General features: G+C 64.5%; 114 protein-coding genes (1 of these 114 cut by a window edge). 62 read left to right on the top strand and 52 right to left on the bottom strand.

Features of this window, described 5'->3' with window-relative positions; genetic code table 11:
• Positions 1–1449: exodeoxyribonuclease VII large subunit (gene xseA, locus ACOOE2_RS00545; protein WP_420381078.1), on the bottom strand; the 1449-nt coding region annotated here is incomplete at its 3' end.
• Here xseA and purD point away from each other — a divergent pair.
• Complete coding sequence (purD, locus tag ACOOE2_RS00550) at positions 1448–2740, top strand: phosphoribosylamine--glycine ligase (RefSeq protein WP_420381079.1); 1293 nt, start codon at positions 1448–1450, stop codon at positions 2738–2740. The genes xseA and purD overlap by 2 nt on opposite strands.
• 48 nt (positions 2741–2788) lie before the next feature.
• On the opposite strand, the gene ACOOE2_RS00555 is transcribed toward purD, so the two are convergent.
• The gene (locus ACOOE2_RS00555; RefSeq protein ID WP_420381080.1) at positions 2789–3823 is read right to left on the bottom strand and encodes a UDP-glucose--hexose-1-phosphate uridylyltransferase; all 1035 of its coding nucleotides are present in this window, start codon (positions 3821–3823) and stop codon (positions 2789–2791) included.
• 10 nt (positions 3824–3833) lie between these two features.
• A complete protein-coding gene (locus tag ACOOE2_RS00560; RefSeq protein ID WP_420384531.1) occupies positions 3834–4775 on the bottom strand; it encodes an adenosine kinase in 942 nt (313 codons plus the stop codon).
• A gap of 183 nt (positions 4776–4958) precedes the next feature.
• On the opposite strand from ACOOE2_RS00560, the gene ACOOE2_RS00565 reads away from it, so the two are divergent.
• Positions 4959–5345 carry a hypothetical protein gene (locus ACOOE2_RS00565; protein WP_420381081.1) on the top strand — a complete coding sequence of 129 codons (387 nt, stop codon included), beginning with the start codon at positions 4959–4961 and terminating at the stop codon, positions 5343–5345.
• A 3-nt stretch (positions 5346–5348) separates the two neighbouring features.
• Here the strand turns inward: ACOOE2_RS00565 and dcd are convergent, their stop codons facing one another.
• The 4 genes from dcd to ACOOE2_RS00585 are packed head-to-tail and all read right to left on the bottom strand — an operon-like array spanning position 5349 to position 7579.
• Complete coding sequence (gene dcd / locus ACOOE2_RS00570) at positions 5349–5903, bottom strand: dCTP deaminase (RefSeq protein WP_420381082.1); 555 nt, start codon at positions 5901–5903, stop codon at positions 5349–5351.
• Positions 5904–5927: 24 nt separating this feature from the next.
• On the bottom strand, positions 5928–6365 hold the full coding sequence (locus tag ACOOE2_RS00575) for a cytidine deaminase (protein WP_420381083.1): 438 nt from the start codon (positions 6363–6365) through the stop codon (positions 5928–5930).
• Positions 6362–7069 carry a GH25 family lysozyme gene (locus ACOOE2_RS00580; RefSeq protein ID WP_420381084.1) on the bottom strand — a complete coding sequence of 236 codons (708 nt, stop codon included), beginning with the start codon at positions 7067–7069 and terminating at the stop codon, positions 6362–6364. The genes ACOOE2_RS00575 and ACOOE2_RS00580 overlap by 4 nt, the downstream gene beginning before the upstream one ends.
• 27 nt (positions 7070–7096) lie before the next feature.
• Positions 7097–7579: a UPF0262 family protein gene (locus ACOOE2_RS00585; protein ID WP_420381085.1), complete on the bottom strand. Its 483-nt coding sequence runs from the start codon at positions 7577–7579 to the stop codon at positions 7097–7099.
• A 200-nt stretch (positions 7580–7779) separates the two neighbouring features.
• Here ACOOE2_RS00585 and ACOOE2_RS00590 point away from each other — a divergent pair, with 200 nt between their 5' ends.
• The 9 genes from ACOOE2_RS00590 (at position 7780) to ACOOE2_RS00630 (ending at position 16147) form a co-directional block, all read left to right on the top strand.
• Positions 7780–9282 carry a replicative DNA helicase gene (locus ACOOE2_RS00590; protein ID WP_420381086.1) on the top strand — a complete coding sequence of 501 codons (1503 nt, stop codon included), beginning with the start codon at positions 7780–7782 and terminating at the stop codon, positions 9280–9282.
• Between the two features lie 225 nt (positions 9283–9507).
• Positions 9508–10152 (top strand): DUF2238 domain-containing protein, encoded by a 645-nt coding sequence (locus tag ACOOE2_RS00595; RefSeq protein ID WP_420381087.1) that lies wholly within the window; start codon positions 9508–9510, stop codon positions 10150–10152.
• Between the two features lie 46 nt (positions 10153–10198).
• Positions 10199–10543 carry a DNA-directed RNA polymerase subunit omega gene (gene rpoZ, locus ACOOE2_RS00600; protein ID WP_420381088.1) on the top strand — a complete coding sequence of 115 codons (345 nt, stop codon included), beginning with the start codon at positions 10199–10201 and terminating at the stop codon, positions 10541–10543.
• 183 nt (positions 10544–10726) lie between these two features.
• Positions 10727–13279 carry a helicase-related protein gene (locus tag ACOOE2_RS00605; protein ID WP_420381089.1) on the top strand — a complete coding sequence of 851 codons (2553 nt, stop codon included), beginning with the start codon at positions 10727–10729 and terminating at the stop codon, positions 13277–13279.
• A gap of 29 nt (positions 13280–13308) precedes the next feature.
• The gene (locus tag ACOOE2_RS00610; protein WP_420384532.1) at positions 13309–13566 is read left to right on the top strand and encodes an RNA-binding S4 domain-containing protein; all 258 of its coding nucleotides are present in this window, start codon (positions 13309–13311) and stop codon (positions 13564–13566) included.
• Positions 13567–13671: 105 nt separating this feature from the next.
• Entirely contained in the window at positions 13672–14010 is a 339-nt protein-coding gene (gene fdxA / locus ACOOE2_RS00615) for a ferredoxin FdxA (protein WP_420381090.1), read from the top strand.
• 370 nt (positions 14011–14380) lie between these two features.
• Positions 14381–14905, top strand: coding sequence for a CarD family transcriptional regulator (locus tag ACOOE2_RS00620; RefSeq protein ID WP_420381091.1), 525 nt, complete (start codon positions 14381–14383; stop codon positions 14903–14905).
• A 127-nt stretch (positions 14906–15032) separates the two neighbouring features.
• Positions 15033–15755: a GIN domain-containing protein gene (locus ACOOE2_RS00625; protein WP_420381092.1), complete on the top strand. Its 723-nt coding sequence runs from the start codon at positions 15033–15035 to the stop codon at positions 15753–15755.
• Positions 15756–15847: 92 nt separating this feature from the next.
• Positions 15848–16147: a DUF1153 domain-containing protein gene (locus tag ACOOE2_RS00630; protein WP_420381093.1), complete on the top strand. Its 300-nt coding sequence runs from the start codon at positions 15848–15850 to the stop codon at positions 16145–16147.
• A gap of 10 nt (positions 16148–16157) precedes the next feature.
• Here ACOOE2_RS00630 and ACOOE2_RS00635 read toward each other — a convergent pair whose 3' ends face one another.
• Genes ACOOE2_RS00635 through ACOOE2_RS00650 form a run of 4 tightly spaced genes read right to left on the bottom strand, consistent with a single transcriptional unit; the run spans position 16158 to position 20148 of the window.
• Complete coding sequence (locus ACOOE2_RS00635; RefSeq protein ID WP_420381094.1) at positions 16158–17471, bottom strand: capsule biosynthesis protein; 1314 nt, start codon at positions 17469–17471, stop codon at positions 16158–16160.
• Entirely contained in the window at positions 17468–18307 is an 840-nt protein-coding gene (gene kdsA / locus ACOOE2_RS00640; RefSeq protein ID WP_420381095.1) for a 3-deoxy-8-phosphooctulonate synthase, read from the bottom strand. The genes ACOOE2_RS00635 and kdsA overlap by 4 nt, the downstream gene beginning before the upstream one ends.
• Positions 18304–19113, bottom strand: coding sequence for a 3-deoxy-manno-octulosonate cytidylyltransferase (locus ACOOE2_RS00645; RefSeq protein ID WP_420381096.1), 810 nt, complete (start codon positions 19111–19113; stop codon positions 18304–18306). Before ACOOE2_RS00645 ends, kdsA begins: the two co-directional genes overlap by 4 nt.
• 3 nt (positions 19114–19116) lie before the next feature.
• A complete protein-coding gene (locus ACOOE2_RS00650; RefSeq protein WP_420381097.1) occupies positions 19117–20148 on the bottom strand; it encodes a KpsF/GutQ family sugar-phosphate isomerase in 1032 nt (343 codons plus the stop codon).
• A gap of 359 nt (positions 20149–20507) precedes the next feature.
• On the opposite strand from ACOOE2_RS00650, the gene ACOOE2_RS00655 reads away from it, so the two are divergent.
• Positions 20508–21620, top strand: coding sequence for a UDP-galactopyranose/dTDP-fucopyranose mutase family protein (locus ACOOE2_RS00655; protein WP_420381098.1), 1113 nt, complete (start codon positions 20508–20510; stop codon positions 21618–21620).
• Here the strand turns inward: ACOOE2_RS00655 and ACOOE2_RS00660 are convergent.
• The 5 genes from ACOOE2_RS00660 to ACOOE2_RS00680 form a co-directional block, all read right to left on the bottom strand.
• A complete protein-coding gene (locus tag ACOOE2_RS00660; RefSeq protein ID WP_420381099.1) occupies positions 21611–22273 on the bottom strand; it encodes an ABC transporter ATP-binding protein in 663 nt (220 codons plus the stop codon). The two genes, ACOOE2_RS00655 and ACOOE2_RS00660, sit on opposite strands and share 10 nt — an antisense overlap.
• Positions 22270–23070 carry an ABC transporter permease gene (locus ACOOE2_RS00665; protein ID WP_420381100.1) on the bottom strand — a complete coding sequence of 267 codons (801 nt, stop codon included), beginning with the start codon at positions 23068–23070 and terminating at the stop codon, positions 22270–22272. The genes ACOOE2_RS00660 and ACOOE2_RS00665 overlap by 4 nt, the downstream gene beginning before the upstream one ends.
• A gap of 11 nt (positions 23071–23081) precedes the next feature.
• The gene (locus ACOOE2_RS00670; RefSeq protein WP_420381101.1) at positions 23082–24200 is read right to left on the bottom strand and encodes a hypothetical protein; all 1119 of its coding nucleotides are present in this window, start codon (positions 24198–24200) and stop codon (positions 23082–23084) included.
• Positions 24197–25405 carry a polysaccharide biosynthesis/export family protein gene (locus ACOOE2_RS00675; protein WP_420381102.1) on the bottom strand — a complete coding sequence of 403 codons (1209 nt, stop codon included), beginning with the start codon at positions 25403–25405 and terminating at the stop codon, positions 24197–24199. The genes ACOOE2_RS00670 and ACOOE2_RS00675 overlap by 4 nt, the downstream gene beginning before the upstream one ends.
• A 90-nt stretch (positions 25406–25495) precedes the next feature.
• Positions 25496–26443 carry an L-threonylcarbamoyladenylate synthase gene (locus tag ACOOE2_RS00680; protein ID WP_420381103.1) on the bottom strand — a complete coding sequence of 316 codons (948 nt, stop codon included), beginning with the start codon at positions 26441–26443 and terminating at the stop codon, positions 25496–25498.
• A 49-nt stretch (positions 26444–26492) separates the two neighbouring features.
• On the opposite strand from ACOOE2_RS00680, the gene ACOOE2_RS00685 reads away from it, so the two are divergent.
• Positions 26493–28217, top strand: coding sequence for an acyl-CoA dehydrogenase family protein (locus tag ACOOE2_RS00685; RefSeq protein WP_420381104.1), 1725 nt, complete (start codon positions 26493–26495; stop codon positions 28215–28217).
• Positions 28214–29047: a DUF815 domain-containing protein gene (locus ACOOE2_RS00690; RefSeq protein WP_420381105.1), complete on the top strand. Its 834-nt coding sequence runs from the start codon at positions 28214–28216 to the stop codon at positions 29045–29047. The genes ACOOE2_RS00685 and ACOOE2_RS00690 overlap by 4 nt, the downstream gene beginning before the upstream one ends.
• 180 nt (positions 29048–29227) lie before the next feature.
• Here the strand turns inward: ACOOE2_RS00690 and ACOOE2_RS00695 are convergent, their stop codons facing one another.
• A complete protein-coding gene (locus ACOOE2_RS00695) occupies positions 29228–30706 on the bottom strand; it encodes a PQQ-dependent sugar dehydrogenase (RefSeq protein WP_420381106.1) in 1479 nt (492 codons plus the stop codon).
• Positions 30707–30768: 62 nt separating this feature from the next.
• On the opposite strand from ACOOE2_RS00695, the gene ACOOE2_RS00700 reads away from it, so the two are divergent.
• Together ACOOE2_RS00700 and ACOOE2_RS00705 are read left to right on the top strand one after the other, a co-directional pair.
• The gene (locus ACOOE2_RS00700) at positions 30769–31266 is read left to right on the top strand and encodes a GAF domain-containing protein (protein ID WP_420381107.1); all 498 of its coding nucleotides are present in this window, start codon (positions 30769–30771) and stop codon (positions 31264–31266) included.
• 175 nt (positions 31267–31441) lie between these two features.
• Positions 31442–32038: a hypothetical protein gene (locus ACOOE2_RS00705; RefSeq protein ID WP_420381108.1), complete on the top strand. Its 597-nt coding sequence runs from the start codon at positions 31442–31444 to the stop codon at positions 32036–32038.
• On the opposite strand, the gene ACOOE2_RS00710 is transcribed toward ACOOE2_RS00705, so the two are convergent.
• Positions 32035–32961: an EamA family transporter gene (locus tag ACOOE2_RS00710; RefSeq protein ID WP_420381109.1), complete on the bottom strand. Its 927-nt coding sequence runs from the start codon at positions 32959–32961 to the stop codon at positions 32035–32037. The two genes, ACOOE2_RS00705 and ACOOE2_RS00710, sit on opposite strands and share 4 nt — an antisense overlap.
• 9 nt (positions 32962–32970) lie before the next feature.
• Positions 32971–33111 carry a hypothetical protein gene (locus ACOOE2_RS00715; protein WP_420381110.1) on the bottom strand — a complete coding sequence of 47 codons (141 nt, stop codon included), beginning with the start codon at positions 33109–33111 and terminating at the stop codon, positions 32971–32973.
• Positions 33112–33262: 151 nt separating this feature from the next.
• Between ACOOE2_RS00715 and ACOOE2_RS00720 the strand changes: the two genes are divergently transcribed.
• A complete protein-coding gene (locus ACOOE2_RS00720) occupies positions 33263–33745 on the top strand; it encodes an Lrp/AsnC family transcriptional regulator (protein WP_420381111.1) in 483 nt (160 codons plus the stop codon).
• Positions 33746–33751: 6 nt separating this feature from the next.
• Here the strand turns inward: ACOOE2_RS00720 and ACOOE2_RS00725 are convergent, their stop codons facing one another.
• The 7 genes from ACOOE2_RS00725 to ACOOE2_RS00755 form a co-directional block, all read right to left on the bottom strand.
• Positions 33752–34735: a ParB/RepB/Spo0J family partition protein gene (locus tag ACOOE2_RS00725; RefSeq protein WP_420381112.1), complete on the bottom strand. Its 984-nt coding sequence runs from the start codon at positions 34733–34735 to the stop codon at positions 33752–33754.
• A complete protein-coding gene (locus tag ACOOE2_RS00730) occupies positions 34732–35508 on the bottom strand; it encodes a ParA family protein (protein ID WP_420381113.1) in 777 nt (258 codons plus the stop codon). Before ACOOE2_RS00730 ends, ACOOE2_RS00725 begins: the two co-directional genes overlap by 4 nt.
• 15 nt (positions 35509–35523) lie before the next feature.
• Positions 35524–36162, bottom strand: coding sequence for a 16S rRNA (guanine(527)-N(7))-methyltransferase RsmG (gene rsmG, locus ACOOE2_RS00735; RefSeq protein ID WP_420381114.1), 639 nt, complete (start codon positions 36160–36162; stop codon positions 35524–35526).
• The gene (gene mnmG / locus ACOOE2_RS00740; protein ID WP_420381115.1) at positions 36159–38003 is read right to left on the bottom strand and encodes a tRNA uridine-5-carboxymethylaminomethyl(34) synthesis enzyme MnmG; all 1845 of its coding nucleotides are present in this window, start codon (positions 38001–38003) and stop codon (positions 36159–36161) included. The genes rsmG and mnmG overlap by 4 nt, the downstream gene beginning before the upstream one ends.
• Before the next feature lie 65 nt (positions 38004–38068).
• Positions 38069–39364 (bottom strand): tRNA uridine-5-carboxymethylaminomethyl(34) synthesis GTPase MnmE, encoded by a 1296-nt coding sequence (mnmE, locus tag ACOOE2_RS00745; protein ID WP_420381116.1) that lies wholly within the window; start codon positions 39362–39364, stop codon positions 38069–38071.
• 3 nt (positions 39365–39367) lie between these two features.
• The gene (locus ACOOE2_RS00750) at positions 39368–39664 is read right to left on the bottom strand and encodes a DUF6489 family protein (protein ID WP_420381117.1); all 297 of its coding nucleotides are present in this window, start codon (positions 39662–39664) and stop codon (positions 39368–39370) included.
• An 84-nt stretch (positions 39665–39748) separates the two neighbouring features.
• Positions 39749–39988: a hypothetical protein gene (locus ACOOE2_RS00755; protein ID WP_420381118.1), complete on the bottom strand. Its 240-nt coding sequence runs from the start codon at positions 39986–39988 to the stop codon at positions 39749–39751.
• Here ACOOE2_RS00755 and ACOOE2_RS00760 point away from each other — a divergent pair.
• The gene (locus ACOOE2_RS00760) at positions 39972–40361 is read left to right on the top strand and encodes a hypothetical protein (RefSeq protein WP_420381119.1); all 390 of its coding nucleotides are present in this window, start codon (positions 39972–39974) and stop codon (positions 40359–40361) included. The genes ACOOE2_RS00755 and ACOOE2_RS00760 overlap by 17 nt on opposite strands.
• 59 nt (positions 40362–40420) lie before the next feature.
• On the opposite strand, the gene ACOOE2_RS00765 is transcribed toward ACOOE2_RS00760, so the two are convergent.
• Positions 40421–41182, bottom strand: coding sequence for an SDR family NAD(P)-dependent oxidoreductase (locus ACOOE2_RS00765; RefSeq protein WP_420381120.1), 762 nt, complete (start codon positions 41180–41182; stop codon positions 40421–40423).
• A gap of 248 nt (positions 41183–41430) precedes the next feature.
• Here ACOOE2_RS00765 and ACOOE2_RS00770 point away from each other — a divergent pair, with 248 nt between their 5' ends.
• Both ACOOE2_RS00770 and ACOOE2_RS00775 read left to right on the top strand, forming a co-directional pair.
• A complete protein-coding gene (locus tag ACOOE2_RS00770; protein WP_420381121.1) occupies positions 41431–42228 on the top strand; it encodes an SDR family NAD(P)-dependent oxidoreductase in 798 nt (265 codons plus the stop codon).
• A gap of 326 nt (positions 42229–42554) precedes the next feature.
• Positions 42555–43319, top strand: coding sequence for an SDR family oxidoreductase (locus ACOOE2_RS00775; protein WP_420381122.1), 765 nt, complete (start codon positions 42555–42557; stop codon positions 43317–43319).
• 18 nt (positions 43320–43337) lie between these two features.
• Here ACOOE2_RS00775 and ACOOE2_RS00780 read toward each other — a convergent pair whose 3' ends face one another.
• Positions 43338–44873, bottom strand: coding sequence for an FAD-binding protein (locus tag ACOOE2_RS00780; protein WP_420381123.1), 1536 nt, complete (start codon positions 44871–44873; stop codon positions 43338–43340).
• A gap of 365 nt (positions 44874–45238) precedes the next feature.
• Here ACOOE2_RS00780 and ACOOE2_RS00785 point away from each other — a divergent pair, with 365 nt between their 5' ends.
• Positions 45239–46153 (top strand): kinase, encoded by a 915-nt coding sequence (locus ACOOE2_RS00785; protein WP_420381124.1) that lies wholly within the window; start codon positions 45239–45241, stop codon positions 46151–46153.
• A 15-nt stretch (positions 46154–46168) separates the two neighbouring features.
• On the opposite strand, the gene ACOOE2_RS00790 is transcribed toward ACOOE2_RS00785, so the two are convergent.
• The 3 genes from ACOOE2_RS00790 to ACOOE2_RS00800 form a co-directional block, all read right to left on the bottom strand.
• Positions 46169–47845, bottom strand: coding sequence for a GMC oxidoreductase (locus ACOOE2_RS00790; protein ID WP_420381125.1), 1677 nt, complete (start codon positions 47843–47845; stop codon positions 46169–46171).
• Between the two features lie 16 nt (positions 47846–47861).
• A complete protein-coding gene (locus ACOOE2_RS00795) occupies positions 47862–48485 on the bottom strand; it encodes a gluconate 2-dehydrogenase subunit 3 family protein (RefSeq protein ID WP_420381126.1) in 624 nt (207 codons plus the stop codon).
• Between the two features lie 81 nt (positions 48486–48566).
• Positions 48567–50972 carry a TonB-dependent receptor gene (locus ACOOE2_RS00800; RefSeq protein WP_420381127.1) on the bottom strand — a complete coding sequence of 802 codons (2406 nt, stop codon included), beginning with the start codon at positions 50970–50972 and terminating at the stop codon, positions 48567–48569.
• A gap of 275 nt (positions 50973–51247) precedes the next feature.
• Here ACOOE2_RS00800 and ACOOE2_RS00805 point away from each other — a divergent pair, with 275 nt between their 5' ends.
• From ACOOE2_RS00805 to ACOOE2_RS00840, 8 genes are all read left to right on the top strand, one after another.
• Positions 51248–52198, top strand: coding sequence for a ThuA domain-containing protein (locus ACOOE2_RS00805; protein ID WP_420381128.1), 951 nt, complete (start codon positions 51248–51250; stop codon positions 52196–52198).
• Complete coding sequence (locus ACOOE2_RS00810; protein WP_420381129.1) at positions 52195–53067, top strand: 3-keto-disaccharide hydrolase; 873 nt, start codon at positions 52195–52197, stop codon at positions 53065–53067. The genes ACOOE2_RS00805 and ACOOE2_RS00810 overlap by 4 nt, the downstream gene beginning before the upstream one ends.
• Before the next feature lie 221 nt (positions 53068–53288).
• A complete protein-coding gene (locus ACOOE2_RS00815; protein ID WP_420381130.1) occupies positions 53289–54410 on the top strand; it encodes an LLM class flavin-dependent oxidoreductase in 1122 nt (373 codons plus the stop codon).
• Entirely contained in the window at positions 54407–56761 is a 2355-nt protein-coding gene (locus ACOOE2_RS00820; RefSeq protein WP_420381131.1) for a glycoside hydrolase family 3 C-terminal domain-containing protein, read from the top strand. Before ACOOE2_RS00815 ends, ACOOE2_RS00820 begins: the two co-directional genes overlap by 4 nt.
• 92 nt (positions 56762–56853) lie before the next feature.
• A complete protein-coding gene (locus ACOOE2_RS00825; protein ID WP_420381132.1) occupies positions 56854–58068 on the top strand; it encodes an MFS transporter in 1215 nt (404 codons plus the stop codon).
• 5 nt (positions 58069–58073) lie between these two features.
• Positions 58074–59078, top strand: coding sequence for a sugar phosphate isomerase/epimerase family protein (locus ACOOE2_RS00830; RefSeq protein ID WP_420381133.1), 1005 nt, complete (start codon positions 58074–58076; stop codon positions 59076–59078).
• Positions 59075–59977 (top strand): alpha/beta hydrolase, encoded by a 903-nt coding sequence (locus tag ACOOE2_RS00835; RefSeq protein ID WP_420381134.1) that lies wholly within the window; start codon positions 59075–59077, stop codon positions 59975–59977. The genes ACOOE2_RS00830 and ACOOE2_RS00835 overlap by 4 nt, the downstream gene beginning before the upstream one ends.
• Positions 59978–59988: 11 nt before the next feature.
• Positions 59989–60375: a C-glycoside deglycosidase beta subunit domain-containing protein gene (locus ACOOE2_RS00840; protein ID WP_420381135.1), complete on the top strand. Its 387-nt coding sequence runs from the start codon at positions 59989–59991 to the stop codon at positions 60373–60375.
• A 46-nt stretch (positions 60376–60421) separates the two neighbouring features.
• Here ACOOE2_RS00840 and ACOOE2_RS00845 read toward each other — a convergent pair whose 3' ends face one another.
• Positions 60422–61078: a TetR/AcrR family transcriptional regulator gene (locus ACOOE2_RS00845; protein WP_420381136.1), complete on the bottom strand. Its 657-nt coding sequence runs from the start codon at positions 61076–61078 to the stop codon at positions 60422–60424.
• A 226-nt stretch (positions 61079–61304) separates the two neighbouring features.
• Here ACOOE2_RS00845 and ACOOE2_RS00850 point away from each other — a divergent pair, with 226 nt between their 5' ends.
• The 7 genes from ACOOE2_RS00850 (at position 61305) to ACOOE2_RS00880 (ending at position 66952) form a co-directional block, all read left to right on the top strand.
• Positions 61305–62078, top strand: coding sequence for a TIM barrel protein (locus ACOOE2_RS00850; protein WP_420381137.1), 774 nt, complete (start codon positions 61305–61307; stop codon positions 62076–62078).
• 39 nt (positions 62079–62117) lie between these two features.
• Positions 62118–63422, top strand: a complete 1305-nt coding sequence (locus tag ACOOE2_RS00855) for an MFS transporter (RefSeq protein WP_420381138.1) — start codon at positions 62118–62120, stop codon at positions 63420–63422.
• A 56-nt stretch (positions 63423–63478) separates the two neighbouring features.
• A complete protein-coding gene (locus ACOOE2_RS00860) occupies positions 63479–64435 on the top strand; it encodes a sugar phosphate isomerase/epimerase family protein (protein ID WP_420381139.1) in 957 nt (318 codons plus the stop codon).
• Positions 64436–64452: 17 nt separating this feature from the next.
• Positions 64453–65376, top strand: coding sequence for a sugar phosphate isomerase/epimerase family protein (locus ACOOE2_RS00865; protein WP_420381140.1), 924 nt, complete (start codon positions 64453–64455; stop codon positions 65374–65376).
• Between the two features lie 16 nt (positions 65377–65392).
• Positions 65393–65767, top strand: coding sequence for a hypothetical protein (locus ACOOE2_RS00870; protein ID WP_420381141.1), 375 nt, complete (start codon positions 65393–65395; stop codon positions 65765–65767).
• Positions 65768–65775: 8 nt separating this feature from the next.
• On the top strand, positions 65776–66051 hold the full coding sequence (locus tag ACOOE2_RS00875; protein ID WP_420381142.1) for an HU family DNA-binding protein: 276 nt from the start codon (positions 65776–65778) through the stop codon (positions 66049–66051).
• Positions 66052–66157: 106 nt separating this feature from the next.
• Positions 66158–66952, top strand: a complete 795-nt coding sequence (locus tag ACOOE2_RS00880; RefSeq protein ID WP_420381143.1) for a FadR/GntR family transcriptional regulator — start codon at positions 66158–66160, stop codon at positions 66950–66952.
• On the opposite strand, the gene ACOOE2_RS00885 is transcribed toward ACOOE2_RS00880, so the two are convergent.
• Genes ACOOE2_RS00885 through ACOOE2_RS00895 form a run of 3 tightly spaced genes read right to left on the bottom strand, consistent with a single transcriptional unit; the run spans position 66928 to position 70722 of the window.
• Entirely contained in the window at positions 66928–67794 is an 867-nt protein-coding gene (locus tag ACOOE2_RS00885) for an SMP-30/gluconolactonase/LRE family protein (protein WP_420381144.1), read from the bottom strand. The two genes, ACOOE2_RS00880 and ACOOE2_RS00885, sit on opposite strands and share 25 nt — an antisense overlap.
• On the bottom strand, positions 67794–69581 hold the full coding sequence (locus ACOOE2_RS00890; protein WP_420381145.1) for an IlvD/Edd family dehydratase: 1788 nt from the start codon (positions 69579–69581) through the stop codon (positions 67794–67796). Before ACOOE2_RS00890 ends, ACOOE2_RS00885 begins: the two co-directional genes overlap by 1 nt.
• Before the next feature lie 13 nt (positions 69582–69594).
• Complete coding sequence (locus ACOOE2_RS00895) at positions 69595–70722, bottom strand: aldose epimerase family protein (protein ID WP_420381146.1); 1128 nt, start codon at positions 70720–70722, stop codon at positions 69595–69597.
• A gap of 173 nt (positions 70723–70895) precedes the next feature.
• On the opposite strand from ACOOE2_RS00895, the gene ACOOE2_RS00900 reads away from it, so the two are divergent.
• The 7 genes from ACOOE2_RS00900 to ACOOE2_RS00930 all read left to right on the top strand — a co-directional run bounded on the left by ACOOE2_RS00900 (position 70896) and on the right by ACOOE2_RS00930 (position 77759).
• Complete coding sequence (locus ACOOE2_RS00900) at positions 70896–72209, top strand: sugar MFS transporter (RefSeq protein WP_420384533.1); 1314 nt, start codon at positions 70896–70898, stop codon at positions 72207–72209.
• A 22-nt stretch (positions 72210–72231) separates the two neighbouring features.
• The gene (locus tag ACOOE2_RS00905; RefSeq protein ID WP_420381147.1) at positions 72232–73755 is read left to right on the top strand and encodes an aldehyde dehydrogenase (NADP(+)); all 1524 of its coding nucleotides are present in this window, start codon (positions 72232–72234) and stop codon (positions 73753–73755) included.
• A gap of 17 nt (positions 73756–73772) precedes the next feature.
• Positions 73773–74765: an AraD1 family protein gene (gene araD1, locus ACOOE2_RS00910; protein ID WP_420381148.1), complete on the top strand. Its 993-nt coding sequence runs from the start codon at positions 73773–73775 to the stop codon at positions 74763–74765.
• A gap of 4 nt (positions 74766–74769) precedes the next feature.
• On the top strand, positions 74770–75696 hold the full coding sequence (locus tag ACOOE2_RS00915) for a Gfo/Idh/MocA family protein (protein ID WP_420381149.1): 927 nt from the start codon (positions 74770–74772) through the stop codon (positions 75694–75696).
• Positions 75680–76579 (top strand): 2-dehydro-3-deoxygalactonokinase, encoded by a 900-nt coding sequence (locus tag ACOOE2_RS00920; protein ID WP_420381150.1) that lies wholly within the window; start codon positions 75680–75682, stop codon positions 76577–76579. Before ACOOE2_RS00915 ends, ACOOE2_RS00920 begins: the two co-directional genes overlap by 17 nt.
• Entirely contained in the window at positions 76572–77237 is a 666-nt protein-coding gene (locus tag ACOOE2_RS00925) for a 2-dehydro-3-deoxy-6-phosphogalactonate aldolase (protein ID WP_420381151.1), read from the top strand. Before ACOOE2_RS00920 ends, ACOOE2_RS00925 begins: the two co-directional genes overlap by 8 nt.
• Positions 77238–77369: 132 nt before the next feature.
• Positions 77370–77759, top strand: coding sequence for a LysR substrate-binding domain-containing protein (locus ACOOE2_RS00930; protein WP_420381152.1), 390 nt, complete (start codon positions 77370–77372; stop codon positions 77757–77759).
• 29 nt (positions 77760–77788) lie between these two features.
• Here the strand turns inward: ACOOE2_RS00930 and rho are convergent, their stop codons facing one another.
• Positions 77789–79045 (bottom strand): transcription termination factor Rho, encoded by a 1257-nt coding sequence (gene rho / locus ACOOE2_RS00935; protein WP_420381153.1) that lies wholly within the window; start codon positions 79043–79045, stop codon positions 77789–77791.
• A 184-nt stretch (positions 79046–79229) separates the two neighbouring features.
• Positions 79230–79673, bottom strand: a complete 444-nt coding sequence (locus ACOOE2_RS00940) for a CopD family protein (RefSeq protein ID WP_420381154.1) — start codon at positions 79671–79673, stop codon at positions 79230–79232.
• Between the two features lie 336 nt (positions 79674–80009).
• Between ACOOE2_RS00940 and ACOOE2_RS00945 the strand changes: the two genes are divergently transcribed.
• Positions 80010–81554 (top strand): hypothetical protein, encoded by a 1545-nt coding sequence (locus ACOOE2_RS00945; protein WP_420381155.1) that lies wholly within the window; start codon positions 80010–80012, stop codon positions 81552–81554.
• A 12-nt stretch (positions 81555–81566) separates the two neighbouring features.
• Here the strand turns inward: ACOOE2_RS00945 and hemE are convergent, their stop codons facing one another.
• A complete protein-coding gene (hemE, locus tag ACOOE2_RS00950; protein ID WP_420381156.1) occupies positions 81567–82595 on the bottom strand; it encodes a uroporphyrinogen decarboxylase in 1029 nt (342 codons plus the stop codon).
• A gap of 348 nt (positions 82596–82943) precedes the next feature.
• Between hemE and ACOOE2_RS00955 the strand changes: the two genes are divergently transcribed.
• The 10 genes from ACOOE2_RS00955 (at position 82944) to ACOOE2_RS01000 (ending at position 91461) form a co-directional block, all read left to right on the top strand.
• Entirely contained in the window at positions 82944–83828 is an 885-nt protein-coding gene (locus ACOOE2_RS00955) for a pyruvate, water dikinase regulatory protein (RefSeq protein ID WP_420381157.1), read from the top strand.
• On the top strand, positions 83825–84412 hold the full coding sequence (locus ACOOE2_RS00960) for a Maf family protein (RefSeq protein ID WP_420381158.1): 588 nt from the start codon (positions 83825–83827) through the stop codon (positions 84410–84412). The genes ACOOE2_RS00955 and ACOOE2_RS00960 overlap by 4 nt, the downstream gene beginning before the upstream one ends.
• A gap of 327 nt (positions 84413–84739) precedes the next feature.
• A complete protein-coding gene (aroE, locus tag ACOOE2_RS00965) occupies positions 84740–85597 on the top strand; it encodes a shikimate dehydrogenase (RefSeq protein WP_420381159.1) in 858 nt (285 codons plus the stop codon).
• Complete coding sequence (gene coaE / locus ACOOE2_RS00970; protein ID WP_420381160.1) at positions 85594–86211, top strand: dephospho-CoA kinase; 618 nt, start codon at positions 85594–85596, stop codon at positions 86209–86211. The genes aroE and coaE overlap by 4 nt, the downstream gene beginning before the upstream one ends.
• Positions 86212–86316: 105 nt before the next feature.
• Entirely contained in the window at positions 86317–87054 is a 738-nt protein-coding gene (gene dnaQ / locus ACOOE2_RS00975; protein WP_420381161.1) for a DNA polymerase III subunit epsilon, read from the top strand.
• A gap of 60 nt (positions 87055–87114) precedes the next feature.
• Positions 87115–87714 (top strand): ribosome hibernation-promoting factor, HPF/YfiA family, encoded by a 600-nt coding sequence (gene hpf, locus ACOOE2_RS00980; protein ID WP_420381162.1) that lies wholly within the window; start codon positions 87115–87117, stop codon positions 87712–87714.
• Between the two features lie 169 nt (positions 87715–87883).
• Complete coding sequence (locus ACOOE2_RS00985; protein ID WP_420381163.1) at positions 87884–88345, top strand: PTS sugar transporter subunit IIA; 462 nt, start codon at positions 87884–87886, stop codon at positions 88343–88345.
• A 15-nt stretch (positions 88346–88360) separates the two neighbouring features.
• The gene (locus ACOOE2_RS00990; RefSeq protein WP_420381164.1) at positions 88361–88690 is read left to right on the top strand and encodes a DUF1491 family protein; all 330 of its coding nucleotides are present in this window, start codon (positions 88361–88363) and stop codon (positions 88688–88690) included.
• A 221-nt stretch (positions 88691–88911) separates the two neighbouring features.
• On the top strand, positions 88912–89571 hold the full coding sequence (locus ACOOE2_RS00995; protein ID WP_420381165.1) for a cell wall hydrolase: 660 nt from the start codon (positions 88912–88914) through the stop codon (positions 89569–89571).
• Between the two features lie 111 nt (positions 89572–89682).
• On the top strand, positions 89683–91461 hold the full coding sequence (locus ACOOE2_RS01000) for an aromatic amino acid ammonia-lyase (protein WP_420381166.1): 1779 nt from the start codon (positions 89683–89685) through the stop codon (positions 91459–91461).
• Positions 91462–91563: 102 nt separating this feature from the next.
• Here the strand turns inward: ACOOE2_RS01000 and ACOOE2_RS01005 are convergent, their stop codons facing one another.
• The 4 genes from ACOOE2_RS01005 to rpe all read right to left on the bottom strand — a co-directional run bounded on the left by ACOOE2_RS01005 (position 91564) and on the right by rpe (position 97231).
• Entirely contained in the window at positions 91564–92718 is a 1155-nt protein-coding gene (locus tag ACOOE2_RS01005) for an integrase core domain-containing protein (RefSeq protein WP_420381167.1), read from the bottom strand.
• A gap of 281 nt (positions 92719–92999) precedes the next feature.
• Positions 93000–94589: a bifunctional phosphoribosylaminoimidazolecarboxamide formyltransferase/IMP cyclohydrolase gene (gene purH, locus ACOOE2_RS01010; RefSeq protein ID WP_420381168.1), complete on the bottom strand. Its 1590-nt coding sequence runs from the start codon at positions 94587–94589 to the stop codon at positions 93000–93002.
• Positions 94590–94601: 12 nt separating this feature from the next.
• Positions 94602–96443, bottom strand: coding sequence for a heparinase II/III family protein (locus ACOOE2_RS01015; RefSeq protein ID WP_420381169.1), 1842 nt, complete (start codon positions 96441–96443; stop codon positions 94602–94604).
• 125 nt (positions 96444–96568) lie between these two features.
• Positions 96569–97231: a ribulose-phosphate 3-epimerase gene (gene rpe / locus ACOOE2_RS01020; protein WP_420381170.1), complete on the bottom strand. Its 663-nt coding sequence runs from the start codon at positions 97229–97231 to the stop codon at positions 96569–96571.
• 363 nt (positions 97232–97594) lie between these two features.
• On the opposite strand from rpe, the gene ACOOE2_RS01025 reads away from it, so the two are divergent.
• Both ACOOE2_RS01025 and ACOOE2_RS01030 read left to right on the top strand, forming a co-directional pair.
• On the top strand, positions 97595–98107 hold the full coding sequence (locus ACOOE2_RS01025; RefSeq protein WP_420381171.1) for a DUF2141 domain-containing protein: 513 nt from the start codon (positions 97595–97597) through the stop codon (positions 98105–98107).
• Positions 98104–99063 carry a 2-hydroxyacid dehydrogenase gene (locus ACOOE2_RS01030; protein WP_420381172.1) on the top strand — a complete coding sequence of 320 codons (960 nt, stop codon included), beginning with the start codon at positions 98104–98106 and terminating at the stop codon, positions 99061–99063. Before ACOOE2_RS01025 ends, ACOOE2_RS01030 begins: the two co-directional genes overlap by 4 nt.
• A 37-nt stretch (positions 99064–99100) precedes the next feature.
• On the opposite strand, the gene ACOOE2_RS01035 is transcribed toward ACOOE2_RS01030, so the two are convergent.
• Both ACOOE2_RS01035 and ACOOE2_RS01040 read right to left on the bottom strand, forming a co-directional pair.
• Positions 99101–99862: an NTP transferase domain-containing protein gene (locus tag ACOOE2_RS01035; RefSeq protein WP_420381173.1), complete on the bottom strand. Its 762-nt coding sequence runs from the start codon at positions 99860–99862 to the stop codon at positions 99101–99103.
• A 113-nt stretch (positions 99863–99975) separates the two neighbouring features.
• On the bottom strand, positions 99976–101076 hold the full coding sequence (locus ACOOE2_RS01040; protein WP_420381174.1) for an inositol-3-phosphate synthase: 1101 nt from the start codon (positions 101074–101076) through the stop codon (positions 99976–99978).
• 290 nt (positions 101077–101366) lie between these two features.
• Between ACOOE2_RS01040 and ACOOE2_RS01045 the strand changes: the two genes are divergently transcribed.
• Positions 101367–102356, top strand: coding sequence for a CDP-alcohol phosphatidyltransferase family protein (locus ACOOE2_RS01045; RefSeq protein WP_420381175.1), 990 nt, complete (start codon positions 101367–101369; stop codon positions 102354–102356).
• Here the strand turns inward: ACOOE2_RS01045 and ACOOE2_RS01050 are convergent.
• Positions 102322–103629 carry an MFS transporter gene (locus tag ACOOE2_RS01050; protein WP_420381176.1) on the bottom strand — a complete coding sequence of 436 codons (1308 nt, stop codon included), beginning with the start codon at positions 103627–103629 and terminating at the stop codon, positions 102322–102324. The genes ACOOE2_RS01045 and ACOOE2_RS01050 overlap by 35 nt on opposite strands.
• Before the next feature lie 176 nt (positions 103630–103805).
• Here ACOOE2_RS01050 and ACOOE2_RS01055 point away from each other — a divergent pair, with 176 nt between their 5' ends.
• On the top strand, positions 103806–104462 hold the full coding sequence (locus tag ACOOE2_RS01055; RefSeq protein WP_420381177.1) for a class I SAM-dependent methyltransferase: 657 nt from the start codon (positions 103806–103808) through the stop codon (positions 104460–104462).
• On the opposite strand, the gene ACOOE2_RS01060 is transcribed toward ACOOE2_RS01055, so the two are convergent.
• Entirely contained in the window at positions 104440–105249 is an 810-nt protein-coding gene (locus ACOOE2_RS01060) for a hypothetical protein (protein WP_420381178.1), read from the bottom strand. The two genes, ACOOE2_RS01055 and ACOOE2_RS01060, sit on opposite strands and share 23 nt — an antisense overlap.
• A 147-nt stretch (positions 105250–105396) precedes the next feature.
• Between ACOOE2_RS01060 and lipB the strand changes: the two genes are divergently transcribed.
• A complete protein-coding gene (lipB, locus tag ACOOE2_RS01065; RefSeq protein ID WP_420381179.1) occupies positions 105397–106092 on the top strand; it encodes a lipoyl(octanoyl) transferase LipB in 696 nt (231 codons plus the stop codon).
• Complete coding sequence (locus tag ACOOE2_RS01070) at positions 106092–106391, top strand: hypothetical protein (RefSeq protein ID WP_420381180.1); 300 nt, start codon at positions 106092–106094, stop codon at positions 106389–106391. Before lipB ends, ACOOE2_RS01070 begins: the two co-directional genes overlap by 1 nt.
• Positions 106392–106425: 34 nt before the next feature.
• On the opposite strand, the gene ACOOE2_RS01075 is transcribed toward ACOOE2_RS01070, so the two are convergent.
• From ACOOE2_RS01075 to ACOOE2_RS01100, 6 genes are all read right to left on the bottom strand, one after another.
• Positions 106426–107295: an HpcH/HpaI aldolase/citrate lyase family protein gene (locus tag ACOOE2_RS01075; RefSeq protein ID WP_420381181.1), complete on the bottom strand. Its 870-nt coding sequence runs from the start codon at positions 107293–107295 to the stop codon at positions 106426–106428.
• Positions 107296–107299: 4 nt separating this feature from the next.
• Positions 107300–108418, bottom strand: coding sequence for an alkene reductase (locus tag ACOOE2_RS01080; protein ID WP_420381182.1), 1119 nt, complete (start codon positions 108416–108418; stop codon positions 107300–107302).
• A gap of 138 nt (positions 108419–108556) precedes the next feature.
• Positions 108557–109543, bottom strand: a complete 987-nt coding sequence (nadA, locus tag ACOOE2_RS01085) for a quinolinate synthase NadA (protein ID WP_420381183.1) — start codon at positions 109541–109543, stop codon at positions 108557–108559.
• A 33-nt stretch (positions 109544–109576) separates the two neighbouring features.
• Positions 109577–110542, bottom strand: a complete 966-nt coding sequence (locus tag ACOOE2_RS01090; protein WP_420381184.1) for an MBL fold metallo-hydrolase — start codon at positions 110540–110542, stop codon at positions 109577–109579.
• 45 nt (positions 110543–110587) lie between these two features.
• A complete protein-coding gene (locus ACOOE2_RS01095; protein ID WP_420381185.1) occupies positions 110588–111064 on the bottom strand; it encodes a DUF1465 family protein in 477 nt (158 codons plus the stop codon).
• A gap of 92 nt (positions 111065–111156) precedes the next feature.
• Positions 111157–111354 (bottom strand): YdcH family protein, encoded by a 198-nt coding sequence (locus ACOOE2_RS01100; protein WP_420381186.1) that lies wholly within the window; start codon positions 111352–111354, stop codon positions 111157–111159.
• Between the two features lie 295 nt (positions 111355–111649).
• Here ACOOE2_RS01100 and ACOOE2_RS01105 point away from each other — a divergent pair, with 295 nt between their 5' ends.
• On the top strand, positions 111650–111808 hold the full coding sequence (locus ACOOE2_RS01105) for a YdcH family protein (RefSeq protein WP_420381187.1): 159 nt from the start codon (positions 111650–111652) through the stop codon (positions 111806–111808).
• Between the two features lie 526 nt (positions 111809–112334).
• Positions 112335–113794, top strand: partial view of a phosphoenolpyruvate--protein phosphotransferase gene (gene ptsP, locus ACOOE2_RS01110; RefSeq protein WP_420381188.1) — the 5' portion only. The gene runs 820 nt beyond the window's last position; 1460 of the gene's 2280 nt are visible here — the first part of the coding sequence; it begins with the start codon at positions 112335–112337; the stop codon falls past the right edge of the window.

The raw sequence follows: 113794 nt of genomic DNA on the forward strand, positions 1-113794 counted from the left end.
CGCGGCCGCATCGGGCACCGCCGCACGCGGTTTCGGTGCCGGCCTGACCGTTGCAGGTTCGCCGCCCGCAGGCATGACCACCAAGGGGCCATCGGCGAATTTCAGCGTCAATTCATGGGTCGCTGCGGCGGCGGCGCGGGTCTTGACAAGGCCGCCGGCCGCATCGGTGACCAGCACATAACCGCGCAGCAACGGCGCCTCCGGATCGAGCGAACGGCGCAGGCGATCGAGCGCATCGACCCGCCCGCGCGCCACGTCGACGCGGTGCACCAGCGTTGCGGGGCGCAACCGTACCGCGCCCAGCCGTTCGGTTTCGCGCCGCAACCGTGCCTGAAGCAGCACCGGGCGCAACGCGCCCGCGTGCCGCGCCAGCAGCGCGGCGGCGATCTGCGTGCGGTGGCCCAGCGAGCGGTGCAGGCGTTCGCCCCAATCGTCGAGCCGCTGCGCCTGCGCCGCCAGCAGCGCCTGCGGCGGCGGCAGCCGGCGCGCGCGCTGGTCGAGCCGTTCGCGCGCCTGCGCCACGTGGCGCGCGATCGCACGGTTGCGCCGCGCGTCCAGTTCGCCAAGGGCGGCGGCCAGTTCGGCGCGCACCGGCACCGCCATTTCCGCCGCCGCGGTGGGCGTCGGCGCGCGCCGGTCGGCGGCAAAATCGGCGAGCGTCGTATCGGTTTCGTGGCCCACCGCGCTGATCACCGGGATCGTCGAGGCGGCAATCGCGCGCACCACCGGTTCTTCGTTGAACGCCCACAGATCCTCGATCGAGCCGCCCCCGCGCGCAACGATCACCAGATCGGGCCGCGCGATCGGACCGCCGGGCGCCAGTTCGGAAAACCCGCGCACCGCCGCCGCGACTTGTGCCGCCGCGCCCGTCCCTTGCACCAGCACCGGCCACACCACGACATGACAGGGAAAACGATCGCGCAGCCGGTGCAGGATATCGCGGATCACCGCGCCGGTCGGCGATGTGACCACGCCGATCACGCGCGGCAGATACGGAATCGCGCGCTTGCGATCCGCATCGAACAGCCCCTCGCCCGCCAGCCGCGCCTTGGTCTTTTCCAGCAGCGCGAGCAAGGCGCCCTCGCCCGCGATCTCCATCCGCTCGATCACGATCTGATAGTTCGATCGGCCGGGATACGTCGTCAGCTTGCCCGTCGCGATCACTTCGATACCGTCGGCGGGCGCAAAGCCCAGCCGCAGGACACTGCCGCGCCACATCACCCCGTCGAGCCGCGCGCCCTCGTCCTTCAGGCTGCAATACAGGTGGCCGGACGCGGCGCGCTTGACCCCCGACAGCTCGCCGCGCACGCGCACGAAGCCGAACCGATCTTCGACCGTGCGCTTCAATTGTTGCGACAGTTCGGTAATCGACAGCGCGGGGGCGTTGTCGCCCGCCGCTTCCCTCGCTAACAGCCCGTTCGGCGCGTCGTCATCGAAGGGACTGCTCATGAATATCCTGTTGCTCGGTGGTGGCGGACGCGAACATGCGCTCGCGTGGAAAATGGCGCAAAGCCCGTTGCTGGGCAAGCTTCATGCAGCGCCGGGCAATCCGGGTATCGCCGGGCACGCGCAGTGCCATGCGCTCGAACTGACCGATCATCCAGCGGTGATCGCCTTCTGCAACGACAATGCCATCGATCTGGTCGTGGTCGGGCCCGAGGCGCCGCTGGTCGATGGCCTGGGCGATAGCCTTCGATCTGCGGGCATCAGCGTGTTCGGCCCGTCGCAGGCTGCGGCGCAACTCGAGGGGTCGAAAGGCTTTACCAAGGATCTGTGCGCTCGCGCCGGCATTCCCACCGCAGGCTATGTCCGTTGCACGAATAAAGCCGACGCCCTGGCCGCGCTCGCCGGCTTTGGCCTGCCTGTCGTGATCAAGGCCGACGGTCTGGCCGCTGGCAAAGGCGTGGTGATTGCTGATACCGCCGCCGATGCGCGCGCGGCAATTACCGACATGTTTGCCGGCGACTTCGGCCCCAATGCCGTTGGGCACGGCGCCGAAATCGTGATCGAGGAATTCATGACCGGCGAAGAGGTCAGCCTGTTTGCGCTGACCGATGGGGCGACGATCGTCGCGTTCGGGTCGGCGCAGGACCACAAGCGCGTCGGCGATGGCGACACCGGGCCCAACACCGGCGGCATGGGCGCCTACAGCCCCGCGCGCGTGCTGACCCCTGCGCTCGAACAGGAAGCAATCACGCGGATCATCGCGCCCACGGTCAAGGCGATGGCCGAGGCGGGCACGCCGTATTCGGGTGTGCTCTTTGCCGGGCTGATGCTGACACCCGATGGGCCCAGGCTGATCGAATACAACGCGCGCTTCGGCGATCCCGAATGCCAGGTGCTGATGCTGCGGCTGACGAGCGACCTGGTCGAACTGCTGTCGGCCGTCGCCGAAAACCGGCTGGCGGCGATTGCGCCGCCCGCATTTTCGCCCGAGACCGCGCTGACCGTGGTCATGGCCGCCACAGGCTATCCCGGCACGCCGGTCAAAGGCGGAATGATCGCCGATATCGCAGTGGCCGAAGCGGGCGGTGCCAAAGTGTTTCAGGCCGGCACGTTCCGCGATGCGACCAACGTGCTGCGCGCCAGCGGCGGGCGCGTGCTGAACGTGTCGGCCACCGGCGCCAGCGTGCTTGCCGCGCGCGACGCCGCCTATCACGCGGTCGATGCGATCGATTTTGCCGACGGATTCTGCCGCCGCGACATCGGCTGGCGCGAAATTGCCCGCGAGACCGATTGATCGGAGCGAGGACATGCCGACACCCGGCATGCAGTCGGTCTGAAACAGTTACGCCGTCGCGCCATTGACCGGCGTTACCGCGCGCAGCCGTTCGGCGGCGGTTTCGGGCGTCAGGTCACGCTGCGGCTCGGCCAGCATTTCAAACCCGACCATGAATTTGCGCACGCGTGCCGATCGCAGCAGCGGCGGATAGAAATGCGCGTGCAACCGCCAATGGGGTGCAGGCCCGGTGCCCGGCGCCTGGTGCCAACCCATCGAATAGGGCATCGCACAATCGAACAGCGCATCATAGCGCCCGGTAATTGCCCGTAAAATCCGTGACAGCGCATCGCGCGCCTCGTCACCCAGATCCTGCAACCGCCCGACCGGATCGCGTCCGATCAGCAGCACTTCGAACGGCCAAGCCGCCCAGAACGGCACCACCGCCAGCCAGTGCGAATTGACCGCAACCACCCGCGTGCCATCGGCCAGTTCGCGCGCCACCACCGTGCCTAGCAGATCCGCGCCGTGCGCATCGAACCAGGCTGTCTGTTCGCGATCCTCGTCGGCCACTTCGCTGGGGGCGAAATCGCTTGCCCAGATCTGGCCATGCGGATGCGGGCTGGAACAGCCCATCATCGCGCCCTTGTTTTCGAACACCTGGACGTAAGCGTGAGCCTGTCCCAGCTCCGCCGATTGCGCGGCCCAGGTATCAACCAGCGCGCGCACTGCCGTTTCGTCGAGATCGGGCAAGGTCTTGCCGTGATCGGGCGCATAGCTGATCACGCGCGAGACCCCGCGCGCCGGGGCGATGCGGAACACCGCATCGCCGCTGTCGGGCGCCGGCGTATCGGGCATCAGCGCGGGGAAATCGTTCGGAAAGACGAACGTCGCCGGATAGGCAGGATTGACCTGCCCCCCCAGGCGCGTGTTGCCCGGGCACAAATGGCATCCCGGGTCATAGGCAACGGCGCTGCGCGGCGCGGGATCGCCGGTCTCGCCCTGCCACGGCCGTTTGGCCCGATGCGGCGATACGAGCACCCAGCGCCCGGTGAGCAGGTTACGCCGGCGGTGCGGATGATCGAGCGGATCGAAATCTGGCACGCAGAGGATATTATGCGAGGAACGGTGCCACGAGTGCGGTCAGATCGGCCTCGGGCCGTGCGCCGTAGTGCGAGATCACTTCGGCCGCGCACACTGCGCCGAGCGTCAGGCACGTTGCCAGTGCCTGCCCGCGCACATGGCCGAACAGGAAACCGGCGGCAAACAGATCGCCCGCGCCAGTCGTATCGAGCACGTGCGCAACCGGCGCAGCGGCGACATTGGCGTGTTCGCCCTGGCTGACCGCATAGGCGCCCTGTTCGCTGCGCGTGACGACCAGTGTCGGGATTTTGGGCGCCAGTGCAGCAATGCCGGCGTGGAAATCGTCCAGCCCGGTCAGCGCGGCCAGTTCATGTTCGTTGGCAAACAGGATATCGATGTCGCCGGCATCGATCAGCGCGCGGAAATCGTCGCCGTGACGCGCAATGACAAACGGATCGGACAGCGTGAACGCAACCTTGCGCCCCGCGGCGCGCGCGGTGGCAATCGCCCGGCGCATCGCGCGGCGCGGCTCTTCCGGGTCCCACAGATACCCTTCGAGATACAACACCTGCGCATCGGCGATCACGCTGTCATCAAGCGCGTCGGCCGGCAGAAATTGCGACGCGCCCAGGAACGTGTTCATTGTGCGCTGCCCGTCGGGCGTCACGAAAATCAGGCAACGCGCAGTCGATGGCTCGCCGGGACGCACCGGCGTGTCGAACGCGATCCCGCCGGTGCGAATATCATGGGCAAACGCCGTGCCTAGCGCGTCGTCGGATACCTGGCCGATAAAGCCGCACGACGCGCCCAGCGCTGCCAGCCCCGCCAGCGTATTCGCCGCCGATCCGCCCGAAATCTCGCGCGCAGCACCCATGCCCGCATACAGCGCCTGCGCCTGCGCCTCGTCGATCAGGGTCATGCCGCCCTTGGCCATCCCCAGCGAGACGATCTGGTCTTCGCTGGCCGCCGCCATCACATCGACAATTGCATTGCCGATCGCGACGACATCGAAACGGGCTGAACGGGTCTGGGTCAAGCGGGGCCTCCGGCAGAATGATTGCGCAGCGCCTAAGCGTTCGGCGCCCCTGCGGCAAGGCGAAGCGTACCCGCGACGGGCGCCGCGCGTGCCCGATTGACACAAAGGGTGGCGCACGCAATGGCAAGCGCACCGATGCGCGCGCTGCCAGCCATATCCATGATCCTGCTGCTGGGTGCATGCAGCGCAGAGGTCGCACGACCTGTCGCAGCGCTCAGGCCCGAAACGCACGCGCCGCGCCACGTGCCGGGGCGCGATGAACCGCTCGGCACCGTGATCGGCGCCGATGCCGAAGCGCTCGTGCGCCAGTTCGGCACACCCCGGCTCGACATCCGCGAAGGCGACGCGCGCAAGCTGCAATGGTCGGGCACCGCGTGTATCCTCGACGCGTACCTGTATCCCGGCGAGCGCGGCGGGCGGGCCACCGCGACCTATGTCGACGCGCGGCGCGGCGATGGGCGTGATGTCGATCGGGTCGCCTGCGTGGCGGCCTTGCGCAAGAACTGATGGCTAGACTTTGGGCAAAGTCACGCCGCGCTGGCCCATGTATTTGCCCGCGCGATCGGCATAGCTGACTTCGCACGGCTCATTGCCCTGCAGAAACAGGAACTGGCACGCCCCTTCGTTGGCGTAGATGCGCGCGGGCAGCGGCGTGGTGTTGGAAAATTCCAAGGTCACATGCCCTTCCCAGCCGGGTTCCAGCGGGGTGACGTTGACGATGATCCCGCACCGCGCATACGTCGATTTGCCCAGGCAAATGACCAGCACGTCGCGCGGCACGCGGAAATATTCGACCGTGCGTGCCAGCGCAAAGCTGTTGGGCGGGATGATGCACACATCGGTCTTGCGATCGACGAACGAATTGGCGGCAAAATCCTTCGGGTCGACGATCGCCGAATCGACATTGGTGAAAATCTTGAATTCATCGGCTACGCGCGCGTCGTACCCGTATGACGACAGGCCATAGCTGATGCAGCCATCGCGCCGCTGGCTTTCGACAAACGGCTCGATCATGCGTTCGTTCAGCGCTTTTTCACGGATCCAGCGGTCGGAGAGGATGGACAATGACGCCCTTTCGGTTGGAAAAACTTAAAGTGGAGAAACTTGCGGCGCCAGATTGGCCGGGCCAAACGCCAGTGGCAAGAGCGCGCTGAGCCGCATGTCCACGGTTTCGTTCGCGCCGGTGGCAATAATCAGCGGATCGGTCCCGCCCAGCGCCGCCAGCTCGTGCAACACCTGCCGGCAACGCCCGCATGGCGCCACGACTGCACCGGGCACGCCGCCGGGCCCGCCTGCGACCGCCACTGCGATCAGCCCGGCGCGATGCCCCTCGTGGCTGGCGCGCGCCGCCGCCACGGTTTCGGCGCAAAGCGACAGGCCATAGCTGGCGTTTTCGAAATTGCTGCCGGTAACCACCGTGCCATCGGCAAACAGCAGCGCCGCGCCGACATGAAATCCCGAATACGGCGCATACGCCGCCATCATCGCGCCATGGGCCGCCGCGACCAGCGCATCGCGATCGATCATGGCTGCACCACCGCCCAGCGCACCGGCCCCGCAATGCCCGGAATACGCAGGCGATTCGTCGCGGTCCACAAGACCCATGGCCGGCGAACGTAATCGGGCACACGATAGCTGCCCGTCACCCACACATTGCGATCGACCCGCGCCGCCAGGTGATAGCGCGCCTCCGCCGCGGCCGTCGGCATCAAGATTACCGGCTGGCCCAGATGCCGTTCGACTTCGTTGAGGAATGTGGTCAGTTCGCTGTCGATCGACGCCTCGCCCGGCGGATCGGGGCAGCGCGCGGGATCCAGGTCGATCGCGATCGCGGTGGGCAGCATGCGCTTGTCGCGCGGCACCGTCGTCACGAAATTGCTCGCCTGCGCGTCGGCCGGTGCACACAAGTCATACACATGCACAGCACCAACCTGCAGCCCGACCGCGCGCGCCGCATCGAACGCGGCGGCAAACGCCGGATCGCGCCGATCGGCGCCGTTGCTTGCGGTCAGATAGACGAAATCGGGCCCATGTCCGCCAGGTCCGTTGGCCTTGACCGTGCGCCATTCGACCGCGCCATCGCCAGCATCCAGCCACAGCCCCTGCACCGGATATGTGCCGCGATCGGGCACCCAGTGAATCGCCCAGCGCCACCCGCAAAACGCCGCGATACCCAGGACCACAATCACCGCAGGGACCAGCAGCCAGCGGTTCACGCGCGCCTTTGCCACTATGCCCATCCCCACAACGCCACAATTCTAACCCTTGATATGCAACACGCAGATCAGCGTGAACAGCCGGCGCGCCGTGGCGAAATCGGTCGCGATCTTGCCCTCCAGCTTTTCCAGCAGCATCGCCGCCGCATCGTTGTGGACCGCGCGCCGGGCCATGTCGATCGTTTCGATCTCCTGCGCCGAAGCGCGCCGGATCGCCTGGTAATACGATTCGCAGATCGCGAAATAATCCCGGATCGGCCGCCGAAACCGCCCCAAACCCAGAATCACGGTTTCCAGATGCTGACCGGTATCATCGCCGATGGTCAAACCCAGACGACCATCCTCGACCGATAACCGCAAATGATACGGCCCGTGATGCCCCGCCGCTGACGCACGCAGCGGCGTAAAGCTGTTTTCCTCGATCAGGTCGAAGATCGCAATCCGACGCTCCTGCTCGATATCGGCATTGCGCCAGATGATCGTCGCTTCGTCGAGTTCGATGTGTGCAATACGCGGATCCGGCATGGTTGCTTACGTCTTGGCATCAAGGGCCTCTGGCGGGCAAGGGTTATCACCCTTGCATCCCGTTACTGGCCTGCACCGCGCGCTCTCTTGGCCGCCGGAGGCCCCCTTTCCCCACTATCCACAGACGAAATCGCCCGACACAGCTTTAACGCTCTGCGCTTCGCGCGTACGATGCCGCGATGGCCGTAACCTCCCCCCTCATGCTACGCGAACCCGAACAGACGCTCGCCACCCCGCGCGCGTTGCCCGCCAATGTCGAGGCTGAGGCCGCGTTTCTGGGCGCGGTGTTGATCGACAATCGCATCCTGGAGGAAATGACCTGTCCGCTGACGGCGGAGCATTTCTTTGCGGCGGTGCATGGGCGGGTGTTTTCGCGGATTGCGGCGCTGCTCGATCGCAAGGCGGTGGTGACGCCGGTGACGTTGAAGCCGTATTTCGAGGCCGATGAGGGGCTGCTGGAGCTGGGCGGCACGGCGTATCTGGCGCGGCTGACTGCGGATGGTCAGGGCTTGCTCGCGCCGCGCGAGCTGGCGCAGCAGATCTATGACCTGGCGTTGTTGCGAGAGCTGATTTCGGTCGGGCGCACGCTTGTCGAAAAGGCGATGGATACGAGCGAGCATGTCGCGCCGCTCAGCCAGATCGAGCTGGCCGAGGCGGCGCTGTACGCGGTGGCCGAGGGCGCCGCGACGGGCAGCGAGGCGCAGACATTCGGCACGGCATCGCGTGCATCGCTGCAGATGATCGAAAAGGCGCTCCTGTCGGGCGGGCATATTTCGGGCAAGACGACGGGCCTAAACAGCATCAACGAAAAGATCGGCGGGCTCCACGATTCGGATCTGATCATTCTCGCCGGGCGCCCGGGCATGGGCAAGACCAGCCTTGTCACCAATATCGCGTTCAACACCGCCGACCGGCTGCGCCGCGATCTGCTCGACGGCATCGCGCTGAAGGATTCGGTGGGTGCTGCGGTCGCGTTTTTCAGCCTGGAAATGAGCGCTGACCAGTTGGCGACACGTATCCTGGCCGAACAGTCGGGGATCAGTTCCGAAGCTTTGCGCATGGGGCGGATCAGCCGCGAGGATTTTCAGCAGCTTTCGTTCGCCAGCCAGCGGCTGAACGAATTGCCGCTGTATCTCGACGACACGCCGGCGCTGACGATCGGTGCGCTGCGCGCGCGGGCGCGGCGGTTGAAGCGGCGGCATGATATCGGGCTGATCGTCGTGGACTATCTCCAGCTGTTGCAAGGGTCGGGCCGGTCTGACAACCGCGTCAACGAAATCTCGGAAATCAGCCGCGGGCTGAAAACGCTGGCCAAGGAATTGTCCGTGCCCGTGATCGCGCTGTCGCAATTGTCACGCGCGGTCGAACAGCGCGAGGACAAACGCCCGATGCTGTCGGATCTGCGCGAATCGGGATCGATCGAGCAGGACGCCGACATGGTGTGGTTCGTGTTTCGCGAGGACTATTACGTCCAGTCGCGCGAACCCAAGCGCCCGATCGACGGCGACGATGCCAAGACGCACGAAGCGCACGCCGCCTGGGCCGCAGACATGGAGCGCGTCTATGGCCTGGCCGAACTGATCGTCGCCAAACAGCGCCACGGGTCGACGGGCAAAGTGCGGATGAAGTTCGAACCGAGGATTACGCGGTTTTCGGATTTGGCGCCGGATGAAATGGGCGCCTCGTCTTACGGCGATGACTAAGTTTCCACGGTGTGCCGGACTTTACCGGGATACAAAGGGGCCTCCGGCAGCCAAGGGCCATCGCCCTTGGAACCCGTAACTTTGAATTTGCGCGTATTGGGTGCAACATCTCCAAATTTATCGGGCGATCGCAATAGCCGTAGAGACTGGAAATGAATTGCCAGTTTATCGGCGTGCCAGCTATGCGGCATCAGCCCTTATGTAGGGGGGCGGGGGGCGCGTTTGATGGATCAAAACATTTCCCGAGCGCAGTGGGCGATGCTCGCCTGCATAGTGATTGCCCTGCCGATGAGCGGCTGGGGCGCGCTCTATCCGCAAAACACGTATCTGCAGATTGGTCCGGTTGTCCTGGGTCTGCCGGCGGCCGCGTGGCTATTGCGGCGCTGGCCGATCAGCAACATGGCGGCATTGTGCCTGGCATCCTTCGTACTGCTTCATCTGGTGGCAGCGCGCTGGTCTTATTCGTTTGTGCCGTATCGGCAGTGGCTGGCTCCGCTGGGTATCGACATCAACGCCACATTCGGCTTTCACCGAAACATGTTCGATCGGCTGGTGCACACCAGCTTTGGCTTGCTCATGGTTGTGCCGATTGCAGAGATTGCCATTCGGCACATGGGTATGAGCCGATTTGCAGGATTGGCGTTCGCGGTATTTTTCGTCTTCGGAATGAGTTCGCTTTACGAAATTTTCGAGTGGCTGCTTACACTTACGCTCGCGCCCAACGACGCTGCAGCCTACAATGGCGAGCAAGGCGACATCTGGGATAGCCAGGAAGATATGGCATGCGCGAATCTCGCGGCTCTGTTTGCGATTTGGCCGGCCCGGGCGCACTTGCGGCGCATGCTTGACTCTGCGGGCGCCCCGACTTAGTGGCGGCCGCTTATCCCGACCTTCAGTTTTGCGAAAAGAGCTCCGTATGGCGCGCGTTACCGTCGAAGATTGCGTCGACAAGATCCCCAACCGGTTTGACCTCGTGTTGCTGGCCGCCGAACGCGCCCGCGCGATTTCGGGCGGTGCAGAGCTGACGATCGATCGCGATCGGGACAAGAACCCGGTCGTGGCACTGCGTGAAATCGCGGATGAAACCGTGCGTCCGGTGATCCTGATGGAAAATCTGGTCCAGTCGCTGCAGAAAGTGCAGCCCGACGACGACGACCAGGTCGATGAAATCGGTTCGCTGTCGCAGTCGGCCGAAGCCTTGCGGATTACCGCAGCGGCCCCGGTGCGCAATACGTCGCTGGGCGCCGATTACGACGGGTAAGCGCCGCTGTCGGGCATAGAGTAACGCGGCGGCACGCCCCCCCGAAAAATCATATCATTCAAGCCGGTAACGGGATCCAAGGGCAATAGCCCTTGGCCGCCGGAGGCTCTATTTCAGCCCTTGGGGGATAATTCCCGGGCGACTGCTTGCGATTGTCACACGCCCACGCCACATTCGCATCCTATGGCCAGCCAGCGATCCTTGCAGGGTGACCGATCCGCCGGTGCGCGCGGAGAGACGGGCAATGTCCGCGCGGTGCTTGGCCCGACCAACACCGGCAAGACTCATCTCGCAATCGAAAGACTGTGCGGCCATTCGTCGGGCGCGATCGGGTTTCCGCTCAGATTGCTGGCGCGGGAGGTTTATGACCGGGTCGTAGCGATCAAGGGTGCGAGCCAGGTTGCGTTGATCACGGGTGAAGAGCGGATCGAGCCCAGGCATGCACGGTGGCTGCTGTGTACGGCAGAAGCGATGCCGCAGCGGCCGGACCTTGCGTTTATCGGGCTGGACGAGGCGCAGTTGTCGGCCAACCCCGAGCGCGGGCATGTGTTTACCGATCGGTTGTTGCATACGCGCGGGCGCGAAGAGACGATGATCCTGGGTTCGGCCACGATCGAGCCGATGATCCGCGCGCTGGTGCCCGAGGCGGAGATTGTCAGCCGGCCGCGATTTTCGACGCTGAGCCATGTTGGCGCCAAGAAGCTGTCGCGTATTCCGCCGCGCAGCGCGATTGTCGCGTTCAGCGCGGAGCAGGTCTACACGATGGCCGAGATGCTGCGGCGGTTTCGCGGCGGGGCGGCGGTGGTGATGGGCGCGCTGTCGCCGCAGACGCGCAATGCCCAGGTCGCGATGTACCAGTCGGGCGAGGTCGATTACCTGGTGGCGACCGATGCGATCGGCATGGGGCTCAACCTCGATATCCATCATGTCGCGTTTGCCGGGCTGACCAAGTTCGACGGGCAACGGCAGCGGCGGCTGACGACGGCGGAAATGGCGCAGATTGCGGGGCGTGCGGGGCGGCATCACCGGGATGGCACGTTTGGAACGCTGTCGGGGCTGGGTGATTCGGCTGAATTCACAGATGATGAAGTCTATGCGATCGAGGAGCACCGGTTTGCGCCGCTGACCCGGCTGTTCTGGCGCGATGCGGAGCCGCGGTTCGATACGCTCGATCGGCTGATCGGCGATTTGTCGGCGCCGCCGCTGCGCGGCGAGCTGGCCACGCCGCCCGAAGGGATCGATCTGGCGGTGTTGCGGCTGTTGGCGGGCGATGCCGCAGTGGCCGACACGGTGCGCGGCAGCGCTGCGGTGCGGCGGTTCTGGAACGTATGCAGTCTGCCCGATTTTCGCCAGCAGGGCAGTGATACCCATGCGCGCTTTGTCGCGCGGCTGTGGCAGGACTTGGGCCAGGGGTATCTTGGCGCGGATTATGTCGCGCAGGCGATTGCGCAGCTCGACAATCCGGCCGGCGATATTCACACGCTGCAGGGGCGGATTTCGGCGATCCGCAGCTGGGCGTATATCGCACAGCGCCCCGACTGGGTGCTGGCGCGGGAGGATATGGCGGCACGGGCGCGGGCGGTCGAAACGCGGCTGTCCGATGCGCTGCATGCGCGGCTGACCGAGCGGTTCGTCAACCGGCGCACGACAGTGCTGATGCGCAAGGCCGGGACCGATGCCGGATTGCTGCCGGTGCGGTTGTCCGAAGCGGGTGCGGTGCTCGTGGATGACGAGCCGATTGGGCACCTGGAGGGCTTTCGCTTTGTCGTCGATCCGCTGGCCCGCGCGGCCGATCGCAAACTGCTGCTTGCCGCGGCCGAACGGCATCTGCCGGGATTGTTTGCCAAGCGCGCCGCGTTGCTGACGGCAGCCGCGGCGCAGCCCGACGGGCTGAGCCTTACCGCGCAGGGGCTGGTGTGGGACGAGACCCTGGTTGCGCGGCTGGTGCCCGGTCGCGGGTTGCTCGATGCGCGGGTGGAGCTCGAACCGGCGCTGGCCCGGTTGCCGGCAGCGGTGCGTGACGATGTGCGCGATGCGGTCGATGGCTGGTTTGCGCGCCACACCGATCGCGCGCTGGGCCCATTGCGCCGGCTTTCGGCAGCGGCCGAAGCGCCCGATCTTGGCCCCGATCTGCGCGCGCTGCTGCTGAAACTAATCGACAACGGCGGGGTTTTGCCGCGCGAAACGGCGGGGCTGGATCGGCTTGACCTGCGCCAGCGTGAGGCGTTGAGGCGGCTGGGTGTGCGCATCGGCGGGCTCGATCTGTTCATGCCCACTGCGCTGCGTCCGGCGACAATGCGGCTGTGGCTGCATCTGGCGCAATTGCGCGGCAAAAGCCCGCTGGCACCGCCGCCGGGCATGCCGGCGACGGTTGAGGGCCGCGCCGCTCCGGTCGGGTATCGCCGCCTGGGGGACCAGGCGCTGCGCATCGATCTGGCCGACCGGCTGGTGGCCGAAGCGCATCGCTGCCGGATCGGTGCACCGGGCTGGCGCGTGTTCCTCGACCCCGCAAAAGCACGGTCGATGGGGCTTTCGACGGCGAGTTATGCCGCGTTGCTGCGCACGGCCGGATTTCGTGTGGCGATGCCACGGGCGCTGGCCGACGGTGCTTTCGGCCCGCATGCGCCGCCACTATGGGACTGGCGCCCACCGCGCGTGGCGGTGCCGGCGCCGGCGCATGTCCCGCCGCATGCGGCGACGGGGGCATTTGCCGCGCTGGCCGGATTGATGCGCTGATGGGAGCGCAAAGCGTGATCGGAGACACGATGCGGATCGACAAGCTGCTGTGGTATCTGCGCCTGGCCTGCAGCCGCAGTTTTGCGCAAGGGTGGGCGAGCGAGGGGCATATCCGGCTCAACGGGCGGCGCATCGAGCGCGCCAGCGCCACTGTGCGCGAGGGCGATGTGCTGGTGCTGCCCACGCATGATGCGGTGCGCGTGATCGAGGTGCTGGCGATTCCCGGCCGGCGCGGCCCGGCGCCCGAGGCGCAGGCGTGTTACCGGATTGTGGAAACGGGCAACTAAATCTTGCGGGGCGATGTGCCTGCGCGGGGTTGACGGCTGCCCCCCGACGCCTTTAGCACGGCGGGCAATTCACGACCGAACCGAAGATCCGAAGGACGCGCCACCATGACTTATGTCGTCACCGAAGCCTGCATCAAGTGCAAGTTCATGGACTGCGTCGAGGTGTGCCCGGTCGACTGTTTTTACGAAGGTGAAAACATGCTGGTGATCAACCCCAGCGAATGCATCGATTGCGGCGTGTGCGAGCCCGAGTGTCCGGCCGAAGCGATCCTGCCCGATACCGAAAGCGGGCTTGAACAATGGCTTGAGCTCAATGCCAAATATTCCGCCGACTGGCCCAATATCACGGCCAAGAAGGACGCGCCGGCCGACGCCGACGAGCACAAGGGCCAGGACGGCAAGTTCGAGAAATTCTTTTCGGCAGAGCCCGGCGAAGGCGACTGAACGCGCGTCCGCGAACCGGAAAATGACCCCATTGCCACTCAGGCAACGGGATACGGTTCAATTTGACCAGATTCGGGTGCTTACGGCACTGGAATTTTTGTGACAGAGTTGCTATATACGCAATCAGGCACCGGGAACTTTTTCCGTACTGTGCTTTTTGCAACACGAATCAGGCAGGACACACGGCAAACGGATCACTGGGCTTCGTAAGACTGGGCAAGGCGTTATGCGTTGCCGGTCGTTTGCCGGACCACTCCCCAAAAGGGCCCGGGATACCCGCCAACGTGCCTGTGCGCGAATGCCGGTTTGGCATTGGCGCGGCACGCAGCATCCGCAACCGTTTCTCCCGCCGTGTCGAAAGGGATATGCAATGGCAGTCAAGGCTCTTGCCTTCGATGTTGGGGACTACGTCGTTTATCCAAAGCATGGTGTCGGCCGGGTGGTCGAGCTCCAGAATGAAGAAATCGCAGGCATGAAGCTGGAGCTGTATGTGCTCCGCTTCGAAAAAGAACGCATGACGCTGCGGGTGCCGGTGAACAAGGTCGAAGCGATCGGCATGCGCAAGCTGTCTTCGGACAAGACGCTGCGCGAAGCGCTTGATACACTTAAGGGCAAGCCCAAGGTCAAGCGCACGATGTGGTCGCGCCGCGCCCAGGAATACGAAGCGAAGATCAATTCGGGCGATCTGGTATCGATTGCCGAAGTGACCCGCGACCTGTTCCGCGCCGATGACCAGCCCGAACAGTCGTATTCCGAACGCCAGATCTTCGAGGCCGCATCGTCGCGCCTCGCGCGCGAACTGGCCGCGATGGAAAAGACCGACGAGCCGACCGCGCTCAAGAAGATCCTGGCGATCCTCAACGAGCACGCGCCGAAGTATTACGAAACCGCCTGAACGGGATTTCCCGCTGGCAGGTCAGGGGGCCGCCGGGAGACCGGTGGCCCGTTTGCGTTGAGTGCGTTGCGTCGCACAGTATTTCATCGGGCACGATCGGTGGCTCGCTGCTGGAAAACACCCGCATATGTCTCGATTCCCGCTGATTCCGCTATCCTGTCTCGGCCTGGCGCTGGCGGGGTGCGACGCGCCCAGAGTGTCGATCGACGGGCATACCGGGGTGCCGCTGGCACAGCTCGACCTGGCTGGCCAGACCGCACATGACATCACGCTGCTCGGCCCGGACACGGTTCATATCGTGCAAGGTGACGCCCTCGCGATACGGGTCGATGGCGATGCGCGCGCCAGCGCTGCGCTACGCTTCGTGCTGAATGACGGAAAGCTTGGGATCGGGCGACAGCCCGATGCCAATGCGGGCAACGGCACCGCAACCGTGACGATTACCGATCCGGCGGTCGATCACATGGTGATGGCAGGTTCGGGCACGATGTCGAACGACCGGCTGGTGGGCAAAGCGGTGGGCGTGACGATTGGCGGGTCGGGCCATGTCGTGATCGCCGGTATCGCAGCCACGCAGCTCGATGTCGAAGTGCTGGGATCGGGTTCGTTCACCGGCAGCGGCCGTGCCGGCAAAGTCGCGCTGACCCTTGCCGGCAGTGGCGATGTGGATCTGGCGCAATTGCGCACGGATGAGGCGGTGGTCGATGTCGCGGGCACAGGAACCGGCGTGCTGAACAGCGATGGCCGGGTCACGGGCTCGGTGCTGGGCACCGGCGTCGTCAATGTCCATGGCAAGGCGCACTGCGATATCCGTGTTACCGGCGTCGGCCGGGTCACCTGCCAACCGTAAATCCGGTTACCACCGCGTTAACCATAGCGCTTCACCGCGTGGTGGCGCGGGCCTGCTATCAGGATCGGGCAACTTCATTAGGCCCCGTCGTTTTGTTCAAAATTCCGCAAACCCGTCCTGTTTCCGTCGTCGGCCCGCTGGGCGAAGCGCTGACCCTTGCCAGCCTGCCGCCTGCCGGCGTGAACCGCTGGGTCATTCGCCGCAAGGCCGAAGTCGTCGCCGCGATCGACGGCGGCCTGTTGACGATCGACGAGGCCTGCGAGCGCTATGCCATCTCGATCGAGGAACTGGTGGCCTGGCGCCGCCTGGTCGAACGCGCCGGCATGCAGGGGCTGCGCGTGACCCGATTGCAGCATTACCGCGATCTGCACGAGCGCCAGATGCGCTATTGAGCCAGGCTTGTCATGACTGCTCCGGGGCCCGGTTTCGCGAGTAAGCCTGCCAGGGAAGGTCTGGCACAAGACCCGCGGCACCTGTATCCAGCAACAGGCCGTCGACGCTGTTTTCGATCAGGATGCGCATCGCCGAGGCGCTGGCCAGCCCGCCGCGCACGAGGCAACGCGCGTGGAGCGAGCGCTTGAACGCATCGTACAGCACCGGATCGGGCGTCTGCGGATCGCACCAGAAACTGTCGAGCCCGCCCTCGTGGGTGAGACCGGGAATATCGTAAACCGCATCGCCGAGCACCACCACCGGTTTGCCCATGGCCAACCCCAGCGTGCCCGATGTGCTGTTGATGCACACCATCCCGACCGCCTGCTGCGCCAGGTCATCGAGTGATCCGCCCGCAATATGCTGCACGCGGTGCGCAATGCCCAGCGCTTCGGCCCGGCGCGCCACATAGCGCCGCCAGTCCCGAAACCCGCTGTCGAGCGGATGATCCTTGATCAGCAGGATCGCATCGGCCGGCGCATGGCCGGCAAAGCTGTCGATCACGAAGTCCACTGCAGCCGTCATCGACCCGAACGGCGAATGGGCACGTATCTGATAGTCGCCGTTCAATTGCAGCGGAAACAGGAAATAGCGCGCGCCCGCCAGCTGCCGGATCAGCGCATCCGCATGACGGGCCAGCCGTTTCGTGCGCCGCAGTTTTAAAAGCCAGCCGATCCCGTCGAGCGTGATCGAGCCATGGCGGTGCGACCGGTAAAACGGGAACTTCAGCAGCAGCCGTCCCGTCACGACATGGTGATAATGCCAGTAGCTGTCGCGCATGCGCCGCCTGAAGCTGGCCGTGATCGGCGGCAATTCGGGCACCGGCGGCAACCAGGCGGCATTTTCCAGGATCGCCTTGGGATCGCGTCCGAACGGTGAATGGCCATTCACCCCGTCACGTTCCAGCGTCATCCAGTTGGGGCGGATATAGCCTTCCTCGAACACGAACACCCGCAGCGATCGCAGCTTGGCCATGTTCAGCGCCGCCTGGTGCACCGGCCGGCAATCGCCGAACACGACGAGATCGGTAATATCGTGGCGACGCACGAACCGATCGAAGAACGTGGGCCAGTCGCGCATGCGTCCGCGATAATTCGTGGCCCCGGTTGGCCAGTCATGCACATCGCCGCCCGACAGATTGATGCGGCTGACCCCCGCGCCGCGCTTTGCCAGCGCGCTCGCCAGTTCGCGAAAGAACGGCCCCGGCGGCCCCTGGAGAAACAGGAACCGGCGCTGCTGCGCACGGGCATCGACCAGGCGCGAAAACGGGAATTCCGCCGTCATTGCGGCTGCGCCGAAGTCTTGACCACGGCATCTACCGCCATGACCTGTACCAGCAGCGCCTCGAGATCGGCGAGCGGGAGCGCGCTTGGTCCGTCGCACAGCGCTTTTGCCGGATCGGGATGCGCCTCGACAAACAGCCCGGCAATGCCCACCGCGACCGCCGCGCGCGCCAGCACGGCCGTCTGGGGCCCACGCCCGTCGGCGCTGTCTTCGCGCCCGCCCGGGCGTTGCAGCGCGTGCGTCACGTCGAAGGTAACCGGCGCATAAGCCTTCATCGTGTCGATGCCCAGCATATCGACGACCAGGTTGTTATAGCCGAAACTGCTGCCGCGCTCGCACAGCAGCACCTGATCGTTGCCTGCCTCGGCGCATTTCGCGATGATGTGGCGCATCTCGTGCGGTGCCAGAAATTGCGGCTTCTTGACATGGACCGGTTTGCCGGTGCGTGCGATCGCGGTGACAAGGTCGGTCTGGCGCGCCAGGAATGCGGGCAATTGCACGATGTCGGCTACCGCCGCGACCGGTTCGGCCTGCCACGGTTCGTGCACATCGGTGATCACCGGAAATCCGAATGCGGCCTTTACTTCGGCCAGCAGGCTCAACCCTTGCTCCAGACCAACCCCCCGGTAGGAAACCATTGACGATCGGTTTGCCTTGTCGAACGATACCTTGAACACGAAAGGCAGTCCAAGCCGCGTTGTAATATTGCGAAAATGTAACGCGACGGCGAACAGCGTATCGCGATCCTCGATCACGTTCATCCCGCCGATCAGCACCATCGGCGCGTGGTTGGCAAACACCACGCCGCCAGGCAAAGTGACCGCAGCACGGGTCATGCGATGCCTCGCGCCAGCAGCACGGCCTCGATCGGGGGGACGTCCTGCGGATTGTTGAGCTCGATGCAATCCCAGCCCACGGCGTCGATCGGGACCACCCGCACCGGCAGCCCCGCCTCGAGAAACCGCAGTTGTTCCAGGCCCTCGATCTGTTCGAGCGGAGACGGCGCCAGTGCCGCATACGCCGCCAGTGCAGCAGGGCGAAAGGCATAGACGCCCAGATGCAGGTGCACATGGACATGCCCACCGGCGGCATCCGCCGGCACATGCGGGATCACCCGCTTTGAAAAATACAGCGCCCGGCCCGCCGGGGTGAACGTCACGGTCGTTCCTCCGACCCGCCCCGCCGCCTGATCCGCCAGCAGATGGGCCACCATGCTGGCCGAACAGCGCATCGCCGGCGTCGCCATCGCGGCATCGGGATCATGCCCAAGCGCCGCGACCAGTTCCGGCACCACGTGCGAGGGGGTAAGCGGCGCATCACCCTGAAAATTGAGCACGACCGGCGCAATGTCGCCCAGCACCGCCAGTGCGGCCGCGCAGCGTTCGGTCCCGTTGCGGCAGTTTTCGGGCGTCATCACCGCCTGCCCGCCAAACTCGCGCACCACCTCGGCGATGCCCTGATCATCGGTCGCGACCCAAACCTGCGCAGGCGCCGCGACCTGGGTGGCCGCAATCCAGCTGCGTTCGATCAGCGGGCGCACCTGGCCCGTGGCGCCGCGCAACGGCGCCAGCGGTTTGCCCGGATAACGCGTCGAGGCGTTGCGCGCCGGGATGATGATGGCAAAGGGCGCGGGCGCGGCCATGGATCAGCCCAGACCCAGCCGCAGCAGGTCATGGACATGGACAATGCCCAGTGGCCGCGCCGGCGCGATTGCCCCGTCCTCGACGACGAACACCGAAGTGATCTTGCGCGCATTGAGCAGTCGCAACACGTCGATCGCGGGCAACGACCGACCAACCACGCGGGGGTCCATCGTCGCCACATCGATCGCACGACATTGGTGCAGCCGTTCGAAATTGCGGCGCAGATCGCCATCGGTAATTACGCCGACCAGCTGCCCGGCGGCATTGACCACCCCGGCGATGCCGCAACAGCTGCGCGTGATTGTCGTAACAACATCACGCATCGCACAGTCCTGCGCGACCAGCGGCATGCGGTCTGCGCCCAGCGCGATATCGCCGATAGGGATCAGCTCCAGCCCGATATTGCCGCCGGGGTGGCGCGCGCTGATCGCGTCGCGCGTCTCTCCGCGCATGTCCATCACGGCCATCGCCAGCGCATCGCCAAGCGCAAGTTGCACTGTCGTCGATGTCGTCGGTGCGACATTGACCGCGCATGCCTCGCGCACATGCGGCAACACGATGCCCACACTGGCGCAACGGATCAGCGGAGAATCGCCGCGAGAGGCGACGCCGATGATCGGCACGTGCACCGCCCGCGCATAGTCGAGCATGGGCCGCAACTCGCTGGTCTTGCCCGAATTGGAAAACACCAGCAGCACATCACCCGGCACCAGATTGCCCATATCACCATGCGCCGCCTCGGACGGGTGGATGAAAATGGCCGGCGTGCCGGTGGCGGCAAATGTCGCGGCAACCTTGCGCGCGATATGCCCCGATTTGCCGATGCCGGTTACGACCAGCTGGCGACCGCCGGCAAAAATCGTTTCGCACGCGGCAACGAATGTGTGATCCAGCGCGCGCTCCAGCTGGCCGAGCGCATCGCGCCCCGCCCGCACGACATCACGGCCCCGGCCCAGCAGATCGTGCGCATCGAATAGGGAATTGCCACCGGACCTGACTGCGGGATCGATGCCTTTGCGCAATTCATCAAACACAAAATCCACCTGTACAAAGCGGGGGCCAATTGTGGCAGAACTGCTTGTTCGCCGTTGTATTACATGGGGGTTGGCAATAACGCATTTAGCGTTGCTGAACGCAGACCGGCAAGCCTCGCCATGCCTGCGTGCCACAACGTATGCCCCCATAACCGATTATTGTTCAATCGTGCGGCCTTCCCGGAACTCCTGTGGCGCCGGGTTGTTCCGAAATCAAGCGAAGTTGCACTATCGGACCGGACCCGATCCAACGCTGCGCTTGCTTTAGTTGCCGATTTGGCAAATACGCCGCGACGCTGCCGCCCGGTGCCGCACGGTGCGGCCCTGTCGACAAAGCCATACGTCCAAGGACTTTGCCTATGAGAGTGCTGATCGTTGGAGCCGGCTTTTCGGGCGCGACCATCGCCAGGTTGCTGGCCGACAAGGGTATCGCCAGCCTGGTCATCGACGAGCGCGCGCATCCCGCCGGCAATTGCCATACCGAGCGCGATGGCGAAACCGGCGTGCTGGTACACAGATACGGACCCCATATCTTTCACACCGATATCGAGCGGGTGTGGACGTTTGTGACCAGCCACGGCGAAATGATGCCGTATGTGAACCGGGTCAAAGCCAATGTGCAGGGCAAGATCTATTCGCTGCCGGTCAACCTGCACACGATAAACCAGTTTTTCGGCACGGCGCTCTCGCCCATCGAGGCCCGTGCCTTCATCGAATCGCGCGCGCGCATGGATATCACCGATCCCCAGACGTTCGAGGACCAGGCGCTGCGCTTTGTCGGCAACGATCTCTACGAGGCGTTTTTCAAAGGCTATACGCGCAAGCAATGGGGCTGCGAGCCGAGTGAATTGCCCGCCTCGATCCTCAAGCGCCTGCCGCTGCGCTTCAATTACGACGACAACTATTTCAACCATCGCCACCAGGGCATGCCGCGCCACGGCTATACCCCGATCGTCGAAAGCATTTTGCGCCACGATCTGATCGAGGTCCGGCTGGGCGTCGCGCATGGCGACCTTGGCGAACATTTTGCCCACACATTCTATTCCGGACCGCTCGATCGCTATTACGATTATGACCTGGGCCGGCTGGGCTATCGCACGCTCGATTTCGTCGCAGAGCGTGCGGACGGCGATTTCCAGGGCACGGCGGTGATCAACTATTGCGATGAAAGCGTCGCGTTCACGCGCATTTCCGAACACAAGCATTTCGCACCGTGGGAAGCCGCCACCTTCGACCGCACGATCGTGTTCCGCGAATACAGCCGCGCCTGCGGCCCGGATGATGTACCCTATTACCCGATCCGCATGGTCGCCGAAACCGCACTGCTCGAACAATACGAGGCCCGCGCCGCGCACGAAACCGGCGTGACGTTCGTCGGCCGGCTGGGCACGTACCAGTATCTCGATATGGATGTAACGATCGACCGCGCGATGGATGTGGCTGCGCGCTATCTCGGCGTCGTTCAGACCTGAGGCCGGAACGACGCTTCATGGAAGGCGATGCCTTCATCGACGTCATCGAATTTGCGCAAGTGGCCGTGATCCACGACATAGACCACGCTGCAATTTTCGCGGATGAAGTGCATTTCGTGCGTGATGATCACCATCGCCTTGTCACGGCGGCGGTTCAGCAATTCGTCGCGGCTTTTTTCCTGAAACCGCTGGTCGCCCACCGCGATGACTTCGTCGATGATCAGGCAGTCGAAATCGATCGCCATCGAAATCGCAAAGGCCAGCCGCGCGCGCATCCCGGCCGAATAGCTTTTGACCGGCTCGAACAGGTAATGCCCCAGTTCCGAAAATTCGCGGATATAGGGCAGCAGCGCCTGGGCCTTCCGGCCATAGACCCGGCTGATGAACTTGATATTGTCGTACCCGGTCAGGCTGGAATGAAATCCGCCGACAAAGCCGAGCGGCCATGACACCGACATGTTGCGCACGACCGTGCCCGAAGTCGGCTGCTCGGCGCCGCTGATGATCCGCACCAAGGTCGATTTGCCCGCGCCGTTGGGGCCCAGGACGCCTGCCTTTTCATTCGGCTCGATCGTCATCGACACGCCGTCGAGCACGCGGTGGCCGCCAAGCCGCGTGTGATAGACTTTGACGATGTCCTCAAGCACGATCACTCGGGCGTGACTTCCCGGCTCATCTTGCGCTGTAGCAGCAGCCCGACCACAGTCATGATCGCGTTGAACCAGATCGTATAACCGACATCGTAATGCGCGTGGAATTTCGACCCGAAGAACCCTTCGCGCACAATCTCCAGCCCGTTAACCGTCGGGAGCTTGAGCGCCAGCGCCTGGACGCGCGGCGGCAGCGAATCCACCTGGAACGCGGCGCCTGATAACGGCACAAGCAGGTATTGCGCCGGATGCCACAGCTTTTCGATGAATTCGAAATCTTCCGACAGCGAACCCAGCAGCACCGCCAGCGCCATGCCGAACCAGGCCAGCAACATCCACCCGCCAATCAGCTCGGCCAGGTTTTCCGGCCAGGTAATCCCGCTCGAAAAGAACCCGAACACCACGCACAGCACGATCAACGACGTCGTCGCGCCGACCATCTCGAGAATCAGCCGCGAGATATAGATGTCGATCGGCTTGATATTGCGGTGGTACAGCAGCGACAGATTGGGCTGGATCGATCCGATGCAGCGAAACGTCATGTTGCGCCACAACAGGATGCTGGAATATCCGGTGATGGCAAACGCGATGATCGGCAGGTTGCTGCCATGGACCGAATTCAACGCGGTCCAGATCGCCGCCACGCCCAGCGTAAACAGCATCGGTTCGACAAACAGCCACAGGAACCCGATATTGTGCCGCCCGTACCGAGTCAGCACTTCGCGCATCAGCAGCGCGTAGATGACCCGCCCCTGCACCCGCAACGAGCCTGCCAGATCGCCCATTTCGCGATTTTGCATGCCCGAAGCGGTCATTCGACGTGGTCGCGCAAGCTGGCCAGCATCATCGACGCGATACCCCACACGATCAGCCCCATCACGAACGTGGCAAGCACGCCGCGCAGGCGGTTGGGCTCGATCGCTTCATCGGGCACCGCCGGGGTGACGATGCGTTCGACATAGGCCTGCTTGTGCTGCGAATCGAGACGTGCCTCTTCCAGCGCGCCGAGCGCTGCGGCCAGCTGCTTTTCGCCGAACTGTTCGTCGAACGCGCGCCGCTGGTATTCCGCCGCCGCGCTCGACAGCGATCCATTGCCACCGGCCGCGCGCTGCGTCTGCGCACCGATGGCCTGTTGCAGCCCGGCAACGCGTGCCTGCAACGGCTCGATCTCGGAGCTGCGCGGGGCCATCTCCTGCACCTGGCGCAACTGGATCTGCGCCGCGATCAGTTCGTCCTGCATCTTTGAGACCATCTGGACTTGCGCACCGGCCTGCTTTTCCGGATCGACCAGCCCGGCCTTGTCGCGATAGGCGGCAAGCGCCACCGCGAACTGCCGCGCCTCGGCGCGCGAACGGTCGACTTCGCGCTGGGCCACGGCGACCAGATCGGTGCGCGCGCGGTCGTTCAGCGTGTTGACCTGGGTCTCGGCCAGTTCGAGCAGTTGCTCGTTGAAACGGCGTGCGTCCTGCGGGTTGAACGCCCGGACGGTCAGCGTGGTGATCGCGGTCGAGCTGTCGTACTGCACCGCAATCTTCTTGCCGACATAGCGATACAGCGTCTCGAACGAGCCGCGATAGCCCAGCGGATCGAACCGGTCGAACATCGAAACCTGGTGCGACCCGTACGACTGCGCCACCGCGCCGTTGCGATTGAGCGCGCGCAACGCCTCGCGCGATGCGAGATAGTCATTCGCCGCGTAGATCTCGTCCCCGCTGTTCGAAAAGCCCACCGTTTTCAACAGCACACCAAAGCCGGAAGATTCGGGCTTGTTCGGGCTGCGCACGATAAAGCTCGATTCCGAAATATAGACGTCACTGGCGAGCAGCCCGAAATACACCAGCGCGATCAGCGTCGGAATCGTCACGCACAGGTGGAACAGCGGGCCCAGCCCGCGCAGGGTGTTGCCGAACGAATTCAGTCTGGACGTCATAAATTGGCCGCCTTGACCGCGATTACCGGATAGATTGCAGCCCCGATGATGGTCACGAATTTCTGGATGTCGGTAATTGGCGCATTTGTTACATAGACCACATCGTGGTCCCGAATGCCGAAATGCTGCGCGGCAAAGAACGCCACCGGATTGCGCAGATCGACACGGTAGATGACCGGCACCTTGCCATCCGCATTGGGGGCGACACCCGACACGCCGTCAAGCGCTGCCGGATCTTCGAGCCGGAAGATGAACACCCCGTGCGGATTGGCACGATCATCGCGCAGGCCGCCCATGCGCCCCAGCGCCTGCGCCAGCGTGATCCCGCGCGCCTCGAACTTGACCTCGTCATTGCGGCCGGTGGCGCCCAGCACGGTGAAGCTGGCGGGTTGATACGACAATGTCACCACATCGCCAGGGCGCAGGAAAATGTTCTGGTCGGGCATCGCGATCAGGTCGTCGAGCGGCAGGCCCGTATGGCGCCCGTCGCGGGTCAGCTCAAGATTGACCTTGTCGACCGGATCGCGGCTGCCGCCGGCAGCGGCCAGCGCATCGAGCAGGCGCTCGCCCTTGAACGTCAATGGCATGCGCACGCTGTTGGTGACATCGCCGACCACGGTCACCGCCGATGACGCCCCTTTTGCGATATTCACGACGACTTGCGGATCGTGCGCCTTGCCCCGCAAACGCGCGACAATCTGTGCGGCCACCTGCTGCGGCGCGCGGCCCAGTGCATCGATGCGGCCCGCAAAGGGCACATCGACCTGGCCTGCGGCATTGACGATCAGATCGGGCAGGCTGGTCCCGCGCTGCGATGGCGAGGCAAGGCCATTGCTGGCGCCTTCGATACCCGGCCCGAACAACAGCGCGGGCGGCGCCTCGAACACGGCGATCTGCAAGGTGTCGCCTGGCCCGATCAGCGCGCCATACGGCACGCCCTGCCCGAACGTCGTGGCAAACCCTGCCGGTTTCATCGCCGTATTGATCCGCCGCGCCACCGGATCGGTAACATCGATCAGCAGCGCCGCCTGGCCCGGCCCCGGCACGGTCGCCCCCGTGATATGCCCCGAGGTTGGCCCGTCGCGGCCCATGAAGGCGGAACTGGCACATCCTGACAGCAGCGCGGCCAACGTCGCGCCAGCGCCGATGATCGCCGCCGATCGGTTCGAAACCATCCGGACAGGCCCGGTCTTACCCATTCTCATCAAACCGCCACAATCCCTGCGCCCAGCTATATCGGGGTTCCACCTAGCCCACCAAACGGGGGCGAACAAGCATTGCGCCCACGGCTCGTCTCATGCCGCGGCGCGGCGCAGACGGTCGTTGATCGCCAGCCCGAGACCTTTGTCAGGTACAGGAGCGATGGCAATGCGCGGTTGCATGGCCGCAGCCGCAGCATGCAGGCACGCGTAAAGCCGCGATGCCGCCTGCGCCAGATCGCCCGATGAGGATAATGAAATCGCGCCCATAATCGCGCCAAAACCGATCATGAATTCGTCCGGCTCGGGCGCCAGCGCATCCAGCCGCACCGGTTTGCCTGGCGCATAATGGCTGGCCAACTGGCCCGGCGCCTCGATCCCGCTATGCGCCGCCACTTCGTTGCCGGCCCCCAGCACTGCGACAATCGCGTCGTGGTCGATCGGTCCGGGGCGCAACAGCGTCCAGCCCCCGTGCGGACGAATCGCGACAATCGTTGATTCGATGCCGCGCGCGCACAGGCCACCGTCGAGAATCAGATCTGCCCGATCACCCAGCGAAGCCACGACATGCGCAGCACTGGTCGGGCTGACGCCGCCGCTGCGGTTGGCCGATGGCGCCGCCAACGGCAAATGCGTGGCCGCGATCAGCGCGCGCATGACCGGATGCGCCGGGCAGCGCAGCGCGACCGTGGGCAATCCTGCGCATACCGCAGCGCTCAGGCCCGCCTCGTCACGGCGCGGCACCACCAGCGTCATTGGCCCGGGCCAGAATGCGCCGACCAAAGCGCGCGCTGTCGCATCGAATACCGCCAGCCGTTCCGCTGCGGCGAGATCCGCGACATGGACGATCAGCGGGTTGAAATCGGGGCGGCCCTTGGCGCGATAGATCGCCGCAACCGCATCATCGCGATCGGCGCGGGCGGCCAGGCCATAGACGGTTTCGGTCGGGACCGCGACAGTGCCGCCAGCGCGGATGACATCGGCGGCACGCGCGATCGCGCCGGCATCTTGCGCCAAAATGCAGTTGGACTTTGTCGCAGGCATGATGGTTCGCTATAGGCGCTGGCCTAGCGTTGCCAAGGAAAACCGCACGATGTCCTTTACCGCCCCGACCGCCGACCAGATCCTGGCCATGCAGGTAAACGCCGGGATCGCCGATATCGCGGCCCATGCGCGGTTTGCCGATGCGACGCCCGATCTGGTGGCCGCGATTGCCGAGGGTATCGGGCAACTCGCGGCAGGCGAATGGGCGCCGCTGGCGCGGATCGGCGACACGCAAGGCGCAAAGTGGGACAACGGCGAAGTGCATTTGCCCGACGGATTTCGCGCTGCCTATGCCGATTTTGTCGCACAGGGCTGGAACAGCATCGCCGGGCCGGTCGAATTCGGCGGCCAGGGCCTGCCGTTTACGCTGGCGACATGCGTGATGGAAACGCTGGGCGCGGCCAACATGGGCTTTGGCCTGTTGCCGATGCTGACGGTCGGCGCGATCGAGGCGATCAACCATCACGGCAGCGATGCGCTGAAGGCGACATATCTGGCAAAGCTGGTGTCGGGCGAATGGTCGGGCACGATGAACCTGACCGAGCCGCAGGCCGGGTCCGATGTCGGCGCGCTGCGCACGATTGCGACCCCGATTGCGGATGGCGAGCATCAGGGCAAGTTCCTGATCAAGGGAACCAAGATCTACATCACCTGGGGTGAGCACGACCTGGCGGACAATATCATCCATCTCGTGCTCGCGCGCACCCCGGGCGCGCCGGCCGGGTCTCGCGGCATTTCGCTGTTTGCCGTGCCCAAATTCCATGTCGATGCCACCGGCCAGCCCGGCGCGCGCAACGATGTGCGCTGCGCCTCGATCGAACACAAATTGGGCATCCATGCCTCGCCGACATGCGTGATGGTCTTCGGCGACCATGATGCTTGCGTCGGCGAAATGGTCGGGCGCGAACATGGCGGGCTGGCCGCGATGTTCACGATGATGAATTCGGCGCGAATCAATGTCGGCAGCCAGGGTGTGCAGATCGCCGAGGGCGCGTTGCAGAAAGCCGCCGCCTATGCGCGCGATCGTATCCAGAGCCCGCGCGCCGGCGCCCAGGACAAGACTCCGGTCGCGATCGCCGAACATCCCGATGTGCGCCGGATGCTGCTGCGCATGCGTTCGATGACCGAGGGCGCGCGGGCGTTGCTGTACTACACCGCAGGGCAAGTCGATCGCGGCGCACTGGGCGATGAGGCAGCGGCCAAACGCGCCGAAGCGCTGGTTCCGCTGCTGAAGGCATGGGGCACCGATGTCGGCTGCGAAGTGGCCAGCCTTGGCGTGCAGATCCACGGCGGGATGGGCTTCATCGAGGAAACCGGCGCCGCGCAATTCTATCGCGACGCACGCATCGCGCCGATCTACGAAGGCACCAACGGCATCCAGGCCGCCGATTTCGTCACGCGCAAGCTGGGCTATGACAACGGCGCGGTGATCCACACGCTGCTGACCGACATCCTGCCCGATTGCGGCGAAAGCCCCGAACTGGCGTCGCTGACGCGCGATGCGGCCGCGATCGCCAGCTGGATGGCGAGCGGCGATGCCAGCCTTGATGACAAGCTGGCCGGATCGGTGCCGTTTGCCACGATGTGCGCGGTCGCCGTCGCCGGGTGGCAACTGGTGCGCCAGGTGCATGCCACCGGCACGCATGAAAAGGCTGCAATCACCCGGTTTTTCAATCGCACGATCGTGCCCGAGGCGCGCGGCCTCGGCGCGGCCGCCATGGGCGGCGCAGCGCTGCTATACGATCTCGACACCGCCGCACTGGTCGGAGCGTGAGTGATTTGCCTGCCGAAGAGAGCCTGCTGCGCCGGATAGCCGATGCGCTGGACCGGCTGGCGCCGCCGGGGCCGGATGCGATCGACTGGCTGAGCCACCCCGCCTATGTCTGGCAGGGCACCGCGACACACGCCGTGCCGGTGCTCGTGGCGCCTGCGCTGGACCTGATCCAGGGCATCGATGCACAAAAAACGGCCGTCACCGGCAATGTCGCACGGCTCGCCGCCGGGGCTTGTGCGCATGACATGCTGTTGTGGGGCGCGCGCGGCATGGGCAAATCCGCCCTTGTGCGCGCCGCCGTCGCCGCGGCAGCAGCCGCACATCCCGGCCGCATCGCGCTGGTCCAGGCCGCCGCCGATGCCACCCTGGCCGATCTGTTCAACGTCCTGCGCGGGCAATCGCGCAATTTCCTGGTGCTGGTCGACGACCTGGGGTTCGACGCCGGTGACAGCGAAGGCCCGCGCAAATTGCGCTCATGGCTTGAAGGCGGCGTCGAGGCACGGCCCGCCAATGTGCGGCTTGCGGTCACGTCAAACCGCCGCGCGATCGTCGAACGCCACATGCGCGAACAGGACGACCCGATCAATCCGCGCGATGTCGTCGACGACCAACTCGCACTGGCCGACCGCTTCGGCCTGAGCCTGGGCTTCCACGCCTGCAGCCAGGACGACTACCTGGCGATCGTCACCGGCTATGCCGCGCACTACGCGCTCGATTTCGATCCCGCCGATGCCCTGGAATGGTCGAAACGCCGCGGCAGCCGCTCGGGGCGAATTGCGTGGCACTATGTGACCGAACTGGCCGGCCGCGCGGGGCGCGGGCTTTTTTAGACGGTAGGGTGCCTCCGGCGGCCAAGGGCCAGCGGCCCTTGGATCCCGTTACTGTCGTGAACTGAATGCCGGTCCAGCGTTGGCGTCCCGCCGGGCGCATCATCACAAACGACGCGCAAACCCAAGTTTCCGGGATCCAAGGGCGTTGGCCCTTGGCCGCCGGAGGCCCGCCGGAGGCCCTTATGTCGTCGGCTTGTTCAAATCCGAGCTGTCGTCCTTCTTGATCGTATAATGATCGGGCATCTTCGATTGCGGCGGCGCGACCGTCGGCGGGATCGCCACGATGGCGGCTGCCGGCTTCGCACCCGGCGCCACGACTCGCCAGATCACCCCGCCGACGTCGTCGCTGACCAGCAGCGCGCCGTCATGCGCAAACGCGACCCAGGTCGGGCGGCCATGCGCATGGCCATCGGGCGTCAGAAACCCGCTCAGGACCGTGTAGGGCGGCCCGGGCTGAACATTGCCCAGCTTGTCGAACGCGACAAACACCACGTTGTACCCCGCCATCGGATTGCGGTTCCACGAACCGTGGTCCGCGATCAGCGCCCCGCTGGAAAAGCGCTCGCCCAGCAGGTTTCCACCGCGCGCAAATGCCAGCCCCAGCGGAGCGACATGCACGCCCAGCGCGTATTCGGGCTTGCGCACATAATCGGTCAGATAATTGGGGATCGGCGCCTGCACCCGCCAGTCGGGGTATTTCTTCCAATAGAGCCACGGCCAGCCATAGTTTGAGCCAAGCGGCACGTTGGTCAGGTAATCGGGCACGAGGTCCGACCCGAGCATGTCGCGCTCGTTGACCACGGTCCACAATTCGCCGCTGCGCGGGTTGAAATCCATACCGTTGGGATTGCGCATGCCGGCGGCATATTGCCGCGACGTGTGCTTGGCGAAATCATACTCGAAGATCGCAGCGCGGCCTTCCTCACGGTCGATCCCGTCATCGGCGATATTGGTCGATGATCCGATCGAGACATACAACTTGGTCGCGTCGCCGTTCAGCACCAGATTGCGCGCCCAGTGTTCGCCGCCTGCGGGCAAGTCCATGAGTTTTACAGGCGCGCCGGTCAGCGTCGTCTGCCCCGGCTGAAACGCCCAGGACACGACCGCATCGTTGTTGGCGACATACAGCCGGCCGCCACCTGCAGCTTCGGCGCGCCATGCCATGCCGAACGGCGAATTGAGCCCGGGATTGGCCATGACGAAGCGCTGATCGGCAGTGCCGGTGCCCTTGCTGTCGCGCAGCACCACGATCGTGTTGGGCGAGGCACCGCCCGCGCCAGCGGCGCGGAACAGGTATTTCGCGACCAGCCCGGTCAGGCCCCCCGGGCCCTTGCCGGCAGGCGCATTGGTCTGCGCCGCCAGGATATCGCCATTGGGCAACACGGTGAGCGTGCGCGGATGATCGAGGCCATCGGCAAAGCGGGTAACTGTCAGGCCAGCCGCCGCCACCGGCGCCTCGCCCGGCTGCCAGCCGACGGGCCTGGCAACACCGATCGTGGGAATCGTTTGCGGCCGGGGCTCGGTGATTTTGGGATGTGGCCCGGTGGTCTGAAGAAACGGCACTTGTGCCGGGTCGGGCTGCGCCAGCCAGACAACGACGCCGATGGCGACCAGGACAACGGCACCCAGGCCGAGCAGCAATTTCTGAAGAAAGGTCATGCGGGTAAATCTAGGGCGGCACAGGGGCGACAGCAACGGGCAATTGCCCTATGCGCGCTGTCATGTTCGATTTTGCCCCCACCCACACCGCTACGCCCAAGCCGGAGCTTTATCGCGAGTTGGTGTCCGCCGCACTGGCGCTGACCCAGGGTGAGCCCGACGGCGTGGCCAACATGGCCAATCTCGCCGCATTGATGTGGACCTATCTGCCCGATCTGAACTGGGCCGGGTTCTATCGCCTGGCGCCCGGCGCCGGTGAACTGGTGCTAGGGCCGTTCATCGGCAAGCCGGCGTGCATCCGCATTCCGCTGGGAAGCGGCGTGTGCGGCACCGCAGCCGCCACCGCCCAAAGCCAGTGTGTCGCCGACGTTCATGCGTTTCCCGGCCATATCGCGTGCGACGCCGCCAGCCGGTCCGAACTGGTCGTACCGGTAACGGCAGGCGACCGGGTCATCGCGGTGATCGACCTCGACAGCCCGCGCGCCGGCCGGTTCGATGCCGACGACACCGCCGGAATCGGGGCACTGGCGTGCGCCATTAGCACCCGCATCGGTACCTGATCCGATTCGGGACACGCCCGGCAGACCGCTTGGCCAAATACCGATTCGAGTGGTAAATCCCCGATTAACGATGGCCCGCGCGGTTTTGCGCGGCGCCGCCTGATCCCGGGGATGGTCGATGCATCTGCACTTGAACTTGCGCAATTGGACTCGTGTGGCTGTATCGGCCTGTCTTTTGGCCGGCAGCAGCCTGGCCCATGCGCAGGCGGCTCCGGGCGAAATTCCCCCCGGCTGGGTGTTTCAGGGCACATGGCATGACGGTCATTGGGACGGCGAATGGGTTCCCGGCGGCGCGCCCGGCATGATGCCGCAGCCCGGTTCGATGCAGGGCCCGATACAGGGCCCGATGCAGGGGCCCATGCCCGCCTATGCGCCCGATCGCGAAACGCGGCACATGATCGAGCGTTGCCGCAACTATCGTTATGATGACGTTGCCGGCGCAGCGATCGAGCACGGCATGAAACGCGGCCGCGACCGTGATTGCGAACGGTTCTATCGCGATCATCGCGAATATGCCCCGGGCTATGGCCAGGCCGGATACGGTGTCCCCGCCGGGCCTTATGGCATGCCGCCGATGGGCCCCCATGGCCAGATGCCATATGGTATCGCGCCCATGGGTTACATGATGGTTCCGGTGATGCAGCCGGCGCAGGCACCCTATACCGAGACAAAAACGGTGACGACGACCTATGTCACCGATCGCCGCGTCGTTGGCCACCGCCATCACGTCGTCCACCGCGCGCACGACAAGCGCGTCTACACCGGCAGCTAGACGCTGATCGGATTGTCGGGCAAGCCGTGGCTTTCGGGTAGGCCAGGGCTGGGATCGCCGCTCCATAATACGGAGCCGGCGCCCGCAGCGATGATCAGCGCGATCGCCACGCCCTGGCGTAGGGTCAGCATTTCACCGAGCAGCACCATGCCGGCAAGCGCACCCAGCGCCGGCTCGGCCGCGACTAGCACGCCGAAGGCGCGGCCGGGAATACCCTTCAACGCCAGGCGCTCGAGCGAAAATGGCAAAGCGCTCGACACCACCGCGACGATCAGCCCCGCCACCATCAGCCGCGGGCTCAGCAAATGCATACCCGCCGTCAGGATGCCGACCGGCGCAATTACCAGCGCGGCGGCCGCCATGCCGACCGCCACGGCCTGCCCCGGATGAACATGCGCGCCGCGCTGCCCGAAGACGATGTAAAATGCCCAGAACAGCCCCGCCAGCAAGGCCAGGACAACGCCCTTGGGATCAAGCGCATGCACCGGTGCGGCGATCGGCAGCAACAGGCCAAGCCCGACAATCGCCAGCCCGATCCACGCAAAATGGGCAAGCCGCCGCGAATGAAACATCGAAACGCCCAGCGGCCCGATGAATTCGATCGCAATCGCCACGCCCAGCGGAATCGTCGCCAGTGCCTTGTAAAACAGCAGGTTCATCGCGCCGAGCGACCCGCCGTACAGGGCCATGTCGATCAGCTCGCGCCGTGTCCACGCCCGGCGCCACGGGCGCCACAATGCCAGCAACAGCACCGCCGAAAAGCCCGCACGGTATAGCGCGGTCCCCTCGGGACCGACTTCCCCAAACAGCTGCTTGGCATACGACGTGCCGACGATCACACTGATCATCGAACCCAGCAGCGCGCCGTACGGCATCAGCGCGCCGGCCGAACCGACGCGTGCAGAAGACAAGGCGGTCGTCATCGCGATCGTTCAGGCCGCTTTGCGTGTGCCGTCGCGCGAAACATGCGCCCACGGCGCACGATAGTGGAAGGCCACGCTGACTTCAAAGGTCTGCCGGGCAAGCGTCAGGAAGCGAGCCGGAAAGCCGGCGGCACGGATCGTGCGGATCATGGGTGTTCTCCTGCCGGGACCGCGCGCGGCGCCGGCGTTGAATTGAAGACCGGATGGTCAATGTCTGAAACCGGAAATACCCGCGTTGGAAAGCCCAATGGCGCCTGTTTTGTGTATACGTGCGACCAATTTGTGCGTTATCTGGTTCGATATGAGAAAAAAGATCGATATCGATGATTTCGACCGCCGTTTGATCGACGAGGTGCGCCGCGACAACCAGCAGCCGGCGCGAATCCTGGCGGACAAGGTCGGCTTGTCGGTTTCGGCCGTCCTGCGGCGTCTTCGCCGGCTACGCGCCGAACGCGTGATCATCGCCGATCATGCGATTGTCGATCCCGCGCTGACCGGATCGGCGCTGACGATGCATGTGCTGGTCAAGATGCGCCAGGCGGGGGCGAGCGTGATGGATGGCTTTTCGCGCACGTTGTCCAGCCACCCCGAAGTGACCGCCGCGTGGGATGTGACCGGCGATGATGATTATGTGCTGAAAGTCCAGGTCGCCTCGATGCAGGAATACGACCGCTTCACCCGTCGCGCGCTGGGCGAAGATCGCGGGGTGTATGCGTTCAAGACGCTGATCACGATCCGCACGATCATCGAGGACGACGCCTCGCGCCGTCCCCTGCTTGACTGAGAGGCTTCAGATAGCGCCGCCGGTCAGCCGCTGACAGATCAGATCAAGCTGATCGAGTGTGGTATAGCGGATTGAGACCGAACCGGTGCGCGGATCGGCGTCGGCGCTGATCGTCACTTTCAGGCCGAGAAATTCCTCGAGATGCGCCTGGACCGCCGCGATATCGGCGGATTCGCCAGGCGCACGATCGGCGCGTGCGCGCCGCGGGCCGGCGCTGTCGGGGCGTGACAATTTGCGTGCCAGCTTTTCGGTTTCGCGCACCGACAGGCCCTTGGCGATGACATCGCGCGCGGCGGCGGCTGGATCGGGCAAGGTCGCGAGCGCGCGCGCGTGCCCCATCGACAGCTCTTCGCGTTCGACCATGCCCAGCACATCGGCAGGCAAGCCGAGCAGGCGCATGATATTCGCGACATGGCTGCGCGACTTGTCGACGAACTGCGCAATCTCCTGCTGCGTCAGGCCTTCGCGTTCGGCCAGTTTCTGGTAGGCGCGCGCTTCTTCGACCGGGTTGAGATCTTCGCGCTGCAGGTTTTCGATCAGCGCAAGCGCGGTGACTTCCCGGTCATCGAGCTGGCGCACGATCGCGGGAATTTCATGCAACCGCGCGCGCTGCGTGGCACGCCAGCGACGCTCGCCTGCGACCAACTGGTAGCGGTTATCACCCAGCGGACGCACGACTACCGGTTGAATCACACCGCGCGCCGCAATCGAGGCGGCAAGTTCGTCGAGCGCGGTTTCGTCGAAATGGCGGCGTGGCTGATCGGGATGCGGCTCGATCTGCGACACCGGCAGCAGCATCAACCCGATCGTCGGCGCCTGTGCATCGGGCGTACCGCCTGCCGGCGTTGCCTCGGCAAGCTGGCGGACCGATTCTTCACGGCGCGTTTCGCCCAGCAGCGCGCCCAGACCACGCCCCAGCGCGGCACGACGCGGCGTTGCGGCCTTCGCAGCAGAGGCGGGCGTATCGGTCGTCGTCGTATCGCCGCTCATGCCGCTTTCCTTTTCTCGGGCAATCGCGCGATGATTTCACGCGCGAGTTTCATATAGGCCTGCGAGCCGGCGCAGGCATGATCGTAGATCAGCGCCGGCAGCCCATGGCTCGGCGCTTCGGAAAGGCGGACATTGCGCGGAATGACCGCCTCGAACACGAGGTCATGCAGGCACGAGCGGACATCGTCGGACACCTGATCGGTCAGACGGTTGCGCCGGTCGTACATCGTCAGCACCACGCCCAGGATACCGAGATCGGGATTGAACCGCTCCTGCACGCGCTCCACCGTCTGCAGCAACTGGCTCAAGCCCTCGAGCGCAAAGAATTCGCACTGCAGCGGCACAAGCACGGTATCGGCCGCGCTCAGCGCGTTCAACGTCAGCAGCCCGAGCGAGGGCGGGCAATCGATGAGGCAGATATCGTGCTTGGTGTCGTGAGACAGGGTCTTGCGGAGCCGCCCGGTGCGATCGTCGACACTGACCAGCTCGACTTCGGCGCCCGAGAGATCGACCGTGGCCGCAACCAGATCGAGCCCCGGGATACGCGTCGGCATCGCACATTCGTTGACCGGAACTTGGTCGATCACCAATTCATACGACGAGCGTTCGCGTTCATGCGTCCCGATGCCAAGGCCCGTCGAAGCGTTGCCCTGCGGATCGAGATCGATCAGCAGCACTTTCCACCCGGTCGCCGCAAGCGCGGTGGCGACATTGATGGCAGTCGTGGTCTTGCCCACGCCGCCTTTCTGGTTGGCAATCGCGATCGTGATCATCGGTGCGCGCCTTTTCTAGAGTTTTGGCGCGCCGAGCACATGGCCGACCAGCACACCGCCCTGCGCATCGGTCAGCGATTGTTCCACGTGGAACGTATGCCGCCAGCCTTTGTCGAGCTCTTCTAGTTCATGCCGGGCCTTTGCCCCTTTCGGCAACAACCAAAGTGTCTGCGGTGTGGAAAAACGTATAGAAAGTGCCAACAGCTTTTCAAGCGGTGCAAACGCTCGCGCGGAAATCACCGAAAACGTGTGCGATGGCAAATCTTCCACGCGCGCCAGCACCACGTTTACCCGGTCGAGTTTCAACGCATCGACTGCGCGCATCAGCCACTCGGTCCGCAAGCGGCGCGAATCAACGAGCGCAACTTCGCGCTCGGGCTGCAGCGCTGCGATCACCAGCCCTGGAAATCCGGCGCCGGTACCAAGATCGAGCCACGGTCCGCCTGGCAATGTTTCACGTGAAACATCGAGCAGCTGCGCGCTATCCACAATGTGTCGTTGCCAGACTTGCGCAAGGCTTGCACGCGAAACAAGATTCTGCCGCTCGTTCTCTTCGGCAAGCATTGCCACCAACTGATCAAGCCGCTCCATGCCGGCCGCGTCCACACCGCTACCCTGTAACCATGCCCGCGCATCAGCTTCGCTTTCGATCATGCCGCATGACGCCGGGCATGGACCAGCAGGCTTGCCAGCGCCGCCGGGGTAATCCCCCCGACACGACCTGCAGCTGCCAATGTCACAGGTTGCGCTTTGGTCAGCCGTTCGACCATTTCACGCGACAGCCCGGGGACATCGGCATACGGGAATCGATCACCCAGGTGTACCCCATCGCTTGCGCGCAGGTCGCGCAATTCCGCATCCTGGCGCTGCAGATAGGGCGCGTATGCCGCGTCTTCCTCGATCTCGCCGGCCAATGATCCATCAATCATGTCTGCCCCCAGCCAGGGCGCCAATCCTGCAAGGGTGACTTCGGGAAAACGCAGCCATTCACTCAAGCTGCGCCGCACACCATCGGCGCGCACGGCCAGACCGCCCGAGGCGAGATCATTTGCGGAAGCCTCTCTCGTCAGCGCGACCTCGATCCTGGCGCGCTCGTCCTCGCGCCGCGCAAACCATTCGCGTCTCTGGGCTCCGACACAACCAGCGGCGATCGCCAGCGGAGTCAGCCGGCTGTCGGCATTGTTGGCACGCAGGCGCAGCCGATATTCGGCGCGCGCCGTAAGCATCCGATAGGGCTCTGTCACACCGTGCAATGTCAGGTCGTCGATCATCACGGCCATATAGCTGTTGGCGCGATCCAGCGCCGGAGCCGCTTGTCCCAACACCCGCCCCGCCGCATGCATACCCGCCACGAGGCCTTGGGCCGCGGCTTCTTCGTAGCCGGTCGTCCCATTGATCTGCCCGGCGCAATACAGGCCCGGAATTGCCTTGACCTCAAGGCTAGGCCGCAGCGCGCGGGGGTCGATGTGATCGTATTCCACCGCATAACCCGGCACCAGAATCTCGACCTGCTCCAGCCCGACAATGCTCCGCATCATCGCAAACTGGATATCCACCGGCAACGAAGTCGAGACACCGTTGGGATAGACCGCATGATCATCGAGACCCTCTGGCTCGAGGAAAATCTGGTGTCCATCGCGGTCGCCAAATCGATGGATCTTGTCCTCGATCGACGGGCAATAGCGCGGCCCCTGCGCGGCGATCGCGCCGCTGAACAGCGGTGAGCGGTCGAGCCCACTGCGGATGATATCGTGCGTCTGCGCGTTGGTCCGTGCGATCGCGCAGAACACCTGGGGCAAGGCACGCCCGTGCGAAAGCGAAGACATCGTCCACGGCTCGGGATCGCTGCCCTGCTCGGGCAAGACCGCCCAATTGATCGTGCGGCCATCGAGACGCGGCGGCGTGCCTGTCTTCAGCCGCGCCATCGGCAGATCCGCCGCGCGCAATTGCGCTGCCAACCGCTGTGCGGTTGCCTCGCCGATCCGGCCGCCTTCCATCCGTTCCTCGCCGCGATACAATCGCCCGCCCAGGAACGTCCCCGTGCACAGCACCACTGCGGGTGCCGCTATCCCGGTGCCATCGGCCAGATCGATCCCGGTCACGCATCCGCCGCCAAGCCGCAATGCAGCCGCTTCCCCCGCAACGATATGCAGGCCGGGCTGCGCGCGGACAGACGCCTGTACCGCGACGCGAAACCGCGCGCGATCGGCCTGGATACGCGGACCCTGGACCGCGCTGCCCTTGGAACGATTCAACATCCGATAGTGAATGGCCGCAGCATCCGCAGCCCGCGCGATCACGCCATCGAATGCATCGACCTCGCGCACGAGATGCCCCTTGCCGAGTCCTCCGATGGCCGGGTTGCAGCTCATGGCGCCGATCCTGGCCGGATCGAACGACACCAGCGCGACCCGCGCACCCATGCGCGCGGCCACCGACGCCGCCTCGACGCCAGCGTGTCCGCCGCCAACCACGATGACATCAAACTGCTGCATGGCGTCCCGTTACCGGATTAGCAGCGCGAGGTCAAAACCGATGCGGATGTTCCACGTGAAACATGTCACTTGCCGATGCAGAAGCGGCCAAACAGCGTATCCAGCATCGCCTCGGTATCGGCACGTCCAACGAGTGCGTCAATCGCCCGCCGCGCAAGCCGCAGGCATTCCGCGACAAGCAAGGTATCGCGCTCGGCCAGTGCTGCCGTCAGGGCCGCCCGCGCATTACCCAGGCACTCCGCCTGGCGCCGGTTCAGTGCCACCGCTCCCAGCGCTGGCAGCGAAGATCGCGCCGCTGTCATCAACGCATCGCGCAGCGCTGCCAGCCCTTCGCCGCTCAAAGCCGATACCCGTAACGCGCCGGGATTCTTGCCGAACCCGCCCCGATCACATTGCGCGGCGATTTCCCATAACGGGCGGTCGCTCGGGCCCAGCCCTTCGGGCCCGAGCCACAACACCAGATCCGCGCGCTCTGCCTCGGCGCGCGCGCGCGCAATGCCGATCGCCTCGATTTCGCCAGCGCCCTCGTCCCGCAGACCTGCCGTATCGACGAAGCTGAAAGGAATACCGCCAAGCGCGACCCCCGCCACCAGCACATCGCGCGTTGTCCCGGGCTCTGCCGAAATAATCGCGGCCTCGCTTTCGACCAGCGCATTGAACAACGATGATTTGCCCGCATTGGGCGGCCCGGCCAGCACCACGCGAAACCCCTCGCGCAAGGGCTCGGCCCGGGGGCGGTCCAGCCATTCGGACAAGGTCGCGATCAGCGCCGCAGCCGCATCGTCAAATCCTGGCGGCAATGTCTCCGCTTCGCCATCGACATCGCCCTCATCGGCAAAATCCAGCGAGGCCTCGATCTGCGCCGACAGCGCCAGCACGGCCGAACGCCAGGCATCCGCCGCGCGAGACAGCACGCCGCCGGCCATGGCCTGCGCACTGCGCCGTTGCAATTCGGTCTCGGCGGCCAGGACATCGGCAAGCCCCTCGACTTGCGCAAGGTCGAGCCGGCCATTGGCAAACCCGCGCCGGGTAAATTCACCCGGTTCCGCCTTGCGCAACCCCAATCCGGCCAAAGCGGACTCTACCGCAGCGGCCACCGCCCTGCCGCCATGCAAATGCAGCTCGGCGCAGTCCTCGCCGGTCGCGCTGTTCGGGCCGGGAAACCACAGCGCCAGGGCATGATCGAGCACGGCGCCGTCGCGCGGATCGGTCAGCCGACGCAAGCTTGCCCGGCGCGGAAGCGGCATGCCACCGGCCAGCCGTTCGAGCACAAACCCCGCCGCCGGCCCGCTGATCCGCATGACACCCAGCGCCGCCGGCAACTGACCGGACCCGAGCGCAAAAATCGTATCACCGCCCATGCCTTATTCGCCAGCGTCGCCCTTGCCTTTGAACCCAGGCGCCTTGAAACCGGACCCTTTGAAACCGGACATGGCGGCGCCAGCCCCCTGTTCCATGAACTGCTGAAACAGTTTCATGCCCATCTCGCCCATCGGAGCCATCTGTTTGACATAACTGCCCAGTTGATCGAGCGAGGTCTCGCCCTTCATCGCCTTGACCAGATGCTCGACATAGGCCTCCTGCGCCTTGGTGACATCGGGCAGCCCCAGGAATCGCCGCGCCTCTTCCGGGCTGCATTCGACTTCGACATTCACCTTCATGGCGTTTCCTTCTAGGCTGCACGACCCGTCTTTGTCGAACGAGACTGTCACGCAAACCTGACAAAGTCCACGCGCTCCGAGCGCTTAAAAATCCTTCACCAACCGCAGCGCATCATAAATGGCCGCATGGGTGTTGCGCGAAGATACCGCATCCCCGATCCGGTACAGCGCAAATCCACCCGCGGGATTGCGCGCCGCTTCGGCTGCCTGGTCCTGCGGCGTACCCGCCACCAGCGCCCCGTAATCAGCCGCCCCCAGGTTGCGCGACAGCGGTTTCAGCGCGAAGTACAGGTCATCGAGTGGCACGGTGCCGTGGTTGATCACCGAGGCGATCCTGAACCTGTTCGACTGCTGGATCGATAGCAACCTGTTCGACACCAGGTTCGAATTCGCCGTGCGCAGCTGGGCATTGCAAAGCGCGTCGGTAACCGCCGAAATTCACGCCGCCGATGTGCAGCGCGTCGAAGCGATCTGTCGGATGTTCCGCCGTTTCGGCTATCCCGATCGCGAAGCCGACACGCGCGCACGCACGGTCTATCTGTCCCAGATCGGCTATATCAGCATGCAGACGATCGAGGATCCTGCCGTGCGCATGCCGCGTATCGGCGATTACGTCGAGATTTTCACCGGCAAACCGCCCGAACAACGTGAACTCGACCGGTTTTTCTCGCGCCATCGGTTTGTGCCGCCCGCATAGCGCTCTACTCTGAAGTTTCTGGCCCGAAATTTCAGCCCCGAAATGTCAGCCTGCGCGGTTCAGGACGAGAAATCGAACGGCGGAAACGCGGCGAACGCACCCGCGTCGATGACTTGCGCGTCGCCATTGATGCCGGCGGCGCGGCGTGACAGCAGGAACAGCGCCACATCGGCAATGTGCTGTGCCGACAGGCCACCGCGATAGTCGGGATCAGGAAGACTGTCGGTGATGCTGTTGTCCTGCGGGACACCGTTCATCGGCGTCAGCACATTGCCCGGGCAGATCGCATTTACACGCAGCCCGCGTTCGGCAAACGCCCGCACCGACGATCGCATCAATCCCAGCACGCCGTGTTTCGACGTCGAATAGGCCGCCGCATCACAAAACCCGATCAGCGCCGCTGCCGACGCAGTCACCACGCACGACCCGGCAGGCCGCAACCGTTCGCGCGCCAGCCGCAGCCCGAGAAAGGTACCCCGCAAATTCACGTTGAGCACGCGGTCGAACAAGTCGAGCGTCACCTCTTCGAACGGCATGTAGGGCTGAAGCATGCCGGCGTTGAGAAACGCATGGTCAAGCCCGCCAAATGCCGCCTCGGCCGCATCGAACATGGCCAGATTGCCGCTTTCGCTGGCAATGTCTGCTGCGACCGCGATCGCCTTGCCACCTGCCGCCTCGATCAGCGCGACCGTGGCCTGGGCGCCGGCTTCGCTGATGTCGGCAACGACGACCGCCGCGCCCTCTTGCGCCAGGCGCTGGCTGGCGGCGCGGCCGATGCCCGATCCGGCGCCGGTTACCAGCGCCACCTTGCCGGCGAACATGCCCCCGCTCATCGCGCTGCGACCGCTTTGTGAAACATCATGATTTCAGTTCCTCTCCGACCGCCACCGGTGCCAGATTGTGCGCGAATCGCATGGCCCAATGCGTGTCCTGCCGCAATTCCCGCGACGTTCACCCCGCCAGAAATACGCAATTTATGACCCATGCAAGTGTTTATGCTCGATATTCGTTTTTGCATGACCATTTGTTTGCGGATATAGGGCAAGACGATAAGACAAAGGGAGGCACGATGATGCGGATGGCAGGAAAAATAGCGATCGTGACAGGCGGCGCACGCGGCATGGGCGAGGCGACGTGCCGCCTGTTTGCACAGGAAGGCGCGCAAGTCGTGATCGCGGACCTGCTCGATGCCGACGGCGAAGCACTGGCCGCAAGCATCGGCGACAGCGCGCGCTATGTCCACCATGACGTATCGCAGGAAACTTCGTGGGAGGCGCTGGTCAAGGACACGCTGGCCCGCCATGGCCGGATCGATGCGCTGGTCAACAATGCCGGCGTCGTCTGTTTCGGCCCGCTGATCGAGGCCGAAGTCGCCGATTTCGATCGCGTGTTCGGCGTCAATGTCAAAGGGCCGATGCTCGGCATGAAACATGTCGGCCGGGTGATGCGTGCTGCCCGGCGCGGCGCGATCGTCAATATCTCGTCGGTCGACGGGTTTCGCGGCGCCAACAGTGTCGGGCTCTATTCGTCGAGCAAATGGGCGGTGCGCGGCATGACCAAGACCGCGGCGCTGGAATTCGGGCCCCACGGCGTGCGCGTCAATTCGGTCCATCCCGGCGGGGTCGACACGGCGATGGGCAACCCGCAGGGGCAATCGGGCGACGAACGCCACTGGGCCTATGATCGCGTGCCGCTGCAACGCATCGGAGAGCCCGCGGAAGTCGCCGCCGCCAGCCTGTTCCTGTGTTCGGACGATGCGTCGTACATCTGCGGGGCGGAACTGGCCGTCGATGGCGGCTGGGCCGCCGGATTCTATCACGGCTATATGCCCGAAGCACCCGAGAGTCTGCGCGTGCCCATGCCCTAGACGGTTGCCACAGGCGTAACCGGCGCGGTCAGCAGGAACGCGTGATTCGCCCGGTTCGACCCTTCCAGCCGATTGACCCAGCGTGGCATGGATCTCCCCTTTCTGTACGCGGTGAATACCCGGCGAGGTGCAAGCCGGCGCACGCCGACGATCAAACCGGCGCCTGATCGCGACGGCATAGGCGGCTTTGCCGAAATGCGTAGATAAATAGGACAAATAATCGCATATAGCCCATAGTCTGACGTTTTGACCGATTTATACAGAGCATAATGCGTCATTTACGAACGCATACGCGGTTCTGCCGCATCACCACGAGAGGGTTCACCATGGCACGCAGGATTCTGATCACCGGCGCCGCGTCGGGCATCGGCAAGGCGACCGTCGAGCGGTTGCGCGCCGCAGGCGACGACGTGATCGGCGTCGATCTGCGCAACGCCGATATCGAGGCAGACCTGGGTACGCCCGAGGGCCGCGCGCACATGATCGAACAGGCCGTGCGGCTGTCCGGCGGCATGCTCGACGGCGTGTTGGCCGGGGCCGGAATTTCCAATTGGGACCGCCCGCGCGAAACCATCGCGATCAATTTCTTCGGCGCGATCGCGACGCTCGAAGGGTTGCGCCCGATGCTTGCCAAATCGTCGCGCGCGCGCGCCGTGGGCATCTGTTCGACATCGCTGATGCTACCTGGCAACGCGGAAGTTGTCGAAACGCTGCTTGCCGGCGATGAAAACGCGGCGATGGACCAGGCCGCCGCAGCGCCTGCCACGACCTATTTCGATACCAAGCGCGCGCTGGCGCTGTGGATCCGCCGCATGGCGCAGCGCCCGGAGTGGGCAGGGGCGGGCATTCTGCTCAACGGCGTTGGCCCCGGCGTCATCGCCACGCCGATGACCGTGCCGTTGTTCAGCCAGCCCGAGATGATCGACGCGCTGGCCAGGAGCAATCCGATGGCGGTGACAGACTATGCCGGGCCCGACGAAGTGGCCGAATTGATCGGATTCCTGCTCGGGTTCGAAAACCACTATCTGCTGGGCCAGATCATCTTCATCGACGGCGGCACCGATGCGATCATGCGGCCGGAGATGGTCTGATGCGCGGATAAACGTTTGTTAGCCGCCGACCATGTGGCGCGCGGCGAGATAGGCAAAGACCATGCTCGACCCGACCGGATTGCCGCCACCGGGATAGGCATGCCCGCTGACCGCTGCCATCGAATTGCCGGTGGCATACAGCCCCGCAATCGGTGCCCCCTGCCGGCACAGCACCCGGGCATGCCCATCGGTGCGCAATCCGCCCTTGGTGCCAAGATCGGACAGCCCGAACGCCGCGGCATGGAATGGCGCGCGCACGACCGGCGCAAGCGGTGGCTTGCCGTCTGTAAACATGCGCTCGTAGGGTTCGGCACCGCGCGCAAAATCGGGATCTTCACCCTTTGCCGCATAGGCGTTGAAGCGTCCGACGCCCGCGACCAACGCGTCTGCCGGGATGCCGATCGCTGCTGCCAGTTCGGGCAGGGTCGCGGCGCTGCGCCACAGTCCCGCCTGGCGATAGGCGGCCGGATCGGCGAACGGCAGGTTGGGATACTGGATCGGGGGCATGCCGCCATCGCGGTCATCGTAGACCAGCCAGAACGGCAATGTCAGCCGCCCTTCGGCTTGCGCGGCAATGATGGCGCGACCCACGCGATCATAGGGCAGCGTTTCGCTGACGAACCGGGCGCCCTCGTGATTGACGAACAGCCCGCCATCGATGCCCACGGTAAAGGTCGCGCTGCCATCGGGCTGCATCAGGCCCGGCGACCACCACGCCTGATCCATCAGGTCGCCATCGGCGCCGATCGCCATCGCTGCTGCGATCGCCCGGCCGGTGTTGCCGGGCGGCGCCATGCTGCCGGCCGCCTCGCCCGGCACGCCGAATTCGGCACGCATGGCTGCATTGCGTTCAAAACCGCCCGCCGCGACCAGAGTCCCGCGCCGCGCCAGGATCCGCCGCTCGCTGCCATCGGCATCGCGCACGATCGCGCCGGTCACTGCGCCCTCCTCCGCAATGAAATCGACAAGCGGCGTGGCGGTGCACAACGTCACATTGGGCATCTGCGACAATGCGAGCAGGAACCGGCCGACCAGAGCCTGCCCGCCGATCAACACTTCGGGTGCGGGATGCCCGCTCCGATCCTGCGCCAGCGCGGGCCGCAACACCGCTTCCAGCGCGCCGATCGCGGCGGCCGGCAGCGGTTCGGGCACGATATGCCGCCCATCGGCGCGCGCATGGGGCTCTGCGCCATAATAATCGGGCCACGGATAGACCATGAAGGCGAAATGCGGATCGGTTTCAAGATAGTCGATCAGCAAGGCGCCGGTTTCAAGATAGGCGTCCTGCAAAACGGCCGGCGTGCGGTCGCCGACCACCGCGCGATAATAGGCGCGCGCAGATGCCATGTCGTCATCCTGGCCCGCGCGGCGCAGCACCGCATTGCACGGAAACCACATGCCTGCCCCGGAATAGGCCGTCATCCCGCCATAGCGATCGGTCGCTTCGATCAGCTGTACCGACAGACCCTCGCGCGCCGCAGTGTAAGCGCCGACCAGGCCGCCTGCACCCGAGCCGACGACGAGCACGTCGCAGTGTGTGTCTTGCCCGGCCATGCTGCTGTGCCTCTCTCGATCGGATCGCGTGCCGCTGCACGATTGTCCGTCTTCCCATGTCTGCGTTATTTTATTCCTGTTAGCTAACCTAATATGCTGGTCAATCCAGACAATTTACAATGGTTTGCGTAGTCACCAACCAATCCAGTTTTGCAGCAACGATCATTGCGCGGGTCACTTTATCCAGATGGCGTGGCCTGTGCCTACATCGGCGATCGAACGGTTTGCCACCGGGCCCGATGCCGTGTGGCCACCAGCGCCGCTCCTGATCAGCCTTGCGGGCAGGGCAGCGCGATTCTACGCCTGAGCGGCATCGCGTGCCTGTCATCCGGCATGCAGACCACCAAAAGATCAAAGAGGCCAATGTGATTACGCCCAACGGTCCCGGCGGCGGCGGCGTCACCCGCCACATCATCGACTTGCCCTGCGACCGCCCGGCCGCGTTTGCGGCCATGGACGCGGCGATCGTGGCAGACATTGCCAAAACGCGTGCGCGCCTCGGCCGCACGGTGATCTGGGGGCTGTGCGGGCCACAGGGCAGCGGAAAATCCTTTACCGCTGTGCGGCTGGTCGCCCATCTGGCCGGGCTTGGGCTTGGCGCCGTGATCGCCTCGCTCGACGATTTCTACCTGACCAGGGAAGCCCGCGAAGGTTTGGCGCGCACCGTCCATCCCCTGCTGGCGACGCGCGGCGTGCCGGGCACGCATGACCTGGCGCTGCTCGAGGCGACGATATCGCATCTGATGGAAGCCGCACCCGATCAGGAGGTCGCCATTCCGGCATTCGACAAGACCCTGGATGATCGTGTGTCCCCGGATCAATGGCCGCTGTTCCGGGGACGCCCCGACGTCATCATTCTCGAAGGCTGGTGCGTGGGTGCGCGCCCGCAGGCGCCGACTGCGCTGGCAGTGCCGGCAAACGCCCTTGAACGCATCGAGGACCCGGCCGGGTCGTGGCGCACATATGTCAACCAGCAGCTTGCAGGACCATACATGCCGCTGTTCGCCAAGCTCGACAGGCGCACCCTGCTCAGCGCCCCGTCCTTTGAAACAGTGTTCGGGTGGCGCGGCGAACAGGAAGCGAAGCTGGATCGATCGGCCAGGGGATCGCGACCGCCGATGACGCAGGCGCAGCTGCACAGGTTCATCGCGCATTACGAGCGCCTGACGCGCTGGCTGCTGGAGGACCAGCCCGCCGAGCTCGTAGTCGATCTGGCGGCGGATCGGACCCCGTGGCGATTGCGGCTGATGCCGCCGGCAGCGGGCCTGCTGACCGAATAGCAGCGATCCGCGCTGTCAGATTTTCCCTTCGCGCAGCATGCCGACCGCCGTATGCGCGGCCCGCGCGGTCAGCGCCATATAGGTCAGCGACGGGTTCTGGCACGCCGACGAGCTCATCTGCGCGCCATCGGTGACAAACAGGTTGGGCACATCGTGCGCCTGGCTCCAGCGGTTGAGCACCGATGTCGCCGGGTCGTGACCCATCCGCGCCCCGCCCATTTCATGGATGGCCGTTCCCCCCGGGCCCGGACGGTCGAAACCCATCATCACGGTGCCGCCAGCCGCGGTCAGCATCTCGTGTGCTTCGGCCTTGGCTTGCGCCAGCGCGGCATGTTCCTGCTCGCCAAAGCTGAATTCGACATGCAGCAGCGGCAGGCCATTGGCATCCTGGCGCTTGCGATCGAGCGTCAGGCGGTTGGTCGCACGCGGCATGCAGTCTGCAAAACCGACCAGCACCATGCGCCACGGCCCGGGTACGCGCAGCTTGTCCTTGAGATCGGTCCCCACTCCGGCCATTCGCTTGCCTTGGGTCCAGGTGCTTTGCAACGCGCCGCCCTGGAACGAAAATCCGCGCGTGTGGCCGATCCCGTCCATTGTATCGAGGTTGCGATAGCGCGGTACGATGACCCCGGTGGGCCGGTTGCCGAATGTGGTGTGCGCTTCGAACCCCGGCATCATCGCCATCGCCGACAGCGTGTTGGCGTGGTCCATGATATGCGTACCCAGCACGCCCGACGAATTGGCCAGGCCATGTTCGCCGCCCGAATTGAGCAGGATCTGCACCGAATTGAACGAGCCGGCGTTGAGGAACACAAGCCGCGCGGTCGCGGTGGTGCGGGTTTTGGTCCTGGTATCGATATAGCGCACGCCGACAATGCGCCGGGTGACCGGATCCTGATCCAGTGACTCGACCACGGCATCGGTGATGACGGTCAGAAGGCCGGTTTTCTGTGCAGCGGGCAACGTCGAGGACTGGGTGGAAAAATAGGCGCCGAACGAACAGCCCCGCGCGCAGATCGAACGGTTCTGGCAGGGCGCGCGGCCCTCGTCGGGTTTGCCCTCGGTCAGGTTGGCAGTCCGCCCGATCGTCAGGCAGCGGTCGGGCCAGCGCTTGGCGATTTCGACGCGGGCATGGTGTTCGACCACATTGAGCGCCATCGGCGGTTGGAAATGGCCATCGGGCAGCTGCTTCAAGCCTTCGGCCGCCCCCGAAACACCGATGAAATCCTCGACCTTGGCATACCACGGCTCCAGATCGGCATAGCGGATCGGCCAGTCGGTACCGTGCCCGTCGCGCAAGTTGGCGCCGAAGTCATAGTCGGACCAGCGATAGGACTGCCGTCCCCAGGTCAGCGAGCGCCCGCCCAGCTGGTACGAGCGGAACCAGGTAAAGTCGGTGCCGTCGCCGGTGGTGTAGGGATTGGCGGCATCGTTGACAAAATGGTCTTCGGTGAATTCGGTGAAATGGCGGTTGAGCGACTGCACGGGATAGTCGCGTGCATAGAGCGCCTGGTCGCCCTCACCGCGGAACGGCATGTCCCATGGCGCCTTGCTTTCGGTCGCATAGTCTTCGCCGTGGCGGATCGGGCGCCCACGCTCGATCATCAGAACCTTGAGCCCGGCCTGCGTCAGCTCCTTGGCCGCCCATCCCCCGGTGATGCCCGAGCCGACGACGATCGCATCGAATTCCATGAACTGTGTGCCTTTGCTAACCGAAATCGACTGCGGTCCAGTCATTGCTGATCGCACGGGTTTGCGGTGTGACGGGCACATCGGGATCGTAGTGCCCGGGTAACGGCTCGTAACGCAATTCGCTCGAGCCGCCTGCTTCGCTGGTATAATACCCTTGCAGGATCAGGGCCTTGATCGTGCGCCACGGCTGGACACCGGTGTCATTCGCAAAGGCCTGCGCATCAAGCGCGCCGATCGCTGCGCGTTGCGCGGCCAACGGTTGCGCCATGAACGATCCGTTGCAACGGCGATCAAGCTCGGCGCGCAGCCAGCCGGCGTAGTCGAGCGAGCCATCCGTACGATGAAAAGGCACAAACTCTGCTGAGACCGGAGCCCGCATTGGCTGAAGCGATCCGCCCAGCCCATGCGCCAGGGCCAGCACGACAAAATCGCCGCACCCCACATCGCCAGCGCCGGGCGTCGTGGTTCGTGGAATCACGATCTGGCTGACATTGCGCATCAGCATGCGTGACGCACTGTCCGTCGTCGCGGCCAGCCCGGCAACGGCCTGTGCCGACACCGGGACGCCGGTTGCTGCGGCCAGCATGACCCCGATGCGGATCAGGTCGCGCCGGGACCAGCCTGTCTGCGCACACTCCACAGTTTCACTCCTGTCGGCTCGATTGATCTGCGAGTTGAAACCGTGTGGGGGCGAACCGGCCGGTTCGCCCCGTCGGCGGGTTCAGAATTCGAAGCCGGCGCGCGCGCCGAATGTGCGCGGATTGCCAAAGCCCCAGTTGTAGATGTTGGCCTGGCCCGCGACGACGGTGTTTCCGGCATAGACCAGCGAGCGATAGTTCTCGAGATTGCGAACATAGGCCTGCAAGCTGAACCGCTTGTTTACAGTACGATATTCCAGGCTCAGATCGGTCTCGGTGTGCGCGCCCTGACGCGAATCGTTGAAATTGTAGAAGTCGAGATAATAGCTGCCCTTGTAGCGCTCGAAGGCCGATGCGGTCACGGTTCCGGCGTCGCCCAGATGGAACGTGTGATCATAGGCGAGCGTCAGCAGATAATTGGGGGCCTGCGGCAGCCGGTTGCCGGCCAGGTTGATCGTCGGGGCATATGCCCCGCTTTCGCCGTAATAGTTCACGCTGGCGGTAAACTGCACATAGTTGGCGTGCAGCCAGCTGGCGGTGGCGCTGATCGTGTCATTGGGTGTCGCGCGAACGTGCGCTTCGGCCTCCAGGCCATAGAGCCTGGCCTTGCCCGCATTGAAGGTCTGCGCCCCTTTGGAAGGGTTGAGCAGCACATCGTTCTGCAGATTGGTATAGTCGTAGTAGAACCCGGACAGGTTCAGCGTGTGCTGGCCACGATTGCCGAGGTTGAGCTTGGCACCCGCTTCATAGGCGGTATTGCTTTCGGGCAGGAACGTGGCTCCGGTGCCGTCGAACCCGCCGGCTTTGTAACCGGTCGAAACTTTGGCATAGATCAGCGTGCGGGTGTCAGGCTTGTAGTTCAGGCCTGCAGTCCAGGTGAACTTGCTTCCGGAAAAGTGCAGCTTTTCCTCGCCTGGCGACTGGCAGAACAGGAACGGCGGCGCATGGAATGGATTGGCAAGCGCGCCGGTACAATACGGGCTGACAAAATTGCCATTTCCCAGATCGACCGGGCCGGTGCCGACAGCGGCGAGCCCGACCGGCGAGGTATAGTTGTTCCACAGGCCATCACGCTTGTCGTGGGTGTAGCGTGCGCCGGCCACCGCAGTCAAACTGCTGGTCAGCGGTACCTCGACCTGGCCGAACCCCGAGATGCTCTTGGTATCGGTCGGGTGCTTGAAGTAATTGATGTAGAACCCCTGGAAAAACAGGTTGGGGCTCCACAGACCTTGATCACTGGTTTGCTGCTCGCGGAAATAGAACGCACCGCCCTGCCATTTCACGCCCGAGACTTCGCCATTGGCGCGCAATTCGTGACTTTGGGTTTTGACCGTCTCGCCAAAGTGCGGAAACAGGTAGGTCGGCGCCAGCGTCAGGACGTTGGTGTCGTCGGTATAGCGATAGGCCCCGGTGTACGTCAGCCTGACCCCGCTGGTCACGTCCCACGCGACCCGCCCGCGCACCGCGCTCGATATCAGGCGCTCGTGCCCGACGCCCAGCGTCGGCGAATTGTAGGAGTGCCGATCGACATTGGCGAGCGTATTGGTGTGCTGGGGAACACATTCGATCATGCCGCTGGGGTCGGTGCCGACCGATGCCCAGCCATTGCCGCAGCTCGTCGTGCTGCCACCCGGATTGTTGCCCGGCGCGGTGAGATCGGCATAAGCCTCGTCCTGCGGAATGAACCGATCTTCGACATGCTCGCCCGCAACCCTGATATGCAGGTTGCTGGCCGGCTCCAGCCGCAGGCTGATACGGCCGCCGCCGGTGCCGTCGGTTTCGCTACGCCGGGCGCTGCTTGGCGTATAGGCCGAGCTTGGGCTGAACGGCGTGTTGGGATGATCGGTATAACCGTCGTGTGAATGGTAGATGCCCGAAACGCGGACCGCGCCGATATCGCCGAATGGCACATCGACGCCGCCTTCAGCGATCACCTGATTGTAATTGCCATACGTGATCGACGCGTTGCCAGCGAACACATTGCCCGGCTGGCGGGTGATGAAATTGATCGCCCCGCCTGTCGAATTACGCCCGTAAAGCGTGCCTTGCGGCCCCTTGAGCACTTCGGCGCGGTCAAGGTCGAAAATTGCGGCGTTGAGCACGGTCGGGCGATTGATATATTCGCCATCGATATCGACCGCGATCGACTGGTCCTGGCCTTCGTTGTTCGAATTGGTGCCGACACCGCGCAACGACACGCGGGTGTTGTTGGTGTCGGTGGTGATGTTCAGTTCCGGCGCGACCTTCATCACCGAGGTAAAGTCGGTCACCCCGGCGCGCTCGAGCGCGGCCGACGACACGACGTTGATCGCAATCGGGACGTTCTGCACGCTTTCCTTGCGGTTCTGTGCGGTGACGATGATTTCGGATACGTCGGGCGCAGGCGTGGCACCAGCGGCCGGCGCAGCGGTTTGCGCGCGAACAGGCGCGGTCCCTGCCAGGCAGCATGCGCTGACTAGCAACGCGGTACGAAGGCTGGTTTTGATCACAGACGTATCCTCCCGATTTTTTCGCCGGCAACGAGTCGACGTTATTATTGGAATAGATATTCTATAAATTGCCCGTCGCTGTCAAGAACCGAAATTCCAATTTTTCGTCCTGCCGGAACGCGATCCGCGCGCGAGTCGGGCAAAGTGGCGAGCCATCGAAGATTCCATTTGCCATGCCGCGCAGCATCGCTGTACAAAAATACGAATACTTCTTCTAATCAACAGCGCGGCGCGGCATTCTGGCTTTGCGACCACGCCATCCGGAGACGATAACCATGAATCGATTGGCCAGCACCATAGGGCTCGCGCTGGGGCTCATCAGTGCGCCCGCCGCGGCGCAAGTCATCGTGACAATCGACTATCGGCCTCCCGAAACCGTGCAACGCGTCGACATCCCGGTCAATCCGGCAGAAAAGCGGTTGCGCGTGCTGATCATCAGCGGCCAGAACAGCTATGAACATGACTGGACCGGCGTGGACAACGCACTGCGCACGCTGCTGCAGGATACCGGACGGTTCGATGTGCGCGTGACCGAGGATTTCGACCACGGCGATCTCGCAACGCTGAAGGCGTACGACGTCGTGTTGCTGAACTATTCAAGCCGCTGGAACTATGCCGACCCGGCGCAGCACATCTGGTCGCCCGCCGCGTTTGGCGCGCTGTACCAGTATGTTCGCGAAGGCGGTGGACTGGTCGCCTACCACTCGTCGTTCACCTGGGGCCGCGACATCCCCGAATACAAGCACCTGATAGGCGCGGTCATGGTGCCAGGGCAAAGCCGCCGCGCGCCGCCCGGCGCCTTTCCGGTGCACATCGTCGATCGCACCCACCCGATCACGCAGGGCATGCGCGAGTTCGTGTGGACCTACAACGACGACATGTACGTGAATATGAGCGCCGATCCCGCGGCGAAAATGCATGTGCTGGCGACCGCGCACGAAACCGCACAAAGCTACGATCCGAAACTGACCGGGCCGAAATACCCGTTTTCCGCCTATACCCCGGCAAAGCTTGCGCAGATGCCGGGCATGGACGCCGACCATCCCCAGGTGTGGACAGCGGATTACGGCAAAGGCCGGGTGTTTTCGATGACGCTGGGCCACGACGAAGTGTCGCTTCATTTCGCCGGGCTGCAGACGCTGATCGAACGCGGTACCGAATGGGCCGCAACCGGCAAGGTGACTTTGCCGGTGCTCGAGGAGGCAAAGGACTATCCGGTCAAATGATCCCGCACAGCCCCGTCGGCCGTCGCGAGATCCTGCGTTGCGCGGGCGGCATGGCCGCCATGGCTGCCATGCCCCGCGCGCTTGCCGCCGCTGCGGCGCCGACGGCCGGGACCGCCTGGCGCGCCTTGTTCAATGGCCACGACCTTGACGGGTGGAGCCTGTTTCAGGATGGCTCGGGCGAACGCGATCCGCATCATGCGGTGTCCATCCACGATGGCATGCTGCATTTTCTGGGGCCGGACTTTACAGGGCCCGACCGGGCGGCGATTGGCCATATCGCGACGCTGGATTCGTGGCACGATTACCACTTGCGGCTGGATTTCCGCTGGGGTCATCGGCGGATTGCGCCGCGCGGACTGCAACGGCGCAACAGCGGCATGCTTTATCACCTTGCGCCCGATCGCGACCGGCTGTTCCCCGATGGCGTGGAATTCCAGATCGAGGAGGGCGATGTCGGCGATGCCATCATGATCAACACCCGCGCGCTGCCCGGCCTGCTGCTGGGGGGTACACCATTGTGGCCCGATTATTTCCCCGGCTTGCCGCGCACATACGAAACGCCGGTCAACGCCGGCGGGATCGCACGGCAATGGTTTCGTCACGCGGGCGATTACGAACGGCTCGATGGCTGGAACACGCTCGATCTGATCGCATTCGGCGACCAGGCCGCGCATCTGGTCAATGGCCGGATCGTCCAGACGCTGTTCGGCATGATCGGCAAGGCGGGCGCAGATGGCGTTTCGCCCAAGCTGACCAGCGGGCGCATCGCGCTGGAATTCGAAGCTGCAGAAGTGTTTTTCCGCAACGTGATGATCCGTAATCTCGACCACGCGGCAATCGATGCGATCAGGGCAGGCGCTCCGCTTTGATTCGCCGGTGGAAAAATCGGATTGCAGCGATCACTGAAATAGAATAACAGTTCTGATAATTGGAATGAGGCGCACCTCGTCCGCAAAGGGAGACAATGGGTTCACCGGTCCACGAGGAAACCTCAGGTTACCCGGACCAGCGACCATCGCCCTCACTCTCGAATTCCGCACGTGCGCCTCTGTCGTGGCACAGCGTCATCCTTTCCAATGCGAGGTTTCCCATGCGCTTTTCGGTTTTCCTGAACGCCCGCTCGACAGCCGCCGATCAGGATCGCGCACTCATCCAGGACCTGATCGGCCATGCGACCAGCGCCGCCAATCAGGGCTTCGATGCCATCTTCATGCCCGATCACCACTTCAACGGCTATATGCCCGTGGCGTCGGACAGCTTCATGTTTGCGTCCTATCTCGCAGCGAAGCTGCCGCATATGCACTTCGGGTTTTCCGTGGTCTCCGTGCCGCTGCATCACCCGATCCGCTTTGTCGAACGCATCAACATTCTCGACCAGTTGACGCAAGGCAAGCTGATGATCGGGGTCGGCAGCGGCACCACGCCCGAAGAGATGATCGGTTTTGGCGTCGATTACCGCGATGCCTCGGCCATGTCGGACCGCAATCTGGAACTGGCCGAGCAATTGTGGGCCAAGGCGATGGAAGACCCCGCGATCGAATTCGAGAACGGGCCGCACAAGGGCCGCGTGCTGCAGCGCATTGCCCCTGCCCCCTATACACCGGGGCACGCCCGGCTGATGCCGGTCGCACTCAAGGAGGCCAGCAGCCGCCGCGCCGCGGCCCATGGCTGGCCCGCATTCATTCCCGCGTTCACGCCCCCCGTGATCGGCGGCACACAGCCCTTCATCCATGTGAAAAAATGGTTCGACCTGTACAAGGGCTATCTGCTCGAGGCCGGCCACAGCGATGCCGTCATCGCCAGCGCGCTGGACTGGACGACGCACACCTACCAGGCCGTTCACATCGCCGAGACCGACGAGCAGGCCCGCGCGGAGCTGGAAATCATTCTGCGCGCCTATCAGGACGCCATCGAGCGCGAGGCCGCCTTCAACGACAAGGCCGAGGCCGATAACGCCAACCGCAAGACCGATCGCACGCCCAATGCCCTGACCGAAGACTGGATCGGCACCTGGTGCCTGCACGGCTCGCCCGAGACTGTCATCGAACATCTGCGGCCCTATGCCGACCTTGGCATCGGCAACATCTTGTGCGGCACCACGACCGGGCCCCTGACGCCTGAACGCCTGGCCTATGGCGAGCAGACGCTGCGCCTGCTGTCCGAACGCGTCATGCCGGCCTTTGCCAAACCTGCGCCCGGGCACGCCGCATGACGCTTTCCATGGGCGATCAGGCCCGCCTGACCACAGGCGGCAGCATGTGGACCACCGCCGCGGTGCCCGAGGCCGGCATCCCCTCGATCACGCTGAGCGACGGGCCGATGGGCATCGCCAGCGGGCGGGTGGACGAGCGCGATGTCGCCCTGCTCTCGCCGTGCGCCACGGCGCTGGGGGCCAGTTTCGATGTCGATCTGGTCCGCCGCGTCGGCTTGCTGGTCGGGGGCGAGGCGGTTGAACGCGGCATCGACATGGTGCTGGCGCCCAACGTCAATCTGGCGCGCAGTCCGCTGGCCGGCCGCGCCTTTGAATACTTTTCTGAAGATCCCCTGCTGGCCGGATGGCTGGGCGCGGCATGGGTCGGGGGGCTGCAGGCCACCGGCACCGGGTCCTGCCCCAAGCATCTGGTGTGCAACGACAGCGAAACCGACCGCGACCACATGAACGCCGTTGTCGATGAGCGCACATTGCGCGAAGTCTACCTGCTGCCGTTCGAACTGTGCGCGGCGGCCGGCGCCGGCGCGATGCTGCTGGCCTACAATCGCCTGAACGGCACCTATTGTGCCGAACAGGGCCACGTTACCACGATCGTCAAGCAGGAGTGGGGGTTCACCGGGCCGCTGATGAGCGACTGGTTCGGCACCCATGACACGCTGGGCAGTCTGAATGGCGGGCTTGATCTGGAAATGCCGGGCCCGGCGCGGTTCATGGGCGCCCACGCGCTGGCCGCGGTCGAGGCCGGCGATGCCAGTCCCGACCGCCTCGCCGATGCCGCCACCCGCGTGGCCACGGCTGCGCAGCGGTGGAGCGGGCCCAAGACGCCCCCCACGCTGGACACCCGGGCGGTGCTGACAGAGGCGGCGGCGGCCGGCATGGTGCTGCTGAAGAACGAGGGCGACCTGCTGCCGCTGGCGCCCGGGCAGCGCATCGCGCTGATCGGGCCCAATGCGGCCAACCCCTGCTATCAGGGTGGCACATTTGCCAAGATCAGCATTTCGCCCGATGCCATTCGCCCGCTTGAAGCGCTGCGCGATGCCTATGGCACCCATTTGACGTATGAGCCCGGCGTCGATCCCCAGCCCCGCCTGCCGGCCATGCCTGTCGCGCCGGCCCGGGACCTGGGTGACGGATGCGCCGCGGGCATGACGCTCGACTATTTCGCCACGACGGACACCGCTGTTCCGCCCATGTCCAGCGAAACGCGTGATGCCAATTCGCTGGTGTGGTTCGTCGGGGTGCACGACCAGGGTGTCTTCAACGCCCCTGCCGCCATTCGCGCCAGCGGCTGGTTTACCCCCGAAGTCACCGGCGACCATCGTTTCTACGCTGGCGCGACCGGTGCCGTGCGGTTGTGCGTCGGCGATCGGGTGCTGATCGACAAGCCGGAGGTCATGGCCGCGCGAGACGTGATGGGCAGCCTGAAACGCGGCGATGCCGACAGTGCCACGCTGCATCTGGAAGCCGGAACGCGGGTGAAAGTGCAGGTCGATTTCCACTATGACGGCGCGCGGGTGCACGGCCTGTGGTACGGCGTACGCGGCCCCGACAGCGCCGAAGCGATGCTGGCCCGCGCCATCGCGGTGGCCCGCGATGCCGATGCGGTCATCCTGATCGTGGGCGAAACGTCGGATTCCAGCGTGGAAAGCAAGGACCGGCCCGACACGCGCTTGCCCGCCGAACAGTTGCGCCTGATCGAAGCCGTGTGCGCGGTCAATCCGCGCACGGTCATCGTTGCCAATGTCGGCCATGCGTTCGACGCCACCTGGGCCAGGCACGCTGCCGCGCTGTTGCTGGCCTGGTATCCGGGTGAAGGCTTTGGCCCGGCGTTGGCGCAAGTGCTGAACGGTGAACGCGAACCGGGTGGCCGCCTGCCAGTCACGCTGGCACGGGCGGAGGGCGATTATTCCGCGCTGTCCCTGACACCGGGGCCACAAGGCGACCTGCCCTACAGCGACGCCACGCACATCGGCTATCGCGGTTTTGCCGCCCGGGCCTGCGCGCCGCTTTATGCCTTTGGCGCGGGGCAGGGTTACACGCGGTTCGACTGGCTGGGCGCGCAGGCGGCGCCGGGCGGCGTGATGGTACGCCTTCGCAATGCCGGGCCGCGCGCTGGGTCAGAGGTGGTGCAGCTGTACCGCCACCATCCGGAACTGGCGTTGGTCGGCTTTGCCAAAGTGGTGCTGACGCCCGGCGAAGAGCGCGAAATATTCGTGCCGATCGAGACACGCATGCTCAGAAAGTGGGATGGCGGCTGGCACGACCTGCCCAAGGATATGGCAATCGGGGTGGCGCGGCATTGCGGCGACATGGCGTTTACAGTCACGCTCCACAGCGCGAAGATGGCTTGACAGCCGGCATGTATAAGTCATACTTTTCAGAACTATTATTCCAATTTATTTCAAAGCAGCCCGGCTGACTGGCGAGACTGCGGGAGAGAGATATGCCGATTGCCGCCCCCCCGCTGGCCAGAAAGGCCGGCGCGGCCCAAGGCATTACAGTCGTCACGGTCGGCTTTTTGCCGATCGTGGCGATTGTCGCGATGTTTCCCGCCGTACCTGCGATCATCCAGCACTTCTCCCGCGATCCTTCGGCAATGACCAAAGTTCCGGCCATGGTGTCCGCACCCGGCCTGACCATTGCCGTACTGGCGCTTTTCGCCGGGCTGTTTGTCGATCGGTACGGGCGGCGCAGACTGCTGCTGGGTTCGACCCTGCTTTATGGTGTGGTCGGCTCGATCCCGTTCTTCCTCGATTCGATCAACCAGATCTACGTCTCGCGCCTTGCGCTGGGGGTGGCGGAAGCTGCGATCCTGACCACGCTCAACACGCTGATCGGCGATTACTGGGACGACAAGGGCCGCCATTTCTGGCTGACGATCCAGGGGCTGGTCGGGCCGTTCCTGGCCACCGCGGTCATCGTCGCGTCGGGATATCTGACCGGCGTGCGCTGGAACGGCATTTTTCTCATCTACACTGTCGGCTTTGTCGCGTTTCTTGCCAGCCTGGCGTTTCTGTATGAACCGGCCAGCGACGCCACCGCCCGCCAGATGCTGGGCATCGATGAAGAGCGCACCAGCTTCCCCTTGCGCGAGGCAACAGCGTTTGGCGTCGTCACGCTTCTGGCCAGTTCGCTCTATTATGTGTTCATCATCAATGGCGGCCTGGTATGGCAGGAAATCGGCGTCATGGATTCAGGCTCGATCGGCCGCCTGACCGCGATCCCGAGCCTGTTCGTCATGGCTGGCGCGGCCATTTTCTGGCTGACCGGCAGATTTGGTGCCCGGTGGCAGTTGTTCCTCGTGTTCGCGCTGTTGGGCACAGGGCTTGCCGCCATCGGACTGATCCACGACTGGCGCGGCATGGTCGTGGCCATGGCCGTTCAGCAAACGGGTGCAGGCATGGCTGTCCCCACCCTGATCGCCTGGACGCAAAGACAACTGCCCTTCGCCCATCGCGGGCGCGGCATGGGCATCTGGACTGCCTGCTTCTTTTTCGGCCAGTTTTCCTCACCCCTGCTGGTCAGCCTGTTGCGGCAGGCGACCGGCCATATGCAGGGCGCCTTCCTTGCCGCCGGCATATTCGGCCTGGTCTGTGCAGTGGCCTCGCTGGTCGTCCTTTCCAGGCGCGCGCGCCCTTCCGCAGCTTACGGAGCCTGATCATCATGACCTCGAAAATCACCCGCGGCGTCAGCCTCTACAGCTTTCAGGAAGAGCTGTTTCTGGGCAAGATGCAGATCGACGACTGCATCGAATTTGCCGCCTCGATCGGCGCCCACGGTATCGAAGTGCTGCCCGAACAGAACATGCCGACATTTCCCCATATCACCGACGCGCAAGTCGGCGAATGGCACGAAATGCTGGCCCGCCACGGCGCGCATTTCACGTGCTACGACATGTTTCTCGATACGAAACTGCGCAAGGACAGCATCATGTCCGATGACGAACAGGTCGAAAGCATCACCCGCGATCTGAAGCTGTGCCACCGGCTCGGCATCAGGAACATGCGTGTCCTGATTTTCGTGCGCCCCGACATCCTGGAAAAATGCGTGCCGGTTGCCGAACGGTACGATGTGCACATGGGGGTGGAGGTGCACGCGCCGTGGTATCTCGATCATGCGTGGATCCTGCGCACGATCGAGGTGGCCGACCGCCTGAAGACCAGGCATCTGGGGATCCTGCCCGACATGGGCATTTTCATGAAACATTATCCGCCCGCTTTCCGCGCGCGGTTCGAACGCCAGGGCGCGCGGCCCGAGGTCACGCAATTCATCGTCGACAACCATGAACAGAAAATCATGAGCGAATACACGATCTATGAAGTCGCGGTAAAAATGGGCGGCAACAAGGCCGAGATCGCCATGGCCGAAACGCTGCGCCACGCGCCTTACGCCAATCCGAAACGGATCGGCGATTTCGCACCGTATTTCCGCCACATCCAGGCGAAGTTCTACGAAATGACTCCGGACTGCACCGATCCCAGCCTGGCCTATGGCGATGTCATCCCCGAACTGGTCAAGGCCGGCTGGGAAGGGACGCTGTCATCCGAATACGAAGGCAATCGCTGGATCCAGGACGTGGAGGTGGTCGACAGCCGCGAACAGGTCCGCCGCCAGCATGTGATGTTCGAGCGCCTGATCGCGCAAGCCCAAGCGGAGGCCGCAGCATGATCCGATGGCATCTGTGCGCGGCCGCACTAGCCTTGACGGCGTCGCTGCCCGCCGCCGCGCAGGAGCAGCCCCTGCTGTTTGCGCCGGCCACCGCACCGCAACTTGAAGGCGAAATCATCCTGCCCACGCCACAGGCGACCAACACTCCGCCCGAGAGCTGGCTGCGCCAGACCGGCGATCTACAAGTGCGCAATGTGCAGCAGGCGACCTTGTTGCCGTTTTTGCCGCCGCGTAATCTGGCGACGGGCGAGGCAGTGCTCGTCGCACCGGGTGGCGGTTTCCTCGGGTTGGCGATTCAGGACGAAGGGTATGATGTGGCGCGCGCGCTGGCAGCGCGGGGTATCGCTGCATTCGTGCTGAAATACCGCGTGCTGTCGACCCCCGCCGATTTCGGCAAGTTCATGCGCGAAATGGTTGCGGGGCGCAGTGGCAAACCGACGACTTTGCACGTACCCGAAGATACGCCCGATTTCAGCCTGGAAGATGCCCGTGCCGCCCTGGCCTATGTGCGCGCGCATGGCGATGACTGGGGCATCGACAAAATGCGCGTGGGCATGATGGGCTTTTCGGCCGGTGCGTTTCTGACACTGACTGCCGCGCTGAAACTGCCGGCAAACGAGCGACCAGCTTTTATCGCGCCGATCTATCCCCGGATGACCGCACGCGATGTGCCGGCCGATGCACCGGCGATGTTCGTGGCGATCGCCGATGACGATTTCCTGATGGCACCAGGGACGCTGGGCCTGATCGAAAGTTGGCACAAGGCGCATCGCCCGGTAGAATTCCATCTGTTCCAGACCGGACATCATGGCTTTGGCCTGGGCGTTCCGGGCACTACCACGGCGGGCTGGCTCGACGATTTCGTCCGCTGGCTCGATTTGAACCGCGTCAAGCGCTGAGGACTTTTTCGATGTTCGACAAATATCTGCTAGACGCTGCCTCCTTGCGCAATCTGGGGCCTGCCGACGCCCCCACCGGTTTCGCATTCGAGGCAAAACTCGGGTATTATCGCGGTCTCGGCCTGTCGATGATCGAAGAATTGAATGTGTCGATCGACGGCCAGGCCTGCCCCCGCGAAAGCATAACGTTCGATGAAGGGCACGGGCCAATCACGCTCGAGGCAATGGAAACCGCGTATGAGCGCCGCTGGCCCTTTGGCGAGGTGGCCACTGTCGCGGTTGCCCACCAAGGCGGCTTTCCTGCGGGCGAACACACGCTGACGTTTCAGCAGAAACTGCGCATTTCATACCTACCTTTCCCGTCATTCAACACGGATGAAAAACGGGTCAGTCTGTAGCCTTACGCGCCTGAACGGCCGCGAACGTCCCGGTGATGTTCACATTCTAAAGCGTGATGTCGCTGCTCAGGAATGCGGCGATCATGCGCGCCAAATCCTGCTTGAGCACCATCCAGTCTCCTTCCCACGCCGCATCGGAGCTGGTCCCGAACCCGAGATAACGGGCGATCGAGGCGTAGAGTGTACGAAAGGCACTGTCGACGGCGCGTAACGGGTCGGGCTGCCTGATCTCGGACGCATACAACAGCATCGATTGCTTCACTGCTTCGGCGGTCGCGGCATAGGACGCCTTGCCGGTGGCTGCCACCAAGGGATCGACCCCGGCGCGCTGCATCAGCGGCCGCATGATGTCGGCATGGGCACGCAGCGTTTCGGCCACAGCGTCGATCAGCGCCACCACGAGGTGGTTCAGATCCTTGGAACCGCTGCGCGCCGCTGCCAGCCGGTCATGCATCTGCATGTCGACCCGTTCCAGCACGCGCAACTGAACCGCGTGAAGCAAGGCTTCCTTGCCCTCGAAACGGTTGTACATCGATCCTATCGACACTTTCCCCTTCTTGCTGACGTCCTGCAGGGTGAAATCATCCGAACCGCGCGCGACCATCAGCGCTTCGGCAGCGACAAGCATGCGTTCGTAGGACGCCTTTGACCGCCCCTGGACGGGTGCGCGCAAGGCTGTGGAAAGGCCGACATCTTGTTTCATGACTTCATGTCCCGTTTTATCGGCCATCCGTCAACGATCACAACACAAAGGGTTTATTATTCCCGATGTCCGGCATGGCACTTGCCGGCTGGCCGATGCGGCAACAAATCATCTTGACCTGCGCGGCAAATGCGGCGAGAGCCGCAAGCGACAAAATAGCGGGGCTCAACCCGCCAGGCATACGAGCGCGCAAGCGCCACGGGGCCGTGGAATGGGAAAAGGTCCTATGTCTGCGCCGCACCAACTTTCATCCTGCATCGAATGGCAATTTGCCGAAGCCGGCGATCTCGCCGCGCGTCTGCACGCGGCCAAGGCCGGCGGATTCGACCTTGCCGAATTTCACCTGTGGCGCGACAAGCCGGTGGACGCCATGGCGCAGGCGCTTGCCGAAACGGGCATGACGCTGACCGGCGTCTGCGTCGATCCGCGTCGCTCGATTGTCGATCCGGCCGAGCGCGACGAAATGGTGACCGCCGTTCGCGACACGATCGCCGCCACGGCCAAACTGGGCAAACCCGCGCTGATCGTCGCCTCGGGCTTCCGCGTCGAGGGCATGAGCGAGGACGAGCATTTCGCCAACGCCGTCGCCGCCCTGCGCGCCGCAGCCGATCTGGCGGAAGAGGCCGGCGTCATGCTGTTGCTCGAACCGCTCAACACCCGGCTTTTCGCGATCATGTACCTGGTCAGCACGAAGCTGGGCCTCGATCTGGTCGAGGCAGTGGGCAGCCCCAATCTGCGCCTGCTGTACGATGTGTGGCACAGCGCAGTGATGGGCGAGGATATCGCCGAAGTGCTGGCCGGCCGCACCCATCTGGTGGCGCATGTGCAGGTCGCCGACATGGACGATCGTAACGAGCCCGGCACCGGCAGTCTCGACTGGTCCAAAGTCATGCAGACGCTGGACACCCTGGGTTACACCGGCGCGATCGGGCTGGAATATTTTCCGACGCTGCCCATGGACCAGTCCCTGGCGCTGACCCGGCAAAAGCTGGGCTGCTGACAGGTCCTGATCTGTCGCCACTTGGGATAGGATGGGGACGTGCAACCTGAAAAATTGGGCTTTGCCGAACGGCTGAGCTATGGCTTTGGCGACATGGGAACCAGTCTGGCCTACAACATGGCCAGCGGTTTCCTGTTGTTCTACTACACCAATGTCGTCGGCCTGCCCGCGGCTGCGGTCGGCACGGTATTCCTGGTGGCACGGCTGCTGGACGCCGTGATCGACGCGCTCGTCGGGATTGCCGTGGACAAGACGCGTAGCCGGTGGGGACGCACGCGGGTGTATTTCCTGTGCACCGCAGTGCCTTATGCGCTCGTGTCGGTGGCGGTGTTCCATGTGCCCGCCTGGGGTCAGCCCGCGCAGCTGGTCTATGCGTTCCTGACCTTCAAGGCACTGGGTATCCTGATGTCCTGCCAGGCCATACCCTACACCGCGCTGATGCCGATGATGACGCTCGACCGGAGCGAACGGCTCAATCTGTCGGGGATGCGCTCGATCGGCACGTCGGTCAGCGTGGTGCTGGGCGCGGCCGCGGTGATGCCGCTGGTGGCGGCACTGGGCGGCGGGGACCAGCAGCGCGGTTTCACGCTGGTGGCGGCGCTGTTTGCGGCCATCGGTTTTGCGTGCACCATGATGCTGTTCCGCAATTGCCGCGAACGGCACCACGACCATACATCGCCCGATTTTGCCATCCTGCCCGCGGTGAAGGAAATGCTCCACAACCGGGCCTGGCTGGTGGTGTTCGCGTCCTGCCTGCTGTATTTCGCGCGCTTTGGCATGATGATGGCCGCGACGGCGTATTTCGCCATCGATGTCATGGGCCGGCCCTGGATGATCTCGATCATGCTGCCGGCCGTGGCCGGAATGCTGCTGCTCTCGGCCTTTTTTGCGCCCGCCATTCTGGCGCGCACCGGCACCCGCAACGGCGCGGTGGCGGCGCTGACGATTGCCGCCGTGCTGTTTGCCGCGCTGCCCTTCGTGCAGGATCATGTCGCGCTGTTTCTCGCCCTTTACATCGCCGGCTGCCTGGCGACATCGATCACCATTACCGCCACCTTTGCGATGTTTGCCGAAACGGTGGATTATCACGAGGCCAAATACGGCACCCGGCGCGAGGGACTGCTGTCTGCCGGCATCAGCCTGTCGACCAAACTGGGCATGGCGCTGGGCACGGCCGGGTTCGCCTACGTGCTGGGCGCTTTCGGCTATGCCCCCGGCCATGTCACCGATGCAGCGCGGCAGGCGATCCGCTGGACCTACAGCGGCGGTTCGGTGGTCCTGCTCATCGCGCAAACGCTGGTGCTGATGCTGTGGCCGGCAGGCAGGCCAGCCCACCCCAGTTGATACCCCCCCGACACCATCACCCTTGACGCGGTCACCCGAAGAAACGGAACCCAGACATGCATGCACAAACTGCCGCAATAAGCCTCGATCTGATCAATCGACAGTACCAGGAGCCGAACCGCAACCGCTACGAAAGCCGGTATTTCTGGGAAGAGCTGTATACGCTGATCGCCGCAGCGGGCTTTTCGGCGATCGAGATTCCCTATGAGCCGGTGTGGCAATTCGGTGGCCGCAGCGGCGTTCCGATGAACCGGTATTGCGTGAACACCAAATACGAGAGCGCGGCCAACTATCGCGCCGCTTTGCGCAGCCACGGGATCGAGCGGGTCACGGGCATCACCTTTGATCCCAACCTGTTCATGCGCAACGACAATCTGGGGTTTTATTTCGGCGCAACCGGGCATTTCGCCGGCGAGGCCCTGGCCCATGCCGCCGACATGGGTGCCGACTATCTGGCCATCAGCCCATCGCCGTTTTATGGCCGTATCGCGCAATACCATCCCGATATCGAAACCACGAAGGCGGACTTTACCCAGCGCACGATCGACCTGCTCACAGGGCTTGCCACCAAAGCGGCGGAGCTGGGGGTAACGCTGGTCTTGCGCCACGAATACTGGAGCTTGTTTGGCGGCGAGCGGTTGCTGCCCTTGCTCGACGCCTTGCCCGACACGGTGAAAGTCGACCTCGATGCGGCGAACCTGTTCGTTGCGGGTATCCCGGCGCCTGAGTTTTTCGCGGCGCATGGCGCGCGGATCGGCTGCGTGCATCTGACCGATACCAGCTTTGTCGATCCGGGCGATGTCTGGAAAACGCCCAATCCCGAGTTTCCGAGCCAGCACGCAACCCAGGTGTTCCGCGATCCGGGTATGGGGTCTGTTGATCTGGGCCAGCTTGTCGCGCTGCTCGGCGCGCATGACTATCAAGGGCCGGTCACGTGCAGCGCGCGCCAGACGCGGGATCCGTTCCGCGCCCTGCTGCGCACCCGCGCCCTGCTTAACCAGCTACAGAAATAACGAACGGAGTCAGCGCGATGCCAAACATTCGCTATGCCAACATGAGCCACTGGAAATCGATTCCCTACAAGAAAATCGATAATTTCCGCGATTTCTATTACGAAGACAAAACCAACAGCGCCTATTATTCAGACTGGGACAACATCCTGAAATACCAGTCCGCGCTCGGCTTCGACGGGATCGAAGTCGCACCCTGGGATCTGGCCGACATCCTGCCACTGTTCGGCACGCCCGAAAACTTCGCTGCCTTTGCCAGGGAGCGCGGGGTCAGTGTGATCGGCATGTTCCATGGGGCCCATGCTTCGCACGCGGCGGATCATTTCGACGAAGCCGTGCGCTCGGGGCGCGAGGCTGTCGATACGATCGTCAAGTTCGGCGGCACGTACATGAACACGTGCCCGACGCAGAACTACCACGGCACCGGCCCGCTGAGCCGGGACCAGGTTCAGCAATGCGCCAAAGTGATGAACGAGATCGGCCGCTATGCCACCGATCACGGGGTCAAGGTCGGCCTGCACAACGAGTTCTTCTGCGCGATCAATCTGCCCAACCATCGCGAGCTGATCGAACTGACCGATCCGAAGCTGGTGCACTACTGCATCGATACCGCGCAGATCTCGATCATGGGCGAAGACCTGCTGACGTTCTACAACGACTATCACGACCGCATCAGCACGTTCCACCTCAAGGATACGGCATCATCCAGCCAGCCTGACAGCGTACGCTATGCGCAGGACCCGGAGATAACGGATGACGGCACGCGCTGGTTCTGGGAGCCGGGCCAGGGCAATCTCGATCTCAAAGGCCTCTATCGCCTGCTCAAGCAGCACGAATTCAAGGGCTGGATGTCGATCGAATACGATGGCTCGCCGGACATGCTGGCATCAATGGCCATGACGCGCTATTATCTCGACCACGAATTGCGCCCGATCTACGATTGATCTGCGGATCTGCCGGATGGTTGCCTTTGCACCTTTTGCCGATCAGGCATCGGATGCAAGGCAGCCACCAGTACGCGTTCGCCAGCGCAGCATTCAGCCCCACATTGCCGAGTTCACCCAGGCCCTGGATGCCCAGCGGGTTCACCTGCAGATCGGTTTCTGGGATGAATATGGTCTCGATCGTGCCGATATCGGCACTAACCGGAATGGTGTACCCGGCCAGATCGGCATTCACATCCCGCGCGCAACCCTGCTTCGCAGGGCCGGCGCAACCCGCGTCGCTTCCCCCCGCGCCCGCCCGGCTTCGCTTTCCTGCCGGTTACGCGCATTCGCTGCATGGATTTTCACCGATTTTGCCGCTAGCAGTGTTGGTTCCTCGAACCAGGGATGACTCAAGTCATGAACAACAGTGACCTCGCCGATACGATTGCTACTGCGCACGGGCTGACCAAGGCCGATGCGCGCAAGCTCGTCGATGCCGTGTTTGCCGAAATTGCCGATGCAGCGGCCAAGGGCGACGAAATCAGCCTGAACGGTTTCGGAAAGTTCAAAGTGAAGGCGACCGAGGCCCGCGAAGGGCGCAACCCGTCGACCGGCGCGACGATCCAGATTGCAGCGTCAAAGAAGCTGACATTCGCCGCTGCCAAGGCGGTGAAGGACAAGTTGAACGGCTGACACGCATCAGCGCCCTGCCAGTGGCAGGGCGCTGATCCTCGGGAATATCCGCACCCTTTGCGGGTTGGCGCCCGGCGGCCATTGATACACCGCGCAAAGGATCGATTTGAACCAGCCCGCATCCCCCGCCGATACCCCCGGACCGCGCGCGCGGCGCAGTACCGGGCGCAGGTTGCGCGGCGCGATTGCCAACCGTCTGGGCACGGATATCGTCTCCGGAGTCTATCCGCCAGGCACTGTCCTTTCGAGCGAGGTGGAATTTTCCGAAGCGCTGCAAGTGTCGCGCGGCGCTTTTCGCGAAGCGATGCAGGTGCTGGCCGCCAAGGGCCTGGTCGAAAGCCGCCCCAAGACCGGCACGCGCGTCCTGCCCCGCGCGCGGTGGAACCTGCTCGACCCCGACGTCCTGGGGTGGGCCTTTGCCGGTGAGCCGGATCCGGAATTCGTGCGCAGCATTTTCGAATTGCGCGCCATTGTCGAGCCGGGCGCCGCGCGCCTGGCCGCAGAGCGCGGCACGCGCGAAGACCTGTCCACGATGAAACAGGCACTGGCCGGGATGCGCCGCCATTCGCTGGCCACCGAGCCCGGTCAGGCCGCAGACCGCGATTTCCATGATGCGATCCTGCGCGCCACGCGCAATGATGCGCTTATCGTCCTGTCATCGACGATCGGCGCGGCCGTGCACTGGACCACCCGGTACAAGCAGCGCGGGCGTACCTTGCCGCGCAACCCCATGCCCGACCATGTCAAAGTCTACGACGCGATCGCGGCAGGCGATGGAGATGCGGCGGCGGCCGCAATGCGGGTGCTGGTGGATCTGGCCATGGCCGACACCGCCGCGCAGATGCAACGCGCCGGCGCCGCCGGCGCAGCACCCGTTCAGCCGGGCAGCGGTCCACTGTAAACGTGCGCGGGATTGCCGGTTACCCCCGCATCGACTTCGAACAGCGCTCCATCGAATTCGCCCGGTGGCAGACCCGTTGCGGCAGATGTCACGAACATGCGATCGAGCGCGTCACCGGCAAATGCGACATTGGTCACACGCTGTGCCGGCAGCGCAATGCTGCGATCCAGCGCGCCATCGGGGTCGAACCGGCTAATCCGGCCACCATCCCAGTGCGCCACCCACAGATACCCTTCGGCATCGCAGGTCATGCCATCGGGATAGCCATCGTCTTCGCCGAACCGGATGAACGGCTGCCGGTCCTGCACGGTGTGCCCGTCATGGCAAAAGCGATAGATCACACGCCGCCCGCTGTCGGCATGGTACATCCAGCCGCCGCACGGCGACAGAGCGGGCCCGTTGGGAACGTGATAACCGGCATCGATCTGTTGCCACGCGCCGTCGGAGCCCAGCCGGTACAGCGATCCGCTCGCCTGTTCCTCCGCCATGTCCATGGTGCCGCACCAGATCGATCCATGGCGGTCGGCCTTGCCGTCGTTCATGCGGTTGCCGGGCAAGTGCGCTTCGGGCCCGGTGCGCGGGCCGATCATCAGCGGATCGAGCGTGATCGACGCAATGCCGCTGCGAAACCCGCCGACAAAACCGCCGCCGGCATGCTCCACCACCCAGCCCAGCGGCTCGGGCATGGCCCAGCGCTCGACTGCGCCGCTGGCCAAAGTCAGCCGATTGAGCGCAGGTGCCAGGATATCCACCCAGTAGAACGCCCCGTCGCGCGCGCACCACAGCGCGCCCTCGCCCAGCACATCGCACGTCTCGCGTTCGATCTTGCGGACGGTTGCCATCAATGGTTGTCCCGCGGCACGCCCATCGTCTGGGCGATGCGCTGGTATTTCTCCGCCCCTTCCAAAATCGCCCCGGTATCAAGCTGGCCGACCAGCGCGCGCTGGATTTCCTGCCACGGGGTCTGGCTCGCCGGATAGGCATAACCGCCCGCCGCTTTCAGCGCCGCGCGGCGATCGGCCAGTTCGGCGTCGTCGATCAGCACGTTCACCGTACCCTTGCGCAGATCGATGCGCACGCGGTCCCCGGCGCGCAGCAGCGCCAGGCCGCCCAGCGCCGCCGCTTCGGGCGAGGCATTGAGGATCGAGGGGCTGCCCGAAGTGCCCGACTGGCGTCCATCGCCGATGCAGGGCAATGCCGTCACGCCTTCGGTAATCAGGTAGCTCGGCGGACGCATGTTGACCACTTCGGCCGCGCCCGGATAGCCGATCGGGCCCGCTCCGCGCATGAACAGCAGCGTGGCCGACGTGATGCCGAGCGCCGGATCGTCGATCCGGTGGTGGTAATCCTCCGGTCCATCGAACACCACCGCCGGGCCCTCGAACGCTTCGGGATCATCGGGATTGGACAAGTAGCGATCGCGGAATTCGTCGGAGATCACGCTGGTCTTCATGATCGCGGCCTCGAACAGGTTGCCGCCGAGCACCAGAAAACCGGCATCGTGCAGGATCGGCTGGGCAAACGGACGGATGACGCGGTCGTCCTCGATGGTGGCATCGCGGCAATTGTCGCCGATCGTGCGCCCGTTGACGGTCATCGCGCCTTCGCGGATCAACCCCTGCCCGATCAGCTGCGCCACCACCGCCGGCACACCGCCGGCATGATAATAGTCCTCGCCCAGGTACTCGCCGGCGGGTTGCAGGTTGACCAGCAGCGGAATCCTGTGGCCGACATCCTGCCAGTCGCGCAGCGGCAGATCGACGCCGATGTGGCGCGCGATCGCGGCCAGGTGGATCGGCGCATTGGTGCTGCCCCCGATCGCCGAATTGACCGCGATGGCATTGTGAAAGGCGTCGCGGGTCAGGATGTCGGATGGCTTGAGGTCTTCGTGAACCATTTCCACGATGCGCTTGCCGGTGCGCCACGCGCATTCCTGCCGGTCGCGATAGGGCGCCGGAATCGCGGCCGATCCGGGCAGCATCATGCCCAGCGCTTCGGCCAGGCTGTTCATCGTGGTGGCCGTGCCCATGGTGTTGCAATAGCCGGTGCTCGGCGCGGAGGACGCCACCAGCTTGATGAACCCCGCCTCGTCGATTTCGCCCGCCGCCAGCATCTGCCGGCCCTTCCACACGATCGTGCCGCTACCCGTGCGCTCGCCCTTGTGCCAGCCGTTGAGCATCGGGCCGACCGACAGCGCGATCGCCGGGATATTGACAGTCGCGGCCGCCATCAGCAGCGCCGGCGTCGTCTTGTCGCATCCGGTTGTCAGCACCACGCCATCGAGCGGGTAGCCGTAGATCGCCTCGACCAGCGCAAGATACGCCAGGTTGCGATCGAGGCCTGCGGTCGGCCGCTTGCCGGTTTCCTGGATCGGATGCACCGGAAATTCCAGCGCGATGCCCCCCATGTCGCGGATGCCTTCGCGAATACGTTCCGCGAGCACGAGGTGATGGCGGTTGCACGGCGAAAGATCGCTGCCGGTTTGCGCAATCCCGATGATCGGGCGTCCGGACTGCAGTTCCTCGAGGCTGATCCCGAAATTGAGATACCGTTCCAGGTACAGCGACGTCATGTCGATATTGTCGGGATTGTCGAACCAGGCGCGGCTGCGCAATTTTGTCTTGGTCATGCAGGCTTCTCGATCAGCGAACGGACAGGCGGAAAATCATGGCGTGATGATAGGGTTTGCCGGGGTCGACCCGCGCCGACAGGAATGCGCTTCGATTGGGGGCATCCGGGAACTTCTGCGGTTCCAGTGCGACGCCGTCGCCCATGCGATACACATGGCCCTGTTTGCCAACCAGAGTGCCGTCGAGAAAATTGCCGGTGTAGAACTGGACACCGGGCTCTGTCGTCAGCACGTCGAGCGTGCGCCCCGATGCAGGATCGGTCAGGCGGGCAGCCAGGCCCGGCGCCGGCGTGGCACCTTTGTCGAGCGCGAAATTGTGGTCATAGCCCCGGCCGATCACGATCTGCGGATCATGGCCATCGCGCACGCTCGTCGCGATCGGGTGGGGTTTACGGAAATCGAATACCGTTCCTGCGACACCGCGCAATTCGCCGGTGGGAATCAGATGGCTGTCGACCGGCGTATAAGCGCTGGCCGGAATAGTCAGCAATTCGTTCAGCGCCCCATCCGCACTGCCTTCGCCGGCCATGTTGAAAAACGCATGGTTGGTCATGTTGACCACGGTCGGCTTGTCAGAGCTGGCGTCGAACGTGATCCCCAGATCGCCATGCTCGTCGAGCGAATAGGTCACCGTCGCTGTCAGCGTGCCGGGATAGCCGGCATCGCCGTCCGCGCTGACGTGGCGCAGCACGACACTGGCAACGGGACCCGACTGCACCTTTGCCACCTGCCACAGCACCTTGTCGAAACCGTGGCCCCCGCCATGCAGGGACTGGCCATGGTCGTTCTGCGGCAATTGATAGCTGTGGCCGTCCAGCGTGAACTTTCCATCGGCAATGCGATTGGCATAGCGGCCGATCGTGGCGCCGAAATAGTTGGGGTGATCGACATACGACGCCAGGTCGTCATAGCCGAGCAGGACGTCGGCCGGGTACCCGTTGCGATCGGGTGCGAACAGCGACTGCAGGGTTGCGCCATACGCCAGGATACGGGCCGAAACGCCATTGTGCGCGGTGAGCGTGATCACCGCCACATCGCGGCCATCGGGCAGTTTTCCCGCGCTTTTCTGCTGCGCGTCCGCTGCATGGGCGGGCATCGTGCAGGCGGCCGCAGACAGCGCGAGCGCGGTTACGCCGATCATAGTACGATCCATAATCCTGCCCATGCCGCTGCCCTTGCCTGTTGCTTTTCCGATGCCGCCGCGTTGCCCATTGACGTGGTTGCAACGCCTATATAGTCCGACAAATGAACGGGGTGCAAGCCGCCGGATCACGCGGACCGATCATCACCGGCCCGACCGACGAGAGGACCACGATGCCGCCTGTTGCCCCCCCCGGTCCCTCCGGCCTGCCTGACGACGGCGGGCCAGGCAGCCGCGCCTCCTTTGGTCCGGTACTGGCCTTGCTGGCGACGCTGTTCTTCATGTGGGGTTTCATCACGGTCATCAACAACACGCTGCTGCCGCATCTGCGCGCCGTGTTCGATCTCGATTATACGCAGACCACGCTGATCGAATCCGTCTGGTTCATCGCCTATTTCTTTGCGTCGATCCCGTCGGCCAAGCTGATCGAACGCTTCGGCTACAAATTGGCGATCGTCGCTGGCCTCGGCATCATGGCGGCGGGCGCGCTGGGCATGATGCTCGCGGCCAGCATTCCGTCCTATGGCGTCACGCTGGTCATGCTGTTCGTGATCGCCAGCGGGATCACCCTGCTGCAGGTTGCGGCCAACCCTTACGTGGCCGTGGTCGGCAGGCCGGAAACGGCATCGTCGCGGCTCAACCTGGTCCAGGCGCTCAATTCGGCAGGCACCGTGCTCGCGCCGATGTTCGGCGCCTATCTGATCCTGGGACGATCCAGAAGCGGGACCGCCGTGGCCGGCGCACTGATCACCCCGGCGCAGCGCATCGCCGATGCGCACTCCGTGATCCTGCCGTATGCGCTCGTCGCGGGTGTGCTGATCGTGCTGGCGCTGGTCTTTCTGCGCTTTCCCCTGCCGGTCCTGACGTCCTCGACACAGCGCCTGTCCGGAAACGAGCGCAAGGGCCTGTCGTTGTGGAACCATCGCAACCTCGTGTTCGGCGTGCCTGCGATCTTCATCTACCTGATCGCGGAAATCGGCGTTGCCAACCTGTTCATCAATTTCGTCAGCCAGCCAACCGTTGCCAATCTGACGCACGAAGCGGCGGGGCGTTATCTGACGCTGCTGTGGGGCGGGATGATGGTCGGGCGGTTTGCCGGGTCTGCCATCATGCAGAAAGTGCGCGCAGAAACCGTGCTGGCGCTGTTTTCGGTGGGCGCGTTCGCGGTCATGATGATCACCGTGTTAGCGGCCGGGCCTATCGCGATGTGGTCGCTGATCCTGGTCGGCCTGTTCCATTCGATCATGTTTCCGACCATTTTCACGCTCGGCATCAGGGGGCTGGGGCCGCTGACCGAGGAAGGATCGGGGTTGCTGGTCATGGCGATCGCGGGCGGTGCGCTGGTGGTGGTACAGGGCTGGCTGGCCGATCGCTACGGGTTGCAGGCCTCGTTCCTGCTGACCGCGGCCTGCGAGCTGTACGTGTTGTTCTATGCGCTGTGGGGATCGCGCCCCACCCATGCGCTGCCCCGGCCGGCGGCGATATGATTGTCCTTTTGCGGAGCTTGCCATGACAGAATTTCGTTCGATCACCGCCCACACCGGTGAGCCCGACGGCCCGGCGTTCCGCGTCGACGGGGTCCCGCAAGTGGCGGCGGCCTGCGCCGCCGCAGACGCCGCGTTCGACACCTATCGCGCGCTGGCGCGTGAACCGCGCGCGGTTTTCCTGGAAACCATCGCGCTCGAAATCCTGGCGCTGGGCGACGACCTGATCATCGCGGCGATGCGCGAAAGCGGCTTGCCGCGCGCCCGGCTTGAGGGGGAACGCGGCCGCACCATCGGACAGCTGCGGCTGTTTGCCGCGGTCGTGCGCAAGGGCGACTGGGCCGGGCTCAGGATCGATCCGGCCCAGCCCGATCGCCAGCCGCTGCCCCGCCCCGATCTGCGTTTGCGGTTCATCCCGCTGGGCCCCGTTGCCGTGTTCGGCGCGTCCAATTTTCCGCTCGCGTTTTCGACGGCCGGCGGAGACACCGCCGCAGCGCTGGCCGCAGGATGCCCGGTGGTCGTGAAAGGCCACCCTGCGCATCCCGAAACCGGCGCCATGGTTGCAGCGGCCATTGCACGCGCTGTCGCCGCGTGCGGCTTGCCCGCCGGCGTGTTCGGCCATCTCGTGGGCCCTTCGAACGATCTGGGCGCGGCACTGGTCAGCGATCCGCATATCGCCGCGGTCGGCTTTACCGGATCGCGCGCAGGCGGGCTGGCCCTTGCGCGCCTTGCGCAGGCCCGACCCGTGCCGATCCCGGTCTATGCCGAAATGAGCAGCATCAATCCGGTGCTGCTGTTGCCCGCAGCGCTGCAGGCGCGAGGGCCCGCGCTCGGCGCCGGGTTTGCCGGTTCGCTGACGATGGGTGCCGGGCAATTCTGCACCAATCCCGGGCTGATCCTGGCCATCGAAGGCGCCGGGCTGGATGAATTCATCACCGCCGCTGCACACGCGGTGGCAAAGGCCGATGCGCAAGTGATGCTGACGCGCGGAATTGCCGATGCCTATCGCGCCGGCGTGTCCGGTCTTGCGGCCAACGCCCGGACTTTGGCACAAGGTGCTACAGGAGAGGGCGTTTCGGGCGGCGCAGCGCTGTTGGAGACGACGGCGGCAGCGTTTCTGGCCAATCCCGATCTTGCGCATGAAGTGTTCGGCGCCAGCGCGGTGGTGGTGCGCTGCGCCGATGCCGATGAATTGCTGGCGGTCTTGCGCGGCCTGGAGGGCCAGCTGACCGCGACCGTGCAGATGGACGACGCGGACGAGGCGCTCGCCGCACAAGTGCTGCCCGTGCTGGAGCGCAAGGTCGGTCGCATCCTGGCCAATGGCTGGCCCACCGGGGTCGAGGTGGGCCATGCCATGGTGCACGGCGGTCCGTTTCCGGCGACCAGCGATGCCCGCACGACATCGGTCGGTAGCCTGGCGATCGATCGCTTCCTGCGCCCGGTCAGCTATCAGAACCTGGCGCAACGGCTGTTGCCACCCGAATTGCGCGACGATTCCCGCAACGATGGTGTGCCGCGGCTGATCGACGGCGTGCTCACGCTTGACTGACCGGAGAGTTTGAAACGATGGCTTTGCGTTTGTTGCAGCACCGCGCGCCGGATGGCGCACGCTGCGTCCTGTTTGCCGATGGCGCGCAGGCCCATGTGGTGCCGGGCGTGGCATCGATCCGCGAACTGGCCTTGCGCGCCATTGCCGCCGGCACCACTCTTGCCCGGGCGGCGCGCGATGCAGGCCTGGGCGCGGCGGTCGACATTGCCCGCGAACTCGATGCCGGACACCTTTTGCCGCCGATCGATCACGCCGATCCGGCGCACCTGATCCTGTCCGGCACGGGGCTCACCCATCTCGGCTCTGCCGAAGGGCGCGACAAGATGCATGCCGCTGCAGCGTCGGGGCAGACCATGACGGATTCGATGCGGATGTTCCTGGATGGCGTGGCCGGGGGCAAGCCTGCGGATGGCAACATCGGGCAACAGCCCGAATGGTTCTACAAGGGCGACGGCTCGCAACTGGTCGGCCCCGATGCGCCGCTGGCCATGCCCGCATTCGCGCAGGATGGCGGGGAAGAACCCGAACTGGCCGGGATTTACCTGATCGGCGATGACGGCACACCATTCCGTCTCGGCTTTGCGCTGGCCAATGAATTCAGCGACCATGTCACCGAACGCCACAACTATCTGTGGCTGGCGCATTCGAAACTGCGCCAGGCGGCACTCGGGCCGGAGCTGCTGATCGACGCGGCCCCCGATGATGTACGCGGGACGAGCCGCATCCGCCGCGATGGCACGGTGATCTGGGAAAAACCGTTCCTGTCGGGCGAAACGAACATGTCGCACAGCCTCGCCAATCTGGAACATCACCATTTCAAATACGATCTGTTCCGGCGCCCGGGCGATGTGCATGTGCATTTCTTCGGAACCGCGACGCTATCGTTCTCGGACGATCTGCGTACGCAGGAGGGCGACGTGTTCGAGATCGAGGCGGCGCCGTTCACGCTGCCGCTGCGCAACCCGTTAACGCGTGCAGAGCCATACGCTGCATCAGTGAAAGTGCTGTAGCGACATGGCCGCGCCAATTCGTATCGCAGTTGCAGGCGTGGGCAAGATCGCACGCGACCAGCACCTGCCGGCGATCGCGGCCAGCCCCGATTTCCAACTGGCTGCCGTCGTCGATCTTCATGATCCGCAGCTGACTGTGCCGTGGTTTGCCACGCTGGATGCGCTGCTCGATCAGGGCCCTGCGATCGATGCCGTGGTGCTGTGCACGCCGCCGCAAGTGCGGTACGCGCTGGCCGCTGCTGCCATCAGCCACGGTTTGCATGTGTTTCTGGAAAAGCCGCCGGGTGCGACTTTGGCCGAAGTGGAGCTGCTGCGCACGGCAGCGCACGATCGCGGGGTCAGCCTGTTCGCCGCATGGCATTCGCGCTTTGCGGCCGCGGTGGAGCCGGCCAGAACCTGGCTGGCGGACCGCACCATCCGGTCGGTGCACATCGTATGGCGCGAAGATGTGCGGGTGTGGCATCCCGGCCAGGCGTGGATCTGGCAGGCGGGTGGCCTGGGTGTATTCGATCCCGGCATCAATGCGCTGTCGATCGCCACGGCCATTTTGCCGCAGCCCTTTTTCCTGACCCGGGCAACCCTGCTGGTCCCGGCCAATCGCGCGGCGCCGATCGCTGCCGACCTGGCCTTTACCGACAGCCGGCAGACCGCGATCACGATGGATCTGGACTGGCGCCAGACCGGCCCGCAAACCTGGGATATCGTGGTGGAAACCGACGCCGGGCGGTTGGAACTGACCCATGGCGGCAGAGTCATGACCGGCTCTGACGAAGCGCAGCGCGGCACCGATGGCGAATATGCGGGGCTGTACCGGCGCTTTGCCACGCTTGTGCACACGCACGCCAGCGATGTCGATATCACACCGCTGCGCCATGTCGCCGATGCGTTTCTGCTCGGGCAGCGGACCCGTGTCGATGCCTTTGTCGATTGAGGCGACACAGGTGGGCGCTGACCTGATCGCAGTCGACTGGGGCACGACCAACCGGCGCATCTTCGTGCTCGACCGGCAAGGGGGCGTGCTCGGCGCGCGCCGCGATGCGCGCGGCCTGGTGTCGGTGCCCAAAGGCGGTTTTCCCAGGGCGGTCGCAGAGATCCGCGCGGAATTCGGGGACTATCCGGTCGTGCTGGCGGGCATGGCGGGCTCGGCGAAAGGCTGGGTCAATGTGCCCTATCGCCCGTGCCCTGCGGGTCTGGCCGATCTGGCCGGCGCGCTGCACTGGGCAGAACCCGGCCGCACCGCGATCGTGCCCGGCGTGGCGGATGCCGCAGGTGATGTGATGCGCGGCGAAGAGGTGCAGTTTCTCGGCGCGGTTGCCGCAGGGCTTGCGCCACCGGACGGTCTGCTGTGTCAGCCCGGAACGCATTGCAAATGGGCCCACATGACGGGCGGCGCCATCGCCGGCTTTGCCACCGCAATGACCGGCGAACTGTTTGCGCTGTTGAAGGGTCACAGCCTGCTGGCCGATTTCCTAACCGGCCCGGTGACAGATGGGACCGCCTTTCGCCAAGGCGTTGCCGCGGGCCTGTCGGGGCGGCTGACCACCGAACTGTTCCGCGTCCGCGCCGCCGCCTTGCTCGGCCATCGCAGCGTGACAGACAGTGCGGCCTATGCCTCGGGCCTGCTGATCGGCCATGACGTCGGCGGCGAACCGCGTGTGCCCGGCCGGGCGGTGTATATCGTGGCCGATGCGCCGCTGGCCGGCCTGTATGCGACAGCGGTGGAATTGACGGGCGGTGTCGCCCATCCGGTCGACAGCCAGGCTGCATTTGTGGCTGGCATCACCCAGATCTGGAGGCATGTTTGCGATGACTGACCGGTTCGATCCACACGCGGCGCTGGCCACAGCGGCTGCCCGATGCCCGCTCGTGGCAATATTGCGCGGGGTTCGCCCCGACGAAGTGGTCAACATGGCCGATGCGCTCATCGCGGCGGGGTTCACCATGATCGAGGTCCCGCTCAATTCGCCCGATCCGCTGGCTTCTGTCGCCTTGCTTGCGGCGCGGTACGGATCCGATGTGCTGATCGGCGCCGGAACCGTGCTGACCGGGCGTGACGTCGCCGACGTGCGCGCTGCAGGCGGCCGGTTGATCGTATCGCCCAACGTGGTTCCAGACGTCATCCGTGCGGCGGCGGCGGCGGGAATGATTTCGCTGCCGGGCTATTTCACTCCGACCGAAGCGTTCGCCGCGCTCGACGCTGGCGCGCACGGCCTGAAACTGTTTCCGGCCGAAGGGGCCAGCCCGGCGTATCTCAAGGCCCAGCGCGCCGTGATCCCCGCGCACGTACCGATTTTCGCAGTCGGCGGGGTGACGGAGGAAAACCTTGGCCGGTGGCTGGCTGCCGGAGCGGATGGCGCGGGTCTTGGCTCGGCCTTGTACACCCCGGGGATCGGCGCGCAGGAACTGGGCGAAAGGGCCGCGAATTTCGTCCGCTGCTTGCCCGGCCGTGATGCAGCGCCGCCCGCTCGCTGATCGAGCGGTTCCGGCATTTTTCATTTCAACAGTGTCAGATTGCGGTCAAAGAATTCCAGATACGTCTTCCACAAATGCGCCTGCTTGCCAGGGTTATCGACGCGGTGGTCCTCGCCCGGATAGAGCATCCTGGTGCCGGTCTGTGTCCCGGGCTTTCTCGATCCCGACCGGTTTCTCGCCGACCCTGCCGACCTGATCGAAAACGAGGCCAGCGACCGGCAATGGTATTCGTGGGCCGACTGGTTCGCCTGCGCCGGCCTGCCCGCGCGCCCGGGCCTGGCCCCGGCGCTGCGCTTCAACCATTACACCGATGCGATCGAGGCCGCCCGCGCCGGCCAGGGCGTTGCGCTCGGCTGGCACATGCTGTGCGAACGCTACCTCGATGACGGCAGCCTCGTCCGCCTGGGCGATCGCGAAGTCGCGCCCGACGGGATGTACAACGTGCTGCTGCCGTTGCGCCGCGAACCGGACCCGGTGGCCGGGCTGGCGGCGCAGTGGCTGGCCGAACAACTGGCTGGATGAAAAGCGATCGCCCCCCGGCGATCGCCTTTTTATTGATTCATCGTCGCAAAGAAATCCTCGTTGGTCTTCGATTCCTTCATCTTGTCGAGCAGGAATTCCATCGCATCGATAGTGCCCATCTGCATGAGGATACGGCGCAGCACCCACATCTTCGACAGTTGATCGCGCGGGACCAGCAGCTCTTCCTTGCGCGTGCCGCTCTTGCCCACATCGAGTGCGGGGAAGATGCGCTTGTCCGCGACTTTGCGGTCGAGCACGATTTCGGAGTTGCCGGTGCCTTTGAACTCTTCAAAGATCACTTCGTCCATGCGGCTGCCGGTATCGATCAACGCGGTCGCGATGATCGACAGCGAACCGCCTTCCTCGATATTGCGAGCCGCGCCGAAGAAGCGCTTGGGGCGCTGCAAGGCATTGGCGTCGACACCGCCGGTCAGGACTTTGCCCGAGCTGGGCACGACCGTGTTGTAGGCGCGGCCGAGGCGCGTGATCGAATCGAGCAGGATCACGACATCGCGCTTGTGTTCGACCAGGCGCTTGGCCTTTTCGATGACCATTTCGGCGACTTGCACATGGCGCGTGGCGGGTTCGTCGAAGGTCGAGGAAATGACCTCGCCCTTGACCGAACGCTGCATGTCGGTGACTTCCTCGGGGCGTTCGTCGACCAGCAAAACGATCAGGAACACTTCGGGATGGTTGTCGGTGATCGCCTTGGCCATGTTCTGCAACAGCACGGTCTTGCCCGTGCGCGGCGGCGCAACGATCAGCGCGCGCTGGCCTTTGCCTTGCGGGCTGACCAGGTCAATCACGCGCGCCGACTTGTCCTTGACCGTGGGGTCGAGCGTGTCGAGGCGCAGGCGATCGTTGGGATAAAGCGGGGTCAGGTTGTCGAAATTGACGCGGTGGCGCACGGCGTCGGGGTCGTCGAAATTGACCTTGATCAGGCGGTTGATCGAAAAATAGCGCTCGCCATCCTTGGGCGCGCGCACTTCGCCTTCGACCGTGTCACCGGTGCGCAGGCCCCATTTGCGGACCTGGTTGGGCGAGACATAGATGTCATCGGGGCCGGCCAGGTAATTCGCCTCGGGGCTGCGCAGAAAGCCGAAGCCGTCGGGCAGGACTTCGATCGTGCCGATGCCGAGGATTTCCTCGCCATCTTCGGCCATCTCTTTGAGGATGGCAAACATCAGGTCCTGCCGGCGCAGCGTGCTGGCGCCTTCGACACCCAGCTCCTCGGCCATCGCGACCAGGTCGGCGGGGGTCTTTTTCTTTAATTCTTTCAGATGCATACAATATTCCAGCAAGGAAGGGTGCGGGCCGGACGGTCGATGGGCTTGGGGAAAGCAGACCAGGGTGCGGGCGCATGGCCCGTACGGCTAATATCCGGATTAGCGTGACTGCCTTTATCCCTGCGGGGACCACGCGTCAATCGGCAAGCCACTACCAAATCCTCCCCGTCCCGGGGAGGATTGCTCAGAACGGCTTGATAATCACCAGGATGATGATGATCGCCGCAGCCACCCCCGGCACCTCGTTCAGCAGACGCAACTGCCGGCCCGCCAGCTTGCGCCGGCCTTGCGCCAGATGGCGCGCATAACCCGCCATCCAGAACTGGTACGCGGTCAGCACCAGCACGAACGCCAGCTTGGCGTGCAGCCAGCCTTGCGTGAACCATCCGCCGCCGATCGCCAGCGCCATCCCCAACACCCAGACCAGGACCAGCGAAGGCCACAGGATGATTTTCAGCAGGCGCGCTTCGCGTTCGACCCACAGCGCATTTTCGGGCGCGTTTTCCGGCAGTTCCTGATGATAGACGAAAAACCGGGGCAGCATGAACAGCCCCGCCATCCAGAACACCACAAAGATGACATGGCCGGCCTTGAGCCAGAGATAGAGCATCGTGAGCACCTGCATCATGGGGTTGCAATAAACGGATTTATGCGCTGCCGGAAGGTGTTTCGGTTGGCAAGCCGACTTGTGGTGCGCTTGGTCCATCACTTTTTGCAAGCGGGGATCTCGCGATCCATTTGCCTTTCAGCCGGCTGGTCAGATGCCAGCCAAAGCACCGATCGCAGCGATAGGGCGCCACGGCATGATCGTGGCGCGCCGCAACCACAGCGGCAGCCGCACGGTCGGGATAGCGTTGCTTGGCCTGGCATATCCGTTGGCGTGTCCGCATCGCGTATCAAACCATCAATCTTTTGCTGATATAATAGGGTTTCCAGCTCTTTGACCAAAGACCAACCCAGCGCAATGCTTTCGCAAACAACGCTTTCGCTCACCATCGCGCGCCGGATCGGCTTTGTCATCCTGGCGGTGATGTTTGGTGCGGGCGCCATGATTGCGATCCTGGGCCGGGGGCCATGGTACGATGAATTCTATTCGCTTTACGTCGTCCGGCCGGGAGCGCCGCTGTCCACGCTCTACCCGGCGTGGCTGCGCGACAATCATCCACCGCTGTTCTACGCGCTGGCCTGGGCCTGGTCACGGCTGATCGCGGGGACCGGGTTCGGGGGGACTGGGCTCGCCGGCACGATCGCGGGCATGCGTGCGATCAATTGCGTGCTGCTGGTCACGCTGGTCTGGGTGCTTGGACGCCTCGCGCGCGCGGACGCCTGGTTCGCGCGGATCCTCTGGTACGATGGCCTGGCGCTTGCAGCGACGTTTCCCGCGCTTGATCAAATCGGCCAGTTGCGATCCTATTTCCTGTCGTTCGTGCTCGCCGCGATCGTCCTGCCGCTGCTCGCGCGCGACATCCTCGGCCACGCCGGGCGATGGACACGGATCGCACTGGGTCTTGTCCTGGCCGTCGCGTTCAGCGTCCATGTGCTGACAACCGTGATCATCGGGTCGCTGGTGGCCGCGACCGTACTCCATCATGCCTTTGCCCGGCGGTGGAACGATGCCTGCCGGTTGACCGCAATTGCAGCGCTGGCGCTGATCCCGTTTGCGATCACGATGGCGATCCAGTTTTCGACGATTGCCGCCAACACGCGCGTGTTCTGGATACCGGGCGGATTCAATGCGGGGCGCTGGGCGATCGAAACCGAAGTGCACGATGCGGTCTACGCCAATCCTGTGCTCCTGCTTGTCGCGTTGGCGGGGCTGGCCGTGACTCTGCCTGCCCTGCGCCGGCGCGATCCGGATGCACAAATGTCCGCGGTCGTAATCATAACCTTCGCCGCCGGGCTCGCGCTGGCCGTGGCCGTGCTGATGGCGGCGCACCTCTACCGGCCGATGCTGGTTTCGCGCTATCTTGTCGCGCTCGATCCGATCATTGCGTTGATCCTGGCGATCGGTGCGCATGCGGCCACGCGCCGCCTTGCCGTCCGGGCGGTGATCGTGATCGATATGCTGGTCCTGCTCGCCACAGGGTTTGCGATCCATGCCAATTGCCTCGGCACGATCGCCAAGCCGAGCTGGGATGGCACCGGCATGGCAATCGCCAGGATCGTCCACGCCTGCCCCCAGGCAACCGTCCATCCCGACTTGCACTGGAACACGCTGGCGCTCGACATGCCGCCCCGTGACAATCGCGCGGTCGTGCCGTTCGCCTACCGGTTCGAGGCGCACCGCATGGGCTTTGCCCTCTCACCCGCCGGCTCCCTGTCACCCGGCGGCGCGAACAGCCTGTCGGCGACCTGCCCGAACGTATTCTGGACCGAACATGTCGCCAACCGGCATCCGACCGCGCAGGCGATCATCGATGCCCTGCGCCGCGCCGGTTATCCGATCCGGTCGGGGCGAGTGGAACGCAGCGGCATCGGCTGGATCCTGGTAACGCCCCCGATTGCGTAAGCCGACGCGTAATCAGCGCGCGCGCCATCCGCGCACGACCTGCAACAGCCGTTCGACATGCGCGATCGGGGTGAACTGCCCGATACCATGCCCCAGGTTGAACACATGTGGCCGTCCCGCAAATGCATCGAGCACCGCGCGCGCGCCCAGATCGAGCGCATCGCCGCCCGCCAGGAGCAGCAACGGATCAAGATTGCCCTGCACCGGCATTCCTCCCGGCAGTTCCTTGTCTGCCCAGACCGGATCGATCGTTTCATCGACACCGATTGCACCGACGCCGGTTTCACGCGCGTAGGCAGGCAGTTTCTCACCCGCGCCCTTGGGAAAGCCGATCACCGGCACTTTGGGATGGCGCTGCGCCAACGCGGTCACAATGCGCGCGGTGGGCGCAATCACCCAGCGTTCGAATTCGCGCGGCGCCAGACTACCCGACCAGCTGTCGAACAGTTGCACCGCTTCGGCGCCGGCCGAAATCTGTCCCGACAGATATTCGACGGTCACCGCGACGATCGCATCGATGATCGCCAGGAACGCGCCTGGGTCGCGATAGGCCAGAGCCCGGGTCTCGTGCTGGTCCCGGCTGCCCTCGCCTGCAACCATGTACGTGGCCACGGTCCACGGACTGCCCGCAAAGCCCAGCAAGGTGGTCTGTGGACCCAACTGGCCTCGCACCAGGGAAACCGTCTCATAGATAGCTGACAGCCGCTCCGGCGCCCCCTGGAAAGCCGATAGCGCGCTATCGAGTACGCGCGGCGACAGTCGGGGTCCTTCCCCCACCAGGAATTCCAATGTCTGCCCCATCGCATGCGGCACGATCAGGATATCGCTGAACAGGATCGCGCCATCAAAGCCGAACCGCCGGATCGGTTGCACCGTCACCTCGGCTGCGGCTTGCGCGTCATACACGAGCTCGAGAAACCCGCCCTTTTCGCTACGCAAAGCCCGGTATTCCGGCAGATAGCGCCCCGCCTGGCGCATCAGCCACACTGGCCGCTGCGCCAGATCGGCGCCCAGAAGCGTGTCGAGGATCGGGCCGGGCATCGCGCGTGGGTTCCATTCCATAAACTATAAAGATTCTTAGAATCTGGTTGATGGTATTAGTTGGCCCTGTGGATAACGGGGACGGCGGCGCTCTGCCGCAATTGTTCCCCCATTCCCACAAAAAAGTTCGCCCGCGACTCTCCCGCGCCGGGTGGCAAGGGAAAGTTGTCCGCCTTGTCCACACCCTGTGGGCAAGTGCAGCGCGCCTGTGGTGAAACGGCCGCGGACGTTCGGGTTCACGGGCAGCAAATCGCGGCCGAATGTTGTCGACGGTTTCATCCCGTGGTTTATCCTGTACCTATCCACAGGCAGCGCAAATTGCGGGAAAACGCGGTAAATCGGGGTATCATGCAGCGGCTTCATCTCCACCTTCTGTCGGATTCCACCGGCGAAACGCTTGAAATGATCGCCAAGGCGGCCATGGCCCAGTTCGAAAACACCGATGTCGTCCGCCACTTCTGGCCGATGGTCCGCTCGCAACAGCACCTCGATCGCATCCTCGGCGAAATGAGCATCCACCCCGGGCTCGTGCTGTTCACCGTTGTCAGCACCGAAATCCGCGAACGCCTCGAACAGCGCTGCACCGCACTCGGCCTGCGCAGCGTCTCTGCGCTCGATACCGTTACCGACGCACTCGAAACCCTGTTCGACCAACGCGCCAAAGGCCGCCCCGGCCGCCAGCACCTGATGGACGAAGCCTATTTCCGCCGCGTCGACGCCATTCAGTTCACCATCGCCCACGATGACGGCATCGGCTGGGAAAACTGGGAGCAATGCGACATCATCCTCGCCGGCGTCTCGCGCAGCTCCAAAACGCCCACCTCGATCTACCTCGCCAACCGCGGCTTTCGCGTCGCCAACATCCCGATCGTCGTCGAAAGCCCGCCCCCGCCTTCGCTCTACGAAGTGCGCCGGCCGCTCATCGTCGGCCTCACCACCAGCCCCGAACGCCTGATCCAGGTGCGCCGCAACCGCCTGCTCTCGCTCAACCAGGCACCCGAAACCGCCTATGTCGACAGCGAACACGTCGCCCGTGAAGTGCTGTATGCACGCCGCATGTTTGCCGATAACGGCTGGCCCGTGATCGACGTCAGCCGCCGCTCGATCGAGGAGACCGCCGCCGCCGTGATCAACCTCTACAACGAACGCCACAACGTGCGCGGCGCTACCGGTACCGACATCGAACGCGACACCACCGACTGGCGCGACGGCGCAACAGGATCCGCCCAATGACTCTCATCCTCGCCTCTACCAGCGCCTCGCGCAAAGCCATGCTCGACGCCGCAGGCATCCCCTACGTGGCCCAGGCCGCCGGCGTCGACGAAACCGCCCTGAAACGCGATCTGATCGGCGTCTGCCCGACCCAGGTCGCGATGGTCCTCGCCGAAGCCAAAGCCCTGGCGGTATCACTCGCAACCCCCGGCGCACTCGTCCTGGGCGGCGATTCCCTCGTCGATGTCTGCGGCCGCCAGTTCGACAAACCGACCAGCCGCGACCAGGCCGCCGAACACCTCGCCTTCTTCTCCGGCAAAACCATGGCCCTCTCCTCCGCCGCCGTGCTCGCCCGCGACGGCCACGTCGTGTGGAGAACCGTGGAGACCGCAAAACTGCGGGTCAGACCCCTTTCTCCCGCGTTTATCGACAGCTATCTCCACAGCGAATGGCCCGCCGTCGCGGCCTGCGTCGGCGTCTTCCGCATCGAAGCACGCGGCGTGCAACTGTTCGAACACATCGAAGGCAGCCATTTTACCGTGCTCGGCATGCCGTTGCTGGCGATCCTTGGAGCGCTGCGCAACCAGGGGGTCGTAAGTGCGTAAGGGCCTTTGTGCAGCATTTCGCGCCGAAACGCCAAAACCCCCACGTCTCGTCATCCCGGGCTTGACCCGGGATCCCGCTTGTTCCTTCTTTCGCGCACGCCGATCGACAAGGGCCTCCGGCGGCCAAGGGCCATTGCCCTTGGATCCCGCAAATTTTGGCTTGGCGCGTATTCCAGCCTGCGCGCTCGCCGCGAAGCGGCCTCCAAGCCTGCCGCTTCGCGGCGGGACGCAAACGCAAAGCCGGCGCGCAATTCAAGCCAGTAACGGGATCCAAGGGCGATGGCCCTTGGCCGCCGGAGGCGCTAAAACGCCTGCCGGAGGCGCTCGATGACCAACCCCTACGCAGAAGTCATCGGCGACCCCATTGCCCAGTCGAAATCACCCGCGATCCACACGTACTGGCTCGAACAGCTGAACCTCACCGGCACCTATCACGCCACCCATGTGACCCGCGCCGGCCTCACCGATTACCTCACCCAACGCCGCACCGACCCGGACTGGCGCGGCTGCAATGTCACCATGCCGCACAAGCAGGCGGTCATGCCCTTGCTCGACCACCTCGATCCGCTTGCCGCCCGCGTCGGCGCGGTCAACACCATCGTCCCCGAAAACGGCAAGCTGGTGGGCTACAACACCGATGTGCCCGGGTTTCTCGAACCGTTGCAACCGATGCTGACGCAGTCGCATCTGTTCCGCATGGCACGGATTCTGGGTGCGGGCGGTGCTGCGCGGGCGATCGTGACGGCGCTGGCCGATCAGGGCATGGTGATCGTGCTGGCCGCGCGCGATCCGGCCAAGGCCCAGGTGTTGCTCGGCGAAATCGATCCGACCGGCGAACACCATATCGCCGAGCTCGGCCATTTCGCCGCGCCGACCGATTTCGCCTTCGACGACCGCGCCGGCTGTTTCGACCTGATCGTCAATGCCACTGCCCTTGGCATGGTCGGGCAGGACGAACTGGCGTTCGATCTGTCGCACGCGCCACCGGGCGCGGTGTTCTACGACATTGTCACCAGCCCGCTCGATACGCCGTTCCTGCGCGCGGCGCGCGGCGCCGGGTTTCGCACCGTCGATGGCTTGTCGATGCTGATCGGCCAGGCGGATCACGCGTTCCGCCGCTTTTTCGGCGCGAAACCGCCACGCGGCCCTGCCGACACGGAATTGCGCGCCAGGCTGACGGCATGAGCGCGCGCCCGTTCATTCTGGGCCTGACGGGTTCGATCGGCATGGGCAAGTCGGCCGTGGCGCAGATGCTGCGCGAACTGGGCGTGCCGGTGTTCGATGCCGATGCCGCGGTGCATCGTCTCCAGGCCGCCGGCAGTGCACTGTTGCCGGCGATCGAGGCCGAATTTCCCGGCAGCACGGGCCCCGATGGCGTCCGCCGGGCGGAACTTGGCGCGCAAGTGTTCGGCGACCGTGCGGCACTGGGCCGGCTGGAGGCGATCATGCACCCGGCCGTCGCGCAGGCGCGCGTGGCGTTCATGCAGGAGCATGGCGACGCGCCGCTGGTCGTTTTCGACATCCCGCTGCTCTACGAGCGGGCCGGGCCAGAGGGACTTGACGCGGTGGCAGTGGTTTCCGCGCCCGCCGCGATGCAACGCGAGCGCGTGATGGCGCGTCCCGGCATGACCGAGGAGAAATTTGCCCAGATCCTGGCGCTGCAGGTGCCCGATGCCCAAAAGCGCGAACGCGCCGATCATGTCATCGACACCGGCGTGACTCCGGGCGAAACCGCGCGCGCCGTCGCGGCGCTGGTCGCCGCGTTACGGTTGAAAAATCACACAGCTGATCCGGGCTGAAATACGTGCAACAGCATTTCCCGTGCGATGTCTGCGGGTTGCGATCGTTGCGAAATTTGCGGCACCACCTTGTCAGCGTGGCCGCACAGGTCCATCGTTCATCAAATGCGCGAGATCATCTTCGATACCGAAACCACGGGCTTTGATCCCAAAAACGGCCACCGCCTTGTCGAGATCGGCTGCATCGAGATGGTCAACCGCGTCGCGACCGGCGCGGTGTTCCACGCCTATTGCCACCCCGAACGCGACATGCCGGCCGAGGCCGAAGCCGTCCACGGACTGTCGCTCGCCTTCTTGTCCGACAAGCCGAAATTTGCCGTCCACGCCCCCGGACTGATCGAATTCCTGGGCGATGCGCCGCTGGTCGCGCACAACGCCGCGTTCGATTTCGGTTTCCTCAATGCCGAGCTGGAGGCGGTCGGACACGCGATCATTTCGCTCGATCGCATGGTCGATACGATCGCGATTGCCCGGCGCAAACATCCCGGCGCCAAACTCAGCCTCGATGCGCTGTGTTCGCGCTATGGCATCGACCGCAGCCATCGTACGAAGCATGGCGCACTGCTCGATGCCGAACTTCTGGCGCAGCTTTATGTCGAATTGCTTGGCGGCCGCCAGATCGGGCTGGAGCTTGCGGCAGACGAGGTTCCTTCAGGAACAATCCAGTCACACCAGCCGTTTACCATTTCACGGGCCGGAATGCCTGCCAACACTCTGACCTGTTCCGGTCAGTCTACCCGCCCCTTCCGCACGCCCCGGCCCCACAGCCCGAGCGACGCGGAACTGGCCCGCCATGCGACATTCATGGCGGGATTTGGAGATCCCATCTGGACCCGCGCCTGATCCCCACGCCCGATCGACGTGTCGCCCCGGTGGGCACTCTCGTACAAAGAGGAACTGCACATGGATATTCGCGTATCGGGACACCAGGTCGAGGCCGGCACCGCCTTTGAAGCGCACGCGCAGGCGCGGCTCGCAACGATCGTCGACAAGTATTTCTCGCGCGCACTCTCCTCGCAGGTCACATTGGGCAAGGCGCCGCATGGCGGCTTTCGCTGCGATATCGTCACCCACGTGGCCCAGGGGCTGATCCTCAAGGGCAGCTCGATCGCGCAGGACGCGCACCAGGCGCTCGACCAGTCCGCCGAAAAGATCGACCGCCAGCTCAGCCGCTACAAGCGCCGCATCAAGGACCGCCACGAAAACGCCGTCCACACCCGCCGCCAGCAGGATGCCAACCTTTCGGGCGACATCGCCACGGTCGAAGACGCCGGCTACACCGTCTTTGCCGAACCCGGCATCGATGAAGAACCCGCCGACGCCCCGCTGGTCATCGCCGAAACCCGCGTCGACGTGCCCACCGCAACTGTATCCGACGCGGTGATGATGCTCGATCTGCGCAATACCAATGCGCTGCTGTTCCAGAACGCGGGGACGGGGACGCACAATATGGTCTATCGCCGGGGTGACGGGTCGATCGGCTGGGTCGAGCCGAAGAAATAGGGGTCTCCGGCGGCAAAGGGCCATCGTCCTTTGCCGCCGGTATTTTGCGGGATGCAAAGGCCCATTCCCATACGCCATTCGCCGCTTGCACCTGTACCAAATGAAGCGCATTGGCCCGTCCCGACACGAGCGGCCGGATCTACGGGCGTTCAATGGTAACGCATTTGCAATGAGCGCGCTTTTTTCGATCGATCAACAAGCAGTTCGGGTCATCCGCGCGGATTCAAAGGCGCAGATACTGTCGGCGCTTGCCGCGAACTTTGCTGCTGCCTACGCGCTCGATGCAGATGTCGTGCTCGAACGCATTCTGGAACGCGAGGCGTTGGGCAGCACCGGGTTTGGCCGGGGCGTCGCGATACCGCATGCGCGGATCGCCGGTCTGGCGCGGCCGGTTGCGGTATTCCTGCGCCTGGAAAAGCCGGTGGAATTTGAATCTGCCGATGCGATGCCCGTCGATTGCGTGTTCGGGCTGTTGTCGCCCGACCAGGCGGGCGCAGTGCATCTGCAGGCTCTGGCGGCAATTTCACGGCTGATGCGCGATGATCGCATGCATGCGCGGCTGTCGGCGGCGCCCGATGCCGATGCGCTGTATGCCTTGCTGGTCAATGTCATCGACCGCGATGCTGCCTGAAACGACACCAGGCGCATGACACGCCTGCCTGCCGCTCTGGAGGTCGCGGGACTGGTGCGTGCGACTGCTGCGGCGGGCGGGTTCGCGATGGTCTTGCACAAGGGTGAGCCCGATGCGGGCGTGATCCTGGTGGTCGGGGTCGATCGCGAGTGGCTGGGTACGCTGTACGAGCGCATGCCCGATCCGGCAGGCCCGCGCCGGTGGACGGCGGTACGCGCGCAAACAGCCGATGCGCGTCGTGAATTCGACGAATATCTCGACCGGCGCAAGCTGCAGGATCCCGACCTTTGGCTGGTCGAACTGACTATCGCAGACGTTGAACGGTCTATCCTGAACGCCGGCTGACATTCTCGTTCGTGGGTTGACTCATCCGTTCGACCTCACCAAGGCGTGCTCTCCGCTGATGCGCAGGCGGCAAGACACGGCACAAAGCCGGTTTTGCAGGCACGCAGACGGGGGGCAGACGGCTCGGCTTACGGTTCCGATCGACCATGTACGGCATTCATTGTCGTGGTTGACGGTGACCGCTCCTTGCTCCGATGTCCACCGCCCAATTTGGATAAAGAGTGAGTTACCCGTTTCGCCTGGCCAGTGCGCTTGGTTTTGCCTTGAGCCTGTCTCTTGCGGTATTCGGCACTTCCGGTGCCAAAGCCCGCCCCCAGGACCCGCAGTTGCAGGTCATCGATGCACCTTATGCATCCCCGGTCTCCCTAGACCCGAAGATCGCCGTTACACCGGCAACCACGCCGGTAACGATCGACCCCGCCACCAGTTCGCCCGAAGCCAAGGACGCTGACATCGCGATGTCGCCCGCGGTTTCCCTTGCAGAACTCGTCAATGCGGTTCCGGTTCCCGAAACTCTTCCCCAGGATATCGAATGCATGGCAGGCGCTGTGTATTTCGAAGCACGCAGCGAAAGCCTGGCCGGGCAACTCGCGGTCGGCCGCGTCATTGTCGCGCGCACCGCATCGGGTCGCTTTCCCGAATCGTATTGCGGCGTGGTCATGCAGCACGCGCAGTTCTCGTTCATCCACGGCGGTGCCATGCCGGTGATCAACCGGACGAGCCACAACTGGCTGAACGCCGTGCGCATCGCCCTGATCGCGCACCGCGGTGCCTGGAAAAGCCCGGCCGAAGGCGCGCTGTTTTTCCACGCCGCCCGCATCCACGCCGACTCCGGCAAAATCCGCATCGCGCAGATCGACAACCACGTCTTTTATCGCTGAGCGCTTGCCTCACCACAACGCACATTGTCGATGCGGGCAGGGGGTGACACCCCGCCCGCAGCGACTAGAGTAAGCCCGGCGATCCCCAACGCGATCGTGACGGGAGCTCGCATGACGCTGTTTCACTCGACCTTGGCGCTCGTTCTTGCCTTCGCAACCACCGAGACCGCCAGCGCCCAGGCGTATGTGCCGATCGCCGATGACGCGCAGGCGCAGACCGTGGTCCTGACCGGTCATGACCTTTCCGTCGCACAGGTCGTCGCGATCGCGCGTCACGGGGCCAAAGTCAGCCTGTCCGCCGCCGCGCGCCAGCGCTCCGCCGATGCCTATGGCCTATTGCTGGAGGCCGCGGCCGAAGGCGTCAGCGTCTACTGGTTCAACCGCGGCGCCGGCGATCAGCGCGAAACCGTGATCTTTGCCGGTGATCCGACGACGCCGGAAAACACCGCGCTGCTCAAGGCGCGTCAACTGGCCAATTTCGCCCGTGGTGAAACCGGCTCGTCCGGACCGGAAATCGACCACGAAGATGTGATCCGGGCGATGATGGCGGTGCGCGCCAACACGATGTCGTACGAGGCGGCCAGCCCCGGCCTCACGCAGATGCTGCTCGACCTGATCAACCACGACATCACCCCGGTCGTGCACGCGCGCGGCTCTCTTGGCGAAGGCGATCTGGCGCCGATGGGCGAACTCGGCCGCGTGATGATCGGGCAGGGCGAGGTGCATTACAAGGGCCAGCGCATGCCCGCCGCCCAAGCGCTGCAACAGGCCGGCCTGACCCCGCTCGCGCCATTCGGCGCCGACGATGCCGCGCTGGTCAGCACCGACGCGTGGTTCACCGCCAACTCCGCGCTGCTCGTCGCCGATGCCGGAAACATGCTGCAATGGGCCGATCTTGGCACCGCGATGGCGCTGACAGGCATGAATTCCAGCGTCACCCCGCTGTCGATGCCGGCCCAGTCGAACCGGCCCTACCCCTGGCTCAACTGGGATGCCGCGCGCGTGCTCGACATGGTGCGCGGCGGCTATCTGCTGCAGGACGATCCCGGCCGCATCATCCAGGATCCCGAAAGCCTGCGCGCGTCGACCCAGCGCATCGGCTCCGCCTGGCAAAGCTGGGCCGACCTGCGCGATAGCGTCGTGATCGCCATGAATGTCTCGGACCATAACCCCGCGGTCCGCCCGGGCCTGAAACCCGGCGACAGCTGGGAGCTTTCAACACCGCAGATGATGAAATTCCACGTCAAGGGCGGCCCCCTCAGCCACGGCCAGGGCGGCTACATCCTCTCCGACGCCAATTGGGACCCATACCCTCTCGCCAACCAGGTCGAAGCCTTCACCATCGCCACCGCCAACATGGGCGTGATCCTGCTCGAACGCATGGAGCGATTCTCGAACCCGTTCTTCACCGGCGTCAAACGCACCGACGTGATGACTCCCGATCAGGCGAGATCACTGCCGTCCCCCGAACCCTACCTCGGCGCAGACCTGTGGATCGAGATTTCCGGCCTGATCAACCCGGTCGTCCCGCAAGGCCAGCCGATCATCGCCACTGTCGAGGACCTGCAAGGCGAAACCCGCCTGAAAGTAAACCGCGCGCGCCAGGCCGTTGACCTTACCACCCACCTGCTCGCGCTCGACCTCATCACTTCGTCGAACTGGGTCGAAATCCGCAAGGCGCAAGACCCCGCCCGCCGCTTCGGCACAGCGCCAACCGCGCTCCTCGCCGGCCTGCGCACGATCCTGCCGCTGCAGCCGCACGCAGGGCCAAGTTACGCGGAAGATGCGGTGTACGGCCTGATCACAACAACGCCGGCCGCGCGGTTTTATGCCGGTGGACCTGCTATGCCGCTGGGTGGGCCGGTACCGGTTGCGCAGGCGCGGCGATAAGGGCGGTTTAGGGCCTCCGGCGGCAAAGGGCGGTGCAATCGGAGACATAGGTAACATTTTAGACCGGCAACATAGGTAACAGATTTGGCCCAGATTGTGGGTTCAAAGCTGGCTCGTACGAGCCAGCTTTGAACCCACAATCTGGGCTGACTGATCACTCAGGGTTGCCAGATCGATCCAGCGGAAGCGTACGGTCCAGTCTCCATTGTCGCGTTGGACGATGGCTACGGTTTCGTTGGCCAAAGCTTCAGTGATGTAGAGTGTTTTGTCGCGCCAGCGAACCAGACCCTTGGCTGTGACGGGCAGGACGTAGTGGTCGTCAGGATAGTCCCATGCGTCGATCTTGTCGGGAAACTGCCTGGTCGAGGCTGTGTGGACCGACGCCGGGCAGATCTGTCCCAGTGCTTCGTGAGGGCGGTAGGTGTTGTAGAGGTGCCGCCAGGTGTCAAACCGGGCCTGCTGTTCACGCAGCGTATCTGCCGGTGGTGCGGCGGTGTCTTCGGCAAGGGTACGATGCATCCGCTCGTGACGACCATTCTGATCAGGGCGGCCCGGGGTTATGTATTCGGGCATGACGCCAAGCTTCACCAACCACACTGAAAACCGGGTCAGTCCGCCGAGCCCCCGGCTCATCCCGAACGGATGGCCATTGTCCGTGCGAAGCGATGCTGGCAAACCCAACTCTTTGAAAGATTGTTCGAAAAGTGGAATGACGCTTTCCATGTCGGCGCGTGGCACGGCCTCGCAGCGGATCAGGTAGCGGCTGTAATTGTCAGTGATCGTCAGCGGCTCGCAGCGCACACGATCACCTGTCCGAAACCAGCCTTTGAAATCTGCAGACCATATCTCGTTGGCGGCCTGCGGGATCGCCGGCTGGCCATGGCCCGCGCCCCCGGAGCGCCGAATACGCCGCGTCTGGCTCAGTTCCTTGCGCCGCAAAAGGTCGCCGATCGTGCTTGCCGCTGGCCAGTGCCCATCCGGAACATCCAGCGCCAGGCGCGCCAGCAGCTTGCGCGGCCCCCATGTCGGAAAGCGCTCGCGAAGCCCTAGGATCGCCGCTTCGGTCTGTGCGTCTATGCGCCAGGGTATCGTCTTTGGCGCCCGGCTCTGCTCCGACAGACCCAACGCTCCCAGCTCCAGATAACGTGAAAGCCATTTGTACCCCGTCTTCCGGCTGATCCCGTACTGCGAGCACAAATCACCAATCGGCACCTCTTTCTTGAGGCACGCAGCCACAAACCCAAGCCGGCTGTCCATAACACTTTGACCTGTAAAGGGCATCGAACGGTCCTCCCGCCCGATACTCTGAACTGTTACCCATGTTGCCGGTCCAAAGTGTTACCTATGTAGCCGGTCTATACCGGCCATCGCCCTTTGATCCCGTTACTGGCTTGAACTGTGCGCTGTTTTTGCGTTTGCGTCCCGCCGCGAAGCGGCAGGATGAAAGCCGCTTCGCGGCGGGCGCGACACCGCAGTCGAAGTACAAATACAAAAAATTCCGGGATCAAAGGGCGTTGGCCCTTTGCCGCCGGAGGCCCTTAATGCCGAAAATGCCGCATCCCGGTAAACACCATGGCAAGACCCGCATCATCAGCGGCCTTGATCACATCCTCATCGCGGATCGACCCGCCCGGCTGGATCACGCACGTGGCACCCGCTTCGGCCGCAGCGAGCAGGCCGTCGGCGAACGGGAAGAACGCGTCGGACGCGACGGCCGAGCCGACGGTGCGCGGTTGCGACCAGCCGTGGGTTTCGGCGGCTTCCTGGGCTTTGGCGGCGGCGATGCGAGAGCTGTCGCGGCGGTTCATCTGGCCCGCGCCGATGCCGGCGGTGGCGCCGTCCTTGGCATAGACGATCGCGTTGGATTTGACGTGCTTGGCCACGGTCCAGGCGAACAGGGCATCGGCCATTTCGGCTGGGGTCGGCGCGCGTCTGGTCACGACTTTGAGGTCGGCGGGATCGAGCTGGCCGTTGTCGCGATCCTGCACCAGCAAGCCGCCGGCGATCGGGACGGTGGTCAGCGCGGCGCGGTCGGCGCGGGGCAGGCCGGGCATGATCAGCAGGCGCAGGTTTTTCTTGCGGGCAAAGATGGCGCGGGCGGCGTCATCGGCGCCGGGGGCGACGACCACTTCGGTAAAGATCGCACTGATCGCTTCGGCGGTGGGCGCGTCGAGCGGGGTGTTCGTGGCGACGATGCCGCCGAAGGCCGACACGGAATCACATGACAGCGCGGCGGTCCAGGCTTCGACCAGCGTCGGCGCGGTCGCCACGCCGCAGGGGTTGGCGTGCTTGACGATGACGACGGTCGGGCCGGCATCGGTGAATTCGGCGATCAGTTCGATTGCGGCGTTGGCGTCGTTATAATTGTTGTACGACAGCTCCTTGCCCTGGATTTGGTCTGCCTGGGGCAGCCCGATCACGTCGGTGCTGCGCGGGACGTATAGGGCAGCGAGCTGGTGCGGGTTTTCGCCGTAGCGCAGCGGGGTGACGAGGCGGTGCGTGCCGGTCAGCGTTTCGGGGAAATGCTGGCCTTGATCGACCCGTGCGAACCATGCGGCGATCGCCGAATCGTATGCGGCGGTGGCGGCGTAGGCCTTGGCGGCCAGTTTGCGGCGAAATGCGAGCGTGGTCGCACCACCGGTGGCGGACATTTCGGCGATCAGCGTGGCATAGTCGGCGGGATCTGTAACGATCGCTACGTAATCATGGTTCTTGGCCGCCGAACGCACCATCGACGGCCCGCCGATGTCGATATTTTCGATCACGTCGTCACGCGCGGCGCCGCGCGCGACTGTGGCTTCGAACGGATACAGATTGACGACGACGAGGTCGATGGCGCCGATTGCGTGTTCGGCCATCGCCGCGACATGCTCGGCGTTGTCGCGCACCGCGAGCAAACCGCCGTGGACGACCGGGTGCAGCGTCTTGACCCGGCCATCCATCATTTCGGGAAATCCGGTCAGGTCGGATATGTCGCGCACGATCAGGCCGGCTGCGCGCAGCGCGGCGGCGGTGCCGCCGGTGGAGACGAGTTCCACGCCGTGCGCGGCAAGGGCCTGGCCCAGTTCGACCAAGCCGTGCTTGTCGGACACCGAAAGCAGTGCCCGTCCGATTTTAACATTCGTCACGTTTGAATCCTATCAGCGCATTTTCTTGAGCAGCCACGAGAATGTCTCGCCGCTGCGTGACACTTTGGCGGTGATCACCAATTGGCGCGTGGCGACCGGCCGGCCCTGGCCATCGGCCCACAGGCTTTCCTCGACCGTGACCGGGTCGCGCCCCGATCGGAATTGCCACAGGCTGCCATCGGGCAGCGCCAGCGTGACGCCCATGCCGTCGCGACCCTGTGCCAGTTCGATATGCGGGCCCAGGTGAAAGCGCAGCACGACCGCGATCGTGCCGCGTTTGCCTTTGCGGCCGCTGGGCAGCAGGCTGTCTTCGCCGCGCAATTCGGTGCCATCGTCGCGCAGGATAAGAATGCGGCGATGGTTCAGGCCATAGCGCGCGACATAGCCGTTGTGGCTGGCCTCCAGCCGGGTGGCGCCGGTGCCGGGGCCATCGCCGGCGAGCGTGCGCCGATCGATATCGACTTCGGAAACGCCGGTGCCGAGCTTGCCGTTGATCAGCACTGCAGTCGAATTGAAATCGTCGATAGTCAGGGTGGAATGCGCAGCGGTCGCCCGCAGCCCTTGCGCCAGGCGCAACGGGATCAGGCCGCCGGCACAGGCGCCGCCGCCGCAATTGACGATGATCCGCTCTGGCCCGTGGCTGAATTCAAAGGCCAGTGTCGAGGCGCAACCGTCGCGGGCATGGCGTGAAACCGGGGGCGGGGCGGAATCGAACAGCAGGATCGAACGTTGTGCCGCGACCCGCTGGTATCCCCATTGCCGCGCATCGCGCAACGGACGGGTGCGCACGCCGCTGGCGCGGACAAGGGCCTGGATGCGCGCAGCGGTGATCGCGGGCGCACCTTGCCATCCCGACAGCGCGCCATCGCCGTGCAGCACCGCGAGCAAGGGCGGCACCAGCACGCTGAGGATCGTGTCGATCTGTGGCGGCGCCTCGGCGCGCACCGCGCTGTAACAGGCTTTCAATCGTACGAGCAGCTCGATCGCCTCGATCTGGCACACCGGGCTGCGCGACAGCACGCCGCCATCATCGCCGACCAGATCGCCAAGCGCATGGATCAGCCCGGCCTCGCCATACAGGCGCCGTGCGCCGCCATTGGCGAGCAACAGCCCGGCGGCGGTGATCGCGACCCAGCCGGCGACTTCGGACAACTTGTCTTCGGCGCGCCCGACATTGCGATCGAGCCAGCCGGCGGTGCTGTCGAATGCGTGCAGCGCGTGGTTGCGGAATTTGCGATCCTGGCTCGACAGCACCAGCGGCGCGTGGATCAGCCAGCCCAGCAAGCGATGCGCGACATTGCCGACATCCCAGGCGGGGGTCCCGTCGGGGCGCGGATTGGCGGTAAGCCAGCGGCTGAGGATTCGTTCCGCAACTCCGGAACATTGCACGCGTGCCGCGCAGGCCTCCAGATCGGCCAACCAACTGAAACCATGGACCAATCGTTCGAGCGGCGGGGCGAGACGCGGCCCGGAAAACTCGATGTCGGCGATCGGCGCCTTGAGTCCGTGGAGCACAAAATGCCCGGCGCGCAGCGCTGTCCCGGTCGATGGATCGCCGGGCAGCGGATTGGCGACCGTCGCGGTCAGGCGCGGTGCGGCGCGTTTGGCGAACGGGTTCAGCGTGCGCGGGCCGACGCCAAAGCGATAGGCCAGGCGCATCAGCCGCTCGCCGGCGCTGACCTGTGGCGGGGAGAAATCAGCAAGCGCGAGCGCGCGCCCCGGTTCGATCACGCCCGGCTCCATCATGCCATCATCAGGCCGGGCCGAAGGGAGCGGGGCCAACGCCAATGCGGCCTCGTTCCGCGTGTCTGCGGTGGCGAAATGTTCGGTATCGGGACCCAGGGGTATTGCCATGCGCCTCGATCCGTCACTCTGGCCTGCGCCGTTGCCGGCCACAAAGTGCGCGGCAAGAAGATCGCCGCCGACGCCGCGATGGGCAGCGCCGCGTGCGACGATGGGATCAGGGCGCCTGGTGCGGGTCAACCGGTTCCCTTCAGGGCGGCGATATTCGTCGCATAGTGCGACGGGCCGCCGCGAAAACTGGCGGTGCCCGCAACCAGCGCGGTGGCGCCGGCGGACACGCACAGGGCCGCGGTCGTATGATCGATCCCGCCATCGACTTCGAGATGGATGTCGCGCCCCGTCTTGTCGATCATCTTGCGGATTGCTTCGATCTTGCGCAATTGGCTGGTGATGAAGCTCTGGCCGCCAAATCCGGGATTGACGCTCATGACCAGCACGATGTCGATATCGTCGATCAGGTAATCGAGCATTTTGGCCGGCGTGCCGGGGTTCAGCGAAATGCCGGGTTTCTTGCCGAGTGCGCGGATCGCCTGCACCGTGCGGTGAATATGCGGCCCCGCTTCGGGATGGACGATGATGTGATCGGCGCCTGCCTCGGCAAACGCTTCGAGATAAGGGTCGATCGGCGCAATCATCAGATGCACGTCGAACGGCTTGGCCGTGTACGGGCGCAACGCCTTGATCACCACGGGCCCGATCGTGATATTGGGCACGAAATGCCCGTCCATCACGTCGACATGGATCCAGTCCGCACCTGCCGCATCGATCGCGCGCACCTCTTCGCCCAATTTCGCAAAATCGGCAGACAGGATCGAGGGCGAAATCAGCGGCACAGTCATGGGTTCAAGCTCATCGAGGCGGCCGTTGTATGGCCTCGTCCGGGGGGGGGGGCAGCGGGGCAATCCAGAATACCGCGCCAGGTCAACCAGCGCCGATCGTTACGGCGATACCCATGCGGCCCATTTGTCACAAGTCGCTTTGCGCGCGTTTTCCACACGCTCTGACGCGAATTTCACATTATACGCAGGGCGCCGCAGGTGGGGGGAAATTCATACCAAGTACACGCGCCAGACGTTATGCCATCGCAAGTGCTGCCAATTGTCTCGGCCACGCGACAATATGGCAGACGAGCGGGGCCTTGCGCAGCGCGCGCGAATGTCCCATGTCGGCGGAAATTCAGCTTGAAACGGGTTCACACAGCCATGCGTTCCATCGTTCGGTCCCTTTACCGTGCCCTGAAAAACACAACCGTGCCAGCCGGGTTCGGCGCTGTGGCGCTGGCCAGCGGGTTGATTGCGACGCCGGCGCTGGCTGCGCCGCCGTGCCTTGGTCCGCAAAGCAATGTGTGGGTCTATATATCGGTCGATGGCGTGCGCAACGCCATGGGTCAGATCGCCACGACGGTTTATGCCGACGATCCCGACAAGTTTCTCGTCAAGAACGGATCGCTGTATGTCGTGCGCACGCCCGCGGTCGCCAATGTGACACGGTACTGCGTATTCCTGCCATCGACCGGGGTCTATGCGATCGCGGTCTATCATGACGAGGACAATTCGGGCACGATCAACCGTGGCGGCGTGCTCGGGATCCCGACCGAAGGCTTTGGATTTTCGAACAATCCGCCGACACTGGCCAGCCTGCCGGTATTTCGCACGGTGCGCCTGGCGGTGCCCAAAGCCAATCTGGCCACGACGATCCATCTCAAATATCCGTGACCGACCCGTTGCGGCCTGATGTGTTGATCGGGGCAGCCCTGCCGCCGGTCACGATGGCTGCGCTCGAGCGGGCGTTCACCGTGCACCGACTGTGGGATAACCCGGGTGATGATGCACTTGCGCAAGTGCGCGGCATGGCGGCGAGCACACTGGCCGGCCCGATCGGCGCGGCACTGTTCGAACGAATGCCCGCGCTGGAAGTCATCGCCAATTTTGGTGTCGGCTATGACAATATCGATATTGCTGTGGCTGCCGCGCACGGGATCGTGGTGACCAACACCGCGGGCGTGCTGGACGAGGAAGTTGCCGACCTGGCAATCGGGCTGTTGCTGGCGACGCTGCGCCGCATCCCTGCCGGCGATCGCTTCGTGCGTGATGGGCATTGGACTGACGCGAGTTTTCCGCTGTCGCCGTCATTGCGTGGGCGCCGGGTCGGGATTGTCGGCCTGGGCGGGATCGGCAAGGCGATTGCGCGGCGGCTCGGCGGATTTGCGGTCGATATCGCCTATCACGGGCGGACGCAGCAGCAGGGCGTCGGCTATCCCTGGTATCCCACGGCGCTGGCGCTGGCGCAGGCGTGCGATGTGTTGATCGTCGTAGTTCCCGGCGGAGCGCAGACCCGGCATATGATCGATGCGGATGTGCTGGCGGCGTTGGGCGCCGACGGTGTGCTGATCAACGTTTCACGTGGAACGGTTGCGGATGAAGATGCGCTGATCGTGGCGTTGCAGAAAGGGACAATCCTGGCTGCCGGGCTGGATGTGTTTGCGCATGAGCCGCATGTGCCCGAGGCGATGCGCGCGCTCGACAATGTCGTGCTGTTGCCGCACGTGGGGTCGGGTTCGGTCGTGACCCGCGCGGCGATGGGGCAGGCGATGGTCGACAATCTGTCGGCGTGGTTTGCGACGCGTCAGCCGCCCAATGTGGTGCCCGAGACGCGGCATCTGGCGGGCTGACATACGCTTTAAATTGCCGGCGACGGCGGTGGGGTTATCAGGCGACTTCGGCTTTGGGGCCGATGTCGGCCAGCGCCTGCGCAATGTGCCAAGGCGCCGTTTCCTCCGCAAGTGCGTGATAGTGCGGATCGTCGATATCGATCCACCAGGCATCGTCGATGTCCATCGTCGTGGCGCGGTTGTTTTGCGCCAGGATTTGGACGCCTTCGGAAAGCGATCCGGCCTTGCCCGCGGCAATGGCCGCGCGGATTGCGGGCGCCAGTTCGGGCGTGGCGAGGAAGGCGCCGCAATCGCAGGCATCGTATTCTGTGATGGTCTTGCCGATCGACCGGATGAACCCGCGATCGTCCATCTTGACCCAGGTTGCGTCTTCGGGGTCGATCATCGGGCTGTCGACCCGGCGATCGATCGCCAGCGTCAGGCCGCAATCGACAGGGGCTTCGGTGATCAGACGCGACAGGATCTCGACGTCGAACAGGTGGTCGGCCATCAGCAGCAGGTAATTGCCATCGCAGCGCGTCGCACCGGCAATGACCGAATACCCATTGGGCGTCGCCCAGTTCGACAGACGCACCGGCACGATGGCGATGGCAAGCCGCAACGACAGTTCGGCCAGAAACGCTTCAAGCCGGTCCGCCTCATGCCCGGTCACGACCACGACGCGCGTTACGCCGGCCAGCATCGCCTGGCGGATCGACAGCTCGATGATCGGCACGCCGCAGACCGGCGTCAGGGGTTTGGACGACGAAATCGCGCCGAGGCGGCTGCCGAAACCGGCCGCAATAATCAACGCATCCATGCGTTCGCAATCTCCAGTGCGCCGCGTTTCGCACGCGACGGAAAAGGGCGGCATCAGCATTTGCCAACACCGCCCTGAACAACCGTTATCGTCAATCCTGCCGGGAGGCGGGATTATTCGGCGGCGAGCGCCGGTTCGGTAATGTATTCCTCGACCAGCTGTGCGGCGACATCATCGCTGAACTGCTGCGGCGGATGCTTGCAGAAATAGGCCGATGGGCCGATCAGCGCGCCGCCTTCACCGCGTTCCAGTGCGACTTTGCAGCACCGGATCGCATCCATCACGCACGCGGCCGAATTCGGGCTGTCTTCGACCGACAGGCGCAGCTCGATATTCATCGGGACATTGCCCCACTGCGTGCCTTCGAGCCGCAGGAAACACAGCTTGTTGTCTTTCTGCCACGGCACATAGTCCGACGGGCCGACGTGGATATTTTCATCCGCAAGGCGCTGTGCGAGCATGGCCTGCACCGCTTCGGTCTTCGATTCCTTCTTGCTGCCCAGCCGCTGGCGGTCGAGCATGTTCATGAAATCGGTGTTGCCGCCGGTGTTGAGCTGGTAGGTTTTTTCCACCGTTACGCCGCGTGCGCCAAACAGGCTGGAGAGCACGCGATGAACGATCGTGGCACCAATCTGCGCCTTGATGTCGTCGCCCACAATCGGCAGGCGCTTGGCCCGAAACCGCGCTTCCCATTCGGGGGTGCTGGCGATGAACACCGGCATGCAGTTGACCACGGCAACGCCCGCTTCGAGTGCGGCCTCCATGTAGAATTCCGTGGCTTCCTGCGATCCGACGGGCAGGAAGTTGAGCAGAACCTCGGTGCCCGACGCCTTGAGCGCGGCGACCATGTCGGCCTGCGTCGGCTCGGCAGCGTCGGCCAGGATGAACCCGCGTTCGCCCATGCCGGTCATGTGTTCGGCCACCCCGTCAAGGATGCGGCCCATGATCACCTTGTTGCCGATGTGCGGCACATCGCCGTGAAACACGGTCGTGCAGTTGGGTGCGGCAAAGATGGCTTCGCCAATATCCTTGCCGACTTTTCGGGCGTCGACATCGACGCCGAGTACGAATTCCACATCACCGGCGCTGTATCCCCCGATATTGTCGTGGATCAGGCCGCTGGCCGAATTGTTCTGACGGTAGTAATACACGCCCTGGACTAGCGAGCTGGCGCAGTTTCCTACACCGATCACCGCGACCTTGATTGGCTTCATGTAAGCACGTCCTCTTCGACAGGGCACCACGGTCCGGTGGCTGTCATCAAAATGCCTTAGTTTGCGAAATCATTCCGGAATGCAAGCGGAATCCCTTGATCGTCAAGCAACACTTGCAAAGGTGTGGGGTTTAAACCCCACCTTCAAAGCACACGTTTAAACGACACGTTTAAACCACACATAGCGCAGGCGATCCAGACAACGTAATGCGCCAGCCCAAGGTGTGACGAATCACCGCTCCACGCACCGGCTTCGCGTTACCGCATACAACGATTGGGAACTACCGCAAGATGACTACGGCATCGGGGACACCGTCTTTGCAGGCAAAAGCGCCAAAACCTGTATCGACTGGCCCGATCAAGCGGCCAAACCGTCCGCGCGAACTGCAGGATTCGCTCAACCATTACGTGTATCACCCGCTGGCGTGGCGCCTGGCGCGTGCGCTGGCGCCCACGCCGGTTACGCCGAACATGGTTTCGGTGGCCGGCGGGCTGTTCGTGGTGGCGGCGGGCATCGTCTACTGGTGGGGCCCGGTATGGGGGTTGGGCTGGCCCTTTGCGGCCTTGCTGGGCCTGGCGCTGCACATGACCTGGCATGTGGTCGATGGCGCCGACGGGGATCTGGCGCGGCTGACCGGGCGCTCCAGCCCGCTGGGCGAGCTGATCGACGGGATCTGCGATTACGCGGGGCATGTCGCGCTGTACCTGATGCTGGCGGCGATCATGGGGCCGGTGCTGGGCTGGGGATGGGCGTGGTTCTGGGTTCTGGCCGGCGGGGCAAGCCATGTCGCGCAGGCCAATTTCGTCGAAGTGCAGCGCCGGTTTTATCAGTACTGGACGTATGGCACGCCCTGGCTGAACAATGCGACGCAGGCCGACGCCGCGCTGTTCAAGGACAAACGCGGGGTGTCGTGGATCCTGCGCGGGTTCGTGCTCGGTTATCTGCGGCTGGCATCGGGCATGAGCCCCAACACGATGATCATCGACGCCGCAGTGAACCGCGCGATCGCGGCCGACCAGGCCGGCGACGGCACCGCGCTGGCGCAGATCCGCGCCGCGGTGCAACGCGAACAGCGGCCCTTACTGTTCATGCTGAAATTTCTGGGACCCAATCCGCGGGCGATCGTGCTCGGCGTGTCAATGCTGATCGGCAGTCCGCTGTGGTATTTCGTCTATCAGGTGCTGGCGTTGAATGTGCTGCTGTTCGTTGCCGTCCGACGCGAGGACGCCGCGGCGCTGCGCGTGGTCAGGCAGCTGGATCTGGTAGACCAAGCGATTTAGAGCGCCACAGCATGATCACGACGATCAGCGCGAGCGCCTCGATCAGCAGCCAGACCGTTTCATGCGCCCGGTTGTACAGCCACACCGCGATCGCGGGTGAGACGATATAGGCCGATCCATTGATCGCGGCGACAATGCCGGCCGCCCCGCCCTGTTCGCCGGGCGCAACGGCCAGGCTGGTCCCTGCGATAAATCCCGGCCGGAACAGCCCGAACCCGGCCGATGCCATGGCAAACCCGCTGGCGATCGTCTGCAGCTGGTGCCCTGTGGCGACAGGCACAGTGCCGACCACGACCAGCGCCATGCCCAGCATGGTCGACATGCGCGGGCCCAGCCCCAACATCGGGATCAGGCCCCATTGGGCCAGCAGCATTGCCAGTGCGCCGCACATCAGCACCAGCGCGATCGGCCCGGCGGCATCATCGGCATGATGGCGCAGCCCCAGCCGGTCAAGCAGCATGAACCCGATCACGCCCAGCAGCATCGATTGCGCCTGACCGCCCAAAGCCCCGGCGATCAGCCACGTGCGGATGCGCCGATCGCCCCAGCGCAGGCGGGCCGGCGCCGGGTCGTCGTCTTGCGTATTGCCCGGCCAGCCGTCGGCGTGTTCGCCAAAGGCCTGCGCATATGGGGTATCAGGCAGGCGGGCCGGCGCATCATCGGGCAGTCGCCAGTGGAGCACCGCAAGCACGCCCAGCGCGCCAAGCGTAAACGCGGCAAACGGTCCGACCAGGCCGATGCCAGGCACAATAAGCATTGGCGCAACGGCGGGCCCGAGTGCGGTACCCAGGCCAAAGCTGGACGCGACCACGGACAGCGCCCTTGTGCGGCGGGCCCGGCTGGTGCGGCCGGCGACATAGGCCTGCACTGCGGGCGGCGCGGCAGAGCCGAAGGCGCCGTACAGCGTGCGCGCGAGTGCAAACAGCAGGATCGCCTGAATGCCGGTGACCAGCCCGTGCAACCCCGCCAGCAGCGCTGCGCCGCATAGCGCGAACGATAGCGCAAAGCCGGTCAGCCCCAGTGCCATCATCGCCTTGCGCCCCGAGCGGTCGGACCGGCGCGCCCAATACGGCGCCAGCAGCATCCACAACAGCGCAGACCATGAATAGGCCAGGCTGACCCAGACATCGGCAATGCCCAGATGCGCGCCGATCGACGGCATCACCGATTGCATCGCGGTGTTGCCCGCTGCGGTGATCAGCATGACCATAAACAGCAGCGCCATGCGGCCTGGTGGCAGGCCGCCAGCACCGGCAGGTTCGGAACCTGGCATCGATCGTGTCGTTATCATGCCGAATGCCATTGCGACGGGCAGGAACGAGCCCGCATCCCACCTTCGGCATCGCGATGTTGCAGCGGGATGGTTGTAACGTACTTGCAATAAACCGTGGATTTTGCGACCGGGTGTTGCCGTGGTCGTGATTGCTGAACCAAAGGTCTCTCCCGCAGATGTCGCCGACTCAATTTGCCGCTGAAGCGCTTCCTGCCCGACTGAAACGCAAGGCGCGCGCGTTCGTCGAGAAAATCGGGCCTGGCAAGACCGTGTGGGCGCCGATGGTCTATTTCCTCAAGGGCTTCGTCAAGAATCCGGTGATGGTCGGCGCGATCGTGCCGTCCTCGCGCCGGACGATCCGCCGCGTGCTGGCGCCGCTCGATTGGGACAACTGCTCGGTGTTTGTCGAATACGGCCCCGGGGTCGGCACATTCTGCCAGCCGGTGCTCGACCGCTTGCGCCGCGACGGCACGCTGATCGTGATCGACACCAATCCCGATTTCATCACCTATCTGCAGGCCACGATCCGCGATCCGCGGTTCAGCGCCGTGCATGGCTCGGCCACCGATGTCGAAGCGATCGTCGCTGCGCACGGCTTCGACCATGCCGATTATGTGCTGTCGGGCCTGCCGTTCAGCACGTTGCCCCCGGGCGTCGGCGCCGCGATCATGGCCGCGACGCGCAATGTCCTGCGCACCGGAGGCGCGTTTTGCGTCTATCAGTACACCACGCGCGCGCGCACGCTGCTGGCCCAATATTTCCCGCGCATCGACAAGGGGTTCGAGCCGGTCAATGTGCCCCCTTGCGTGATCAGCTGGGGCTGGAAGGATTGAATACCTGTGGCCGCGGGCCTAGCTGCTGATACGCAGACGCCACGATCGCGGTGAAATAGGTGTAGCCGGTGGCGACCACGATGCCTGCGATCACCTGGCTGACCATGCGCTGCACTTCGGGCTGGTTCACATTGGCGAGCGCGGCACCGATGACGATCATCAGCAGGCCGTAGACGACGACGAACAGTGCCACGGCCGGCACGAAATACAGCGCCATGCCGATGACATGCCGACGTGACCGGGCGATGCCGGCGGCGATTGCGCGAAATGGGTTGAGCAGCCGCTGGGTAACCATTTCGGGACCGATCAACATCAGGCGAATCAGCGGATAGATCATCACCAGCAGCGAAATGACCACGGCAATGGCCTGTGGCACGATCACCATCAGCCCGCCCAGGGCCACCACCCACAGCACCGACAGCGCCAGCGCGCAGACCAGTTGCGTGACCAGATAACTGGGGAACAGCCGCAGCGCCAGCATCAGCGCCGTGCCCACCGTCGGGCGATCACGATCGAGAAACACGGCCAGGATCGTCAGGTATCCGACCAGCATCGGCAGCGACAGCGGCAGCGCAATCGGCGCCGAGACGGTATAGAACCGGGTGAGCACATCGGCCATCTGCTGCTGGCTCATACCCTGGGTAATCTGCGGCACAGGCAGCGCCAGCGCGGCGCCCAGCATCGGCAGCAGGAAAAACACGCCCGCAATCGCCAGCAGCATATCGCGATTGGCCCAGACCATGCGCCGTGCGCTGTGCCATGCGGCGCTGCTGTCGAGGATACCCAAAGTTCAAAATCCTTGATGACCGGGCCTGATACGGGGGCCGGCGAATGTCATGTCCTGCGCTCTGTAGTGCATCGGCATGACCGGAGGAAACCGGTTTTCGCAAACGCCCCTTGCATGGCGCTTTGGCCGGGGCCAAGTGCTTGCGTCATGACCGATGCCCGACCCACAGGTGACAGGCCGGCGGATATCGAAATCCGCATCGCGCCGGCGCGCGTGCCCTATCGCCAGGCGCTGGCCGAAATGACCGCACGCAACGCCGCGATCGGCGCCAATGGTACGGGTGGGGGCGCGACGCGTGAACTGGTGTGGCTGCTCGAACATCCGCCGGTTTACACCGCGGGCACCAGCGCCGCGCGCGAAGACCTGCTCGATGCGCGATTCGATGTGGTCGAGGCGGGGCGGGGCGGGCGTTACACCTATCATGGGCCGGGCCAGCGGATCGGATACCTGATGCTCGATCTGCGCGGCCGCTCGCGCGATGTGCGCGGATTTGTGCACGCGGTCGAAGGCTGGGTGATCGACACGCTCGGCGATTTCGGATGCGCGGCGTGGCGCGCGCCCGGGCGAATCGGTATCTGGACACGCGGCCCCGACGGCGCCGAGGCCAAAGTGGGCGCAATCGGCGTGCGCATCCGGCGCTGGGTGACGATGCACGGGTTTTCGGTCAATCTGTCGCCCGATCTGTCGCATTTCGGTGGAATTGTGCCGTGCGGCATTGCCGACTATGGCGTGACCAGCCTGGCCGCGCTGGGGCTGGATGTCAGCGCGGAAGCATGGGACAAGGCGTTGTTGGCGCGGATGGGGGCATTCCTGGCGCAGCTGGAACCGGAGACGACGGAATAATGCGGTTTTTGGTGATCATGCCGGTCTTGCTGGCGCTTGGCGGATGCGACAAAAGCGCGACGCCGCCCAAGGGCCTGGCTGCAGGCGCGCAGGTGCTGCCCGGCACGATCAGCGATGCGATGATCAATCTCGACCAGTCGCAATCGCATCCGTTGCTGAACCCCGACCAGAGCAAGCATGCGACCGCCGGCGACATCATGGGCGAACAGGCCAGCGACGCGGCCGATGGCAATGATGCGCCCGACATCGCCGATCCGGCCGCCGGCAAACCCGCGCCGAAAGCCACGCCGACCGATTGACGCGATCGGGACGTTGGCGCCGACCGCTCCAGGGTTAACCAAGACCGAGCAATGCCCTGGCCTGGCGCAGATGCGGCTGGTCGATCATCCGGCCGTCGATCTGCAACGCACCAACGCCGGGATTGTCGGCAAACGCCGCGACGATTGCGCGCGCTTCGGCGAGCGCGGCATCGTCGGGGGCAAAGGCGCGATTGATGATCGCGACTTGTGCGGGATGAATGGCCAGCATCCCGGTAAATCCGTCAGCCGCCGCCTCGGCCGCGGCCTGCGCCAGACCCGCCTCATCGCGGAAATCGGCATGCAGCGTGTCGATCGCCCAGCATTCCAGCGCGTGCGCGGTCAGCAAGGTCTGCGCGCGGACCAGGCGAAAGGCATCGGTCCAGGCGCCGCCGACCGTGCGCCGGCGCGTAACGCCAAGCGCGGCGCCAAGGTCTTCGGCGCCCCAGGTCAGACCCGCCAACCGGGGCAACGCGGCACGGGCATAATCGGGGATAGTGATCGCTGCGCGCGCGGTTTCGCTGACCAGCGGCAGCAGGCGGATCTGGCCGGGCGCCAGGCCGTGCGCCCGTTCCAGATCATCGATCAGCGCGCTGATCTGCGCGATGTCATCCGGCCCGCCCGCCTTTGGCACCATCACGCCCGCCGGCGCGGCAGCGACGATCGCGGCCAGATCATCGCGCCACCACGGGGTATCGGTCGCGTTGATCCGCACCCACACCGGCTGGTCGGCCGTTGCCGGCGCGCGCAGCCAATCGCAAGCCATGGCACGGCCCGCCGGCTTGCGATCGGCGGTAACCGCATCTTCCAGATCGAGGATCAGCGCATGCGCACCGGTGTCCCGCGCCTTGGCGAGCTTGCGATCGCTGTCGGCGGGAATGAACAGCCAGGAACGCGGCGCCTGCATGGTGTCAGGCCAGAGCCTTCGTTTCGGCCAGGGTCGGATAGTCGGTATAACCCGCCTCTCCGGGGAAGTACCACGATTGCGGCACATTGGTGTTGGGCGCCAGTGTTGCACCCACCCGGATGCGTTCGACCAGATCGGGGTTGGAAATGAACGGGCGGCCGAAACTGATCGCGTCGGCACGGCCGGCCGCGAAATCCGCTGCGGCATCGTCCGGGGTGTAATCGCTGTTCAGCACCAGCGGCCCGGTAAAGATCGAGCGGATCAGACCGTCCTGCTGTGGCACGTCGGTCTGGCCGAATGTGCCGTCCGGGCCCGGCTGGCGCAGTTCGAGGAAGCCGATGTTCAGCGCCTGCAGCACTTTGGCTGCTTCGCCGAAAATCGAAGCGGGATCGCTGTCATCGGTACCTTGCGAATCGCCATTGGGCGACAGGCGTACCGACACACGGTCCGCGCCCCAGACCGAGATCAGTCGCTCGGTCGCTTCGCGCAAGAGGCGCGTACGGTTTTCCACCGACCCGCCATACGTGTCGTCGCGCAGATTGGTGCTGTCGCGCAAAAACTGGTCGATGAGATAGCCGTTTGCCGCGTGAAGCTGCACGCCGTCGAACCCGGCCGCCTTGGCATTGCGCGCGGCGCGTTCGTAATCGTCGAGCAGGCGCGGGAATTCGTCGAGCGGCAGTGCGCGGGCGGCGACATAATCCTGCTTGCCGCGGGCGGTATGCGCCTGTCCCGGCGCGGTCGTGGCAGAAGCCGATACCGGGGGTTCGCCGCCCAGGAAATCGGGATGCACGATCCGGCCCATATGCCACAATTGGGCGATGATCCGTCCGCCGGCGGCGTGGACGGCCGCAGTCACCGGCTTCCATGCTTCGGTCTGCGCTGCGGTCCACAGGCCGGGCGCGTTGGGCCAGCCCAAGCCTTCCTGGCTGATCCCGGTCGCCTCGGTGATGATCAGGCCGGCTGTGGCGCGCTGGCGGTAGTATTCCACCATGATTGCCGTCGGCACATGATCGTCGGTGGCCCGGCCGCGAGTCAGCGGCGCCATGACGATCCGGTTGGGCGCAGCGATCGCGCCAAGCTGGATGGGTTGAAACAGGCTGTCGTGCGCGGGGTTTTCGGACATCGGGGGCAGGCCTCTTTTTGGAAAGTCGCGCGGGGACGCGACAGGAGTTTCGATATGCAACCTATTTAGGGATGCCCGCAGGCCCTGACAACCGCCCGCCTGCTAGAAATACTGCGCCGCAGCAAATCGCGGCTTGGCTCAGCGCGCGCCCAGGTCGCCAAGGCCCACGGTGCCCGACGCCATGTCGAGCATCGCATCGAGGCTTTTCTTTGCCGCCAGCCGCATCGTTTCCTCGATCTCGATCACCGGGGTCAGGTCGCGCAGCGCCAGGTACAGTTTTTCAAGCGTGTTCAGCGCCATGTACGGGCAGATGTTGCAGTTGCAATTGCCGTCGGCACCGGGTGCGCCGATGAACGTCTTGCCCGGCATGGCCAGTTCCATCTGGTGGATGATGTGCGGTTCGGTCGCGATGATCAGCGTCTGCGCGGTGGCGGCTTTGGCATAGTTCAGGATGCCGGTGGTCGACCCCACGTAATCCGCGTGATCGAGGATATGCGGCGGGCATTCGGGATGGGCGGCAACCGGCGCGCCGGGGTGCAGCGCCTTCAGCTTGATCAGCTCGGTTTCGCTGAACGCCTCGTGCACGATGCACACGCCCGGCCATAGCAGCATGTCCCGCCCGAACTTGCGATTGAGATAGCCGCCCAGATGGCGGTCGGGGCCAAAGATGATCTTCTGCTCGGGCGGGATTTTGGCCAGGATCGTCTCGGCGCTGCTGCTGGTCACGATCACGTCGGACAGCGCCTTCACTTCGGTCGAGCAGTTGATGTAGGTCAGCGCGATGTGATCGGGATGCGCTTCGCGAAAGGCGCGGAACTTGTCGGGCGGGCACGAATCTTCCAGGCTGCATCCGGCATCCATGTCGGGCAGGATCACGGTCTTGTCGGGCGCGAGGATCTTGGCGGTTTCGGCCATGAAGCGCACGCCGCAAAACGCGATGACCGACGCGTCGGTCGCGGCCGCCTTGCGCGACAGTTCAAGCGAATCCCCGATATAGTCGGCCAGATCCTGGATTTCCGGGCGCTGGTAATAATGCGCCAGGATCACGGCGTTGCGATCCTTGCGCAGCCGATCGATTTCGGCGCGCAAATCGAGCCCTGTAAGCGAGGGAGTCATGACCGTCATGGCATCAAATCCTTTGGGGCAATTTGGCGCGAATTAGGCCGAGACACCGGGCTCGGCAACCGTAACTTGCCACAGGTCACCGTGTGCGATCACGCGGCCCTGCTGTTGCAGATCGATCAGATGCGCCAGCACCGAGCGCCCGGCCGCGCCGACAAGACGCGGATCGAGCCCTTTGTACATCGCGGCGACGAGATCGGGGATCGTGCTCGCCGCGTCTGTCAGGCGCGTGACGATCTGGCGCTCGCGCTGGCGGCGATGGCCGATCATGCCGCGCACCAGCTGGCGCGGATTGTCGATCTGCGGCCCGTGCGCGGGGTAATAGACGCGGTCTTCGCGGTCCTGCAGCAGCATCAGGCTGGCCATATAGGCCGCCATGTCGCCATCGGGCGGCGAGACGACGCTGGTCGACCAGCCCATCACGTGATCGCCGGTAAACAGCGCCCCGCTCTCGACGAGGGCATAACACAGGTGGTTGCTGGTGTGCCCCGGCGTTGCCACCGCCGCGATAGTCCAGCCATCGCCGGTCAGGCGTTCGCCATCGGCCAGCACGCGATCGGGGCGGTAGTCGGGGTCGAACGCCGCATCGGAACGCGGCCCGTCATCCACAAAGGAGAGCGCGGCGCAGCCGATGATCGGCGCGCCGGTCGCGGCCTGCAGGGCGCGGCTGGCGGGGCTGTGGTCGCGGTGGGTGTGCGTGCACACGATTGCGGCCAGTTTCGCATTGCCGATGGCGGCCATAATGGCCTCGACATGGCCATCGCCGTTCGTGTCGGCGTGCCCGCTTTCCCCGCCCCCGGCCGGGCCCGGGTCGATCACTGCAACATTCGTGCCTGCGCCGACCAGATAGGTCTGCGTGCCGGTATAGGTATAGGCCGACGGATTGGGCGCGAGCACGCGGCGCACCAGCGGTTCGAGCAGCACCGACCGCCCGGTGGGCCAGGTGGCCGGATCGGCCAGGGTTTCGCCGGGCAGGTCGCCCAGGGGAATCGCTTGGGTCATGCCCCCTAGATGGGCACTGCGGTTGCGCGGCGCAACTTTTTCAGGTCACGCGCGCAATTGGGCCAGCGCCAGCCGGTCGCGCAGCCGTTCGATCGCGCCGGGCACGGGCGTGATTTCGTTGCGCCAGGCTTGTTCGAGCCGCTGGATCCGTTCGTACAGCCGCTCGCTTTCATGCACGAGCGCGCCCAGGTCTTCAGGCAGGCGCGCGACGATCGCCGCATCGCTGGCGGGAAAGTGCGTGATCAGGCGACCGTGGCGGCGCAGCTGGCTGGCGTTGAGCTGGCCGGCGAACCAGGCGCGGTGGTTGAGCAGCCAGGCCAGGCAATGCATCACGCGGGTGGTAGTGCGCAGCGCTTCGCATGTCAGCTCGATGCTGTCGGCTTCTGTATCGCAACCCGGCTGCACGACCCCGGCGGTTTCGCGCAATTCGTCAAACCGCGCGCGCGCGGCATCGGCCAGGACGAGCGCCTCGATGTACAGGGCTTCGACGATACGCGAATTGATGCTGGGCAATGACGTCATGCCACACGCATAGCGGTGTGCCGCGTAGGGGCTCAACCGGTCGTTTCTTCACCGGGCGGCGAAACTGTGTCGGATTGAAACGGTGCGGGGCGTCAGGCGATGATATCGGGAATCAGGTGGTCCTCGATCAGGCTGATCTGGTCCTTCAGCCGCAATTTGCGCTTTTTCAGGCGCGCGATCTGGAGCTGGTCGCCGGCGCCGGCCATCGTCAGGGCATCGATCGCGGCATCCAGATCACGGTGTTCCAGGCGCAGCCCGGTCAGCCGTTTGCGCATTTCGTCTTCGGTCACTCTGCCCGCAACTCCTGCTGAATCGAATGCGTCATAGGTCAGGTCGAGCCATGCTTGCCAAGCCCTTTCGACCTGGCTCGCAAACAATGCGTACCGACGCGATGATGCTTGCAAGATACGGCGATTGTGGGACCATGACAACGCACCCCTTGCCGCGGCTTTTTCACCGAACCGAGTCGCGACAGCGGATGCGCCAACAGCCCTTTCGGCATCGGCCGAAAAGGATCATTCCCACGGCTTTTTGCAGCGGGACATGTCGTCCCGATGACAAGCCCTGGCATGAAGGAGGTATTGGATGGAATCCTCACACTTCAGCGCGTTGCAAACCAAACACGCCGGCCTCGAACGACGAATTTCCGAGGAAATGGCCCGGCCTTCCCCCGACGGTATTCTTCTTAAGGACCTCAAACTGCGCAAGTTCAGGATCAAGGAAGAGCTGAGCCAGCCGCATTGATGTGATTCAGGGAACGATTTGCGCGTTCCGGTTCCCGGTTTCGGCCCCGCCCCCCATTGGGCCGGGGCCGGGGACTGCGCAAAGCTGACCTGCAGGCAGTTACGCCCAGCATATATAACGCCGCACGCTACCCCACCCTCAACCCCAATCCCACGATCCCCCAGCCACGATCCCCCAGCCCCGATCCACCAGCCCACGTCATCCCGGACTTGATCCGGGATTGTGCTTTCTTGTGCGCAACGCCCGGAAAACCGGACAAACCCGGTGGTAACTTGCGATCGGGAAGGGCGCGCCAATACGCATGTCAGCGCACATAGAAGCACAATCCCGGATCAAGTCCGGGATGACGTGGAGGTAGGGTAGGGAGCCGGCCCATTGTTTCGGGTAGGGAGCCTGCCCCGTTGTCATGACGTGCGGGACAGAGTGCGAACCCGCGCATTCGGGCACAGTGCGCGTGGATTGGCTTGCTCCAGATAAGGCTGCGCTCTTGCCTTGCAAAAAACACACCTTGCGTTAGGCCAAGCCAATGCCTCCGCAGACCGCCGCCGCCGCCGCAAGGGCGATCCTGAACTCGCTTCACGAGATAATGGCGTCGCGCAGCAGTGCGCAGGCAAAACTCAACCAGATCGTCGAAGTGATCGGCGCCACGCTCGATAGCGAAGTGTGCTCGATCTATCTGCTGCGCGAAGGCATGCTGGAACTGTATGCGACGCGCGGGCTGAACCAGCAGGCGGTCCACGTCACGCGCATGGCGGTCGGCGAAGGCCTGGTCGGCACGATCGCGATGAATATCGAATCGCTCAATCTGGCCGAGGCCGCAGCACACCCCGATTTCGCATTCCGGCCCGAAACCGGCGAAGAAAAATTCCACTCGTTTGCGGGTGTGCCGATCGTAAGGCGCCAGCGTGCGGTCGGCGTGGTCGCGGTGCAGCATGTCGAGCCGCGCCGGTACGAAGAAGTCGAAATCGAGGCGCTGCAGACGGTGGCCATGGTCCTGTCCGAACTGATCGCCAATGCCGGGCTGGTCGATGAAGACGACACGCACGGGTCTGGCGCGCATCTGACCGGGCCCGAGCGGTTGCAGGGCATGGCTTTGGTGAAAGGTATCGCCAGCGGCGCGGCGGTGTTTCACCAGCCGCGCGTGACGATCGAACAGGTCGTCGCCGACGATATCGAGGCGGAGCGCCAGCGCGTCTATCTTGCGTTCGACAAGATGCGGCAACAGATCGACCGCATGGCCAGCCAGGCTGAATTCGGCGCGGCCGGCGAACATGTCGAAGTGCTCCAGACGTACAAGATGTTTGCCTATGACGAGGGCTGGGGCCGGCGCATCAACGAAGCGATCGATTCGGGCCTGACCGCAGAGGCCGCGATCGAGCGCGTGCAGCAGCGCACCCGCATGCGCATGCGCCAGATCGACGATCCGCTGCTCGCCGATCGCATGCACGATTTGGAGGACCTGTCGAACCGGCTGCTGCGGATTGTCTCGGGGCAACTGGGCACCGCGGCCAGCATGGGACTGAAAGGCGATGCAATCCTGGTCGCACGCAACCTGGGTCCGGCGGAATTGCTCGAATACGACCGGCGCCGCCTGAAAGGCGTGATCCTCGAGGAAGGATCGCTGACCGCGCATGTCGTGATCGTGGCGCGTGCGATGGGCATTCCGGTAATCGGCCGGCTGCACGGGCTGCGCGGAAAGCTGCGCGAGGGCGACCAGCTGCTGGTCGATGGCGATCGCGGCGTGATCGATGTGCGCCCGACGCCGAGCATGGCCGAAGCGTTCGAGGCGCGCTTTGCCAAGAACCGCGAGCGCCTGGCGCATTATGCGGCGATGCGCGATGTCGTGCCGGTGTCGAAGGACGGCCAGCGCGTGACCGTGATGATCAACGCGGGCCTGCGCGATGACATGCCGCTGCTCAATCTGACCGGCGCGGACGGGATCGGGCTGTTCCGTACCGAATTCCAGTTTCTGGTCTCGGCGACATT

Source organism: Novosphingobium sp. (assembly GCF_965214355.1).
Taxonomy (GTDB): domain Bacteria; phylum Pseudomonadota; class Alphaproteobacteria; order Sphingomonadales; family Sphingomonadaceae; genus Novosphingobium.

Coding starts and splice junctions, on each gene's coding strand:
- rsmG (WP_420381114.1), bottom strand. CDS start 36,162: ATGATCGAAAGCGAAGCTGATGCGCGGGCATGGTTACAGGGTAGCGGT.
- dnaQ (WP_420381161.1), top strand. CDS start 86,317: ATGCGCGAGATCATCTTCGATACCGAAACCACGGGCTTTGATCCCAAA.
- ACOOE2_RS00710 (WP_420381109.1), bottom strand. CDS start 32,961: ATGACGACCGCCTTGTCTTCTGCACGCGTCGGTTCGGCCGGCGCGCTG.
- ACOOE2_RS00820 (WP_420381131.1), top strand. CDS start 54,407: ATGACGCTTTCCATGGGCGATCAGGCCCGCCTGACCACAGGCGGCAGC.
- ACOOE2_RS00595 (WP_420381087.1), top strand. CDS start 9,508: ATGGATCAAAACATTTCCCGAGCGCAGTGGGCGATGCTCGCCTGCATA.
- ACOOE2_RS00775 (WP_420381122.1), top strand. CDS start 42,555: ATGGCACGCAGGATTCTGATCACCGGCGCCGCGTCGGGCATCGGCAAG.
- ACOOE2_RS01045 (WP_420381175.1), top strand. CDS start 101,367: ATGACTACGGCATCGGGGACACCGTCTTTGCAGGCAAAAGCGCCAAAA.
- ACOOE2_RS00575 (WP_420381083.1), bottom strand. CDS start 6,365: ATGATCGATCGCGATGCGCTGGTCGCGGCGGCCCATGGCGCGATGATG.
- ACOOE2_RS01025 (WP_420381171.1), top strand. CDS start 97,595: ATGCGTTCCATCGTTCGGTCCCTTTACCGTGCCCTGAAAAACACAACC.
- ACOOE2_RS01090 (WP_420381184.1), bottom strand. CDS start 110,542: ATGACCCAAGCGATTCCCCTGGGCGACCTGCCCGGCGAAACCCTGGCC.
- ACOOE2_RS00865 (WP_420381140.1), top strand. CDS start 64,453: ATGCCAAACATTCGCTATGCCAACATGAGCCACTGGAAATCGATTCCC.
- ACOOE2_RS01105 (WP_420381187.1), top strand. CDS start 111,650: ATGGAATCCTCACACTTCAGCGCGTTGCAAACCAAACACGCCGGCCTC.
- ACOOE2_RS00885 (WP_420381144.1), bottom strand. CDS start 67,794: ATGGCAACCGTCCGCAAGATCGAACGCGAGACGTGCGATGTGCTGGGC.
- ACOOE2_RS00750 (WP_420381117.1), bottom strand. CDS start 39,664: ATGAAGGTGAATGTCGAAGTCGAATGCAGCCCGGAAGAGGCGCGGCGA.
- ACOOE2_RS00675 (WP_420381102.1), bottom strand. CDS start 25,405: ATGAGAATGGGTAAGACCGGGCCTGTCCGGATGGTTTCGAACCGATCG.
- ACOOE2_RS00845 (WP_420381136.1), bottom strand. CDS start 61,078: ATGAAACAAGATGTCGGCCTTTCCACAGCCTTGCGCGCACCCGTCCAG.
- ACOOE2_RS00565 (WP_420381081.1), top strand. CDS start 4,959: ATGGCAAGCGCACCGATGCGCGCGCTGCCAGCCATATCCATGATCCTG.
- ACOOE2_RS00920 (WP_420381150.1), top strand. CDS start 75,680: ATGCCTTTGTCGATTGAGGCGACACAGGTGGGCGCTGACCTGATCGCA.
- ACOOE2_RS01095 (WP_420381185.1), bottom strand. CDS start 111,064: ATGACGTCATTGCCCAGCATCAATTCGCGTATCGTCGAAGCCCTGTAC.
- ACOOE2_RS00905 (WP_420381147.1), top strand. CDS start 72,232: ATGACAGAATTTCGTTCGATCACCGCCCACACCGGTGAGCCCGACGGC.
- kdsA (WP_420381095.1), bottom strand. CDS start 18,307: ATGACCCGTGCTGCGGTCACTTTGCCTGGCGGCGTGGTGTTTGCCAAC.
- ACOOE2_RS00940 (WP_420381154.1), bottom strand. CDS start 79,673: ATGATGCAGGTGCTCACGATGCTCTATCTCTGGCTCAAGGCCGGCCAT.
- ACOOE2_RS00765 (WP_420381120.1), bottom strand. CDS start 41,182: ATGTTCGCCGGCAAGGTGGCGCTGGTAACCGGCGCCGGATCGGGCATC.
- ACOOE2_RS00560 (WP_420384531.1), bottom strand. CDS start 4,775: ATGGCGGCGGCCAGCGAAGACCAGATCGTCTCGCTGGGGATGGCCAAG.
- ACOOE2_RS00790 (WP_420381125.1), bottom strand. CDS start 47,845: ATGGAATTCGATGCGATCGTCGTCGGCTCGGGCATCACCGGGGGATGG.
- ACOOE2_RS00960 (WP_420381158.1), top strand. CDS start 83,825: ATGACTCTCATCCTCGCCTCTACCAGCGCCTCGCGCAAAGCCATGCTC.
- ACOOE2_RS00700 (WP_420381107.1), top strand. CDS start 30,769: ATGTTCGATTTTGCCCCCACCCACACCGCTACGCCCAAGCCGGAGCTT.
- ACOOE2_RS00915 (WP_420381149.1), top strand. CDS start 74,770: ATGGCCGCGCCAATTCGTATCGCAGTTGCAGGCGTGGGCAAGATCGCA.
- aroE (WP_420381159.1), top strand. CDS start 84,740: ATGACCAACCCCTACGCAGAAGTCATCGGCGACCCCATTGCCCAGTCG.
- ACOOE2_RS00665 (WP_420381100.1), bottom strand. CDS start 23,070: ATGCAAAATCGCGAAATGGGCGATCTGGCAGGCTCGTTGCGGGTGCAG.
- ACOOE2_RS01035 (WP_420381173.1), bottom strand. CDS start 99,862: ATGGATGCGTTGATTATTGCGGCCGGTTTCGGCAGCCGCCTCGGCGCG.
- hemE (WP_420381156.1), bottom strand. CDS start 82,595: ATGCCCGGCCCGATCCTCGACACGCTTCTGGGCGCCGATCTGGCGCAG.
- rho (WP_420381153.1), bottom strand. CDS start 79,045: ATGCATCTGAAAGAATTAAAGAAAAAGACCCCCGCCGACCTGGTCGCG.
- ACOOE2_RS01070 (WP_420381180.1), top strand. CDS start 106,092: ATGCGGTTTTTGGTGATCATGCCGGTCTTGCTGGCGCTTGGCGGATGC.
- ACOOE2_RS00680 (WP_420381103.1), bottom strand. CDS start 26,443: ATGCCTGCGACAAAGTCCAACTGCATTTTGGCGCAAGATGCCGGCGCG.
- nadA (WP_420381183.1), bottom strand. CDS start 109,543: ATGACGGTCATGACTCCCTCGCTTACAGGGCTCGATTTGCGCGCCGAA.
- ACOOE2_RS00720 (WP_420381111.1), top strand. CDS start 33,263: ATGAGAAAAAAGATCGATATCGATGATTTCGACCGCCGTTTGATCGAC.
- hpf (WP_420381162.1), top strand. CDS start 87,115: ATGGATATTCGCGTATCGGGACACCAGGTCGAGGCCGGCACCGCCTTT.
- ACOOE2_RS00945 (WP_420381155.1), top strand. CDS start 80,010: ATGCTTTCGCAAACAACGCTTTCGCTCACCATCGCGCGCCGGATCGGC.
- ACOOE2_RS00605 (WP_420381089.1), top strand. CDS start 10,727: ATGGCCAGCCAGCGATCCTTGCAGGGTGACCGATCCGCCGGTGCGCGC.
- ACOOE2_RS01015 (WP_420381169.1), bottom strand. CDS start 96,443: ATGGCAATACCCCTGGGTCCCGATACCGAACATTTCGCCACCGCAGAC.
- ACOOE2_RS00625 (WP_420381092.1), top strand. CDS start 15,033: ATGTCTCGATTCCCGCTGATTCCGCTATCCTGTCTCGGCCTGGCGCTG.
- ACOOE2_RS00860 (WP_420381139.1), top strand. CDS start 63,479: ATGCATGCACAAACTGCCGCAATAAGCCTCGATCTGATCAATCGACAG.
- ACOOE2_RS01000 (WP_420381166.1), top strand. CDS start 89,683: ATGACGCTGTTTCACTCGACCTTGGCGCTCGTTCTTGCCTTCGCAACC.
- ACOOE2_RS00685 (WP_420381104.1), top strand. CDS start 26,493: ATGTCCTTTACCGCCCCGACCGCCGACCAGATCCTGGCCATGCAGGTA.
- ACOOE2_RS00840 (WP_420381135.1), top strand. CDS start 59,989: ATGTTCGACAAATATCTGCTAGACGCTGCCTCCTTGCGCAATCTGGGG.
- ACOOE2_RS00715 (WP_420381110.1), bottom strand. CDS start 33,111: ATGATCCGCACGATCCGTGCCGCCGGCTTTCCGGCTCGCTTCCTGACG.
- mnmE (WP_420381116.1), bottom strand. CDS start 39,364: ATGGGCGGTGATACGATTTTTGCGCTCGGGTCCGGTCAGTTGCCGGCG.
- lipB (WP_420381179.1), top strand. CDS start 105,397: ATGACCGATGCCCGACCCACAGGTGACAGGCCGGCGGATATCGAAATC.
- ACOOE2_RS00780 (WP_420381123.1), bottom strand. CDS start 44,873: ATGGCCGGGCAAGACACACACTGCGACGTGCTCGTCGTCGGCTCGGGT.
- ACOOE2_RS00985 (WP_420381163.1), top strand. CDS start 87,884: ATGAGCGCGCTTTTTTCGATCGATCAACAAGCAGTTCGGGTCATCCGC.
- ACOOE2_RS00590 (WP_420381086.1), top strand. CDS start 7,780: ATGCTACGCGAACCCGAACAGACGCTCGCCACCCCGCGCGCGTTGCCC.
- ACOOE2_RS00990 (WP_420381164.1), top strand. CDS start 88,361: ATGACACGCCTGCCTGCCGCTCTGGAGGTCGCGGGACTGGTGCGTGCG.
- ACOOE2_RS00810 (WP_420381129.1), top strand. CDS start 52,195: ATGATCCCGCACAGCCCCGTCGGCCGTCGCGAGATCCTGCGTTGCGCG.
- ACOOE2_RS00870 (WP_420381141.1), top strand. CDS start 65,393: ATGGTTGCCTTTGCACCTTTTGCCGATCAGGCATCGGATGCAAGGCAG.
- ACOOE2_RS00655 (WP_420381098.1), top strand. CDS start 20,508: ATGAGAGTGCTGATCGTTGGAGCCGGCTTTTCGGGCGCGACCATCGCC.
- ACOOE2_RS00830 (WP_420381133.1), top strand. CDS start 58,074: ATGACCTCGAAAATCACCCGCGGCGTCAGCCTCTACAGCTTTCAGGAA.
- ACOOE2_RS00890 (WP_420381145.1), bottom strand. CDS start 69,581: ATGACCAAGACAAAATTGCGCAGCCGCGCCTGGTTCGACAATCCCGAC.
- ACOOE2_RS00670 (WP_420381101.1), bottom strand. CDS start 24,200: ATGACGTCCAGACTGAATTCGTTCGGCAACACCCTGCGCGGGCTGGGC.
- ACOOE2_RS00835 (WP_420381134.1), top strand. CDS start 59,075: ATGATCCGATGGCATCTGTGCGCGGCCGCACTAGCCTTGACGGCGTCG.
- purD (WP_420381079.1), top strand. CDS start 1,448: ATGAATATCCTGTTGCTCGGTGGTGGCGGACGCGAACATGCGCTCGCG.
- ACOOE2_RS00925 (WP_420381151.1), top strand. CDS start 76,572: ATGACTGACCGGTTCGATCCACACGCGGCGCTGGCCACAGCGGCTGCC.
- ACOOE2_RS01080 (WP_420381182.1), bottom strand. CDS start 108,418: ATGTCCGAAAACCCCGCGCACGACAGCCTGTTTCAACCCATCCAGCTT.
- ACOOE2_RS00635 (WP_420381094.1), bottom strand. CDS start 17,471: ATGACGGCGGAATTCCCGTTTTCGCGCCTGGTCGATGCCCGTGCGCAG.
- ACOOE2_RS01075 (WP_420381181.1), bottom strand. CDS start 107,295: ATGCAGGCGCCGCGTTCCTGGCTGTTCATTCCCGCCGACAGCGATCGC.
- ACOOE2_RS00730 (WP_420381113.1), bottom strand. CDS start 35,508: ATGATCACGATCGCGATTGCCAACCAGAAAGGCGGCGTGGGCAAGACC.
- fdxA (WP_420381090.1), top strand. CDS start 13,672: ATGACTTATGTCGTCACCGAAGCCTGCATCAAGTGCAAGTTCATGGAC.
- ACOOE2_RS00825 (WP_420381132.1), top strand. CDS start 56,854: ATGCCGATTGCCGCCCCCCCGCTGGCCAGAAAGGCCGGCGCGGCCCAA.
- ACOOE2_RS00815 (WP_420381130.1), top strand. CDS start 53,289: ATGCGCTTTTCGGTTTTCCTGAACGCCCGCTCGACAGCCGCCGATCAG.
- rpe (WP_420381170.1), bottom strand. CDS start 97,231: ATGACTGTGCCGCTGATTTCGCCCTCGATCCTGTCTGCCGATTTTGCG.
- ACOOE2_RS00875 (WP_420381142.1), top strand. CDS start 65,776: ATGAACAACAGTGACCTCGCCGATACGATTGCTACTGCGCACGGGCTG.
- ACOOE2_RS00900 (WP_420384533.1), top strand. CDS start 70,896: ATGCCGCCTGTTGCCCCCCCCGGTCCCTCCGGCCTGCCTGACGACGGC.
- ACOOE2_RS01005 (WP_420381167.1), bottom strand. CDS start 92,718: ATGGACAGCCGGCTTGGGTTTGTGGCTGCGTGCCTCAAGAAAGAGGTG.
- mnmG (WP_420381115.1), bottom strand. CDS start 38,003: ATGCAGCAGTTTGATGTCATCGTGGTTGGCGGCGGACACGCTGGCGTC.
- ACOOE2_RS00695 (WP_420381106.1), bottom strand. CDS start 30,706: ATGACCTTTCTTCAGAAATTGCTGCTCGGCCTGGGTGCCGTTGTCCTG.
- araD1 (WP_420381148.1), top strand. CDS start 73,773: ATGGCTTTGCGTTTGTTGCAGCACCGCGCGCCGGATGGCGCACGCTGC.
- ACOOE2_RS00610 (WP_420384532.1), top strand. CDS start 13,309: ATGCGGATCGACAAGCTGCTGTGGTATCTGCGCCTGGCCTGCAGCCGC.
- ACOOE2_RS01050 (WP_420381176.1), bottom strand. CDS start 103,629: ATGCCAGGTTCCGAACCTGCCGGTGCTGGCGGCCTGCCACCAGGCCGC.
- ACOOE2_RS00895 (WP_420381146.1), bottom strand. CDS start 70,722: ATGATCGGCGTAACCGCGCTCGCGCTGTCTGCGGCCGCCTGCACGATG.
- coaE (WP_420381160.1), top strand. CDS start 85,594: ATGAGCGCGCGCCCGTTCATTCTGGGCCTGACGGGTTCGATCGGCATG.
- ACOOE2_RS00645 (WP_420381096.1), bottom strand. CDS start 19,113: ATGGCCGCGCCCGCGCCCTTTGCCATCATCATCCCGGCGCGCAACGCC.
- ACOOE2_RS00725 (WP_420381112.1), bottom strand. CDS start 34,735: ATGAGCGGCGATACGACGACGACCGATACGCCCGCCTCTGCTGCGAAG.
- ACOOE2_RS00770 (WP_420381121.1), top strand. CDS start 41,431: ATGATGCGGATGGCAGGAAAAATAGCGATCGTGACAGGCGGCGCACGC.
- rpoZ (WP_420381088.1), top strand. CDS start 10,199: ATGGCGCGCGTTACCGTCGAAGATTGCGTCGACAAGATCCCCAACCGG.
- ACOOE2_RS01040 (WP_420381174.1), bottom strand. CDS start 101,076: ATGAAGCCAATCAAGGTCGCGGTGATCGGTGTAGGAAACTGCGCCAGC.
- ACOOE2_RS00620 (WP_420381091.1), top strand. CDS start 14,381: ATGGCAGTCAAGGCTCTTGCCTTCGATGTTGGGGACTACGTCGTTTAT.
- ACOOE2_RS00955 (WP_420381157.1), top strand. CDS start 82,944: ATGCAGCGGCTTCATCTCCACCTTCTGTCGGATTCCACCGGCGAAACG.
- ACOOE2_RS00850 (WP_420381137.1), top strand. CDS start 61,305: ATGTCTGCGCCGCACCAACTTTCATCCTGCATCGAATGGCAATTTGCC.
- ACOOE2_RS00585 (WP_420381085.1), bottom strand. CDS start 7,579: ATGCCGGATCCGCGTATTGCACACATCGAACTCGACGAAGCGACGATC.
- ACOOE2_RS00805 (WP_420381128.1), top strand. CDS start 51,248: ATGAATCGATTGGCCAGCACCATAGGGCTCGCGCTGGGGCTCATCAGT.
- ACOOE2_RS01055 (WP_420381177.1), top strand. CDS start 103,806: ATGTCGCCGACTCAATTTGCCGCTGAAGCGCTTCCTGCCCGACTGAAA.